This is a genomic window from Streptomyces sp. NPDC092045 (genome assembly GCF_044756005.1).
In the GTDB taxonomy this organism is placed as follows: Bacteria; Actinomycetota; Actinomycetes; order Streptomycetales; family Streptomycetaceae; genus Streptomyces.
The window spans coordinates 34,206-149,246 of record NZ_JBIVSC010000002.1 but is presented as its reverse complement, the minus strand read 5'-3'; the positions used below and the strand labels follow the sequence as shown (position 1 = coordinate 149,246).

General features: G+C 74.1%; 99 protein-coding genes, 1 pseudogene and 1 riboswitch (1 of these 101 cut by a window edge). Of the genes and pseudogenes, 67 read left to right on the top strand and 33 right to left on the bottom strand.

Going from position 1 to position 115,041, the window contains the following annotated elements; genetic code table 11:
* Positions 1-35: the beginning of a sulfur carrier protein ThiS gene (gene thiS, locus ACIQKA_RS07435; protein ID WP_390105999.1), read on the bottom strand. The gene continues 199 nt to the left of window position 1, outside the view; only the first 35 of its 234 coding nucleotides appear in the window; its start codon is at positions 33-35; the stop codon falls past the left edge of the window.
* Complete coding sequence (thiO, locus tag ACIQKA_RS07430) at positions 32-1,174, bottom strand: glycine oxidase ThiO (RefSeq protein ID WP_383155559.1); 1,143 nt, start codon at positions 1,172-1,174, stop codon at positions 32-34. Before thiO ends, thiS begins: the two co-directional genes overlap by 4 nt.
* A gap of 180 nt (positions 1,175-1,354) precedes the next feature.
* Positions 1,355-1,467, bottom strand: a riboswitch (TPP riboswitch).
* A 144-nt stretch (positions 1,468-1,611) separates the two neighbouring features.
* Here thiO and ACIQKA_RS07425 point away from each other — a divergent pair.
* From ACIQKA_RS07425 to ACIQKA_RS07405, 5 genes are all read left to right on the top strand, one after another.
* Entirely contained in the window at positions 1,612-2,775 is a 1,164-nt protein-coding gene (locus ACIQKA_RS07425; protein WP_402540614.1) for an NAD(P)/FAD-dependent oxidoreductase, read from the top strand.
* Between the two features lie 76 nt (positions 2,776-2,851).
* On the top strand, positions 2,852-3,217 hold the full coding sequence (locus ACIQKA_RS07420) for an Rv2175c family DNA-binding protein (protein ID WP_366375266.1): 366 nt from the start codon (positions 2,852-2,854) through the stop codon (positions 3,215-3,217).
* Between the two features lie 181 nt (positions 3,218-3,398).
* Positions 3,399-4,052 (top strand): thiamine phosphate synthase, encoded by a 654-nt coding sequence (gene thiE, locus ACIQKA_RS07415; RefSeq protein WP_391093034.1) that lies wholly within the window; start codon positions 3,399-3,401, stop codon positions 4,050-4,052.
* Between the two features lie 146 nt (positions 4,053-4,198).
* Positions 4,199-5,116: a methylenetetrahydrofolate reductase [NAD(P)H] gene (gene metF, locus ACIQKA_RS07410; RefSeq protein ID WP_383441429.1), complete on the top strand. Its 918-nt coding sequence runs from the start codon at positions 4,199-4,201 to the stop codon at positions 5,114-5,116.
* Positions 5,117-5,170: 54 nt separating this feature from the next.
* Positions 5,171-6,028 carry a hypothetical protein gene (locus ACIQKA_RS07405; RefSeq protein WP_402540326.1) on the top strand — a complete coding sequence of 286 codons (858 nt, stop codon included), beginning with the start codon at positions 5,171-5,173 and terminating at the stop codon, positions 6,026-6,028.
* Positions 6,029-6,068: 40 nt separating this feature from the next.
* Here the strand turns inward: ACIQKA_RS07405 and ACIQKA_RS07400 are convergent, their stop codons facing one another.
* From ACIQKA_RS07400 to ACIQKA_RS07380, 5 genes are all read right to left on the bottom strand, one after another.
* Positions 6,069-7,505 carry a phytoene desaturase family protein gene (locus ACIQKA_RS07400; RefSeq protein WP_383160443.1) on the bottom strand — a complete coding sequence of 479 codons (1,437 nt, stop codon included), beginning with the start codon at positions 7,503-7,505 and terminating at the stop codon, positions 6,069-6,071.
* A 45-nt stretch (positions 7,506-7,550) separates the two neighbouring features.
* Positions 7,551-8,198, bottom strand: a complete 648-nt coding sequence (locus tag ACIQKA_RS07395; protein ID WP_383160441.1) for a DUF4126 domain-containing protein — start codon at positions 8,196-8,198, stop codon at positions 7,551-7,553.
* Between the two features lie 365 nt (positions 8,199-8,563).
* Entirely contained in the window at positions 8,564-9,172 is a 609-nt protein-coding gene (locus tag ACIQKA_RS07390) for a TetR/AcrR family transcriptional regulator (RefSeq protein WP_383160372.1), read from the bottom strand.
* Positions 9,173-9,215: 43 nt separating this feature from the next.
* Positions 9,216-11,303, bottom strand: a complete 2,088-nt coding sequence (locus ACIQKA_RS07385) for a YhgE/Pip family protein (RefSeq protein ID WP_402540323.1) — start codon at positions 11,301-11,303, stop codon at positions 9,216-9,218.
* Positions 11,275-12,357, bottom strand: a complete 1,083-nt coding sequence (locus ACIQKA_RS07380; protein ID WP_390106012.1) for an ATP-binding cassette domain-containing protein — start codon at positions 12,355-12,357, stop codon at positions 11,275-11,277. The genes ACIQKA_RS07385 and ACIQKA_RS07380 overlap by 29 nt, the downstream gene beginning before the upstream one ends.
* 163 nt (positions 12,358-12,520) lie before the next feature.
* Here ACIQKA_RS07380 and ACIQKA_RS07375 point away from each other — a divergent pair, with 163 nt between their 5' ends.
* The 3 genes from ACIQKA_RS07375 (at position 12,521) to ACIQKA_RS07365 (ending at position 14,568) form a co-directional block, all read left to right on the top strand.
* Positions 12,521-13,039 (top strand): SAV_6107 family HEPN domain-containing protein, encoded by a 519-nt coding sequence (locus ACIQKA_RS07375; protein ID WP_383438642.1) that lies wholly within the window; start codon positions 12,521-12,523, stop codon positions 13,037-13,039.
* A 66-nt stretch (positions 13,040-13,105) separates the two neighbouring features.
* Positions 13,106-13,894, top strand: coding sequence for a methyltransferase (locus ACIQKA_RS07370; RefSeq protein WP_383438645.1), 789 nt, complete (start codon positions 13,106-13,108; stop codon positions 13,892-13,894).
* A gap of 272 nt (positions 13,895-14,166) precedes the next feature.
* Positions 14,167-14,568, top strand: coding sequence for a DUF3040 domain-containing protein (locus tag ACIQKA_RS07365; protein ID WP_366376469.1), 402 nt, complete (start codon positions 14,167-14,169; stop codon positions 14,566-14,568).
* Positions 14,569-14,933: 365 nt separating this feature from the next.
* On the opposite strand, the gene ACIQKA_RS07360 is transcribed toward ACIQKA_RS07365, so the two are convergent.
* The 4 genes from ACIQKA_RS07360 to ACIQKA_RS07345 form a co-directional block, all read right to left on the bottom strand.
* Complete coding sequence (locus ACIQKA_RS07360; protein WP_390106016.1) at positions 14,934-17,417, bottom strand: transglutaminaseTgpA domain-containing protein; 2,484 nt, start codon at positions 17,415-17,417, stop codon at positions 14,934-14,936.
* Positions 17,414-18,766, bottom strand: a complete 1,353-nt coding sequence (locus ACIQKA_RS07355; RefSeq protein WP_402540319.1) for a DUF58 domain-containing protein — start codon at positions 18,764-18,766, stop codon at positions 17,414-17,416. Before ACIQKA_RS07355 ends, ACIQKA_RS07360 begins: the two co-directional genes overlap by 4 nt.
* Positions 18,766-19,785: an AAA family ATPase gene (locus ACIQKA_RS07350; protein WP_383160271.1), complete on the bottom strand. Its 1,020-nt coding sequence runs from the start codon at positions 19,783-19,785 to the stop codon at positions 18,766-18,768. Before ACIQKA_RS07350 ends, ACIQKA_RS07355 begins: the two co-directional genes overlap by 1 nt.
* A gap of 147 nt (positions 19,786-19,932) precedes the next feature.
* Positions 19,933-20,496 (bottom strand): beta-class carbonic anhydrase, encoded by a 564-nt coding sequence (locus ACIQKA_RS07345; RefSeq protein WP_383160269.1) that lies wholly within the window; start codon positions 20,494-20,496, stop codon positions 19,933-19,935.
* Positions 20,497-20,890: 394 nt separating this feature from the next.
* Between ACIQKA_RS07345 and rsmH the strand changes: the two genes are divergently transcribed.
* The 16 genes from rsmH to ACIQKA_RS07265 all read left to right on the top strand — a co-directional run bounded on the left by rsmH (position 20,891) and on the right by ACIQKA_RS07265 (position 38,609).
* Positions 20,891-21,847 (top strand): 16S rRNA (cytosine(1402)-N(4))-methyltransferase RsmH, encoded by a 957-nt coding sequence (gene rsmH, locus ACIQKA_RS07340; RefSeq protein WP_383160266.1) that lies wholly within the window; start codon positions 20,891-20,893, stop codon positions 21,845-21,847.
* On the top strand, positions 21,844-22,386 hold the full coding sequence (locus ACIQKA_RS07335; RefSeq protein ID WP_391093041.1) for a septum formation initiator family protein: 543 nt from the start codon (positions 21,844-21,846) through the stop codon (positions 22,384-22,386). The genes rsmH and ACIQKA_RS07335 overlap by 4 nt, the downstream gene beginning before the upstream one ends.
* Before the next feature lie 7 nt (positions 22,387-22,393).
* Positions 22,394-24,388 (top strand): peptidoglycan D,D-transpeptidase FtsI family protein, encoded by a 1,995-nt coding sequence (locus tag ACIQKA_RS07330; RefSeq protein WP_402540316.1) that lies wholly within the window; start codon positions 22,394-22,396, stop codon positions 24,386-24,388.
* Between the two features lie 16 nt (positions 24,389-24,404).
* Positions 24,405-26,096, top strand: a complete 1,692-nt coding sequence (locus tag ACIQKA_RS07325) for a UDP-N-acetylmuramoyl-L-alanyl-D-glutamate--2,6-diaminopimelate ligase (protein ID WP_402540314.1) — start codon at positions 24,405-24,407, stop codon at positions 26,094-26,096.
* A gap of 4 nt (positions 26,097-26,100) precedes the next feature.
* On the top strand, positions 26,101-27,525 hold the full coding sequence (murF, locus tag ACIQKA_RS07320; RefSeq protein WP_376243169.1) for a UDP-N-acetylmuramoyl-tripeptide--D-alanyl-D-alanine ligase: 1,425 nt from the start codon (positions 26,101-26,103) through the stop codon (positions 27,523-27,525).
* On the top strand, positions 27,522-28,592 hold the full coding sequence (gene mraY, locus ACIQKA_RS07315; RefSeq protein WP_062756489.1) for a phospho-N-acetylmuramoyl-pentapeptide-transferase: 1,071 nt from the start codon (positions 27,522-27,524) through the stop codon (positions 28,590-28,592). Before murF ends, mraY begins: the two co-directional genes overlap by 4 nt.
* Positions 28,574-30,013: a UDP-N-acetylmuramoyl-L-alanine--D-glutamate ligase gene (gene murD, locus ACIQKA_RS07310; RefSeq protein WP_383149207.1), complete on the top strand. Its 1,440-nt coding sequence runs from the start codon at positions 28,574-28,576 to the stop codon at positions 30,011-30,013. The genes mraY and murD overlap by 19 nt, the downstream gene beginning before the upstream one ends.
* A gap of 55 nt (positions 30,014-30,068) precedes the next feature.
* Complete coding sequence (gene ftsW, locus ACIQKA_RS07305; RefSeq protein ID WP_383149205.1) at positions 30,069-31,409, top strand: putative lipid II flippase FtsW; 1,341 nt, start codon at positions 30,069-30,071, stop codon at positions 31,407-31,409.
* Positions 31,410-31,415: 6 nt separating this feature from the next.
* Positions 31,416-32,510: an undecaprenyldiphospho-muramoylpentapeptide beta-N-acetylglucosaminyltransferase gene (murG, locus tag ACIQKA_RS07300; RefSeq protein WP_383149203.1), complete on the top strand. Its 1,095-nt coding sequence runs from the start codon at positions 31,416-31,418 to the stop codon at positions 32,508-32,510.
* A gap of 35 nt (positions 32,511-32,545) precedes the next feature.
* A complete protein-coding gene (locus tag ACIQKA_RS07295; RefSeq protein ID WP_402540311.1) occupies positions 32,546-33,349 on the top strand; it encodes a cell division protein FtsQ/DivIB in 804 nt (267 codons plus the stop codon).
* Positions 33,350-33,627: 278 nt separating this feature from the next.
* On the top strand, positions 33,628-34,845 hold the full coding sequence (gene ftsZ / locus ACIQKA_RS07290; protein WP_161371707.1) for a cell division protein FtsZ: 1,218 nt from the start codon (positions 33,628-33,630) through the stop codon (positions 34,843-34,845).
* Complete coding sequence (gene pgeF / locus ACIQKA_RS07285) at positions 34,842-35,618, top strand: peptidoglycan editing factor PgeF (RefSeq protein WP_383149199.1); 777 nt, start codon at positions 34,842-34,844, stop codon at positions 35,616-35,618. The genes ftsZ and pgeF overlap by 4 nt, the downstream gene beginning before the upstream one ends.
* Positions 35,618-36,337, top strand: coding sequence for a YggS family pyridoxal phosphate-dependent enzyme (locus ACIQKA_RS07280; protein WP_383149197.1), 720 nt, complete (start codon positions 35,618-35,620; stop codon positions 36,335-36,337). Before pgeF ends, ACIQKA_RS07280 begins: the two co-directional genes overlap by 1 nt.
* A gap of 122 nt (positions 36,338-36,459) precedes the next feature.
* On the top strand, positions 36,460-37,080 hold the full coding sequence (locus tag ACIQKA_RS07275; protein WP_121832120.1) for a cell division protein SepF: 621 nt from the start codon (positions 36,460-36,462) through the stop codon (positions 37,078-37,080).
* Between the two features lie 82 nt (positions 37,081-37,162).
* Positions 37,163-37,453, top strand: coding sequence for a YggT family protein (locus tag ACIQKA_RS07270; RefSeq protein ID WP_017238790.1), 291 nt, complete (start codon positions 37,163-37,165; stop codon positions 37,451-37,453).
* 55 nt (positions 37,454-37,508) lie between these two features.
* Complete coding sequence (locus ACIQKA_RS07265) at positions 37,509-38,609, top strand: DivIVA domain-containing protein (protein ID WP_390106035.1); 1,101 nt, start codon at positions 37,509-37,511, stop codon at positions 38,607-38,609.
* A gap of 411 nt (positions 38,610-39,020) precedes the next feature.
* On the opposite strand, the gene ileS is transcribed toward ACIQKA_RS07265, so the two are convergent.
* A complete protein-coding gene (gene ileS / locus ACIQKA_RS07260) occupies positions 39,021-42,164 on the bottom strand; it encodes an isoleucine--tRNA ligase (protein WP_383149194.1) in 3,144 nt (1,047 codons plus the stop codon).
* Positions 42,165-42,713: 549 nt separating this feature from the next.
* On the opposite strand from ileS, the gene ACIQKA_RS07255 reads away from it, so the two are divergent.
* The 6 genes from ACIQKA_RS07255 (at position 42,714) to ACIQKA_RS07230 (ending at position 48,176) form a co-directional block, all read left to right on the top strand.
* The gene (locus tag ACIQKA_RS07255) at positions 42,714-43,622 is read left to right on the top strand and encodes a TraR/DksA family transcriptional regulator (RefSeq protein WP_402540308.1); all 909 of its coding nucleotides are present in this window, start codon (positions 42,714-42,716) and stop codon (positions 43,620-43,622) included.
* 132 nt (positions 43,623-43,754) lie between these two features.
* Positions 43,755-44,339, top strand: coding sequence for a signal peptidase II (gene lspA / locus ACIQKA_RS07250; protein ID WP_383149190.1), 585 nt, complete (start codon positions 43,755-43,757; stop codon positions 44,337-44,339).
* 17 nt (positions 44,340-44,356) lie between these two features.
* A complete protein-coding gene (locus ACIQKA_RS07245) occupies positions 44,357-45,298 on the top strand; it encodes an RluA family pseudouridine synthase (RefSeq protein WP_121833682.1) in 942 nt (313 codons plus the stop codon).
* Complete coding sequence (locus ACIQKA_RS07240; protein ID WP_383441453.1) at positions 45,295-45,762, top strand: GNAT family N-acetyltransferase; 468 nt, start codon at positions 45,295-45,297, stop codon at positions 45,760-45,762. The genes ACIQKA_RS07245 and ACIQKA_RS07240 overlap by 4 nt, the downstream gene beginning before the upstream one ends.
* Before the next feature lie 132 nt (positions 45,763-45,894).
* A complete protein-coding gene (locus ACIQKA_RS07235; protein ID WP_391093053.1) occupies positions 45,895-47,481 on the top strand; it encodes a Na+/H+ antiporter in 1,587 nt (528 codons plus the stop codon).
* Positions 47,482-47,594: 113 nt separating this feature from the next.
* Positions 47,595-48,176 (top strand): dienelactone hydrolase family protein, encoded by a 582-nt coding sequence (locus ACIQKA_RS07230; protein WP_383149185.1) that lies wholly within the window; start codon positions 47,595-47,597, stop codon positions 48,174-48,176.
* A gap of 75 nt (positions 48,177-48,251) precedes the next feature.
* Here the strand turns inward: ACIQKA_RS07230 and ACIQKA_RS07225 are convergent, their stop codons facing one another.
* The 5 genes from ACIQKA_RS07225 to ACIQKA_RS07205 all read right to left on the bottom strand — a co-directional run bounded on the left by ACIQKA_RS07225 (position 48,252) and on the right by ACIQKA_RS07205 (position 54,406).
* Positions 48,252-49,211, bottom strand: coding sequence for a M43 family zinc metalloprotease (locus ACIQKA_RS07225; RefSeq protein ID WP_391093056.1), 960 nt, complete (start codon positions 49,209-49,211; stop codon positions 48,252-48,254).
* A gap of 356 nt (positions 49,212-49,567) precedes the next feature.
* Positions 49,568-51,217 (bottom strand): alkaline phosphatase D family protein, encoded by a 1,650-nt coding sequence (locus ACIQKA_RS07220; RefSeq protein ID WP_383441455.1) that lies wholly within the window; start codon positions 51,215-51,217, stop codon positions 49,568-49,570.
* Positions 51,218-51,416: 199 nt separating this feature from the next.
* Complete coding sequence (locus ACIQKA_RS07215) at positions 51,417-52,232, bottom strand: DsbA family protein (protein ID WP_402540305.1); 816 nt, start codon at positions 52,230-52,232, stop codon at positions 51,417-51,419.
* Positions 52,233-52,326: 94 nt separating this feature from the next.
* The gene (locus tag ACIQKA_RS07210; RefSeq protein WP_383441459.1) at positions 52,327-53,013 is read right to left on the bottom strand and encodes a hypothetical protein; all 687 of its coding nucleotides are present in this window, start codon (positions 53,011-53,013) and stop codon (positions 52,327-52,329) included.
* A 37-nt stretch (positions 53,014-53,050) separates the two neighbouring features.
* Entirely contained in the window at positions 53,051-54,406 is a 1,356-nt protein-coding gene (locus ACIQKA_RS07205) for a DUF2252 domain-containing protein (RefSeq protein ID WP_402540302.1), read from the bottom strand.
* Between the two features lie 190 nt (positions 54,407-54,596).
* Between ACIQKA_RS07205 and dnaE the strand changes: the two genes are divergently transcribed.
* Complete coding sequence (dnaE, locus tag ACIQKA_RS07200) at positions 54,597-58,136, top strand: DNA polymerase III subunit alpha (RefSeq protein ID WP_383149173.1); 3,540 nt, start codon at positions 54,597-54,599, stop codon at positions 58,134-58,136.
* Between the two features lie 72 nt (positions 58,137-58,208).
* Here dnaE and ACIQKA_RS07195 read toward each other — a convergent pair whose 3' ends face one another.
* Positions 58,209-58,382, bottom strand: coding sequence for a hypothetical protein (locus tag ACIQKA_RS07195; protein WP_163013880.1), 174 nt, complete (start codon positions 58,380-58,382; stop codon positions 58,209-58,211).
* A gap of 225 nt (positions 58,383-58,607) precedes the next feature.
* Here ACIQKA_RS07195 and ACIQKA_RS07190 point away from each other — a divergent pair, with 225 nt between their 5' ends.
* The 4 genes from ACIQKA_RS07190 (at position 58,608) to ACIQKA_RS07175 (ending at position 62,535) form a co-directional block, all read left to right on the top strand.
* Positions 58,608-59,945 (top strand): NYN domain-containing protein, encoded by a 1,338-nt coding sequence (locus ACIQKA_RS07190; RefSeq protein ID WP_402540300.1) that lies wholly within the window; start codon positions 58,608-58,610, stop codon positions 59,943-59,945.
* A gap of 20 nt (positions 59,946-59,965) precedes the next feature.
* Complete coding sequence (locus ACIQKA_RS07185) at positions 59,966-60,946, top strand: ABC transporter ATP-binding protein (RefSeq protein WP_383149228.1); 981 nt, start codon at positions 59,966-59,968, stop codon at positions 60,944-60,946.
* 112 nt (positions 60,947-61,058) lie between these two features.
* Entirely contained in the window at positions 61,059-61,886 is an 828-nt protein-coding gene (locus ACIQKA_RS07180) for an ABC transporter permease (protein ID WP_402540298.1), read from the top strand.
* Positions 61,887-61,920: 34 nt separating this feature from the next.
* Entirely contained in the window at positions 61,921-62,535 is a 615-nt protein-coding gene (locus tag ACIQKA_RS07175; protein ID WP_402540297.1) for a DUF2567 domain-containing protein, read from the top strand.
* Positions 62,536-62,563: 28 nt separating this feature from the next.
* Here ACIQKA_RS07175 and ybaK read toward each other — a convergent pair whose 3' ends face one another.
* From ybaK to ACIQKA_RS07155, 4 genes are all read right to left on the bottom strand, one after another.
* The gene (gene ybaK, locus ACIQKA_RS07170; protein ID WP_383433110.1) at positions 62,564-63,061 is read right to left on the bottom strand and encodes a Cys-tRNA(Pro) deacylase; all 498 of its coding nucleotides are present in this window, start codon (positions 63,059-63,061) and stop codon (positions 62,564-62,566) included.
* 49 nt (positions 63,062-63,110) lie between these two features.
* On the bottom strand, positions 63,111-63,848 hold the full coding sequence (locus ACIQKA_RS07165) for an LON peptidase substrate-binding domain-containing protein (RefSeq protein WP_402540296.1): 738 nt from the start codon (positions 63,846-63,848) through the stop codon (positions 63,111-63,113).
* 11 nt (positions 63,849-63,859) lie between these two features.
* The gene (locus ACIQKA_RS07160) at positions 63,860-64,939 is read right to left on the bottom strand and encodes a hypothetical protein (RefSeq protein ID WP_383433105.1); all 1,080 of its coding nucleotides are present in this window, start codon (positions 64,937-64,939) and stop codon (positions 63,860-63,862) included.
* A gap of 145 nt (positions 64,940-65,084) precedes the next feature.
* A complete protein-coding gene (locus ACIQKA_RS07155; RefSeq protein ID WP_383441463.1) occupies positions 65,085-66,698 on the bottom strand; it encodes an oxidoreductase in 1,614 nt (537 codons plus the stop codon).
* Between the two features lie 194 nt (positions 66,699-66,892).
* Between ACIQKA_RS07155 and hisD the strand changes: the two genes are divergently transcribed.
* The 10 genes from hisD (at position 66,893) to ACIQKA_RS07105 (ending at position 74,637) form a co-directional block, all read left to right on the top strand.
* Entirely contained in the window at positions 66,893-68,245 is a 1,353-nt protein-coding gene (hisD, locus tag ACIQKA_RS07150; RefSeq protein ID WP_383433100.1) for a histidinol dehydrogenase, read from the top strand.
* Between the two features lie 41 nt (positions 68,246-68,286).
* Complete coding sequence (locus tag ACIQKA_RS07145) at positions 68,287-69,393, top strand: histidinol-phosphate transaminase (protein WP_383149226.1); 1,107 nt, start codon at positions 68,287-68,289, stop codon at positions 69,391-69,393.
* Positions 69,390-69,983 carry an imidazoleglycerol-phosphate dehydratase HisB gene (gene hisB, locus ACIQKA_RS07140; protein WP_383149158.1) on the top strand — a complete coding sequence of 198 codons (594 nt, stop codon included), beginning with the start codon at positions 69,390-69,392 and terminating at the stop codon, positions 69,981-69,983. Before ACIQKA_RS07145 ends, hisB begins: the two co-directional genes overlap by 4 nt.
* Positions 69,984-69,985: 2 nt before the next feature.
* Positions 69,986-70,150, top strand: coding sequence for a hypothetical protein (locus ACIQKA_RS07135; protein WP_383149156.1), 165 nt, complete (start codon positions 69,986-69,988; stop codon positions 70,148-70,150).
* A complete protein-coding gene (hisH, locus tag ACIQKA_RS07130) occupies positions 70,147-70,812 on the top strand; it encodes an imidazole glycerol phosphate synthase subunit HisH (RefSeq protein WP_383149154.1) in 666 nt (221 codons plus the stop codon). Before ACIQKA_RS07135 ends, hisH begins: the two co-directional genes overlap by 4 nt.
* Positions 70,809-71,540, top strand: a complete 732-nt coding sequence (priA, locus tag ACIQKA_RS07125) for a bifunctional 1-(5-phosphoribosyl)-5-((5-phosphoribosylamino)methylideneamino)imidazole-4-carboxamide isomerase/phosphoribosylanthranilate isomerase PriA (protein WP_402540294.1) — start codon at positions 70,809-70,811, stop codon at positions 71,538-71,540. The genes hisH and priA overlap by 4 nt, the downstream gene beginning before the upstream one ends.
* Entirely contained in the window at positions 71,537-71,935 is a 399-nt protein-coding gene (locus ACIQKA_RS07120) for a RidA family protein (protein WP_383149151.1), read from the top strand. Before priA ends, ACIQKA_RS07120 begins: the two co-directional genes overlap by 4 nt.
* Positions 71,932-72,687 carry an imidazole glycerol phosphate synthase subunit HisF gene (gene hisF, locus ACIQKA_RS07115; RefSeq protein WP_376241823.1) on the top strand — a complete coding sequence of 252 codons (756 nt, stop codon included), beginning with the start codon at positions 71,932-71,934 and terminating at the stop codon, positions 72,685-72,687. The genes ACIQKA_RS07120 and hisF overlap by 4 nt, the downstream gene beginning before the upstream one ends.
* 118 nt (positions 72,688-72,805) lie before the next feature.
* Positions 72,806-73,393, top strand: coding sequence for an ArsR/SmtB family transcription factor (locus ACIQKA_RS07110; RefSeq protein WP_383149149.1), 588 nt, complete (start codon positions 72,806-72,808; stop codon positions 73,391-73,393).
* Positions 73,390-74,637 carry an MFS transporter gene (locus tag ACIQKA_RS07105; protein ID WP_402540293.1) on the top strand — a complete coding sequence of 416 codons (1,248 nt, stop codon included), beginning with the start codon at positions 73,390-73,392 and terminating at the stop codon, positions 74,635-74,637. The genes ACIQKA_RS07110 and ACIQKA_RS07105 overlap by 4 nt, the downstream gene beginning before the upstream one ends.
* 109 nt (positions 74,638-74,746) lie before the next feature.
* Here ACIQKA_RS07105 and ACIQKA_RS07100 read toward each other — a convergent pair whose 3' ends face one another.
* The gene (locus ACIQKA_RS07100; RefSeq protein WP_402540292.1) at positions 74,747-75,382 is read right to left on the bottom strand and encodes a TIGR03085 family metal-binding protein; all 636 of its coding nucleotides are present in this window, start codon (positions 75,380-75,382) and stop codon (positions 74,747-74,749) included.
* Between the two features lie 84 nt (positions 75,383-75,466).
* On the opposite strand from ACIQKA_RS07100, the gene hisI reads away from it, so the two are divergent.
* The 11 genes from hisI to lgt all read left to right on the top strand — a co-directional run bounded on the left by hisI (position 75,467) and on the right by lgt (position 85,187).
* Positions 75,467-75,817: a phosphoribosyl-AMP cyclohydrolase gene (gene hisI / locus ACIQKA_RS07095; protein WP_125666693.1), complete on the top strand. Its 351-nt coding sequence runs from the start codon at positions 75,467-75,469 to the stop codon at positions 75,815-75,817.
* Positions 75,818-75,828: 11 nt separating this feature from the next.
* Positions 75,829-77,319 carry an anthranilate synthase component I gene (locus ACIQKA_RS07090; RefSeq protein ID WP_383149144.1) on the top strand — a complete coding sequence of 497 codons (1,491 nt, stop codon included), beginning with the start codon at positions 75,829-75,831 and terminating at the stop codon, positions 77,317-77,319.
* Positions 77,320-77,333: 14 nt separating this feature from the next.
* Entirely contained in the window at positions 77,334-77,981 is a 648-nt protein-coding gene (locus ACIQKA_RS07085; RefSeq protein ID WP_402540290.1) for a TIGR02234 family membrane protein, read from the top strand.
* A 139-nt stretch (positions 77,982-78,120) separates the two neighbouring features.
* Positions 78,121-78,375: an HGxxPAAW family protein gene (locus tag ACIQKA_RS07080; protein ID WP_383149224.1), complete on the top strand. Its 255-nt coding sequence runs from the start codon at positions 78,121-78,123 to the stop codon at positions 78,373-78,375.
* Between the two features lie 646 nt (positions 78,376-79,021).
* The gene (locus ACIQKA_RS07075; RefSeq protein ID WP_383149222.1) at positions 79,022-79,402 is read left to right on the top strand and encodes a DUF2752 domain-containing protein; all 381 of its coding nucleotides are present in this window, start codon (positions 79,022-79,024) and stop codon (positions 79,400-79,402) included.
* A gap of 139 nt (positions 79,403-79,541) precedes the next feature.
* Positions 79,542-80,351, top strand: coding sequence for an indole-3-glycerol phosphate synthase TrpC (trpC, locus tag ACIQKA_RS07070; RefSeq protein WP_383149140.1), 810 nt, complete (start codon positions 79,542-79,544; stop codon positions 80,349-80,351).
* A 64-nt stretch (positions 80,352-80,415) separates the two neighbouring features.
* On the top strand, positions 80,416-80,643 hold the full coding sequence (trpM, locus tag ACIQKA_RS07065) for a tryptophan biosynthesis modulator TrpM (protein ID WP_383149138.1): 228 nt from the start codon (positions 80,416-80,418) through the stop codon (positions 80,641-80,643).
* Positions 80,644-81,125: 482 nt separating this feature from the next.
* Entirely contained in the window at positions 81,126-82,415 is a 1,290-nt protein-coding gene (gene trpB, locus ACIQKA_RS07060; RefSeq protein ID WP_383149136.1) for a tryptophan synthase subunit beta, read from the top strand.
* Positions 82,412-83,242 carry a tryptophan synthase subunit alpha gene (gene trpA / locus ACIQKA_RS07055; RefSeq protein ID WP_383433094.1) on the top strand — a complete coding sequence of 277 codons (831 nt, stop codon included), beginning with the start codon at positions 82,412-82,414 and terminating at the stop codon, positions 83,240-83,242. The genes trpB and trpA overlap by 4 nt, the downstream gene beginning before the upstream one ends.
* Positions 83,243-83,306: 64 nt before the next feature.
* Positions 83,307-84,128 (top strand): DsbA family protein, encoded by an 822-nt coding sequence (locus tag ACIQKA_RS07050; RefSeq protein WP_383433091.1) that lies wholly within the window; start codon positions 83,307-83,309, stop codon positions 84,126-84,128.
* A gap of 99 nt (positions 84,129-84,227) precedes the next feature.
* Positions 84,228-85,187: a prolipoprotein diacylglyceryl transferase gene (gene lgt, locus ACIQKA_RS07045; protein WP_383149131.1), complete on the top strand. Its 960-nt coding sequence runs from the start codon at positions 84,228-84,230 to the stop codon at positions 85,185-85,187.
* A 72-nt stretch (positions 85,188-85,259) separates the two neighbouring features.
* Here lgt and ACIQKA_RS07040 read toward each other — a convergent pair whose 3' ends face one another.
* From ACIQKA_RS07040 to ACIQKA_RS07010, 7 genes are all read right to left on the bottom strand, one after another.
* A complete protein-coding gene (locus tag ACIQKA_RS07040) occupies positions 85,260-86,141 on the bottom strand; it encodes an HpcH/HpaI aldolase/citrate lyase family protein (protein WP_383433086.1) in 882 nt (293 codons plus the stop codon).
* Positions 86,138-87,385 (bottom strand): CaiB/BaiF CoA transferase family protein, encoded by a 1,248-nt coding sequence (locus ACIQKA_RS07035; protein WP_402540286.1) that lies wholly within the window; start codon positions 87,383-87,385, stop codon positions 86,138-86,140. The genes ACIQKA_RS07040 and ACIQKA_RS07035 overlap by 4 nt, the downstream gene beginning before the upstream one ends.
* Positions 87,382-88,302, bottom strand: coding sequence for a ribokinase (rbsK, locus tag ACIQKA_RS07030; protein ID WP_402540284.1), 921 nt, complete (start codon positions 88,300-88,302; stop codon positions 87,382-87,384). Before rbsK ends, ACIQKA_RS07035 begins: the two co-directional genes overlap by 4 nt.
* A complete protein-coding gene (locus ACIQKA_RS07025; protein WP_402540282.1) occupies positions 88,299-89,831 on the bottom strand; it encodes an ADP-ribosylglycohydrolase family protein in 1,533 nt (510 codons plus the stop codon). Before ACIQKA_RS07025 ends, rbsK begins: the two co-directional genes overlap by 4 nt.
* Complete coding sequence (locus ACIQKA_RS07020) at positions 89,828-91,042, bottom strand: ADP-ribosylglycohydrolase family protein (RefSeq protein WP_383149123.1); 1,215 nt, start codon at positions 91,040-91,042, stop codon at positions 89,828-89,830. Before ACIQKA_RS07020 ends, ACIQKA_RS07025 begins: the two co-directional genes overlap by 4 nt.
* Complete coding sequence (locus tag ACIQKA_RS07015) at positions 90,960-92,150, bottom strand: ADP-ribosylglycohydrolase family protein (protein ID WP_402540613.1); 1,191 nt, start codon at positions 92,148-92,150, stop codon at positions 90,960-90,962. The genes ACIQKA_RS07020 and ACIQKA_RS07015 overlap by 83 nt, the downstream gene beginning before the upstream one ends.
* A gap of 698 nt (positions 92,151-92,848) precedes the next feature.
* Entirely contained in the window at positions 92,849-93,844 is a 996-nt protein-coding gene (locus ACIQKA_RS07010) for an ADP-ribosylglycohydrolase family protein (protein ID WP_383149119.1), read from the bottom strand.
* A 256-nt stretch (positions 93,845-94,100) separates the two neighbouring features.
* Here ACIQKA_RS07010 and ACIQKA_RS07005 point away from each other — a divergent pair, with 256 nt between their 5' ends.
* From ACIQKA_RS07005 to ACIQKA_RS06975, 7 genes and pseudogenes are all read left to right on the top strand, one after another.
* Complete coding sequence (locus ACIQKA_RS07005) at positions 94,101-94,829, top strand: VIT1/CCC1 transporter family protein (RefSeq protein ID WP_383149118.1); 729 nt, start codon at positions 94,101-94,103, stop codon at positions 94,827-94,829.
* A gap of 438 nt (positions 94,830-95,267) precedes the next feature.
* Positions 95,268-99,830, top strand: coding sequence for a glutamate synthase large subunit (gene gltB / locus ACIQKA_RS07000; protein ID WP_383441479.1), 4,563 nt, complete (start codon positions 95,268-95,270; stop codon positions 99,828-99,830).
* Positions 99,823-101,283: a glutamate synthase subunit beta gene (locus ACIQKA_RS06995; RefSeq protein ID WP_383149114.1), complete on the top strand. Its 1,461-nt coding sequence runs from the start codon at positions 99,823-99,825 to the stop codon at positions 101,281-101,283. Before gltB ends, ACIQKA_RS06995 begins: the two co-directional genes overlap by 8 nt.
* 445 nt (positions 101,284-101,728) lie before the next feature.
* Positions 101,729-102,448 carry a VWA domain-containing protein gene (locus ACIQKA_RS06990; protein WP_402540278.1) on the top strand — a complete coding sequence of 240 codons (720 nt, stop codon included), beginning with the start codon at positions 101,729-101,731 and terminating at the stop codon, positions 102,446-102,448.
* Between the two features lie 52 nt (positions 102,449-102,500).
* Positions 102,501-102,875 (top strand): annotated as a pseudogene (locus ACIQKA_RS06985) (VOC family protein); the annotation flags it as partial.
* A gap of 409 nt (positions 102,876-103,284) precedes the next feature.
* The gene (locus tag ACIQKA_RS06980; RefSeq protein WP_390106078.1) at positions 103,285-104,991 is read left to right on the top strand and encodes a DEAD/DEAH box helicase; all 1,707 of its coding nucleotides are present in this window, start codon (positions 103,285-103,287) and stop codon (positions 104,989-104,991) included.
* Positions 104,992-105,166: 175 nt separating this feature from the next.
* Positions 105,167-105,589, top strand: a complete 423-nt coding sequence (locus ACIQKA_RS06975) for a ribonuclease domain-containing protein (RefSeq protein ID WP_402540277.1) — start codon at positions 105,167-105,169, stop codon at positions 105,587-105,589.
* 12 nt (positions 105,590-105,601) lie between these two features.
* Here the strand turns inward: ACIQKA_RS06975 and ACIQKA_RS06970 are convergent, their stop codons facing one another.
* Together ACIQKA_RS06970 and ACIQKA_RS06965 are read right to left on the bottom strand one after the other, a co-directional pair.
* Positions 105,602-107,080: an ankyrin repeat domain-containing protein gene (locus tag ACIQKA_RS06970; RefSeq protein ID WP_383149108.1), complete on the bottom strand. Its 1,479-nt coding sequence runs from the start codon at positions 107,078-107,080 to the stop codon at positions 105,602-105,604.
* A 66-nt stretch (positions 107,081-107,146) separates the two neighbouring features.
* The gene (locus ACIQKA_RS06965) at positions 107,147-108,031 is read right to left on the bottom strand and encodes a hypothetical protein (RefSeq protein WP_383149106.1); all 885 of its coding nucleotides are present in this window, start codon (positions 108,029-108,031) and stop codon (positions 107,147-107,149) included.
* Between the two features lie 178 nt (positions 108,032-108,209).
* Between ACIQKA_RS06965 and ACIQKA_RS06960 the strand changes: the two genes are divergently transcribed.
* On the top strand, positions 108,210-108,980 hold the full coding sequence (locus tag ACIQKA_RS06960; RefSeq protein WP_383149220.1) for a S1 family peptidase: 771 nt from the start codon (positions 108,210-108,212) through the stop codon (positions 108,978-108,980).
* A gap of 146 nt (positions 108,981-109,126) precedes the next feature.
* Here ACIQKA_RS06960 and ACIQKA_RS06955 read toward each other — a convergent pair whose 3' ends face one another.
* Positions 109,127-110,896, bottom strand: coding sequence for a beta-galactosidase family protein (locus tag ACIQKA_RS06955; RefSeq protein WP_383149104.1), 1,770 nt, complete (start codon positions 110,894-110,896; stop codon positions 109,127-109,129).
* A gap of 107 nt (positions 110,897-111,003) precedes the next feature.
* Between ACIQKA_RS06955 and ACIQKA_RS06950 the strand changes: the two genes are divergently transcribed.
* From ACIQKA_RS06950 to pepN, 3 genes are all read left to right on the top strand, one after another.
* The gene (locus ACIQKA_RS06950) at positions 111,004-111,891 is read left to right on the top strand and encodes an AraC family transcriptional regulator (protein WP_383149102.1); all 888 of its coding nucleotides are present in this window, start codon (positions 111,004-111,006) and stop codon (positions 111,889-111,891) included.
* Positions 111,892-111,902: 11 nt separating this feature from the next.
* The gene (locus ACIQKA_RS06945) at positions 111,903-112,238 is read left to right on the top strand and encodes a chorismate mutase (RefSeq protein ID WP_383149100.1); all 336 of its coding nucleotides are present in this window, start codon (positions 111,903-111,905) and stop codon (positions 112,236-112,238) included.
* 170 nt (positions 112,239-112,408) lie between these two features.
* Positions 112,409-114,895 (top strand): aminopeptidase N, encoded by a 2,487-nt coding sequence (gene pepN, locus ACIQKA_RS06940; protein WP_402540273.1) that lies wholly within the window; start codon positions 112,409-112,411, stop codon positions 114,893-114,895.
* Positions 114,896-115,041: the final 146 nt, after the last annotated feature.

Below are 115,041 nucleotides of genomic sequence, written 5' to 3'. Positions count from 1 at the left end.
ACGGTCGTGTCGCCGGCGGGCGGGTTCGCGCTCATGCGGGCTGCTCCTGACGTGCGGGAGGGGCGGGGGAGAAACGGCGGGGGGTGAAGGGGCGGGCCTCGTCGGGCAGGGCGCCCGTGGTGAGCGCCTCGGCCATGACGTCACCGGTGAGGGGGGTCAGCAGCACCCCGTTGCGGTAGTGGCCGGTGGCCAGGTGCAGGCCGGGCAGGGCGGTGGGGCCGAGCAGCGGCGCGTTGTCCGGCGAGGCGGGGCGCAGCCCGGCCAGGGTCTCGGTGAGCGGCAGCTCGGTGATCCCGGGCACCAGCTCGTGGGCGTCGCGCAGCAGCTCGTACACCCCGCCCGCCGTCACCGTGGTGTCCCAGCCCAGCTCCTCGCTGGTGGCGCCGACGACCAGCTCGCCGTTCTCGCGGGGCACCAGGTAGACGTGGCTGCCGCGGACGACGGCCCGGACGGTCCGGGAGAGGAAGGGGGCGTACGCGGGCGGCACCCGGAGCCGCAGGACCTGGCCCTTCACCGGGCGGACCGGCGGAAGCACCTCGTCCGGCACCCCCGCGAGCCGCCCGCTCAGGCTGCCCGCCGCGAGCACGGTCTGTCCGGCCGCCAGCTCCTCGCCCCCGGCCAGGACCGCGCCGCGCGCCCGGTCCCGCACCACGCTCAGGCGCTCCGCGGGGGTCCGGCGGAAGACCACCCCGGCCCGCTCGCAGGCGACGAGGAGCGCGGCGGCGAGCCGGCGCGGGTCCACCTGGTGGTCGCCGTCGACCCGCAGGCCGCCGCGCACCCCCGGTGCCAGCATCGGCTCCAGGCGGCGGCACTCGCGGCCGCTCAGCCACTCCGAGGCGAGCCCGCAGCGGGTCTGCAGGGCGTGCAGCTCGCGCAGGTGCGCCCGGTCGTCGGCGTCGAGGGCGACGGCGAGGGTGCCGCAGGCGCGGTACCCGACGTCGTGGCCAGTGGCCTCCTCCAGCTCGGCGACGAAGGCCGGATAGCGGGCGGCGGAGGCGAGGTTGAGCCCGAGCAGGGTCTCCTCGCCGTAGTGCAGCTCGGTGACGGCGGCGAGCATCCCGGCCGCGACCCGAGCGGCCCCGCCGCCCGGCTCCGGGTCGACGACGACGGTGCCCAGCCCGCGCCGCGCGGCCCGCCAGGCCGTGACCAGGCCGATGATCCCGCCCCCGACCACGAGGACGTCGAAGGCGCTTCGGCCGTCGGCGGATCCCCGGCCGTCGGCGGATCCCCGGCCGTCGGTGGGTCCCGGTGCGCCGGAAGGCCCTCGTGCGCCGGAAGAACTCTGCGCGCCGGAAGATCTCTGCGCGTCGGAAGAACTCTGCGCGCCGGAAGAACTCTGCGCGTCGGAAGAACGCATGGGCGTCCAGCCCCTCCCTTCGCCGGCATGACCCGGATCAGGTTCCTACGGTCGGAGGCCGGCCAGCCTCCCTCTCAGCCCGGTGCGTCCGGGCTCCCGCGAGTGCTTTACGCCCGCCAGACTAGCTTCCGCCCCGCGTCCGTCACGAGGGGGCCGTGCCCCCCACCCGACCTGACGGGCCGTCAGCTGCGTAAGGTGGCCGTGTGAGCGAGCAGAAGCAGACCCAGCGGCGCGTCGTGGTCGTCGGCGCCGGAATGGCCGGCGTCCAGACCGCCGTCGCCCTCCGCGAGCAGGGCTTCACCGGCCCCGTGACCCTCATCGGGGCCGAACCCCACCAGCCCTACGACCGGCCCCCGCTCTCCAAGGCGGTCCTCCTCGGGAAGGCCGAGGACTCCGCCTTCGAGGTCGACTTCGAGGAGCTCGGCGTCGAACTCCGGCTCGGCGTGGACGTCACCGGACTGCGCGCCGCCGACCACGAGGTCGACACCGGGGCCGGGCCCGTCCCGTACGACACCCTGGTGATCGCCACCGGCGCCCACCCGGTCGCCCTGCCCGGCTCCGAGGGCGTCCCCGGCGTCCACCTGCTCCGCACCCTCGACGACGCCGTGCGCCTCGGGCCCGTCCTGGAGCGCCGCCACACCGTCGTGGTCGTCGGCGCCGGCTGGATCGGCGCCGAGTTCGCCACCGCCGCGCTCGGGGCCGGCTGCGCCGTCACCGTCGTCGAGGCCGCGGACCTCCCGCTCGCCGGCACCCTGCCCGCCGAGGTCGCCGCCCCCATGGCCGGGTGGTACGCGGCGAACGGCGCCGAACTCCTCACCCACGCGCGCGTGGACACCGTCGAACCCGGCCGGGTCCTCCTCGCCGACGGCCGCGAACTGCCCGCCGAGGCCGTCGTCGTCGGCATCGGCGCCCGCCCCGCCACCGGCTGGCTCGCCGGCTCCGGCATCGCCCTCGACCCGAGCGGCGCCGTCACCGCCGACGACCGGCTGCGCACCTCCCTGCCCGACGTGTACGCGGTCGGGGACTGCGCCTCCTTCCCCTCCGCCCGCTACGGCGAGCGCCTCCTCGTCCACCACTGGGACAACGCCCTCCAGGGCCCGCGCGCGGTCGCCGCCGCGATCACGGGCTCCGGGACCGGGCCGTACGACCCCGTGCCGTACTTCTGGTCCGAGCAGTTCGGGCGCTTCGTCCAGTACGCGGGGCACCACGCGGGCGCGGACGGGCTCCTGTGGCGCGGCGACCCGGCGGACGAGGCCTGGTCGGTGCTCTGGCTGCGCGCCGGGGTGCCGGTCGCCCTCCTCGCCGTCGGCCGCCCCCGCGACCTGGCCCAGGGGCGGAAGCTGATCGAGGCCGCGGTCCCGGTCGACCCGGCCCGCGCGGCGGACCCCTCCGTACCCCTGAAGGCGGCGGTCCTTTAGGGGCGCTTCGTCCGATCGGCGTGATACCTCCCGGGCCCGACTACCGGCTGTCGGTCCGGGATGGCAGGCTTGTCACGTGACCGAGATTGACGCAAAGATCGATGCTCTCGTCCCTGCCTGGCTCTACCTGCCCGACATCGCGGAGATGCTCGATGTCGAGGTGACGCGCGTGCGGCAGCTGGTCAAGGAGGGCCAGCTCATCGCCGTGCGCCGCGGAGAGAACAACGCACTCCAGGTGCCCGCCGCCTTCATCCAGGGCGACAAGGTGGTCAAGGGCCTCGCCGGCACCCTGACCCTGCTGCGGGACGACGGCTTCACCGACGAGGAGATGCTGGAGTGGCTCTTCACTCCGGACGAGAGCCTGCCGGGCACGCCCGCGCAGGCGCTCGGCGAGAACCGTGGCACGGAGGTGAAGCGCCGGGCCCAGGCGCTCGCCGTCTGACGCGCACCGCCCGACGCGCGCCGCACGGCACGCGCGGTCCGACGGACGCCTCCCGGCGCCCGGGGGCCGCCGCACGCCGTCCGGCGCGCGCACCGAAGACACCACCAGCGGGTGTCGCGGCGGCCGGTCCCCGGTGACCGGCCGCCGCGGCGCCGGCGACACCGACGGGGGGAACCCATCCATGCCCACGCCTCGCGAGCGCCTCGCCGACGCCCGGCTCTACCTGTGCACCGACGCCCGGAAGCGCCAGGGCGACCTGCCCGCCTTCCTCGACGCCGTGCTCTCCTCCGGCGTGGACGTCGTGCAGCTCCGCGACAAGGGCATGGAGGCCGCCGAGGAGCTGGAGCACCTCGCCGTCTTCGCCGAGGCCGCCCGCCGCCACGGCGGGCTCCTGGCCGTGAACGACCGGGCCGACGTCGCCCACGCCGCCGGCTCCGGCGTCCTCCACCTCGGCCAGGGCGACCTGCCCGTCCCCGCCGCCCGCGCGATCCTCGGCGAGGACGTGCTGATCGGCCGCTCCTGCCACGCCGAGGCCGAGGTGGCCGCGGCCGCCGCCGAGCCGGGCGTGGACTACTTCTGCACCGGCCCCTGCTGGCCCACCCCCACCAAGCCCGGACGGTACGCGCCGGGGCTCGGCCTCGTGCGGTACGCGGCCGGCCTGGCCCAGGACCGCCCCTGGTTCGCCATCGGCGGCATCGACGGGACCAACCTCGACGAGGTCCTGGACGCGGGAGCGCGCCGGATCGTCGTCGTCCGGGCGATCACCGAGGCCGACGACCCGGCCGCCGCGACCGCCGCCCTCGCGAAGCGGGTCCGGGAGCGCGCCGGGGAGTGAGCCCCTGCCGGGGGCGTGGGAACCGGGACGCGCCCGGACCGGCCGGACCGGTCCGGCCAAACCGATCCGGCCGGAATGTGTCCGAAAAGGTGTCCACCGATCGGACAACCCGCCCACGGTCGACGCACCCCGTCTAACCTGCCGGTATGGCCCTTGGTACCGCTTCCGTCCGCTCGGACCGCGCCCGCACGGTCCGCGACATCCTCGCCTCCGGCGGCACGTCGTACTCCTTCGAGTTCTACGCGCCCCGGACCGAGAAGGGCGAGCAGTCCCTCTGGAAGGCCATGCGCCGGGTCGAGGCGGTCGGACCCAGCTTCGTCTCCGTGACCTACGGCGCCGGCGGCACCACCCGGGGCGGCACCGTGAAGGCCACCCAGAAGATCGCCTCCGACAGCACCCTCACCCCCGTCGCGCACCTCACGGCCGTCGACCAGTCCGTCGCCGAACTGCGCAACATCCTCGGCCAGTACGCCGACGCCGGCATCCGCAACATGCTCGCCGTCCGGGGTGACCCGCCGGGCGACCCGCTGGGCGACTGGATCGAGCACCCGGAGGGGGTCCGGTACGCCGCCGACCTGGTCCGGCTGATCAAGGAGTCCGGCGACTTCTGCGTCGGCGTCGCCGCCTTCCCCGAGATGCACCCCCGATCCACCGACTGGGACACGGACATCCGGCACTTCGTGGACAAGTGCCGCGCCGGTGCCGACTACGCCATCACCCAGATGTTCTTCGACCCGGAGAACTACCTGCGGCTCCGCGACAGCGTGGTCAGGGCGGGCTGCGAGACCCCGATCATCCCCGAGGTCATGCCCGTCGTGAACGTGAAGACCCTCGACCGGCTGCCCCGGTTGAGCAACGCCGTCTTCCCGGCGCGCGTGAAAGACCGCATCCTCGCCGTCAAGGACGATCCCGCCGCTGTACGCTCCATCGGTATCGAGTTCGCGACGGAGTTCTGCGCGCGTCTGCTGTCCGAGGGCGTCCCCGGGCTGCACTTCATCACGCTCAACAGCTCCACCGCGACACTCGAGATCTACGAGAATCTCGGACTGCACCAGCAGTCGTGACCGGTCGTACCCGCCCCTCTCCGCGGCGGTGACCGCGGAGAGGGGCGGCGGGGCATGGGGTGGACGGTCCTCTACATCGCGTTCGGCGTGGTCGCGCTGTGGCTGCTCGGGGAGGTGCTCCTCCAGTACAAGGCGCGGCTGCGCTGGCGCGTGCTCGCCTTCTGCGGCTTCCTCTTCGTGGTCGTGGGCGTCCTGCTGCCCTCGGTCCCGGTGATCGTCGCCGGCGCGCTCGCCTTCGCCGTCGGCCAGACCTACGTGACGCTCTCCTTCCGCCGCGGCTTCTCCACCGGCTGGGCGATCGGCGGCAACCCGGGCGCGAGCCGCCGCCGCAAGGCCGGCGCGCCGAACCGGGCCGGCCCCACCCTGGAGGTCACCGAGCTCTCGTACGACGAGCCGGGCGCCGGCCACCACGCCCCCGAGCGGCACCCGGAGGCGGCCGACGACGGCACGGCGGTCTACGAGCCGCTGCCGATGCCCGACGACACCGGCCAGTACGGGGTCTACGACACCGGCCGCGACACCGCCCCCGCCGCCGACGCCGGATACGACCCGGCGGCCTACGCCCCCTACGCGGTGGGACACGAGCAGGGGTACGGCCAGGGGTACGAGCAGCAGGGGCACGACCACCACGGGTACGAGCAGCCCGTCCACCAGCAGGGGTACGACTACGGGGCCGCCGGGCAGCAGCAGTACGCCGCCTACTCCGACCCGTACATCGGCCCGGGCACGGACGCCCAGCAGTACGGCTCGTACTACGGCGACCCCTACGCCCCCTCGTACACCTACGACACCCCGCCCGGCGGGGTCTGGGTCCCGCAGCAGCGCGACACCGAGCCGGACCCGCACCAGCAGGCCCCGGGGCCGTACGGCCACGAGCCGCACCAGGACGACCGGCAGCAGTACCGCTACTGAGGCCCGCGCGGCCCGGGGTCCCGCCGCGGGCCGCGGAGGGTCACCGCGAGCCGCGGAAGTCCGCGCCCTCCACGATCAGCCCCGCCACCAGCGCGCCCGACATGCCCGCGTGGGCGAGCCCGCCGCCCGGGTGCGACCAGCCGCCCGCGAAGTACAGGCCCGGCAGCGGCGAGCGGTTGTCCGCCGGGAGCAGCCGCCCGCCCGCCCCGGCGAGCGCGGGCCCGGGCACCTCGGCGGCCCCGGTGTCGCGGCGCACGTCCTCCGGGGTGCGGACGTGCCGCCACAGCAGCCGCTCCCGCAGCCCCGGCACCGCCCGCCCGGCTGCCTCGACCATGCCGTCGGCGAACGCCTCCCACTCCCGTTCCGGAGCCGTCCGGACGGTCGCCGTGACCGTCACCGCCTCGTGGTCCGCGTCCGGGCGCAGCGCCGGGTCGTCCGGGCGCAGCACGGTCACCGCCGGGCGCCCGCCCTCCGCGTGCACGACCGCGCGGTGGACCGCGTCCGCCTCCCGGGGCCCGCGCAGCGCCAGACAGACTGTCACCCGGCTCGTGCCGAGGGCCTGGAAGCGCGGCACGTCCCGGTCGCCCCGCTCCCACGCGACGACGTGCTCGCGGTAGAGCGACGGCACCGGCGCCCCGGAGACCACGTGGTCGGCCGCGACCTCCTCGCCGCCGGCCAGCCGGACGCCGACCGCCCGGCCGTCCTCCTCCAGGACGTCCTCCACCGGCGCGTCGAAGACGAACTCCACCCGCCGCTTCCGGCACCGCTCGTACACCGCGTCGGCGAGCACCCGCAGGCCCCCGGCCACGTACCAGCTCCCGAAGGTCTGCTCCATGTACGGCAGGACGGCGGCCGAGGCCGGGGCGTCGGCCGGGTCGAAGCCGTAGGACCACGCGTACGCGTCGAGCAGGGCGGCGAGCCGGGGATCGCGCAGCTCCCGCGCCCCGACCCGGGCGAGCGTCCTCGTGGGGCGGCGCAGCAGGCCCGCCCCGGGGGCCGGGTACGGCTCGCGGGCGAGCGGCGCCGGGTCGGCGGGCTGCGGCTCCTCCAGGAGCGGCCGGCGGGTGCGGTCCCAGGCCTCGCGGGCCCGGGTCAGGAAGTCGCCCCAGCGCTCGCCCGCGCCCGCGCCGAGCGCCGCGTCCAGGGCGGCGACCGTGCCGGCCCGGGAGGCGTTCGGCAGGTCCACGCGCGTGCCGTCGGCGAAGACGTGACGGGCCGCCGGATCGACCTGCGTCAGCGCGACGCGGTCCTCCAGCGGCTCCTTGCCCGTCTTCACGAACAGGTCCCGGTACACGGCGGGCAGGTGCAGCAGCCCCGGGCCCGTGTCGAAGGCGAAGCCGTCGCGCGCGTACCGGCCCACCGCGCCGCCGTGCGTCGGTCCCCGCTCGTACACCGTCACCCGGTGGCCCGCCACGGCCAGCCGGGCCGCCGCCGCCATGGCGCCGAGTCCCGCGCCGATCACCACAATCCGTGCCATGCCGGCGAGCCTATCCGGCCCCTCCGGCGGCCCCGGAGGGAGAGGTCAGAAGTGCCGCGACCCGTCGTCGGGCGGGTCCGGGACCCGCGGGCGGGTCCCGGCGGCGGCCGGCCGCCTCTCCTCCCGGCGCCGGGACCTGCGCCGCAGGAAGCGCCGGATCCGCCGGGCCAGGAAGACCACCACGACCAGGCCGAGCAGGAGCAGGGCGCCCGCGACGACCGCCGCCGCCACCGGATGGAAGATCGCGAAGGTGACGACCGCCGCCACCCCGAGGTCCTCCGCCAGGCTCACCCCGACGTTGGAGAACGGCTCCGGCGAGGTGTTGACCGCCATCCTCGTACCCGCCTTGACGAAGTGGCTGAGGAGGGCCGTCGAACCGCCGACCGCGGCCGCCGCCAGCTCCGGCAGCGAGCCGTCCTGCCCGGCGAGCAGGGCGCCGACGACGGCCCCCGCGACCGGCCGGACCACGGTGTGGACGGAGTCCCACACCGAGTCGACGTACGGGACCTTGTCCGCCACCGCCTCGCACAGGAACAGCACGCCCGCGACGACGAGGACGTCGGTGCGCTGGAGGGACCCGGGCACCTCGTCGGTCAGCCCGGTCGCGCCGAAGAGGCCGAGGAGCAGGACCACCGCGTACGCGTTGATCCCGCTCGCCCAGCCGCTGGTGAACACCAGGGGGAGTACGGACACGCCCGCGATCGTAACCAGGACTGAGTACCCGTACCTAGGGGCCGGGATGAGTAGCCGCGCGGATGGGGCCGGCGGGGCCCGGAGGGGAGAGTGGAGCCCACGGAAGGGGCGCGGCTCCGGAACCGCCGGCACGGGGCGGCGGAACGGGGCCGCGCGCCTGCCGGTGCGGGAGGCACGGGGGCACGGGGGTGCGGCCTTCCGGTACGGGGGCGCAGCGGGAAGCCGGTGCGGCGGGGCTCGGGGGGATCGAGCCCCGCCGCACCGGCTTCTTCGTGTCCGGGTGGTTTTCCGGGTTCCACGCGCGCGCGTGGACCGGCCCGGAACCGGTGCCCGTGCCCACGCGCGCGGCCCGGGCTCCGGTGTTCCTAGCGGCCGCCCACCCGGCCGTGCAGGAGCCGGGAGAGGGCCGCGTGGACGTCGTCGAGGGAGCGCTCGCTCTGGAAGGCCTGCCAGTCGAGCGCCGCCACGAGCACCATGCCGACGAGCGCCGCCGCCGTGAGCTGGACGTCGATCTCCTCGCTCAGCTCCCCGGCCCCGACCCCCTCGCGCAGCACCCCCTCCACCACCGCGACCGCCTCCTGGCGGACCACCAGGAGCGTGGAGTTCCAGGCCCGGTTGGTGCGCCAGAGCTCGGCCACGTACAGCTGGGTGAAGGCCGGGTAGCGGTCGATGAAGACGAGGCCCGCCCGGATCATCGCGTCCAGCGCGTCGACCCGGCTCCCGCCGCGCGCGGCGGTCTCCTCGGCCGCCGTGCGCAGGGAGGCGGTGAGCAGCGACACCCCGTGCCGCAGCAGCTCCTCGAAGAGCTCGGTCTTGCTCTTGAAGTTGTAGTAGACCGTGCCCTTGGCCACGCCGGCCCGCTCGGCGATCTCGTCCACCGTCGTCGCGGAGAAGCCCTGCTCCGCGATGAGCGTGACGGCCGCCTCGTAGAGCTTCGCGCGCGTGGCCCGGCGTCTGGTGCTGCTGCTGTCCATGGGATCGATTCTCACAGGTGTCACGGGTGGTGCCGGCCCCGTCTCACAGGGTCAGTTCGGGGTGGAGCCGGTCCAGCGTCCAGACCTGCCGCCTGCGGGCCGAGACGGCGGTCAGGGCCAGGGCGCCCAGGGTGAACGCCGCCAGGACCGCGCAGGACTGCCAGACGGGTCCGAGCCCGCCGCCCGTGATCAGCCGGCGCAGCGACTCGACCACGTACGTCATGGGCAGGAAGGGGTGGATCGCGTTGAAGAAGGGCGGGCTGGTCTGGACGGGGTAGGTGCCGCCCGCCGAGGTGAGCTGGAGCATCAGGGCCGCGAGCACCAGGATCCGGCCCGCCGCGCCGAAGCGGGCGTTGAACCACTGGATGATCGCCGTGAAGCAGCAGGTGACCAGGGCGAGGAAGCCGACCGTGCCGGCGGCCCGGGCCATCTGGAGGCCGAGGCCCCAGTGCAGCACCGACATCAGGGCCGCGACCTGGAGGAGCCCGATCGCCGCCACCGGGAGCCAGCCCGCGAGCGCGATCCGCCACGCGGAGCCGCCCGCGGCGAGCGCGCGCCGGTTCATCGGCTGGATGATCATGTACGCGACCATCGCGCCGACCCAGAGGGAGAGCGGGATGAAGTACGGGGCGAAGCCCGTGCCGTAGTTCGGCGCCTTGTGCATCGACTGGGAGGCCAGCCGCACCGGGTCGGCCATGACCTCCGTGCGCTTGTCGCGGGCCTGCTGGTCGTAGTCCGGGATCTGGCCGACCCCGTCGCGCAGCCCGCCGGCCAGCTCGCCGGAGCCGTCGGCCAGCTTGAACAGGCCGCCGTCCAGGTCGCCCGCGCCCTTCTTGAGCCTGCCGACGCCGGTGTCCAGGTTCACCGAGCCGGTCTTGGCCCCGCTGATGCCGGTGTGCAGCTTCTCCGCGCCCGCCGCGACCTTCTTGGCGCCCGCGTTCAGCTCGTTGATCTTCCGGATGGCGTCCTCGACCTCCTCGTCGAGGTGCGGGGCACGGGTCGCCAGCTCGTCGGCCTGCTTCTTCAGCGTGACCAGGCGCGCGTTCAGCGTCTTCAGGTCGCCGTTGCTGTCCTTGGTCAGCTCGTGCACGTCGTCCGCGATGACGGCGACGTCGCCGGCGGTGACCGCGGCCCGCTGGAGGACCTTGCACGCGCGCGCGTCGGGCTCCGGGGCCTCCACGCACTCCTCGCGGTGCAGGGCGGTCATCTCGGCGTCGGCCTTGTGCGCGGCGGTGCGGACCTGGGGGCCCCGCTTCACCAGGACGTCGAGGTTGTGCTGGACGGCGGTGGCCGAGTCGGAGACCAGCCGGGCCGTGTCGCGGATCGACCTGCCGTTGTTCGCCAGGTAGGGGCGGACCTTGTCGGCGGTGCCGTTCACCCTGTCGGCGAGCGTCTGCGTGCCGTTCGCGACCTTGCGGGAGCCGGTCTCCAGCTCCTTGGCGCCCTTGTCGAGCTTCTTCAGGCCCTCGGCCAGGTCGCCGCTGCCCGCCTTGGCGTCCCCGAGGCCGTCCGCCAGGCTCTTGGAGCCCTTCTTGGCCTTGTCGACGCCCTGCTTGAGGTCGGCCGCGCCCTTGGCGGCCTTCTCGGTGGCGTCGTGGATGTCGGAGAAGGAGATGAAGATCTTGTCGAGGAAGCCGCGCGAGGACTTGGTGGAGGCCGCGGTGCGCACCTCGGCGAAGACCGTCCGGGAGATCTGCCCGACGATGTAGTTGTTCGCGTCGTTCGTCCGCACCCGCAGGGCGCCGGTCTCGGGGGAGTCGCCGGAGCTGGAGGCGATGCGGGTGCTGAAGTCGCCGGGCATGGTCAGGGACAGGTAGTACGTCCCGTCCTCGACGCCCTTGCGCGCCTCCTCGTCGCTCACCCGGTGCCACGCGAAGGTCTCGCTCTCCAGGAGCCCCTTCGTGATGTCGTCGCCGGCGTTGATCTCCTTGCCGTCGGCGGTGGCGCCCCGGTCCTCGTTGACGAGGGCGACGGGGATCCTGTCGAGCCTGCCGTACGGGTCCCAGAACGAGTACAGGTACAGGGCGCCGTACAGCAGCGGCAGCAGCAGGACCGCGACGAGCGCGGCGCGCGGCAGCCTGCCCCTGCCGAAGCGCCTCAGCTCAAGAGCGGCCAGTTTCGGCGAGCGCATCGTCCGCCCCCTCCTCGGTCGTGGACGCGGCGGCGCCCGTGTCGGTGCCGGTGCCGTCCGTGTGGGTGCCGGCGGCGTCCGCCCCGGCCGTCTGCGTCCGGGCCTTCTCCGTGTCGACGGGCTCCGTGTCGACGGGCTCCGGGCCGGTGGTCTTCGCGCCGGTGGTCTTCGTGCCGCTGGTCTTCGCACCGGTGGTCTTCGTGTCGGTGGTCTTCGCACCGGTGGTCTTCGTGCCGCCGGCGCCGGCGTCCTCGGCGGTCCCCTCCCCGGCGGGCTCCTCCGGCGTTCCGGGCGTCCCGGGGGCCTCCAGGGCCTCCGGCGCCTCCCCGGACTCCTCCGGGGCCGAGGCGGTCGTGGTGATCCGCAGGGCGTCCTCCGGGGCCTCGCTGCAGACGGCGAGGACGGTCGTCCCGGCGGCGGCCAGGGAGCGCAGGAGCGCCCAGACCCCGGCCCGGTCCGCGTCCGAGAGCTTCAGGTCCGTGTCGTCCACGGCGAGCAGCCGGGGGCGCCCGATCAGGGCGAGGGCGATCGAGAGCCGCAGCGCCTCGGGCCGCTCCAGGTCCCGCACGGAGGTCCGCCCGCCCTTCGGCAGGGCGTCGAGGTCGAGCCCCGCGGCCGCCACGGCCTCCGCGATCCGGGCCCGCGCCTCCGCCGCCCGCGTGCCGGGGCGCCGCAGCAGCGCCCGTACCGAGCCGTCGAAGCGGCGCTGGAGCAGCGCCCGCTCGCGCAGGTGCTCGGCGACCGTGAAGGCGGGGTCGAGCTCGTTGACGCCCGGGACCTGGCCCAGCGCGCTGATCCGGCGCACCGCGGCCATCTTCCGGGGCAGCGGGAGGCCGCCGACCTCGGCGTGCCCCTCCTTGGCCCTCATCCGGCCGGTGAGCGCGAGGAGCAGACAGGTGCGCCCCGAGCCCGACGGCCCCTCGATCGCCACCAGCGCGCCCGGCCCCGCCTGGAAGGAAACCTTCCGGAAGGCCCAGCCCCGCGGCCCCTTCAGTCCGAAGCCGTCCGCGACGACGGCGGCGCCGTGCGGCCGTTCCTCGGCTTCCGTGCCCACGGACCCACCCCCACTCCCCATTTTTGAACTGACCAGTCAGTCCAAAAGTTACCCCCGTGCCGGGGCCTTCGCAAAACCGCAGGTCAGCGTGATTGTCAGTGGGAGTGGGCACGATGGACACATACGGCCACAGCGCCGTCACGCGACGACAGGAGGCTTCGTCATGGCACGTCCATCCGCAGCAGCCGCACCCAGGCGCCACCCCGTCCCCGCGCACTCCGGACCCGCGTCCGACATCCACCCCGTCTCCCGCCGCACCGCCGCCCCTCCCGCCGCCCTCGACCTCCTCGCCAAGTCCCGCGCCGGACTCGCCGAGGCCGCCGCCCTCGACCGCCCCCACGAGCGGTACGCCACCGCGCACCTCGCCGCCCTGCGCGCCGCCGCGGCCGTGCTGGCCGCCCGGGGCACGCCCGACCCCGCACCCCGCCGCAAGGAGCGCATACGGACCGCCTGGGAGCTCCTCGCCGAGCTGGCGCCCGAGCTCGCCGAGTGGAGCGCCCACTTCGCCGCCGGGGCGCCCCGCAGGGCCCGCGCGGAGGCGGGCATCACCGGCGCCGCCACGGCCAGGGAGGCCGACGACCTCCTCCGGGACGCCGAGTACTTCTCGCGCCTGGTGGAGCGGCTGCTCGCCCTCCGGCCGGTGTCGCCCCGCGCCCCCGGGGACGACGACGCGGGAGGGTGATCCGAAAGGCCGGAGCGAGGCCATAGGGTGGGGAGGTCCGTACCCGTCACCGAGGAGTCAACAGCCGTGCCGGACCCTTCCCCCGCCTTCGGTCGAGAGGCGACCTCACGCCCGTCGCGCGCCTCCCTGCGCACCGCCGTCGTCTGGGACGTCCTCAAGGACGCCCTCGACCGCCGGGTCGAGGCCACCGGGAAGGACGCCCTCGACGTCCTCGACACGGGCGGCGGCTCCGGGAACTTCGCGGTCCCGGTGGCCCGTCTCGGCCACCGGGTCACCGTCGTCGACCCCAGCCCCAACGCGCTCTTCGCGCTGGAGCGCCGGGCCGCCGAGGCCGGCGTCGCCGACCTCGTCGCCGGGGTCCAGGGCGACGTCCGGGGCCTCTTCGACGTGGTCGGGCGCGAGGGCTACGACGCCGTGCTCTGCCACGGCGTCCTGGAGTACGTCGACGACCCCGCCGAGGGCGTGCGCAACGCGGTCGCCGCGCTCCGGCCCGGCGGCAGCCTCAGCCTGCTCGCCGCCGGGGTCGGCGGAGCCGTCCTGGCCCGCGCCCTCGCCGGACACTTCACCGAGGCCCGGCACGCCCTCACCGACCCGGCGGGCCGCTGGGGCGCGGGCGACCCCGTGCCCCGGCGCTTCACCGCCGAGCAGCTCGCCGAGCTGGCCGACGAGGCCGGTCTGGAGGTCGGCGCCGTGCACGGCGTCCGGGTCTTCGCCGACCTCGTCCCCGGCGTCCTCGTCGACACCGAGCCGGGCGCCGCCGAGGCCCTCCTCAGGCTGGAGGCGGCCGCCGCGGAGCTGCCCTCGTTCCACGCCGTCGCCACCCAGCTGCACGTCCTCGGCGAGAAGCGGGCCTGATCCGCGGGGCCACCCGTTCGGCGGTTCGGGCCGCGGCACTCCATGGAGTACGCCACAGCACGCCCGGTCCGGGCCCCGGCCCCGTATGATCGGGGGAAACCATCCGGCATGACGGACGGGGCCCCGGGGAATCAACGCCTCAGCAACCGATCCGCATGGCGGCCCGGATTGGCTATTCGGCATTGTGGGCGGGTTTCACGGGGGCGATTCCCTGCCTATCCTGAAAGGGCCGCAAACCGGTCGCCCCCGCGGCCGACGACTAGGAGGACTCCGTGCCGCTCTCGGAGCACGAGCAGCGAATGCTCGAGCAGATGGAGCGAGCGCTGTACGCCGAAGATCCCAAGTTCGCGACAGCGCTCGAGGGAAGCGGACTGCGTACGTACACCCGGCGACGGGTTTACCAGGCAGTCGCCGGCTTCCTGGTGGGTATCGCGCTCCTCATGGCCGGAATGGTCGCACAGCAGATCTGGATCAGCGTGGTGGGATTCCTCGTCATGCTGGGCTGCGCGGTCCTGGCGGTCACCGGATGGCGCAAGGCGCCGAAGCCGGGCGAGCAGCAGGCTTCGGGTGGAACGGCGGCCGGCGGCCGTCAGACCCGGCAGCGACGCCCCATGATGAACCGGATCGAAGAGCGGTGGCAGCGCCGCCGCGACGAGCAGGGCGGCGGCCACTGACGGCCCCCTGAGCGGAAGCCCCGCCCCCTTCAGCGACCGAGCCCCGCAGAGCCGCGCACCCGAGCGCAGCGGCCCTGCGGGGCTCGTCGCTGTGCCGGGCCGCGGGCCGTAGCCCGCGGCCCGGCCGGGGAAGGAAACGGCGGGCGCGTCCGGGGGAGAGCCACGGCGGCCGGGTCCCGGGGAGAGTCGCGGCGGCCGGGTCCCGGAGCGAACCGCGGCGGCCGGGCCCCGGGGAGGGTCGCCCCGGCCGGGCCCCGGAGCGAACCGCGGCGGCCGGGCCCGGTGGAGGACCACGGCGGAACGCCATGGCGAGAGGGGCGGGACGATCCTTCCGGATCCCGCCCCTCCGCCGTGTCCCGGCCCTCTCAGCCCGTCCCGTGCGGCGCCCGCCGGAAGCGGGCCGTCAGGGCGTGGCGGCGGTCCGACCAGCGGGCCGTCGCCGTCGCCCAGCGGGCCGAGGCCGCCCAGCGGACGCGGACCGCCGAGCGGGGGGCGAGCAGGGCGCGCAGGCGGGTGCGACGGTCCGCGCCCGCGTGGAAGCCCGCCCGGACCCGCCCGGCCTCCTCGGCCAGGTTCGCGACCGGCTGCGACCTGGGCGCGTACAGCGCCTCCTCCACCGCCCGCGCCACCCGGTGCACCGCGTCGGCGGACTCGCCCCGCAGCTCGCCCAGGCGCACGATCCGCGCCGCCGTCCGCCGGGGCGTCTGCGACTCGTCCGGCTCGACCCCGTAGTCCCAGGCCGTGTCGTTGATCTCCCGCCAGACCGCGAGCGTCCGCGCCGCCGTCCCCCCGGCGCCCCGCGCCGAGGGCCGTCCGGGCCGCCCGTCCGAGAACGGCCCGGACGGCCCGCCCTCCTCCGGCTCCCGGACCCCCGCCGGTCCGAGCCGCCGGGCGCGGGCCCGGCGGCGCCAGAACAGCGGAAGCAGCGGCAGGACCAGGACCACGGCCACGCCCAGGACGATCAGGGCCGTCGCCAGCGGGTCCGCGCCGGAGTCGTCCGGGGCCGCCCCGGCCGCCGCCGTCTCCTGGCCGCAGTCGCCGAGCCTGCGCATCTGCGGCGTGCAGCTCTCCGAGGCGCTCGGCGCGGCGGACGGCTGCGCCGAGGCGCTCTGCCGCGGCTGCGCGGGCCCGGTGGCCGAGCCCGAGGGGACGGCCTCCCGGGCGTAGGAGGGGGTGGAGCCCCGCTGCGGGGTCGGCTCGAACCGCGTCCAGCCCGCCCCCTCGAAGTACAGCTCGGGCCACGCGTGCGCGTCCCGGATGCCGACCGACATCGATCCGTCGCTCTGCGGCGTGCCCGGCATGAAGCCGACGGCCACCCGGGCCGGGATGCCGAGCGAGCGGGCCATCGCCGCCATCGAGAAGGAGAAGTGGACGCAGAAGCCCTCCTTGTCCTTCAGGAAGCGGGAGACCGCCTGCACCCCGGTGCCGGACTGCACGTCCACGTCGTAGCGGAAGCCGCCGTCCCGGGCGAACCAGTCCTGGAGCTTCAGGGCCCGCTCGTAGTCGTTGTCCGCGCCCGAGGTGACCTTCCGGGCCGTCTCCCGCACGTCGGCCGGCAGCGACGCGGGCACCTTGGTGTACTCGCGGCGCAGCTCCTCCGGGGCGGGCCCGGCGGCGGCCAGCTGCTCCGCCGTCGGCTGCACGTCCAGGCTGGCCACCTGGTAGCGGGCGCCCCGGGTGGTCTGCCTGTCGTCGCCGACCAGCATCCGGCCGGCCGGCTCGTACCGCCAGCGCCCCTCGACGTCGACCCGGGAGGCCGGGTACGGCATCGGCAGCCACTTCTGCTCGTAGGTCCCGGAGGCGACGAAGTTGCCGGTCACCTCGGTGACCCGGACGCCCTGCGCGAGCCCGTCCGGCCACGGCAGCCGCTCCGGCACGTCCACGATCGGGCGGACCGAGGACTTCCAGGAGAGGCCGTCGAACTGGTCGAGCGCGACGAGCCGCAGGTACGTGCCGCTGGTGTCGCGGGCGTTGGTCCGGTAGCGCAGGACCTCGCGGTCCTCCTGCTGGCGCAGGTCGTCCTGGAGGGAGACCAGCGGGTTCACGGTGGAGATCGTGCCGCCCGTGCCGCTGCCCCCGGACCCCTCCCCCCCGCCGCCGGCCCCGAGGAGTCCGCCGCTCAGACCGGGCAGCGCGAACGGCACCACCAGCGCGACCCCCAGGGCCACGGCCCCGATCCGGCGCCCGGTGCGGACCGGCGCGAACGCCTGGCCGCCGCTGCCGACGGCGGTGCCGGGCCGGCCGGTGCGCTGGGCGCCGCCGAAGACCCGCCCCCACCGGGAGAGCCGGTCCCGGCCCTCGGCGAGGAGCAGCAGCAGATAGCCGGTGCCCGCCAGGAGGAACCAGAGCCAGCCCGCGCCGCCGCCGGAGAGGCCGGCCGCCACCGAGTACAGGGCGAGCAGCGGCAGACCGGCCGGGGCCGCCCTGCGGAAGGTGACCGCGAGGGCGTCCACCATGAGCCCGATGACGACCACGCCGCCGACCAGCATGAGCCGGATGCCCTCGGTGTCCGGTGCGGGGACCGCGTACCGGCCCACGTCCTCGGCGCCCGCCCGCAGCAGTTCGGCGGCGTGCGTGACGGCCCGCGGCCCCGGCAGGAACCAGAGGACCGCCTGCTCGCGGGCGAAGACCGCGGTCAGCGCGAACAGCGCGACCGCCGTCTGGGCGAGGAGGGCCGCCGGAGCGGCGAGCGGCACCCGCCGCGCCAGCGTGCCCGCCCCGCTCACCAGGGCCAGCACGAAGGCCGCCGTGAAGATCCAGGTCGCCGGCTTGACCAGCGGGAGCAGGGCCCCGGCCGCCATCAGGGTGGCGGCCCAGGAGGCCAGCGTCAGCCGTGCGCGCCCGCTCATGCCCATCCTCCGTAGGTGGTGTCGGCGGCGGCCTCCGCGCCGGCGCCGGCCGCCTGCCGCCACAGGTCGGCGAGCCGGGCCCCGGGCGGCACGGCGAGCGCCGTCCAGCCCGCCTCGCGCAGCTGCCGCACCCGGTTCTCGGCCGCCCCGGAGACCGAACCGCCGGTCAGCCAGGCGCCGGAGTCCAGGACGAAGGCGACGGCCGCGCCGCCGCGGCCCCGCATCCGGGCGACGAGCGCGGCCTGCTCCTCGTCGAGGTCGCCGAGGAAGGCGACGAGCAGCCCGTCGCCGCCGGCCCGCAGCACGTCGGAGGCGCGCGAGAGGCCCGCCCCCTCCGAGTGGTCGACGACCGCGAGGGCGTCCATCATCAGACCGGCCGAGTCGGCCGGGTCCTGCACCGGACCGCCGAAGCCCTCGGCGCCCTCGCCGGGGACGGCGCTGCCGGTGTCGGTGAGCAGCCGGACCGTGTAGCCGCGCTCCAGCATGTGGACGAGCGCGGAGGCGGTGCCGGAGACCGCCCACTCGAAGGCGGAGTCCGGGCCCGCACCCCGGTAGGCGACCTCGCGGGTGTCGAGGAGGACGGTGCAGCGGGCCCGCTGCGGCTGCTCCTCGCGGCGGACCATCAGCTCGCCGTAGCGGGCGGTGGAGCGCCAGTGCACCCGGCGCAGGTCGTCGCCGTGGCGGTAGGCGCGCGGGATGACGTCGTCGTCGCCGGCGAGGGCGAGCGCGCGCCGGTGCCCCTCGCCGTGCCCGGCGGCCTCGCCGAAGAACCCGACCGGCGGCAGCGCCTCGGTCCCGGGGACGACGGTGAGGGTGTCGTACGCGCTGAAGGAGCGGGTCAGCTCGCACATGCCGAAGGGGTCGCTCAGCCGGAGCTGGAGCGGCCCGAGCGGGAAGCGGCCGCGCAGGTCGGAGCGGACCCGGTAGGACACCTCGCGCCGCCCGCCCGCCTCGACCCGGTCGAGGACGAAGCGGGGCCGGGACCCCAGCATGTACGGCACGTGGTCCTGGAGCATGAGCAGCCCGGTGGGCAGCCTGGAGACGTTCTCCATCCGCAGCTGGACCCGGGCCTCGGTGCCCGTCTCCACCCGCTGGGGGACGAGCAGGCGCGAGGTCGCGACCCGGTAGCGGGTCCGGTGCAGCACGAGGACGCAGACCAGCGGCAGGACGGCGAGCAGCAGCCCGACGCGCAGCAGGTCGGCCTGGCCGAGGACGTACGCGCAGATGGCGGCGGCCACCCCGGCGGCGAGGAAGGACCGGCCGCGGGTGGTGAGGCCGCTCAGGGCGGCCCGCAGACCGCCCCGGTCGTCGTCGCCCCGCTGCCCGTCCGGCACGGCGGCGCTCGTCATCACAGCCGCCGGGCGCCGGGCTGCTGCTGGCCGTAGAGCGGCCCGGCGGGCGGGGCCGAGGCCGGTACGGGGGTGCGCTGCAGGATGTCGTGGACGACCTGCTCGGCGGTGCGGCGGTTGAGCTGGGCCTGCGCCGTCGGCAGCAGCCGGTGGGCGAGGACGGGCGCGGCGAGGGCCTGGAGGTCGTCGGGCAGCACGTACTCGCGGCCGCTGAGCGCGGCGGAGGCCCGCGCGGCCCGCAGCAGGTGGAGCGTGGCCCGGGGCGAGGCGCCGAGCCGCAGGTCGGGGTGGGTGCGGGTGGCGGCGACCAGGTCGACCGCGTACCGGCGCACGGAGTCGGCGACGTGCACCGCGCGCACCGCCTCGATCAGCTTCAGGACGTCGTGGGCGTGCGCCACCGGCTGGAGGTCGTCCAGCGGGTTGACCGCGCCGTGCACGTCGAGCATCCGGAACTCGGCCTCGGCGCTCGGGTAGCCGATGGAGACCCGGGCCATGAAGCGGTCGCGCTGGGCCTCGGGCAGCGGGTAGGTGCCCTCCATCTCGACCGGGTTCTGGGTGGCGACCACCATGAACGGGCTGGGCAGCTCGTACGTCTGCCCGTCGATGGTGACCTGCCGCTCCTCCATGGACTCCAGGAGCGCGGACTGGGTCTTCGGCGAGGCGCGGTTGATCTCGTCGCCGATCACGATCTGGGCGAAGATCGCACCCGGCTTGAACTCGAACTCCCGGCGCTGCTGGTCGAAGATCGACACGCCCGTGACGTCCGAGGGCAGCAGGTCGGGGGTGAACTGGATGCGGCGCACCGAGCAGTCGATGGACCGGGCCAGGGTCTTGGCCAGCATGGTCTTGCCGACGCCGGGGACGTCCTCGATCAGGAGGTGCCCCTCGGCGAGCAGCACGGTCAGCGAAAGCCGTACGACCTCGGGCTTGCCCTCGATCACACCCTCCACCGATCTGCGGACGCGCTCCACAGTGGCGGTCAGATCAGTGAGGCTCGCTCGATCGTCATAGGTCGTCACCCGGCCCTCCTCGGCCTTCCGAAACACACGGACACCTGCCCCCGTCAGGATGTTCGGGGGGTGTCCACCCGGGCATTGTTGTTGGCGTGGCCGGGTCGTGTCACTCGACTGCCGACAAGTACGGAGGAAATGCCGGAGTTTGAACCGTTACGCCCGGTCACCGGCGGGCGTGTCCGACGGGTCGATCTCGCGCAGCAGGCCCGTCGTCACGTCGAAGACGAAGCCCCGCACGTCGTCGGTGTGCGGCAGGAAGGGCGAGGTCCGCACCCGCCGCATCGACTGGCGGACGTCCTGGTCCACGTCGCGGAAGGCCTCGACCGCCCAGGCCGGCCGCTGGCCGACCTCCATCTCCAGCTCGTGCCGGAACTCCTCCGTGAGCGATTCCAGGCCGCAGCCCGTGTGGTGGATCAGGACCACGCTGCGCGTCCCCAGGGCGCGCTGGCTGATGGTGAGGGAGCGGATCACGTCGTCGGTGACCACGCCGCCCGCGTTGCGGACGGTGTGGCAGTCGCCGAGTTCGAGCCCGAGGGCCGCGTGCAGGTCCAGGCGGGCGTCCATGCAGGCGACGACGGCGACGCGCAGCACGGGGCGCGCGTCCATTCCCGGGTCGGCGAACTCGGAGGCGTAGCGCCCGTTCGCCTCGACGAGGCGGTCGGTCACCGTGGAATCGTCCGGCACGGCTTCGGCGGCGGGGCGCGCGGAGGTCGTCATGGTCCCGACGGTAGTGGTCACGGCCCCCCGCGGCCCGCCGTGAGGGGGGACAAAGAACGTCAATGAACCCTCCTGTGAGCTAACCCACAGGAGGGGAAGCCGCGCCCCGAACGAGTGAGGCGTCCGGAATGTCCGACGGGACCGCCGGGGCCGTGCGACGCGCCCGCGGGTTGATTGACCGGCGGGTCCGGTGGACTAAAGTGACGCGGAGTTCACGGAGACAACGAGCGATTTCCGCGGTTTCTCCCCCGTGTGCGCGGCGGTACCCACGGCTCGGCCTCCTCCCGCTCGCCGGTCGGCCGACGCGCCCTTCCGGCGCCGGACGACCGCTTCTCCCCAGCGAGCGGGCGGAGACCCGGCGGTACGTTCCCCGTGCCCGAATTGAGAGGGCGCATTGAGCAACGACCGACACGTCCCGGTGATGCTCCAGCGGTGCCTGGACATGTTGGCCCCCGCCCTGGAGCGCCCCGGCGCGGTCGTCGTCGACTGCACCCTGGGGCTCGGCGGCCACAGCGAGGCCCTGCTGAAGAGGTTCCCCGAGGTGCGGCTCGTCGCCCTCGACCGCGACAAGGAGGCCCTGCGGCTCTCCGGCGAGCGGCTCGCCCCCTACGGGGACCGCGCCACCCTCGTCCACGCGGTCTACGACGAACTGCCCGAGGTCCTCGACCGGCTCGGCATCCCGAAGGCGGACGGCGTCCTCTTCGACCTGGGCGTCTCCTCCATGCAGCTCGACGAGGCCGACCGCGGCTTCGCCTACGCCCAGGACGCCCCGCTCGACATGCGCATGGACCAGTCGACCGGCATCGGCGCGGCCGAGGTCCTCAACACCTACCCGCCCGGCGAACTGGTCCGCATCCTGCGCGCGTACGGCGAGGAGAAGCAGGCCAAGCGGATCGTCTCCGCGATCGTGCGCGAGCGCGAGAAGGAGCCCTTCACCACCAGCGCCCGGCTCGTCGAACTCATCCGCGACGCCCTGCCCCAGGCCGCCAAGCGCACCGGCGGCAACCCGGCCAAGCGCACCTTCCAGGCCCTGCGCATCGAGGTCAACCACGAGCTCGACAGCGTCGAGAGGGCGATCCCGGCGGCCGTGAAGGCCCTCGCCGTCGGCGGCCGGGTCGCCGTCCTCTCGTACCAGTCCCTGGAGGACCGGATCGTCAAGCAGGTCTTCGCGGCCGGCGCGGCCACCACCGCCCCGCCCGGCCTGCCGGTCGTCCCCGAGAAGTACCAGCCCCGCCTGAAGCTGCTCACCCGCGGCGCCGAACTGCCCACCGAGGAGGAGGTCGCCGAGAACCGGCGCGCCGCCCCGGCCCGGCTGCGGGGCGTCGAGCGCATCCGGGAAGACGTCCTGTGAGCACGGCGAAGGGGCCCCTCAAAGGGCGGGCCGCGCGGCTCGGACGGCTCATGCCGTCGGGGCCGAGCACGGCCGCCCGCACCCCCTTCGTCCTGCTCGTCGTCGTGCTGCTCGGCGGCGGCCTGATCAGCCTGCTCCTGCTGAACTCGGCGCTCAACCAGGGCTCGTTCCGGCTGAACGAGCTGAAGAACCGGACCACCGAGCTCACCGACGAGGAGCAGGCGCTCCAGCGGGACGTGGACGCCTACGCGGCCCCCGACGCCCTGGAGCGGCGGGCCCGCGAGCTCGGCATGGTACCCGGCGGCAGCCCCGCCTTCCTCGGCCCGGACGGCAAGGTGCTCGGCAGGCCCTCCGCCGCCCCCGCCCCGGAGCCGAGCCCGACGCCCACCGCCACCGCCTCCGCCACGGCGGACCCGCCGCCCGCCGCCCCGAAGCCGTCGGCGGGCACGGGCGCGACGGCCGGCGCCCCCGACGGCACCGCCACCGGCCCGGCCCCGACCACCCCGCCCGCAACCGCTCCGACGACCTCCGGCAGGTGACCGAGCAGTGCCCCCCAAGGAGCCCCCGCGCCGCCGCGTCCCCGGCCCCGCACGGCCCGCCCGCCCCCGGCCCGCCGCGGCCTCCGGCTCCGGCGGCGCCCGCGCGGCCCGCCCCGCGCCGCGCCCCGCCGCCGGGCGGACCGGGCCCCGGCCCCCGGCCCGACGGCCCCGCACCATCCGGCTCGGCAACCCCCGGCCCCGGCTGCGCCTGGTCTCCCTCGGCCTGACCCTCGTCATGCTGGTCTTCGTCGTGCGGCTGCTCCAGGTCCAGGCCGTCGACGCCAGCGCGTACGCCGCCAAGGCCGACAGGTACCGCTTCCAGGAGTACACGCTCTCCGCCGAGCGCGGCGAGATCACCGACCGCAACGGCATCGCGCTCGCCGCCAGCGTCGACGCGTACGACATCACCGCCGACCCCAAGCTCTTCACCGCCGAGGAGAGCAGAACCGCCGACGCCCCCGAGCAGGCGGCCGCCCTCCTCGCCCCGATCCTCGGCAAGCAGCCCGCCGAACTCGCGAAGAAGCTCCGCACCCCCAAGTCCCGCTACACCCTCCTCGCCCGCAAGCAGACCCCGCAGGTGTGGAACCAGATCAAGGACCTCAAGAAGCTCTACGCGCAGAAGTCCCAGCCCTCCGCGGGCGGCAACGGCGTCAACCTCCTCGGCGGCGTCCTCAGCGAGCCCAGCACCAAGCGCGTCTACCCGAACGGCGAACTCGCCGCCGGGATACTGGGCTACGTGAACGCCGAGGGCCGGGGCGCCGGCGGTCTGGAGTCCATGCTCGACCCGCAGCTCGCCGGCAAGGACGGCAAGATCCGCTTCACCCAGTCCGGCGGCCGCCAGGTGCCCACCGCCGGGTCCCGGGGCACCCCCGCCGTCCCCGGCGCCGGCATCGAGCTGACCATCGACCGGGACATCCAGTGGGCCGCCCAGCAGGCCATCACCGAGCAGGTGCAGAAGTCCAAGGCCGACCGCGGCTACGTCGTCGTGCAGGACACCCGCACCGGCGAGGTCCTCGCCATGGCCAACGCCCCCGGCTTCGACCCCAACGACCTCTCCGCCGCCAACGCCGCCGCCATGGGCAACGCCGCCCTCCAGGACGCCTACGAGCCCGGCTCGACCAGCAAGGTCATGTCCATGGCCGCCGTCCTGGAGGAGGGCAAGGCCGCCCCCGACACCCACGTCACCGTCCCCAACCGGCTCCACCGCGGCGACCGGCTCTTCAAGGACGACGTCGACCACCCGACCTGGTACCTGACCCTCAACGGCGTCCTCGCCAAGTCCAGCAACATCGGCACCATCCTCGCCACCGGCCGGCTCGGCGCCACCCAGGCCGAGTCCAACGAGGTGCTCCACTCCTACCTGCGCAAGTTCGGCATCGGCAGCCCCACCGGCCTCGGCTATCCCGGCGAGACCCCCGGCATCCTCGCCAAGCCGAAGGACTGGTCCACCTCGCAGCAGTACACGATCCCCTTCGGCCAGGGCCTCTCCGTCAACGCCATGCAGGCCGCCTCCGTGTACTCGACCGTCGCCAACGGAGGCGTACGGATCGCCCCCACCCTCGTGCGCGGCACCAAGGGCCCCGACGGGCGCTTCACCCCGGCCCCCCGGCCCGAGGAGTCCCGGGTCGTCAGCGAGAAGACCGCCAGGACCCTCGCCGCCATGATGGAGTCCGTCGTCGACGACGAGGAGGGCACCGGCACCCGCGCCGCGATCCCCGGCTACCGCGTCGCCGGCAAGACCGGCACCGCCAACCGCGTCGACCCCGAACTCGGCCGCTACAAGGGCTACACCGCCTCCTTCGCCGGCTTCGCCCCCGCCGACCAGCCGCGGGTCACCGTCTACTGCGCCATCCAGAACCCCACAAAGGGCAGCTACTTCGGCGGCCAGATCTGCGGACCCATCTACAAGAAGGTCATGGAGTTCGCCCTCAAGACCCTCCACATCGCCCCCACGGGCAGCGACCCCGCCCGACTGCCGGTCGTCTTCGACCCCACCCCGTGACACTCCGGGAGCACCAGTGACAACGATCACCCCCCATTCCGGGAACCGGAAATCGAACTCCGGCGAGGCCCCGGGCTCTTTTGGCCCCCCACAGGGTGGGCCCGGTACGCTCACCGCCGTGCCACACGCTGATCAGTACCGAACCACCCCGCCACGGCCGGAGCGGACCCGCCCGACACCCCTGGGCGACCTGGCCGCGCACCTGGGGACCGATACCCCGGGCGACGCCGAGATCTCGGGCATCACCCACGACTCCCGGGCCGTGCGCCCCGGCGACGTGTACGCCGCCCTGCCCGGCGCCCGCGCCCACGGCGCCGACTTCGTCGCCCAGGCCGCCGGACTCGGCGCCGCCGCGGTCCTCACCGACCCGGCGGGCGCCGAACGCGCCGCCGCCACCGGCCTGCCGGTCCTGGTCGTCGACGACCCGCGCGGCCGGATGGGCGAACTCGCCGCCGAGATCTACGGACGTCCCGGCACCGACCTGCTCAAGATCGGCATCACCGGAACCTCCGGCAAGACCACCACCGCCTACCTGGTGGAGGGCGGCCTGCGCGGCGCCGGACGGAGCACCGGGCTCGTCGGCACCGTCGAGATGCGGATCGGCGACGAGCGCATCAAGTCCGAGCGCACCACCCCCGAGGCCACCGACCTCCAGGCCCTCTTCGCCGTCATGCGCGAACGGGGCGTCGAGGCCGTCGCCATGGAGGTCTCCAGCCACGCCCTCGTGCTCGGCCGGGTCGACGGCTGCGTCTTCGACGTCGCCGTCTTCAACAACCTCAGCCCGGAGCACATGGAGTTCCACTCCGACATGGAGGACTACTTCCGGGCCAAGGCCGGGCTCTTCACGCCCGAGCGCAGCCGCCTGGGCGTGGTCAACCTCGACGACGCGTACGGCCGCAGGCTCGTGAAGGAGGCCGGCGTCCCCGTCCTCACCTTCTCCGCCGAGGGCCGCGCCGACGCCGACTGGCGCGCCGAGGACCTCGTCCTGGGCTCCCACGACTCGACGTTCACCGCCGTCGGCCCCGGGGGCGAGCGGTTCCCCGCCACCGCCCCGCTGCCCGGCCCGTTCAACGTCGCCAACACCCTCGCCGCCATCGCCGTGCTCGCCGCCGCCGGCCTCGACCCGGAGGCCGCCGCCGGGGGCGTCGCCGCCGTCCCCGGCGTCCCCGGCCGCCTGGAGCGCGTCGACGCCGGACAGCCGTACCTCGCGGTCGTCGACTACGCGCACAAGACGGACGCCGTCGAATCGGTCCTGCGCTCCCTGCGCGAGGTCACCGAGGGCCGGCTGCACGTGGTCATCGGCTGCGGCGGCGACCGGGACACCACCAAGCGCGGCCCGATGGGCGCCGCCGCCGCCCGGCTCGCCGACACCGCCGTCCTGACCTCGGACAACCCCCGCTCCGAGGACCCCCTCGCCATCCTCACCGCCATGCTCACCGGCGCTGCCGGGGTCCCGGCCGAGGAGCGCGGCGAGGTGCTCGTCCTCGCCGACCGCGCCGCCGCGATCGCCGCGGCCGTCGCCCGCGCCCGGCCGGGCGACACCGTCCTGGTCGCGGGCAAGGGCCACGAGCAGGGCCAGGAGGTCGCCGGGGCCGTCCGCCCCTTCGACGACCGCGAGGTCCTGCGCGCCGCGATCCTCGAACGGAAGGCCCGCACCTCCCCGGCGGGCAGCAGTGCCGAAGCCAGCCACCAGAACAGTCAGGGATGAAGCAGTGATCGCCCTCTCCCTCGCCGAGATCGCCGAAATCGTCGGCGGGCAGGCGCACGACATACCGGATCCGGCCGCCCGGATCACCGGGCCCGTCGTCATCGACTCCCGCGAGGTGCGGGACGGCAGTCTCTTCGCCGCCTTCGCCGGTGAGCGCGTCGACGGCCACGACTACGCGCGGCGCGCCGTGGAGGCGGGTGCGACGGCCGTGCTCGCCGCCCGCCCCGTCGGCGTGCCCGCGATCGTCGTGGACGACGTCCAGACCGCCCTCGGGGCCCTCGCCCGCGCCGTCGTCGAACGCCTCGGCACCGACGTCGTCGCCCTCACCGGATCGGCGGGCAAGACCTCCACCAAGGACCTGATCGCCCAGGTCCTGGAGAAGCACGCGCCCACCGTGTGGACGCCCGGATCGCTCAACAACGAGATCGGCCTGCCCCTCACGGCGCTCCGCGCGACCGACGAGACCCGGCACCTGGTCCTGGAGATGGGCGCCCGGGGCATCGGCCACATCCGCTACCTCACCACCCTCACCCCGCCCCGCATCGGCCTCGTCCTCAACGTGGGCTCCGCCCACATCGGCGAGTTCGGCGGCCGCGAGCAGATCGCCCTGGCGAAGGGCGAGATGGTCGAGTCGCTTCCCACCGAGGCCGAGGGGGGCGTGGCCGTCCTCAACGCCGACGACCCCCTCGTGCGCGCGATGGCCGACCGCACCAAGGCCCGCGTGACCCTGTTCGGAGAAGCGGACGAAGCGGCCGTACGGGCCGAGAACGTCCACCTCACCGAGACCGGGAGGCCCTCTTTCCGCCTTCACACACCCACCGGGTGCAGCGACGTGACCTTGCGCCTGTACGGTGAGCACCACGTGTCGAACGCGCTCGCCGCGGCCGCCGTCGCGCACGAGCTGGGTATGCCTGTCGAAGAGATCGCCACCGCGCTCTCCGAGGCCGGCTCCCTGTCGCGCTGGCGCATGGAGGTCACCGAGCGTCCGGACGGCGTGACGATCGTCAACGACGCCTACAACGCGAATCCCGAGTCCATGCGAGCCGCCCTGCGCGCGCTCGCGGCCATGGGCAGGGCCGCACAGGCCCGAGGGGCCCGTACGTGGGCGGTGCTCGGCAAGATGGCCGAGCTCGGGGACGCATCGCTCGTCGAGCACGACGCGGTCGGACGGCTCGCCGTCCGGCTCAACGTCAGCAAGCTCGTGGCGGTCGGGGACAGGGAAGCGTCCTGGCTGCAACTGGGCGCATATAACGAGGGTTCGTGGGGTGAGGAGTCGGTGCACGTGTCCGACGCGCAGGCGGCGGTCGACCTGTTGCGCAGTGAGCTGCGCCCGGGGGACGTCGTCCTTGTGAAGGCTTCCAGGTCGGTCGGTCTCGAACAGGTCGCCCTGGCTCTCCTCGACACCGAGGGCGAGGTCACCGGCCGATGAGGCAGATCCTCTTCGCGGGGGCCATCGGGCTCTTCCTGACCCTGATCGGCACCCCGCTGCTCATCAAGCTGCTCGCGCGCAAGGGGTACGGGCAGTTCATCCGGGACGACGGCCCGCGCGGCCACGCCGGGAAGAAGGGCACGCCCACCATGGGCGGCATCTCCTTCATCCTGGCCACGCTCATCGCGTACGCGCTGGCCAAGGTCATCACCGGCGAACCCGTCTCGTACTCCGGCGTGCTCGTCCTCTTCCTGATGGCGGGCATGGGCCTGGTCGGCTTCCTCGACGACTACATCAAGATCGTCAAGCAGCGGTCGCTCGGTCTGCGGGCCAAGGCGAAGATGGCCGGACAGCTGATCGTGGGCATCGCCTTCGCGGTGCTCGCGCTCCAGTTCTCCGACTCGCGCGGCCTCACCCCGGCCTCCGAGAAGCTCTCCTTCATCACGGACTTCGGCTGGACCATCGGCCCGGTGCTCTTCGTGGTCTGGGCGCTCTTCATGATCCTGGCCATGTCCAACGGCGTGAACCTGACGGACGGTCTGGACGGCCTGGCCACCGGCGCCTCCGTGATGGTCTTCGGCGCGTACACCTTCATCGGGCTCTGGCAGTTCCAGGAGTCCTGTGCCAACGCGCTGACCCTCACCAACCCGAACGCCTGCTTCGAGGTCCGCGACCCGCTCGACCTCGCGGTCGTGGCCTCCGCCCTCATGGGGGCCTGCTTCGGCTTCCTGTGGTGGAACACCTCGCCCGCCAAGATCTTCATGGGCGACACCGGCTCGCTCGCCCTCGGCGGCGCCCTCGCCGGCCTCGCCATCTGCTCCCGCACGGAGCTCCTCCTCGCGCTGCTCGGCGGCCTGTTCGTGCTGATCACGATGTCCGTGGTCATCCAGGTCGGTTCGTTCAAGATGACCGGCAAGCGCGTCTTCCGGATGGCCCCCCTCCAGCACCACTTCGAACTCAAGGGGTGGTCCGAGGTCCTGGTCGTCGTCCGGTTCTGGATCATCCAGGGCATGTGCGTGATCGTGGGCCTGGGCCTCTTCTACGCGGGATGGGCAGCGGACAAGTGACGGAACGGCTCGACTGGAACGGCAAGAAGGTCACCGTCGCGGGACTCGGCGTCTCGGGCATCCCGGCCGCCCGCGTCCTGCACGGACTCGGCGCGCGCGTGACCGTCGTCAACGACGGCGACGACGAGCGCTCCCGGACCCAGGCCGCCGCGCTGGAGGCCGAGGGGATCACCGTCCGCCTCGGTGACGGGGCGACCCTGCCGTCCGGCACCGAGCTGATCGTCACCACCCCGGGCTGGCAGCCCGACAAGCCCCTCTTCGCGGCCGCCGCCGAGGCGGGCGTGGAGGTCTGGGGCGACGTCGAACTGGCCTGGCGGCTCCGGGGCCCCGGAGCCGCCCCCTGGCTCGCGGTCACCGGCACCAACGGCAAGACCACGACCGTGCGGATGCTCGCCTCGATCCTGGAGGCGGCCGGACTGCGGACCGCCGCCGTCGGCAACATCGGCGTCTCGCTCCTCGACGCCGTCCTCGGCGACGAGGAGTACGACGTGCTCGCCGTCGAGCTCTCCAGCTACCAGCTCCACTGGGCGCCCTCGGTCCGCGTCCACTCGGCCGCCGTCCTCAACCTGGCGCCCGACCACCTCGACTGGCACGGCTCCATGGAGGCGTACGCCGCCGACAAGGGTCGGATCTACGAGGGCAACCGGGTCGCCTGCGTCTACAACGTCGCCGACGGGGCCACCGAGGACCTGGTCCGCGAGGCCGACGTCGAGGAGGGCTGCCGGGCGATCGGCTTCACCCTCGGCACCCCCGGCCCCTCCGAACTGGGCGTGGTCGAGGGCCTCCTCGTCGACCGGGCCTTCGCCCCGAACCGGCAGAAGAACGCCCAGGAGCTGGCCGAGGTCGCCGACGTGCAGCCCCCGGCGCCCCACAACATCGCCAACGCCCTCGCGGCCGCCGCCCTGGCCCGCGCCTTCGGCGTCGACGCCAAGGCCGTACGGGACGGCCTGAAGGCCTTCCGGCCCGACCCGCACCGCATCGAGCTGGTCGAGGAGGTCGGGGGAGTCACGTACGTGGACGACTCCAAGGCCACCAACACCCACGCCGCGGAAGCCTCCCTGGCCGCCTACGACCCGATCGTCTGGATCGCCGGCGGCCTCGCCAAGGGCGCGACCTTCGACGACCTCGTCCAGAAGTCCGCGAAGCGGCTGCGCGCGGCCGTCCTGATCGGCGCCGACCGGGCCCTGATCCGCGAAGCCCTGGCGCGACACGCCCCGGAGGTCCCGGTGGTCGACCTCGACCGGACCGACACTGGGGCGATGTCCGAGGCGGTCCGCGAGGCGGCCCGGCTCGCCCGCCCCGGGGACACGGTCCTGCTCGCCCCGGCCTGCGCCTCGATGGACATGTTCACCAACTACACCGAGCGCGGCGAGGCCTTCGCGGACGCGGTCCGCGCCCTCGCCGCCGCCGGGGACGCCTGACCCGACCAGTGGGAGGGTCCGGCCGCACCGGACACGACCGGAGGGGACGGCGACCATGCCGAGCAAGACCGCCGGGACGCGCCGCCCCTCCGCCGCACGCGGCGGGGGGCGGACTCCCGCGATCCCGCGGCGGACGCGCGGCGGGGGGATCCGGGGACTCCACGAGCGGGCCAGGAAGGCCTGGGACCGCCCCCTCACGGCGTACTACGTGATCATCGGGGCCGGGATGCTCATCACCGCCCTCGGGCTCGTGATGGTCTACTCCGCCTCGATGATCACCGCGCTCCGCTACGAGCTGGTGCCGTCGTACTTCTTCCGGAAGCAGTTCTTCGCCGCGCTCCTCGGCACCGGACTGCTCCTGGCCGCCTCCCGGATGCCGGTGAAGCTGCACCGGGCGCTCGCCTACCCGATCCTGGTCGGCGCCCTCTTCCTGATGGTGCTCGTCCAGATCCCGGGGATAGGGCAGTCCGTCGGCGGCAACCAGAACTGGATCTCCCTGGGCGGCCCGTTCATGCTCCAGCCCAGCGAGTTCGGGAAGCTGGCGCTGATCCTGTGGGGCGCCGACCTGCTCGCCCGCAAGCAGGACGTGCGGCTCCTGACCCAGTGGAAGCACATGCTGGTGCCGCTGGTCCCGGTGGCCTTCATGCTGCTCGGGCTCATCATGCTCGGCAGGGACATGGGCACCGCGATCATCCTCACGACGATCCTCTTCGGCCTGTTGTGGACGGCCGGGGCGCCCACCCGGCTCTTCGTCGGCGTGCTCGCGGTGGCGGGCGCCCTCGGGGCGCTGCTCATCAAGACGAGCCCGCACCGGATGGACCGCTTCCAGTGCATCGGCGCGTCCGACCCCGGCGGCGAGGGAGCCCCCTGCCTCCAGGCCGCGCACGGAATCTATGCTCTGGCGTCGGGCGGATGGTTCGGATCCGGGCTGGGTGCGAGCGTGGAGAAATGGGGCCAACTCCCCGAAGCCCACACCGACTTCATCTTCGCGGTCACCGGTGAGGAACTGGGCCTCGCGGGGACGCTGTCGGTACTCGCCCTGTTCGCGGCTCTAGGCTATGCGGGTATCCGCGTGGCCGGAGGCACGGAGGACCCCTTCGTGAGGTTCGCCGCGGGAGGCGTGACCACCTGGATCACGGCGCAGGCCGTGATCAACATCGGTGCGGTGCTCGGCCTGTTGCCGATCGCCGGTGTCCCGCTCCCGCTGTTCTCCTACGGAGGGTCGGCCCTGCTGCCGACCATGTTCGCCGTCGGGCTCCTCATCGCCTTCGCGCGACAGGAACCCGCCGCGAAAGCGGCCCTGGCCATGCGCCGCCCCGGCTGGGGCAAGCGGGTCGGGAAGAGATGGAAGTCGATGCGACGGCGCGTGAAGAAGCGCCCGTCCGGAGAGCGGTGAATTTCGGTGCATGTCGTACTCGCCGGCGGGGGGACCGCCGGCCACATCGAGCCCGCGCTCGCCCTCGCGGACGCCCTGCGCAGGCAGGACCCCAGCGTGGGGATCACGGCGCTGGGCACGGAGAAGGGCCTGGAGACCCGGCTCGTGCCCGAGCGGGGCTACGAGCTGGCCCTCATCCCCGCCGTACCGCTGCCCCGCAAGCCCACCCCCGAGCTGATCACCGTCCCCGGACGGCTGCGCGGCACGATCAAGGCGGCCGAGCAGGTCCTGGAGCGCACCAAGGCCGACTGCGTGGTCGGCTTCGGCGGCTACGTCGCCCTGCCCGGCTACCTGGCCGCCAAGCGGCTCGGGGTGCCGATCGTGGTCCACGAGGCCAACGCCCGGCCCGGCCTGGCCAACAAGATCGGTTCGCGGTACGCGGCCGGGGTCGCCGTCGCCACCCCGGACAGCAAGCTCCGCAACGCCCGCTACATCGGCATCCCGCTGCGGCACACCATCGCCACCCTCGACCGGGCCCTGGTGCGCCCCGAGGCGCGCGCCGCGTTCGGGCTCGACCCGAACCTGCCGACGCTGCTCGTCTCGGGCGGTTCGCAGGGCGCCCGGCGCCTCAACGAGGTCGTCCAGCAGATCGCCCCGGTGCTCCAGCGTTCCGGCATCCAGATCCTGCACGCGGTCGGCCCGAAGAACGAAATGCCGCGCGTCGACAACATGCCCGGTATGCCGCCCTACGTACCGGTACCGTACGTGGACCGGATGGATCTCGCGTACGCCGCGGCCGACATGATGCTCTGCCGCGCGGGCGCGATGACCGTCGCCGAGCTCTCCGCCGTCGGGCTGCCCGCCGCGTACGTCCCGCTGCCCATCGGCAACGGCGAACAGCGGCTCAACGCCCAGCCGGTGGTCAAGGCCGGCGGCGGGCTCCTCGTCGACGACGCGGAGCTGTCGCCGCAGTGGGTGCAGGCCAACGTCCTGCCCGTACTGGCCGATCCGCACCGGCTGTACGAGATGTCCCGCGCCGCCGCCGAGTTCGGCCGCCGGGACGCCGACGACCTGCTCGTCGGCATGGTGTACGAGGCGATCGCCGCCCGCCGCCAGGCGTAGCGCGGCGCTCCGGACGGAAGGGCAGGAGGCGCCGGGTGGCAACCGCACCGACGACCGCCGGGAAGAACGGCGCACGCGGGTCGAAGGGGTCGCCGGACGGTCCGCCCCGGCCGGGCGCCCGGAACGGAAGGTTCCGGGTGCCCGCGCCCCGGTTCCTGCTCTCCGCGCTCGGCCTCGCCGCGGTCGCGGCCGGCCTGCTCTGGGCGCTCTACGGGTCGGACTGGTTCCGTGTGGAACGTGTGAAGACTTCCGGCACCCGGGTCCTGACCCCGGCCGAGGTCGAGCGGGCCGCCGCCGTCCCGGTCGGCGCCCCGCTCGCCTCCGTCGACACCGACGCGATCGAGGCCAGGACCCGGAGCCTGCTGCCGCGGATCGAGTCGATCGAGGTCGTGCGGTCCTGGCCGCACGGAATCGGACTCGAAGTGACGGAACGGAAGCCGGTCCTGCTCATCGAGAAGGGCGGAAAGTTCACCGAAGTGGACACGAACGGCGTGCGGTTCGCCACCGTCGCCACCGCGCCCCCGGGCGTCCCCCTGCTGGCCCTCGACGCCTCCTCCTCCCCGAGCATCCGCCGCTTCGACGCGGACCGGCTGCTCAAGGAGGCGGTCCGCGTCCGGGGCGAGCTCCCGGCGGAGGTCGCCCGGAACACCCGGGTCGTCCGCGTCACCTCGTACGACTCCGTCACGCTCGAACTGACCGGGGGCCGCACCGTCCTCTGGGGCAGCGGGGAACACGGCCCCGTCAAGGCCCGGGTCCTGACCGCCCTCATGAAGGCCGCTCCCAAAGCGGGGCACTTCGATGTAAGTGCTCCCACGGCGCCCGCCTCGTCGGGGAGTTGACGGGCATCACCGCTGGCCAGCACCCTGGTTGGCCAGCGCTACGGGTGATCACATAGGGTGAAAAGAAAAACGGGAGGTTCGGCGTGTTCGTTGAACGTGCGCCGCTTGTCGACTTAGTGTCCTGTTCGGAAGAGTCCAGCGAACAGAGACACTGGTAACCCTAAACTTCAACGTTAGGGTTTGGGTCGGCGTTTCGGACCGTCCCAATCGGCATCCGTCGTCGCAGCGCGGCCAACCGCGCGGTGGCGACACGTAACTCGAGGCGAGAGGCCTTCGACGTGGCAGCACCGCAGAACTACCTCGCAGTCATCAAGGTCATCGGTGTCGGCGGCGGTGGTGTCAATGCCATCAACCGAATGATCGAGGTCGGTCTCAAGGGCGTCGAGTTCATCGCGATCAACACCGACGCGCAAGCGCTGTTGATGAGCGACGCCGACGTCAAGCTCGACGTCGGCCGTGAACTCACCCGCGGCCTCGGGGCCGGGGCCAACCCGGCCGTCGGTCGCAAGGCGGCAGAGGACCACCGCGAGGAGATCGAGGAGGTCCTCAAGGGGGCCGACATGGTCTTCGTCACCGCCGGCGAGGGCGGCGGCACCGGCACCGGCGGCGCCCCCGTCGTCGCCAACATCGCGCGCTCGCTCGGCGCCCTCACGATCGGTGTGGTCACCCGGCCGTTCACCTTCGAGGGCCGGCGCCGCGCCAACCAGGCGGAGGACGGCATCGCCGAGCTCCGCGAAGAGGTCGACACCCTCATCGTCATCCCCAACGACCGGCTGCTCTCGATCTCGGACCGCCAGGTCTCCGTGCTCGACGCGTTCAAGTCGGCCGACCAGGTCCTCCTGAGCGGTGTCCAGGGCATCACCGACCTCATCACCACCCCGGGTCTGATCAACCTCGACTTCGCCGACGTCAAGTCGGTCATGTCCGAGGCGGGTTCCGCCCTGATGGGCATCGGCTCCGCCCGCGGCGACGACCGCGCGGTGGCCGCCGCGGAGATGGCGATCTCCTCGCCGCTCCTGGAGGCCTCCATCGACGGCGCCCGCGGCGTGCTGCTCTCCATCTCCGGCGGCAGCGACCTCGGTCTCTTCGAGATCAACGAGGCCGCGCAGCTGGTCAGCGAGGCGGCCCACCCCGAGGCCAACATCATCTTCGGCGCCGTCATCGACGACGCCCTCGGCGACGAGGTCCGGGTCACCGTCATCGCGGCCGGCTTCGACGGCGGCCAGCCGCCGGCCCGCCGGGACAACATCATCGGCTCGGTCTCGGCCAAGCGCGAGGAGCCCGCCCCGGCGCCCCGCGCCACCGAGACCTCCCGGCCGCTGGGCGGCCTCGGCACGGTGACCCCGCGCGAGGACCCGGCCCCCGCCCCGGCCGAGCCCGTCGCCCCGGCCGTCAACGAGACCCCGCTGACCCCGGCCCCGCCGGTGGTCCCCCCGGCCCGTCCGTACGCGGACAGCCAGGCCGAGGAGCTGGACGTCCCGGACTTCCTGAAGTGATAGGACGGCGCTTCGACGCGAACGGCGCGCACTTCGCCTTCACCGACCGGTGGGGCGGGGTGAGCGCCGTTCCGCACGAGGAGCTCAACCTCGGCGGCGCGGTGGGGGACGACCCCGGGGCCGTGCTCGCCAACCGGGCGCTCGCCGCCGGGGCCCTCGGACTCGACCCGGCCCTGGTGGTCTGGATGAACCAGGTGCACGGCGCGGACGTGGCCGAGGTCGACGGCCCCTGGGGCGAGGCGGAGATCCCCTCCGTCGACGCCCTCGTCACCACCCGGCGGGGACTCGCCCTCGCCGTCCTCACCGCCGACTGCGTGCCGGTCCTGCTCGCCGACCCCGTCGCCGGGGTCGCGGCCGCGGCCCACGCCGGACGGCCCGGCATGGTCGCCGGGGTCGTCCCGGCCGCCGTGAAGGCGATGACCGGCCTCGGCGCCGACCCCGCCCGGATCGTCGCCCGCACCGGACCGTCCGTCTGCGGACGGTGCTACGAGGTGCCGGAGGCGATGCGCGACGAGGTCGCGGCCGTCGAACCGGCCGCCGCCGCGCAGACCTCCTGGGGGACCCCCGCCGTCGACGTCGCCGCCGGAGTGCGCGCGCAGCTTGAACGGCTCGGGGTCCGGGACGTCGAGGACGCCGGGACCTGCACCCTGGAGTCCCGCGACCACTACTCGTACCGCCGCGACCGCACCACGGGGCGACTCGCGGGATATGTCTGGTTGGACGCCGAGTCCTCCCGGGGCGAGGCCCCCGGATCCCCGGCAGGAAAGAGCTGATGACGGACCGCACGGCGGAACTCGCCGAGAACCTGGCCCGGGTGGAGGCGCGCATCGCCGCCGCCTGCGCCGCCGCAGGACGCGCGCGCGAGGAGGTCACCCTGATCGTGGTGACGAAGACCTACCCCGCGAGCGACGTGAGAATCCTCCACGGCCTGGGAGTTCGGCACGTCGCCGAGAACCGGGACCAGGACGCCGCGCCCAAGGCGGCCGCCTGTGCCGATCTCGACCTCACCTGGCACTTCGTGGGCCAGTTGCAGACGAACAAGGTCAAGTCGGTGGTCGGTTACGCCGACGTCGTGCAGTCCGTCGACCGCCCGAAGCTCGTCTCCTCCCTCTCCGCGGCGGCGGAGAGGGACGGGCGCGAACTCGGCTGTCTGATCCAGGTCGCGCTCGACGCGGAGTCCGGCGAACGGGGCGACCGGGGCGGCGTGTCGCCCGACGGGATCGAGGAGTTGGCGGCGGCCGTGGACGCCGCGCCCGGGCTGCGGCTCGACGGCCTGATGACGGTCGCCCCGCTCGCCGGCCCCTACGCCGGCGAGCCGCGCGAGGCCTTCGGCCGGCTGATGGATTTGTCGACTGCCCTGCGCGCGACCCGTCCTGCTGCGAACATGGTGTCCGCTGGGATGAGCGGGGACCTCGAAGAGGCCGTCGCCGCCGGGGCGACACACGTACGCGTCGGTACGGCGGTACTCGGTGTCCGTCCGAAGCTCGGGTAACGTCGCGAAGCAAGTCGGACCACAGCAGAAAATATGGTCATTCCGCAGAACGGCGGGACGACCCGTGGATCGCCGGCACTTGGTGACAAGGCCGATCCACCACAGAGCGGAGGAATCGGAGAATGGCCGGCGCGATGCGCAAGATGGCGGTCTACCTCGGCCTCGTGGAGGACGATGGGTACGACGGCCGGGGCTTCGACCCCGACGACGACTTCGAACCCGAGCTGGAGCCGGAGCCCGAGCGCGACCGGCGCCATGCCCCCCCGCGACAGGTGGAGCACGAGGAGCCGGTGCGCGTGGTGAAGCCCCCGGCTCCCCGGGAGCCCGTCGCCCATTCCGTCCCGGTACTCGCCGAAAGTGGACGTCCGGCCCGAATTGCCCCCGTGGCATCCATCACACCCGAACGCCCGAGCCTGGAGAAGAACGCACCGGTGATCATGCCCAAGGTCGTGTCCGAGCGGGAGCCCTACCGCATCACCACGCTGCACCCCCGGACCTACAACGAGGCCCGTACCATCGGGGAACACTTCCGTGAGGGCACCCCGGTGATCATGAACCTCACGGAGATGGACGACACGGACGCGAAGCGACTTGTCGACTTTGCCGCCGGACTCGTCTTCGGACTCCATGGCAGCATTGAGCGCGTGACGCAGAAGGTGTTCCTGTTGTCGCCTGCTAACGTCGATGTCACGGCGGAGGACAAGGCCCGGATCGCAGAGGGCGGATTCTTCAACCAGAGCTGAGAACACAGGAACCGGACGGACCGGTCGCGAGGGCGGCCGGGACGAGCGAGAGCACGCAAGCCAGGGGAGAGGGAAACGCGGGATGGGCGTCGCACTACAGGTGGTCTACATCGTGCTGATGTGCTTCCTCGTCCTCCTGATCGTCCGGCTCGTCATGGACTACGTCTTCCAGTTCGCCCGTTCATGGCAACCCGGTAAGGCGATGGTGGTCGTCCTTGAGGCCACCTACACTGTCACCGATCCACCGCTCAAGCTCCTGCGGCGGCTGATCCCGCCGCTGCGTCTCGGGGGTGTGGCACTCGACCTGTCCTTCTTCGTTCTGATGATCATCGTCTACATCCTGATCTCCATCGTGAGCAGCTTCGCGAGGTGAGTGTGGACGATACGGTCTTGCCGACTGCCGACGACTACGTAGAGGTGAAGAAGAGATGCCGCTGACTCCCGAGGACGTGCGGAACAAGCAGTTCACGACCGTCCGCCTTCGAGAAGGCTATGACGAGGACGAGGTCGATGCCTTCCTCGACGAGGTCGAGGCCGAGCTGACCCGCCTGCTCCGCGAGAACGAGGACCTGCGCGCCAAGCTGGCCGCCGCGACGCGCGCCGCCGCGCAGAACCAGCAGCAGCAGGGCATGCGCAAGCCCCCGGAGCAGCAGGATCGTCCCGTCGGTCCCGGGGCCCCGGTACCCGCCGCCATATCCGGACCGCCGGTCCAGCAGCAGCCGCCGCAGATGGGCCCGCCGCAGCTGCCTTCCGGTGCCCCTCAGCTTCCCGCCGGTCCCATGCAGGGCGGCCCCATGCAGGGCGGGCCCATGGGCCCCGGCCCGATGCAGGGCGGCCCCATGCAGGGTGGACCGATGGGTCCCGGCCCGATGCAGGGCGGTCCGATGGGCCACCCGCAGCAGATGCAGCAGCAGCAGCCCGCGCAGGCTCCGGGCGGCGACAGCGCCGCGCGTGTCCTCTCGCTGGCCCAGCAGACGGCCGACCAGGCGATCGCGGAGGCCCGTTCCGAGGCCAACAAGATCGTCGGCGAGGCGCGCTCGCGCGCCGAGGGCCTGGAGCGGGACGCCCGCGCCAAGGCCGACGCCCTGGAGCGGGACGCGCAGGAGAAGCACCGCGTCGCGATGGGCTCCCTGGAGTCCGCCCGCGCCACCCTGGAGCGCAAGGTCGAGGACCTGCGGGGCTTCGAGCGCGAGTACCGCACGCGTCTGAAGTCGTACCTGGAGTCGCAGCTGCGCCAGCTGGAGACCCAGGCGGACGACTCGCTGGCTCCGCCGCGGACCCCGGCCGCAGCTTCCCTGCCGCCGGCCCCGTCGATGGCCTCGGCCGGCGCCGGCGCCCCGTCCTACGGCGGCGGCACGATGGGCGGCGGCCCGTCCATGGGCGGCGCCCCGTCCTACGGCGGCGGTCAGCAGCAGATGTCCCCGGCGATGACCCAGCCGATGGCTCCGGTCCGTCCGCAGGCACCGCAGCCGATGCAGCAGGCTCCGGCGCCGATGCGGGGCTTCCTGATCGACGAGGACGACAACTGACGGCGGGCGGTCGCGCGACGAGCGCGTAGCCGTCGGCAGGCTACGAGGGCCGGCTCCCGGGAAACCGGGGGCCGGCCCTTCGTCGTGTGCGGGGAAGAGCCGGGCGGGGGCGCCGTGAGTTCGGGCCGGCGTCCGGTGCGGGGCCGGGAGCGCCGCGGCGGGCCGTTCCCCCTCGCCCCTTCCCGAAACCGGGGCTCCGCGCCGGACCTCGGAGGAGCCCCGGCCCTGAACGCGGCGGCTTCGCGCCGCGAGGACGCCGGGTCCCGGCACGCCGAACCCGCCCCGGCCCCGGGCGGCACCCCGCCGCCGGAGCGCGAGTCGCCCCGCCCCCGGCAGGGTTTCGGGGAGGAGCGGGGGAAACGGAAGGCCCGGCGCCCCGGAGACCGGGGAGCCGGGCTTTTACCGTGCCGGTTACGCCTTGCGGAGGCGGAACGTCAGGCCGAGGGCCTCGTCCGTGAACGGGGCGCCGTAGCTGTCGTCGGCCTCGCCGTTCGCGTGGTCCGTCGCCAGGACCTCGTCCGCGATGAGGGCCGCGTGGGCCGTCAGGGCCTCCGCGGTCTCCTCGGAGTCCGAGGTCCAGCGCAGGGCGATGCGGTCGGCGACGTCCAGGCCGCTGTTCTTGCGGGCCTCCTGGATCAGCCGGATCGCGTCGCGGGCCAGGCCCGCCCGGCGCAGCTCCGGGGTGATCTCCAGGTCGAGGGCGACCGTCGCGCCCGCGTCCGAGGCGACCGACCAGCCCTCGCGGGGGGTCTCCGTGATGACGATCTCCTCGGGGGTGACGGTGATCGTCTCGCCGTTCACCTCCAAGGGAGCCTCTCCGGAGCGCAGCGCCAGGGAGAGGGCCGCCGCGTCCGCCGCCGCCACCGCCTTGGCCACGTCCTGGACGCCCTTGCCGAAGCGCTTGCCCAGGGCGCGGAAGTTCGCCTTGGCCGTCGTGTCGACCAGCGAGCCGCCGACCTCGGAGAGGGACGCCAGGGAGGAGACGTTCAGCTCCTCCGTGATCTGGGCCCGGAGCTCGGGGGAGAGCCCCGCGAAGCCGTTGGCCGCGACCAGGGCGCGGGAGAGCGGCTGACGGGTCTTCACGCCCGACTCGGCGCGCGTCGCCCGGCCCAGCTCCACCAGGCGCCGGACGAGCAGCATCTGCTCGGAGAGGGTGCCGTCGATCAGCGCGGCGTCCGCCTCCGGCCAGGTGGCCAGGTGGACCGACTCCGGGGCGTCCGGGGTCACCGGGACGACCAGGTCCTGCCAGACCCGCTCGGTGATGAACGGGGTCAGCGGGGCCATCAGGCGGGTGACCGTCTCCACGACCTCGTGCAGGGTCCGCAGGGCCGCCCTGTCGCCCTGCCAGAAGCGGCGGCGGGAGCGGCGCACGTACCAGTTGGACAGGTCGTCGACGAACGCCGACAGGAGCTTGCCGGTGCGCTGGGTGTCGTACGACTCCATCGCCTCGGTGGCCTCGGCCACCAGGGTGTTCAGCTCGGAGAGCAGCCACTTGTCGAGGACCGTGCGGTCGGCCGGGGCCGGGTCCGCCGCGCTCGGCGCCCAGCCCGACGTGCGGGCGTAGAGCGCCTGGAAGGCGACCGTGTTCCAGTACGTCAGGAGGGTCTTGCGGACGACCTCCTGGATCGTGCCGTGGCCCACCCGGCGGGCCGCCCACGGCGAGCCGCCGGCCGCCATGAACCAGCGGACCGCGTCGGCGCCGTGCTGGTCCATCAGCGGGATCGGCTGGAGGATGTTCCCCAGGTGCTTGGACATCTTGCGGCCGTCCTCGGCGAGGATGTGGCCCAGGCAGACCACGTTCTCGTACGACGACTTGTCGAACACCAGGGTGCCGACGGCCATCAGCGTGTAGAACCAGCCGCGGGTCTGGTCGATCGCCTCGGAGATGAACTGCGCCGGGTAGCGGCTCTCGAACAGCTCCTTGTTCTCGTACGGGTAGCCGTACTGAGCGAACGGCATCGAGCCCGAGTCGTACCAGGCGTCGATGACCTCCGGCACGCGGACGGCCTCCAGCGCGCAGCCCTCGTGGGTGCAGGGGAAGGTGACCGCGTCGATGTACGGGCGGTGCGGGTCCAGGCCCGACTGGTCGGTGCCGGTCAGCTCGGTCAGCTCGGCGCGCGAGCCCACGCAGGTCAGGTGCCCCTCCTCGCAGCGCCAGATCGGCAGCGGGGTGCCCCAGTAGCGGTTGCGGGAGAGGGCCCAGTCGACGTTGTTGGTCAGCCAGTCGCCGAAGCGCCCGTGCTTGACCGACTCCGGGAACCAGTTGGTGCCCTCGTTCTCCGCGAGCATGCGGTCCTTGACCGCGGTCGTGCGGATGTACCAGGACGGCTGCGCGTAGTAGAGCAGGGCCGTGTGGCAGCGCCAGCAGTGCGGGTAGCTGTGCTCGTACGCGACGTGCCGGAAGAGCAGGCCGCGCGCGTCCAGGTCGGCGGTCAGCGCCTCGTCGGCCTTCTTGAAGAAGACGCCGCCGACCAGCGGCACGTCCTCCTCGAAGGTGCCGTCGGGGCGGACCGGGTTCACGACCGGCAGGCCGTACGCCTTGCAGACCCGGAGGTCGTCCTCGCCGAAGGCGGGGGACTGGTGGACCAGACCCGTGCCGTCCTCGGTCGTCACGTACTCGGCGTTGACGACGTAGTGCGCCGGCTCGGGGAACTCGATCAGCTCGAACGGGCGCCGGTACGTCCAGCGCTCCATGTCCTTGCCGGTGAAGGTCTCGCCGGTGGTGACCCAGCCCTCGCCGAGCGCCTTGTCGACCAGCGGCTCGGCGACGACGACCTGCTCGTCGCCGTCGGTGGCGACCACGTAGGAGACCTCGGGGTGGGCGGCGACCGCCGTGTTGGACACCAGGGTCCACGGGGTCGTCGTCCAGACCAGGAGCGCCGCCCGGCCGGCCAGCGGGCCGGAGGTCAGCGGGAAGCGGACGTAGACCGAGGGGTCGACGACCGTCTCGTACCCCTGCGCCAGCTCGTGGTCGGAGAGGCCGGTGCCGCAGCGGGGACACCAGGGCGCGACCCGGTGGTCCTGGACCAGCAGGTCCTTCTCGAAGATCTGCTTCAGCGACCACCAGACCGACTCGATGTACGAGGGGTCCATGGTCCGGTACGCGTCGTCGAGGTCGACCCAGTAGCCCATCCGGGTCGTCAGCTCGGCGAAGGCGTCGGTGTGCCGGGTCACGGACTCGCGGCACTTGTCGTTGAACTCGGCGATGCCGTACGCCTCGATGTCCTTCTTGCCGGAGAAGCCGAGCTCCTTCTCGACGGCGAGCTCGACCGGCAGGCCGTGGCAGTCCCAGCCGGCCTTGCGGGCCACGTGGTAGCCGCGCATGGTCCGGAAGCGGGGGAAGACGTCCTTGAAGACGCGGGCCTCGATGTGGTGGGCGCCCGGCATGCCGTTGGCGGTGGGCGGGCCCTCGTAGAACACCCACTCGGGGCGGCCCTCGGACCGCTCCAGGGTCTTCGCGAAGACCTTGTTCTCCTGCCAGAAGTCGAGCACGGCGTGCTCGAGGGCGGGCAGGTCGACCTGGGCGGGCACCTGGCGGTACTGCGGCGCTGTCATGCGGCGGACTCTCCTCCGGACGGACGGTTCTGCTTCCGTCGGAGGGACGAGAGCGCTGCTCCCGCGGTACCACCCTCCTTGGCCCCGGACGTGACCGTCCCGAGCCCCCTCATTGGGGTCGCGACGCCGGGTCTAGTCGCCGCGCCCCGTGGCGCGGCTTTCTTCCGGCGGCTCCGGGGTGATGCTTCACATCGGGCTCGCCCCCGGGCTCTCACCGTCCCCGGGTCGCTCATGGCTGCGTACGACGCTACTCGTCCCCATCCAAGCCTTTCGCTGAGGCCAGTGTACGGGGCCCGGCGAAGGGGGGCCGACCGGTTTTCCGTGACCCGAATGGCCACACGGCGGGCGCCGGACCCGGGGTGCGGCCATGTGGGGGAGGGGTGGGGCGGATAACCGCGCGGGGAGCTGGGCACAACGGTTGCAGGCCGCCCCGGCGGGGAGCGGGGGCGGGTGGGAACGGCGGCGTGCCCCGTTGCCGCGGGCCTCGGGCCGATTTATCGTCCCAGCACGATTCGCGAGCAAGATCACAAAACGTGAAGGGGCCGCGACATGGTGGCGAAGAAGACCGCCGCGAAGAAGACCACGGCCGGGAGACCGGCGGCGGTCGCCGGGCACCCCACGGTCGCGGAGGAAGCGGAGCCCGCCCCGGAGGCGGCCGGGAAGAAGACGGAGAAGGGCGAGAAGGGCAAGAAGGCCGAGAAGGCCGAGAAGGCCGAGAAGGCCGGGCGGAAGGAAGCCGGCGAGAAGGAGGCCGGAAGGGCGGGCGCCAAGAAGGCGGTCGCGAAGAAGGTGGCGTCCGCGAAGAAGACGGTCGCGAAGAAGGCCGCGGCGGCCAAGAAGGCCGTCGTGGGGAAGACGGGAGCGGCGGCCCCCGCCGAGGCGGCCTCCGCCGAGGACGCCGACGCCCCGGACGCGCCCGCCGGGAAGGCCGGGACGAAGAGGGCGGCCGCCGGCAGGGCGTCCGCGCGGAAGCAGACAGGAGCCAGGACGGTGGCAGCGAAGAAGACCGCGGGTGGCGTCACGACCGTCGGCGACGGGACCGCGGTGCCTCCGGCCCGCACCGGCGAGCTCGCGGTCCGGCCGGGCGAGGACCCCTGGACGCCCGAGGAGGTCGCCGAGGCCCGCAACGGGCTCCAGGCGGAGGTGCTGCGGCTGCGCAGCGAGCTCGCCCACTCGCAGGAGGAGCTGACCGGCCTCATGCGGGACTCGGGCGACGGCGCCGGGGACGACCAGGCCGACACCGGCACCAAGAACATCACCCGCGAGCACGAGCTGGCCCTCGCGGCCAACGCCCGGGAGATGCTGGAGCAGTCCGAGCACGCCCTGGAGCGGCTCGACGCCGGCACGTACGGCCTGTGCGAGGTGTGCGGCAGGCCGATCGGCAAGGCCAGGATGCAGGCCTTCCCGAGGGCCACGCTCTGCGTCGAGGACAAGCAGCGGCAGGAGCGGCGCGGCTGAGGCGGGCCCGCGCGGCGTCCGGGGCGGCACGGGCCGGGCGCCGCGCGGTCGGTGGTCTCGGCCGACGGTGTCGCACGCCTGTGCCGTACCCTCGGTGCACGGTCAGGCATCGAGGTCGAGGGACTCACTCACGTGGCAGAGGCGGAGCGCATCATCGGTACGCCGGATTCAGCAGGGGCCGACGGGTCGGCCGCCTCCGACGGCACGGACGTCCCCGCGGAGCGTCCCCGGGGCGGGCGCCGGATCGTCGCCCTGTTCGTGGTGGCCCTCCTGGCCTACCTGCTCGACCTCGGCAGCAAGATCCTCGTGGTCGAGAAGCTGGAGGGCCGCGAGCCGATCCGGGTGATCGGCGACCTGCTCCGCTTCGACGCCATCCGGAACCCGGGCGCCGCCTTCGGCATGGGCGAGGCCTTCACGATCATCTTCACCTGCATCGCCGCCGCCGTGATCGTCGTGATCGTCCGGCTCGCGCGGAAGCTCTACAGCCTGCCCTGGGCCATCGCGCTCGGTCTGCTGCTCGGCGGCGCGCTCGGCAACCTCACGGACCGGATCTTCCGCTCGCCGGGCGTCTTCGAGGGCGCGGTCGTCGACTTCATCGCCCCCGCGCACTTCGCCGTCTTCAACCTCGCCGACTCGGCGATCGTCTGCGGCGGCATCCTCATCGTGATCCTGTCGTTCCGGGGCCTGGACCCCGACGGGACCGTCCACAAGGACTGACAAGGCATACTCGACGGGTGAGTACGAGTCCCGAGATCCGCACGCTGCCCGTTCCCGATGGCCTGGAGGGCGAGCGCGTCGACGCCGCCATCGCCCGCATGTTCGGGTTCTCCCGCACGAAGGCGGCCGAGCTGGCCGCCGCAGGGAAGGTCCAGGTCGACGGCTCCGTCGTCGGCAAGTCCGAGCGGGTCAGCGGCGGCGCGTGGCTGGAGGTCGAGATGCCGGGCGCGGCGGCGCCCGTGCAGATCGTCGCGGAGCCGGTCGAGGGCATGGAGATCGTCCACGACGACGACGACATCGTCGTGATCATGAAGCCGATCGGCGTCGCCGCCCACCCCAGCCCCGGCTGGACCGGCACCACCGTCATCGGCGGCCTCGCCGCCGCCGGCTACCGCATCTCCACCTCCGGCGCCGCCGAGCGCCAGGGCATCGTGCACCGCCTCGACGTCGGCACCTCCGGCCTGATGGTCGTCGCGAAGTCGGAGTACGCGTACACCTCGCTCAAGCGCCAGTTCAAGGAGCGCACGGTCGACAAGCGCTACCACGCGCTCGTCCAGGGCCACCCCGACCCGATGAGCGGCACCATCGACGCCCCCATCGGCCGGCACCCCCAGCACGACTACAAGTGGGCGGTCACCGCCGACGGCAAGCCCTCCGTCACGCACTACGACCTCATCGAGGCGTACCGCTCGGCCTCGCTGCTCGACATCAAGCTGGAGACGGGCCGCACCCACCAGATCCGGGTGCACATGTCCGCCCACCGCCACCCCTGCGTCGGCGACCTCACCTACGGCGCCGACCCGACGATCGCCAAGCGCCTCGGCCTGACCCGGCAGTGGCTGCACGCCGTCCGCCTCGGCTTCGAGCACCCCGGCGACGGCTCGTGGGTCGAGTTCGCCAGCACCTACCCCGAGGACCTGCGCAAGGCCCTGGACCGGATCGAGGCGGAGAGCCGGTGAGCGCCGCGTACGAGGTCCGCGAGGTCCTGGGCGACGAGGACCGGGAGGCCTGCTTCGCGGTCCGCCGCGAGGTCTTCGTCGAGGAGCAGGGCGTGCCCCGGGAGCTGGAGTACGACGCGTACGACGCGACCGCCGTGCACGTCCTCGCGGTCCGCGCGGACGGCCTTCCGCTGGGCACCGGACGCCTGCTGCACGGCGCCGACGCACTCGGCAAGACCGGCGGCGACGCCTCGGTGGGCTCGCTCGGCCGGCTCGCGGTCGCCGGGGCGGCGCGCGGCCTCGGGGTCGGCGCGGCCCTGGTCCGGGGCATCGAGGGTGCGGCGCGCGAGCGCGGTCTGACCGCCGTCGACCTGCACGCGCAGACCCACGCCCTCGGCTTCTACGAGCGGCTCGGGTACGAGGCGTACGGCCCCGAGTTCCCGGACGCGGGCATCCCGCACCGGGCCATGCGCAAGGCGCTGTAGCGCCCGTCCGGCGGGTCGCGCCCGGGCCCGCCGGACGCTCCCCGGGCCCGGCCGGCCCCTCCCGGGGACCGTCCGCCGCGGCACCCCGGGGACAACACGTGTGAAAAGAGGCCTACGTGGCAGGCTGAGCCCGTGGATCAATTGGCCCTGCTGTTCCTGCTGCTCCTCGGCGCCCTGCTCACCGTCCCCCTCGGCGAGCGGCTCGGGCTGCCCGCGCCCGTCCTGATGACCCTCGTCGGGATCGTGCTGGCCTTCCTGCCCTTCGTGCCGAACGTCGAGATCCCGCCGGAGTACATCCTCCCGCTGGTGCTGCCGCCCCTGCTCTACGCGGCCGTGCAGCGGACCTCCTGGCGCCAGTTCGCGGCCAACAAGCGGCCCATCTTCCTGCTCGCGGTGGCCCTGGTCTTCGTCACCACGGCCGCCGTCGGCGCCGTCGCCAACGCGCTGGTGCCCGGCATTCCGCTGGCCGCCGCCATCGCGCTCGGCGCCCTCGTCGCCCCGCCCGACCCGGTCGCCGCGACCGCCGTCGCGGGCTCCCTCGGGCTGCCCCGCCGGCTCGTGTCGATCCTGGAGGGCGAGGGGCTCTTCAACGACGTCACCGCGATCGTGCTCTACCACGTGGCGATCGCCGCCGCCGTCAGCGGCTCCTTCTCGCTGCCCGGGGCGGCCGGCGCCCTGGTGCTCTCCGCCGTCGTGGCCGTGGTCGTCGGCCTGGGGCTCGGCTGGCTCTCCAACAAGCTCATCGGGTTCCTGGGCGACGCCACCCTCCAGACCGGACTCACCCTCCTCGTCCCCTTCGTGAGCTACGTGCTCGCCGAGGAGCTGCACGGCTCCGGCGTCCTCTCCGTCCTGATCACCGCGCTCTTCCTGGCCGAGCACGCGGCCGACGCGGACGACGTCATGGGCCGGCTCGCCGGACAGACCTTCTGGGAGATCGTCGACACCCTCGTGACCGGCATCGCCTTCGGCCTCATCGGCCTGGAGGTCGTCCACGTCTTCGGATACGCCGACGGGCACGTCCTGGAGATGCTCGGCTGGGGCGCCGCGGTGGCCGGGACGGTCGTCGTCGTCCGGCTGCTGTGGCTGCTGCCCGCGACCTGGCTGGCGAAGAAGTTGCACACGCTCCGGGACGTGGACGAGGAGATCCCGGTGAGCTGGCGGGAGACCGTCGTCATGTGGTGGGCGGGGATGCGCGGGGTGGCCTCGGTGGCGCTCGCGCTCGCCGTCCCGCTCACCACCGACGACGGCGAGCCCTTCCCCGGCCGCGCGGAGATCGTCTTCATCGCCTTCTGCGTGATCCTCACCACGCTCGTCCTCCAGGGGCTCACCCTGCCCACCCTGGTCCGGTGGCTGGGGGTGAAGGCGGACGCCGAGGCCGAACGGGTCCTGGAGCACGACCTCGCGGTCCGGGCCGCGAAGGCGGCCAAACGGCGGCTCAAGGAGATCGAGGAGGTCGAGGACCTGCCGGAGGAGGTGCAGGAGCGGCTCCAGCGCAGCGCCTTCGACATCGCGGCGCGGATCAGCCCCGACGTCGTGGACGACGAGCGGCGGGCCGCCTTCGCGGAGCGGGTGGACCGCTTCAAGGCGGTGCAGCGCATCCAGCGGGAGCTGATGTCGGCCGCCCGGCACGAGGTCCTGGCGGCGCGCAGCGAGCCGGGCGCCGACCCGGAGGTGGTGGACCGGGTGCTCCGCCAGCTGGACGTGCGCAGCATGCGGTGAGCGGGGGCGGTCCGCGGCGGTGTGCGGGGCCGGTGACGCGCGGGGCACGGGCCGGTGGGGGTGCCGGGCCCGGCGCGCGGGGGCGGTCCGCCGCGGGTGGCAGGATGGCGGACATGGACATCATGCTTTTCCACTCGGTGTACGGACCGCGCCCGGCCGTGCAGGCCGCGGCCGACCGGCTGCGGGACGCCGGGCACCGGGTGTGGACGCCGGACCTCTTCGACGGCTGGACCACGGATTCGGTGGAGGAGGGCACGGCGAAGCGGGACGAGATCGGCAAGGACGAGCTCCTGAGGCGCGCGATCCTGGCCGCCGCCCCGTACTCGGAGCGCGGACTCGTCTACGCCGGCTTCTCGCTGGGCGCGTCGGTCGCGCAGACCCTGGCCCTCGGCGACGAGAAGGCGCGCGGCCTCCTGCTGCTGCACGGCACCTCGGACCTCGCGCCGAACGCGTCGGTGGACGAGCTGCCCGTGCAGCTGCACGTGGCCGAGCCCGATCCCTACGAGACGGACGACTGGCTGTCCGCCTGGTACCTCCGGATGGGCCGGGCGGGGGCGGACGTGGAGGTCCACCGCTACCGGGGCGCCGGGCACCTCTACACGGACCCGGAGCTGCCGGACTGGGACGCGGAGGCGGCCGAGCGGACCTGGGCGGTGGCGCTCGCGTTCCTGGAGGAGCTGGCGGACGCGGCGTGACTCCGCGCGGACGTGCGCCGGGGGCGCGGCGGGAGGCTCTTCCCGCCGCGCCCCCGGTGTGTTCCCGGAGCCGGGTCAGCCGCGGTACGCGGTCCAGTGCTGGTTCATCCGGGACACCTGGCCCGCGGTGAACTGGTACATGCAGGAGTCGTACGTGTAGTCCATGAAGTTGTGGATCGGGTCCGCGCCCGTCGTGGTGCAGGTGTCGCGGCCCGTCGGGCACTCGTAGGCCGGGCTCGACTCGGCCGGGGTGTCGGCCACGGAGTCGCCGCTGCCGCTGCAACCGCCCTGGAAGGTGTGGTACAGCCCCATCCAGTGGCCGACCTCGTGCGTACCGGTGTCGCCCTGGTTGTAGTTGGCCGCCGAGCCGCCCGGGAGCGAGGCGTCCAGGACGACGACGCCGTCCATCTTCGGGTTGGACTTGTACGAGGACGGGAAGGTCGCCCAGCCGAGGAGGCCGCCGCCGAGCTTGGCGGTGTAGAAGTTCAGCGCGTTGGCGCCGCCCTTGCGGAGCGTCTGCTTCATCTGCTTCTCGGCGCTGGAACCGGAGGACAGGTTGTACCAGGTCGAGTTGTCCGTGTAGTCCGTGCCGGCCAGCGTGAACTGGAAGTTGGTGTTCACGTTGCCGGTGCCCTGGCCGCCGTAGGCCGCGTTGAGGACCGCGATCTGGCTGTTGACGGCGGAGGCGGAGAGCTTGCCCGTCGTCCCGGAGTGGATGACGTGGAAGTACACCGGGATGGTGACCGCGGCGGCGGCCCGGCCCGAGGCGGCGGCCCGGGCGGCACTGGCGGCCGCGGCCGGGGAGAGCGACGCCAGTCTCTTCCGGAGGTCCGCGTCCATCGCCTCGGCCCGGGCGGCCGAGACCTCGTTCGGCTCGGCGGCGTGGCTGTCGGCGCCGCGCGCCTTGCGGGCGGCGGAGACGGCCCCGGTGCCGTCCTCGCACTCCTCGGCGGACAGGGAGGCGGCGCGGTCGGCGGTGGCGGCACCGGTGGCGACGGGCGCCGAGAGCGGGGCAAGGGCCAGGGTTCCGGCCATGACGGCCGTACCGATGACACGACGTGACGTACGCGGGGATATGCGGACAAGAGCACGCATGGTGACTCCTCGTGGGGGGTGCGCGGAGGAACTTCCTCCGCCACGCCGGGGAGATTACGCGTCCATGTCAGAGATCGTTGAGGAGTGATCAGGCCCAATCATCCATGGGGCAATTCGGTGCAACGGGAAGAAAATCTTCTGCGCCTTCCGGAGTTTGAGACGTCGACGTAACGAGCGGAGGGACGGAGGCGGGTGGTGTGTCCGGATTCGATCGCTGGAACTCGCCACCCGCCGTAGCCGTGTGATCTCTCGTTAACAGAAGGGATCATGGCTGAAAATCAACCATCCGAGCTGTCTCAGAGGACCGGCTGGTACACCCGCTCGACACGCTGCGTTCCGCTCGGCGTCCGGTACGAGCGCGCCCAGGCCGCCGTCGCGGCCGGATCCCTCTTGTCGGAGACCGTGTAGTAGTCCATCTGCGAGCGGGCGGCGGTCACGTCGAGCACCCCGTAGCCGTGGTGGTCCATGTCCACCCACTTCACGTGCCGGTTGGCCGCCTTCACCGCGGTCGCCGCCACCGCCGAGAGCGTCCCCGGCGCCACGTGCAGCAGGTCGTCCAGATTGTCCGAGGTCACCGAGGTGACCACGAACTCGGTCGCCGCCGAGGCCGAGAGCGGATACGTCGCGGCCTTCACCGGCACGTCGTTGGCCCAGGCCATGTGGATGTCGCCGGTCAGGAAGACCGTGTTCCGGACGCCCCGCGAGGTCAGGTGCGCGAGCAGCTCCTTCCGGTCGTCCGTGTAGCCGTCCCACTGGTCGACGTTGACCGCGAGCCCCTCCTTCGGCAGGCCCGTCAGCTCCGCGAGCGGCTCCAGGAGGTGGGCGGGCAGGGCGCCGAAGGCGACCGGCGAGATCATCACCGAGGTGCCGACCAGCTGCCAGGTCGCGTCCGAACCGGCAAGCCCGGCCTTGAGCCAGTCCAGTTGGGCGCGCCCGGTGATGCTCCGCTCCGGGTCGTCGACCGTGCCGCTGCCCGTCTTCGCCTGGGCCGAGCGGAACGAGCGCAGGTCGAGCAGGTGCAGATCGGCCAGCCTGCCGAAGCGCAGCCGCCGGAAGACCGTCCCCTCGGTGGACGCCCGGACCGGCATCCACTCGAAGTACGCCCGCTTGGCGGCCGCCACCCGGGCCGCCCACTCGCCCTCGGCGCCGGGGGTGTGGTTCTCGGCCCCGCCCGTCCAGGCGTCGTTGGCGAACTCGTGGTCGTCCCAGATGGCGATCACCGGGTGCGCCGCGTGCAGCGACTGGAGGTCGGGGTCCGTCTTGTACTTCCCGTGCCGGGCGCGGTAGTCGGCGAGCGAGACGATCTCGTGGCGCGGCTCGTGGGACCGGACGGTCTCCTTCGCGTCGGGGTAGACCCCGGCGGCGTACTCGTAGAGGTAGTCGCCGAGGTGGAGCACCGCGTCCAGGTCGGCGCGGGCGGCGAGGTGGCGGTACGCCGAGAAGTACCCGGCCTCCCAGTTCGCGCAGGAGACCACGCCGAAGCGGACGCCGGGCGCGGCGGCGTCGGCGGCCGGGGCGGTGCGGGTGCGGGCGGCCGGCGAGACCGCGCCGTCCACGGTGAAGCGGAACCAGTAGGAGGTGGCCGGGCGCAGGCCCCGGACGTCCGCCTTCACGGTGTGGTCGGTGGCGGCGCCCGCCGTGGTCGTGCCGGAGGCGACGGTCCGGGCGAAGGCGCGGTCCTCGGCCACCTCCCAGCCGACCCGGACGTCGGGGCCGAGGCCGGAACCGGGCAGGGCCTCGGGAACGGGGGTGACGCGCGTCCAGAGCAGGACGCCGTCGGGCAGCGGGTCGCCGGAGGCGACGCCGTGGAGGAAGGCGGGGGACCCGGACCCCGCGAGGGCGGGGGAGGCCGCGCCGAGGAGGGCGGGCGCGGCGACGGCGGTGACGGCGGCGGCCTTCACGACCGTGCGGCGGGTGGGGGCGGAGGACAGGGAGCGACTGGTCACGGGCAGTCAGATTACTGACGGGTACGGCCGGAGGGCAGGCGAAATCCGGAAGTTCGCCGACTGGCCGCCCCCGGGACGCCCGGAGGACCGGAGCCGGTCCGGACGCGTCCCGGCCCCGGACCGGTGGTCCGGGGCCGGGAGGCCGGTGCCCCGCCGCGGAGCGGGCGCCGGCCTCCGGGACGGGGACCGGCGGCGGGCGTCAGCCCTTGAGGGCCGCGGTGATCGCCGTGGTGAACTCCTCCGGCGTCATCGGCGGGTTGTCGGAGCCCTGGACCGTCACCGGCTTGCCGTCCATCTTCAGCGTCGGGGTGCCCTTGACCCCGCTGTCGTCGAAGGCCTCGGACATCTTCATCGCCCAGGCGTCGAAGGTGCCCTCCTCGACGTTCTTCTTGAACGCGGCGTTGCCCTTGAGCGCCGGCACCGAGTCCGCGACCTCCAGGAGGTAGGAGTCCTTGGCGAACTTGTCGTCGTTCTCCTCCGGGTGGAACTTCGTGGAGTAGAGCGCGGACTTGTACCTCAGGAAGGCCTCCGGGCTCACGTCCAGGGCCGCGCCCAGCGCCGAGAGGGCGTTCTTGGAGCCCTCGCCCGTGGCGGCGTCGTCGATGAAGGTGGCGCCGACGTACCGGACCTTGTACGTGCCGGCCTCGACGTCCTTCTCGACCGTGGGGCCGACCGACTGCTCGAAGGTCGCGCAGACCGGACAGCGCGAGTCCTCGTACAGCTCCAGGGTCTTCTTCGCGGAGGCCTTGCCGACGACGACCGTCGTGCCGTTCGCGCCCGAGGTGTTCTTCGGGGCCGTGACGGACGTCGCCTTCGCCGCCGTCTCCCACGCGGACGGCTTGTTGGCCTGCACCACCGCGTAGCCGACGCCGCCGGCGACGGCGAGCACGGCCACGGCCGAACCGGCCACGACGAGCTGCCGGCGCACCCGCTCCTTCTTCGCCTGCTGCTCGCGCTCCCGGCGCAGTCGCTCGCGGGCGGCCGCCTTGTTGGCCTGGCTGTTGCGTGCACTCATGATCTTCTTCTCCGTGGGTCCTGCGGGGCGCGCGACGTCCGTGGAGGACGTGGGGCGCCCGTGAAAAGGGGGAAAGGGGAGCCGCGGGGCTCGCTCAGACGAGGGCGAGGCCCGGAAGCGGCGGCCCCCGCCGCCCCACGGAGTGCACGAGGAGCCGGGTGCGCGAGGACCGGGGCCGGCCCTCGGGGCGCCCGGAGCGCCGGGGCGCCGGGCGCCCCGAGCGGAAGAGGGCCGCCACGAGCAGCAGCGGCCGGAACGCGAAGGCCTCCACCGCGCCGACCAGCCGGGCGAGCGCCCGCTCCCCGCCGCGCAGCCAGCAGGCCGCCGAGAACCCGACGCCCACGTGGGCCAGGAGCAGCAGCCACGGCAGCGCCGGGTCGGGGGAGGAGACGAGGGCGGCCGCGTGCACGCTCTCCGGGGCCGCCACACCGGGCAGCGGGGCCCCCACGGCGCCGCCGCAGAAGACCTCCACGCCCACCGCGCGCAGCGACCCGGCGACCGGCCCGCCGGCGGGGCCGTAGCAGGCCGTCTGGCCGCTGGTGAAGAAGGTGTCGGCCGCCAGTTCCAGCGGGACGAGGAGCCCGGCGATCGGGCCGAGGCCGCGCTCGCGGCCGGCCAGCGCGTACGCCACGGCGAAGACGGCGGCGGCGACCGGGACGACCGGGCCCACCGGCAGCGGCACGCCCGAGAGCAGCACGTGGGACGCCACGGACAGCGTCACGACCAGTGCCGTGAAGAACGCCGCCCGCAGCGCCCTCAGCTGCGTCCCTGCCATGTCCATCGTCCAGGAGTGTGCCACGCGGGCGCGTAAGGGGTCACTAAAGGGAAACTGTGGACGGTCCCGCCGGCCCCTGGAGCCCCGGGATCCGGTCGTTGCGGAAGAGGTCCACGAAGATCTGGTGGTCGGCCCGGGCGCGGGCCCCGTAGGAGTGCGCGAAGTCCACGAGCGACTCGGCGAAGCCCTCCCCGTCGGCGCCGATCGCCGCGTCGATGGCCCGCTCCGTCGAGAACGGCACGAGGGAGTGGCCGCTGGAGTCGTCCGCCGCCGCGTGCATGGTCGCGGTCGCCCGCCCCAGGTCCGCCACGGTCGCCGCGATCTCGGCCGGGTCGTCGATGTCCGACCAGTCCAGGTCCACCGCGTACGGCGAGACCTCCGCCACCAGCTGGCCCGCGCCGCCCAGCTCCGTCCACCCCAGCCAGGGGTCCGCGTGCGCCTGGAGCGCCCGCTGCGAGATCACCGTCCGGTGCCCCTCGTGCCGGAAGTACTCCCGCACCGCCGCGTCGGTCACGTGCCGGGAGACCGCCGGGGTCTGCGCCTGCTTGAGGTAGATCACGACGTCGTTCTCCAGGGCGTCGCTGTTGCCCTCCAGGAGGACGTTGTACGAGGGGAGGCCGGCCGAGCCGATGCCGATCCCGCGCCGCCCCACCACGTCCTTCACCCGGTGCGAGCCGGGGCGGACCAGGCTGGACTCCGGCAGGGTCCCCAGATAGGCGTCGAAGGCCGTCAGGACCTCGCGGCGGGTGGCCGCGTCCAGCTCGATCGTGCCCCGGCCCGCCGAGAAGCGGCGCTCGAAGTCCCGGATCTCGGTCATCGAGTCGAGGAGCCCGAAGCGGGTCAGCGACCGGGCCGTGCGCAGGGCGGCGAGCAGCGGCCCGTCGGCGGTCTCCAGGGTGAAGCCGGGCGCCTCGTCCTCCCCGCCGGCCGCCAGGACGTGGATCCGCTCCCGGTAGGCGGCGGCGCAGATCCGCACGAGCCCGGTGATCTGCCCGTCACTGAGCGCCTTGGCGTAGCCGATCAGGGCGAGCGAGGCCGCGAGCCGCTTCAGGTCCCAGGTGAAGGGGCCCACGTACGCCTCGTCGAAGTCGTTGACGTTGAAGACCAGGCGCCCGTTGGCGTCCATGTACGTGCCGAAGTTCTCGGCGTGCAGGTCGCCGTGGATCCAGACCCGGCCGGTGCGCTCGTCCAGGTACGGCCCGCCGTGCGCCTCCTGCTCCAGGTCGGCGTAGAACAGGCACGCGGTGCCCCGGTAGAAGGCGAAGGCGGACCCGGCCATCTTCCGGAACTTGACGCGGAAGGCCGCCGGGTCGGCGGCGAGCAGCTCGCCGAACGCGGTGCCGAAGACGGCGAGGATGTGCTCGCCGCGCTCGGCGGCGGTGGGCCGGGGGACCGACATCGGGATGCCTCCTGGTACGGGACGTGCACGCAGAGTGTTCACGACAAAAGGGACAGGTGTTCCCCGTCTCCCCACACGCGACCCTAGCCCCCGGGCGCCCCCCTCCACCCTCCCGCCCGACTAGACTCCGACACCGTCCCCCTCAGACTGCCCGCAGCCTGTCCGTCGTCGTTCCCGGAGGCCTTCCGCCGTGACCAAGCCGCCCTTCACGCACCTCCACGTCCACACCCAGTACTCGCTGCTGGACGGTGCCGCGCGGCTGAAGGACATGTTCGACGCGTGCAACGAGATGGGCATGACGCACATCGCCATGTCCGACCACGGCAACCTGCACGGCGCGTACGACTTCTTCCACACGGCCAAGAAGGCCGGGGTCACGCCGATCATCGGCATCGAGGCGTACGTCGCCCCCGAGTCCCGGCGGAACAAGCGGAAGATCCAGTGGGGCCAGCCGCACCAGAAGCGGGACGACGTCTCCGGCTCCGGCGGCTACACCCACAAGACGATCTGGGCGGCGAACTCCACCGGCCTCCACAACCTCTTCCGGCTCTCCTCCGACGCCTACGCCGAGGGCTGGCTCCAGAAGTGGCCCCGGATGGACAAGGAGACCATCTCCCAGTGGTCCGAGGGCCTGATCGCCTCCACCGGCTGCCCCTCCGGCGAGCTCCAGACCCGGCTGCGCCTCGGCCAGTTCGACGAGGCCCTGAAGTCCGCCTCCGAGTACCAGGACATCTTCGGCAAGGACCGGTACTTCCTGGAGCTGATGGACCACGGCATCGAGATCGAGCACCGGGTCCGCGACGGACTCCTGGAGATCGGCAGGAAGCTCGGCATCCCGCCGCTGGTCACCAACGACTCGCACTACACCTACGCGCACGAGGCCGTCGCCCACGACGCCCTGCTCTGCATCCAGACCGGCAAGAACCTCTCCGACCCGGACCGCTTCAAGTTCGACGGCACCGGCTACTACCTGAAGTCCACGGACGAGATGTACGCCGTCGACTCCTCGGACGCCTGGCAGGAGGGCTGCCGCAACACCCTCCTGGTCGCCGAGCAGATCGACACCTCCGGCATGTTCGAGGCCAAGAACCTCATGCCGAAGTTCGACATCCCCGAGGGCTACACCGAGGTCACCTGGTTCCGCGAGGAGACCATGCGGGGCATGCACCGCCGGTTCCCCGGCGGCATCCCCGAGGACCGCATGAAGCAGGTCGAGTACGAGATGGACACCATCATCTCGATGGGCTTCCCCGGCTACTTCCTCGTCGTCGCCGACTTCATCATGTGGGCCAAGAGCCAGGGCATCGCCGTGGGCCCCGGCCGCGGCTCCGCGGCCGGCTCGATCGTCGCGTACGCCATGGGCATCACCGACCTCGACCCCATCCCGCACGGACTGATCTTCGAGCGCTTCCTCAACCCCGAGCGCATCTCCATGCCCGACGTCGACATCGACTTCGACGAGCGCCGGCGCGTCGAGGTGATCCGTTACGTCACGGAGAAGTACGGCTCCGACAAGGTCGCCATGATCGGCACCTACGGCAAGATCAAGGCCAAGAACGCCATCAAGGACTCCGCGCGCGTCCTCGGCTACCCGTACGCCATGGGCGACCGGCTCACCAAGGCCATGCCCGCCGACGTCCTCGGCAAGGGCATCGACCTCGACGGCATCACCAACCCCTCCCACCCGCGCTACAGCGAGGCGGGCGAGATCCGGGCGATGTACGAGAACGAGCCCGACGTCAAGAAGGTCATCGACACCGCCCGGGGCGTCGAGGGCCTGGTCCGGCAGATGGGCGTGCACGCCGCCGGCGTGATCATGTCCAGCGAGCCGATCGTCGACCACGCGCCGATCTGGGTGCGGCACACCGACGGCGTCACCATCACGCAGTGGGACTACCCGCAGTGCGAGTCGCTCGGCCTCCTGAAGATGGACTTCCTGGGCCTGCGCAACCTCACCATCATGGACGACGCCGTCAAGATGGTGAAGGCGAACAAGGGCGTCGACCTCGACCTCCTCGCCCTGCCGCTCGACGACCCGAAGACCTTCGAACTGCTCCAGCGCGGCGACACCCTCGGCGTCTTCCAGTTCGACGGCGGGCCCATGCGCTCGCTGCTCCGGCTGATGAAGCCCGACAACTTCGAAGACATCTCCGCCGTGTCCGCCCTGTACCGGCCGGGCCCGATGGGCATGAACTCGCACACGAACTACGCCCTGCGCAAGAACAAGCAGCAGGAGATCACCCCGATCCACCCCGAGCTGGAGAAGCCGCTCGAAGAGGTGCTCGCGGTCACCTACGGCCTCATCGTCTACCAGGAGCAGGTGCAGAAGGCCGCCCAGATCATCGCCGGCTACTCGCTCGGCGAGGCCGACATCCTCCGCCGCGTGATGGGCAAGAAGAAGCCCGAGGAACTGGCGAAGAACTTCACCATCTTCCAGGCCGGAGCCCGGAAGAACGGCTACAGCGACGAGGCCATCCAGTCCCTCTGGGACGTCCTGGTCCCCTTCGCCGGCTACGCCTTCAACAAGGCGCACTCCGCCGCGTACGGCCTGGTCTCCTACTGGACCGCCTACCTCAAGGCCAACCACCCGGCCGAGTACATGGCGGGACTGCTCACCTCGGTCAAGGACGACAAGGACAAGTCCGCGGTCTACCTCAACGAGTGCCGCCGCATGGGCATCAAGGTGCTGCCGCCCAACGTCAACGAGTCCCAGTCGAACTTCGCCGCCCAGGGCGACGACGTGATCCTCTTCGGCCTCACCGCCGTCCGCAACGTCGGCACCAACGTCGTCGAGTCGATCATCAAGACCCGCAAGTCCAAGGGGAAGTACTCCTCCTTCCCCGACTTCCTCGACAAGGTCGAGGCCGTCGTCTGCAACAAGCGGACCGTCGAGTCGCTGATCAAGGCCGGCGCCTTCGACGAGATGGGCCACACCCGCAAGGGCCTGGTCGCCCACCACGAACCCATGATCGACAACGTGGTGGCGGTCAAGCGCAAGGAGGCCGAGGGACAGTTCGACCTCTTCGGCGGCATGGGCGAGGAGACCAGCGACGAGCCCGGCTTCGGCCTGGACGTCGAGTTCTCCGACGTCGAGTGGGAGAAGTCCTACCTGCTCGCCCAGGAGCGCGAGATGCTCGGCCTCTACGTCTCCGACCACCCGCTCTTCGGCATCGAGCACGTCCTCTCCGACAAGACGGACGCGGCGATCTCCCAGCTCACCGGCGGCGAGCACGGCGACGGCGCGGTCGTCACCATCGGCGGCATCATCTCCGGCCTCCAGCGCAAGATGACCAAGCAGGGCAACGCCTGGGCCATCGCCACCGTCGAGGACCTCGCCGGCTCCATCGAGTGCATGTTCTTCCCGGCCACCTACCAGCTGGTCTCCACCCAGCTCGTCGAGGACACGGTCGTCTTCGTCAAGGGCCGGCTCGACAAGCGCGAGGACGTGCCCCGGCTCGTCGCCATGGAGCTCCAGGTCCCCGACCTGTCCAACGCCGGGACCAACGCGCCGGTGATCCTCACCATCCCGACGGTCAAGGTGACCCCGCCGATGGTCAGCAGGCTCGGCGAGATCCTCAAGCACCACAAGGGCAACACCGAGGTGCGGATCAGGCTCCAGGGCCCGCGCAAGACCACCGTGCTGCGGCTCGACCGGCACCGGGTGACGGCCGACCCGGCGCTCTTCGGCGACCTGAAGGTGCTGCTCGGCCCGTCCTGCCTGGCGGGCTGAGCCGCCGTCCGGCCGTGCGCAAGGGGCGCGCCCGTCGTCACGGGCGCGCCCCTTTGCCGTACGCGAAAGCCGTCAGTTGTGGCCGAAGCGCTTCTGGCGGCCCTTGCGGGCGACGTCGCTCGGGAGGACCTGGGACGCGCGCTGCGCGGCCTCGGACTCCATCGCCGACTGCTGCGCCTGCTGGGCGCCGCGCTCGGCCGGCGACTGCTGCTTCTGACCGCGGTTCTGGTTCCGGTTCTTGGCCATGGTGATGCCTCCTCAAGGGAATTAGGGGCCAGGGCCGCTGTCAGACTCACATACCGCATGAAACGCCGCATTTTGGATCATTACGCAGGGTCAGCCCCCCGCGAGCAGGACATCCGCCACGCCGATGATCCAGTTCCGACCGTCAAGCCACCGGCGGTCGGGCAGACTCGAAGGAAACCCGGAGCAACTTCCGATCCCGAGTCCGACCCCCAGGGCCGAAAGAGGGTGGAACACGTGGACCGCTGCGTCGTCCTGGTGGACGCCGGCTACCTGCTGGGCGCCGCCGCCAGCCTCCTCGCCGGGGAACCGGCCCGTTCCCGGATCACCGTCGACCACGCCGGGCTGATCCAGCAGCTGCGCCAGCGGGCCGAGGCCGAGACCGCCCTGCCCCTCCTGCGGATCTACTGGTTCGACGGCGCGCCCGACCGGGTGCCCCAGCCCGAGCACCGCAGGCTGCGCGTGATGCCCCGGGTCACCGTCCGGCTCGGCGCCCTGACCAGGAGCGACGGACGCTGGGCGCAGAAGGGCGTCGACGCGGCCATGCACACCGAGCTGACCGAGCTCGCCCGGAACAGGGCCTGCTCCGACATCGTGCTCGTCACCGGTGACGGCGACCTGCTGCCCGGCCTCATGTCCGCCAAGGAGCACGGCGTCGCCGTCCACCTCTGGGCCGTCCAGGCCGCCGACGGCGACTACAACCAGTCCGAGGACCTCGTCGCCGAGGCCGACGAGCGGCGGGTCCTCGACCGGGCCTGGATCACCCGCGCGGTCCGCGCCAAGGACCTCACCGGCCTCTGCGCGCCCCCGCCCGCCCCGCGCCCCGAGATCGCCGCGATCCTCTCCGCGCCGCTGCCCGAGGCCGCCCTCGCCGCCTCCGCGGAACGGGCGGCGGAAGCCGCCGCGACGGCGGCCGTGCGGAACGGGCGCACGGGCCCGGCCGGGACGAACGGCTCCTCCGCCGCCCCCGACGGCGACCACGATCACGGCCACGACCACGCGGGGGAGAACGGCCGCGCCCCGGCCCAGAGCAGGGGAGTCCCCACCCCCAAGGACCTCGCCGGGCTGCGCGGCCCCGCCGCCAACGGCGTCCACGGCCCCCACGGCTCCTCCGCCGCGCAGAGCGCCAGCGCGCTCCGCTGGTCCTCCGACCGGGGCTGGGTCGAGCGCCCCGCCCCCCTCGGCGAACCGCCCGAGACCGCCTCCCTGCCCACCCTCGCCGCCCTCACCAGCGCCGAGCAGCGCTGGGCCGACCGCGAGGAGGACATCACCACCGTCGGCGGCGACCCCTTCGAGGTCGGGCAGGTGTTCGCCCGTCGCTGGATGGAACGCCTCCCGGAGCAGAGCCACGTCCAGAAGCTCTCCACCCTCTACCCCCGCATCCCGCACCGCATCGACGGCGAACTCCTCCGCTACGCCGCCCGCTTCGGCCTCCTCGCCCACAAGGACGACCAGATCGACGAGCACGACCGGTACGCGATCCGGGCCGGTTTCTGGCGCGAGATCGACGTCCGCGCCGCCGCCGAACACGCCCCCGCGCCCGGAGCGGGCCCGGCGACCCCGTAGGCTCTTCCTCCGTGAGTACGGTGTGCGCGGTGCGGGATCTGGTCAAGACGTACCCCGCCACGCGCGGCAGGCGCGGTGCCCCGGCGACCCCCGAGGTGCGGGCCACCGACGGGATCAGCCTCGACGTGCGCGGCGGCGAGATCTTCGGGCTGCTCGGCCCCAACGGGGCGGGCAAGTCCACCCTCGTCCGCCAGGTCACCGGGCTCATGCGCCCCGACTCCGGCTCCGTCGAGCTCCTCGGCCACGACCTGGTGCGCCACCCCGAGCGGGCCTCCCGGCTCCTCGCCCACCTCGGCCAGGAGTCCACCGCCCTCGACGAGCTGACCGTCGCCCTCGCCGCCGAGACCACCGGCCGGCTGCGCGGCCTCACCGCCCGCGACGCGCGCGCCGAGAGCGGCGCCGTCCTGGAGGAGCTCGGCCTCACCGCGCTCGCCCCCCGGCCCCTCAAGAAGCTCTCCGGCGGACAGCGCCGCCTCGCCTGCGTCGCCGCCGCCCTCGTCGGCCGGCGGCCCGTCCTCGTCCTCGACGAGCCCACCACCGGCATGGACCCGGTCGCCCGCCGCGCCGTCTGGGCCGCCGTCGACCGGCGGCGCGCCGAGCACGGCACCACCGTGCTGCTCGTCACCCACAACGTCATCGAGGCCGAGACCGTCCTCGACCGGGTCGCCGTCCTCGAACACGGCCGGGTCATCGCCTGCGACACCCCGACCGGGCTCAAGGAGCGCGTCGCGGGCGAGGTCCGCGTCGAGCTGGTCTGGCGCGAGACCGCCCCCCTCCACCTGCCCGAGGTCGCCGCCCTGCGCGGCCTCGCCCAGGAGACCGGCCGGCGCTGGGTCCTGCGGCTCGCCCCCGACGCGGCCCGCGCGGCCGTCGCCACCGTCACCGGCGGCGCCGCCTTCGCCGCCCTCGACGACTTCACCCTGGCCACCCCCAGCCTGGAGGACGTCTACCTCGCCCTCGGCGGCGGGGCGAAGGGCGCGGAGGGGCTGGTGAAGGGATGACCCGCCCCGCCGCCGACGGCGGCCGCGTCCCCCGCACCCCGCACGCGGACCTCCCCGCCCCCGCGGGGCACCGCGTCCCGTACCCCCACGCGACCGTCAGGAGCTGTCCGCAGTGAGCACCGTACCCGCCGAGGCCCTGCCGACCCGCGCGCCGGGCGTCCGTCCGCGCGACGGCGAGGCCGCCGCCGCGCCCCTCGCCCCGAGCGCCCGGCTGCTGCCCTCCCTGGCCGCCGTCTACCGCGCCCAGCTCTCCCGCGCCCGCGTCGCCCGGATCCCGCTGCTCTTCGTCGCCACCTTCCAGTCCATCGGGATCATGGTCCTGATGCGCGGGGTCGTCGACGGCGGCTCCGAGGCGCGCGCGGTCGTCGCCGGCTCCACCGTCCTCGTCGTCGCCTTCGTCGCGCTCAACCTGCTCGCCCAGTACTTCGGGCAGCTGCGGGCCGGCGGCGGCCTCGACCACTACGCCACCCTGCCGGTGCCGCCCGCCGCCGTCGTGCTCGGCGCGGCCGGGGCGTACGCCTCCTTCACCGTCCCCGGGACCGCCTTCACCGCCGTCGCGGGCTCCCTGCTCTTCGGCCTGCCGCTCACCCACCTGTGGATCCTCGTCGCCGTCGTCCCGCTCTCCGGCGCCGCCCTCGCCGGGCTCGGCGCCGCCCTCGGGCTCCTCGCGCCCCGTCAGGAGCTGGCCACCCTCCTGGGCCAGCTCGGCATGTCGGCGGCGCTGCTCCTCGGCGTGCTCCCGGCGGAGCGGCTGCCCGGGCCCATCGGCTGGGCGCGGGACCTGCTGCCGTCGACGTACGGCGTGGAGGCCCTGGCCCGCGCCTTCGACCCGGACCCCGACTGGGCGGCCGTCGCCCTCGACCTCGTCGTCTGCGGCGCGGTCGGCGCGGTCTCGCTAGTGGTCGCCACCTGGGCGTACCGAAGGGCCGCCGTCCGCTGAGGCGGGTCACAGGCACACCTGGCACGATGGCGGGGTGACCGCACCTCTGACTCCGCCTCACCAGCCGCAGCCGCACGACCCCGACCGGCCGCCGCCCGTCCCGCCGACGCCCGGCCCGGCCGGGGACCCGATCACGGCGGCCGAGGTCATCCAGGGCGTTCTGGTGACCGCCGTCTCGGCGGTCGCGGGAGCGCTGCTCGGAGTGCTGTGGCTGAACCTGGCCCCCCGCGTCCTGCTCGTCTCGGACGGCAAGGGGGTCTACCTGCGGAACTCCGAGGGGGAGTACGCGATCGGCGCCGACGGCACGTTCGTCGTCCTCGCCCTGGCCTTCGGCGCGGTCGCCGGGCTCGTCGTCTTCCTGCTGCGCCGCCGGGGCGGGGTCCCGCTGGTCCTCGGCCTGGCCGTCGGCGGCGTCCTGGGCTCGCTGCTCGCGTGGGGCGTCGGCACGCACTTCGGCCCTACCCCGGACGTGGTCGCCCACGCCAAGGCCGTCGGACCCGACGTCCCCTTCGAGGCCCCGCTGGAGCTGAACCTGGGGATCGCCGCGCTCATCGCCTGGCCGCTCGGGGCGATGGTCGTCCACCTGGCCCTGACGGCCGCCTTCGGCCCGCGCGACCCGGACCCCTGGGAGTACCCGAAGGCGCTCTGAGAACCCGCGGCCCCGCGGACCGGAGGCGTCAGTCGCGGCCGATCGGGGCCACCACCGCCGAGGTGAGGGCGGCGAGGTCCGCGGGGGAGAGCTCCACCTCCAGGCCGCGCCGCCCCGCCGACACGCAGACCGTCGCGTGCTCCGAGGCCGAGGCGTCGAGGACCGTGCGCAGCCGCTTGCGCTGCCCCAGCGGGGAGATGCCGCCCCGCACGTAGCCGGTGGTGCGCTCCGCCGCCACCGGGTCGGCCATCACCGCGCGCTTGCCGCCGACCGCCGAGGCCAGCGCCTTCAGGTCGAGCCGGCCCGCCACCGGGACCACCGCGACCGTCAGCTCGCCGTCGACGTCCGCCACCAGCGTCTTGAACACCCGGTCGGGGGAGACGCCCAGGGCCTCCGCCGCCTCCTCGCCGTACGACGGGGAGGCCGGGTCGTGCTCGTACGCGTGCACGGTGAACGGCGTGCCGGCCGCCGTCAGGGCCGCCGTCGCCGGAGTGCCCCCGGCGCTCTTCCTCTGCTTCTTCGCCACGCGTCCTCCTCGTTCTCCCCCGGCCCCGGGCAGCCGGGACCGGACCGGCTCAGTTCGGGTACGTCGGGGCCTGCGTCAGGTCCACCGCCGGCAGCGACGGCAGGTGCCGCAGCACCGCCGTCTCCGCGCGCAGCAGGGTCAGTTCCTCGCGCAGCCGGGTCGCCGTGTCCGGGGCCTGGAGCAGCCGCTGCTTCGACGGCGTGTCGAGGATCGCGGCCGACGCGACCAGGTACGACACCACCGACGGGTCGTCCGGCAGCTCGGTCGTGGTCAGCGAGCGCTCCCGGGCCCCCGCCAGCCGCTTCTGGTAGCTCCGGAAGGCCCGCAGCACCCCCTCGGCGAGCGTGCCCGCGCCCTCGCCCCGCTCCTCCGGGACCTCCTCGACCTCGGCCGTCAGGAACGGGCCGCCCGCGTCCACCGAGAGCAGCCTCACCCGGGTCGTACCGGTGGACATCACCTCGAAGCTGCCGTCGGCGCGCTCCCGGATGCTCGCCGCGTCGGCGACGCAGCCGACCCGGTGGAAGGACTGGATCGGGTCGGGGCCGAAGCCCGCCCCCGGACCCTTCTCGGGCAGCGCCGTCGGGTCCGGCATGCCGGGCGCGGTCGGCGCGACCTCGCGGCCGTCGCGGATCGCGACGACGGCGAAGCGGCGCGGCTCCGACTCGTCGATCGTGAGGAGTTCGCGCATCATGGCGCGATAACGCTCCTCGAAGACGTTCAGCGGCAGCACGAGGCCCGGGAACAGCACCGTGTTGAGGGGGAAGAGGGGCAGACGGGCGGTGGTCACAGCCGCCAAGCCTAATGGCCGCCGGGCCCGCCCCGTCCGGCCCGTCCGCGACCCGGCGTCCACAGGGGCGTCCGGCGGGCCAGTTCCCACCGCGTCCGGTCCCGCGCGGCCAGGAAGCGCAGGAGGGGATCCTCCCCGTTCGCGCGCGGCCGGGGGCCCGGAGGCGGCTCCTCCGGCACGGCGTCCCGCGCCGGCTCCCAGGGGAACGAGGTCGCGCGGGGGCCGATCCGGCCGAACTCCTCCAGGGCCTCCGCCCACCGGCCCCGCTCCACCAGCACGTGCGCGAGCAGGTTGCGGACCCCGGCCGGCCACGGGTCGCCCGCCGGGAAGACCGCCGACAGGGCGAGGGCCCGGTCCGCCGCCCGGTCGAGCCGGTCCGGCGGCTCGGAACCGTCCTGCCCCGGCGGCACCCGCAGCGCCTCGTGGGCCGCGCGGACCGGCAGCGCCCGCACGAGCGAGTCCGGGGCGGCGTCGTCGGCCGCCCGCTCGGCGAAGTCGAACGCGGCGCGGTGCGAGCCCGGTCCCTGGGCGGAGAGGTACTTCAGGGCCGCGACGTGGCAGCCGTAGTGGTGCGGGGCGCGGCGCACGGCCTGCTCCCAGAGCGTCTCGAAGACGGCGGGCCCGGCCTGCGCCCCGCGCGCGTGGTCCAGGGCGAGCCGCCACGGCACCGGATCGTGCGGCGCCCCCTCGGCGACCGCCCGGACCAGCGGGTCCAGCTCGCGCAGCCGCTCGGCCCGTGCCGGGGACTCCCACGCCCGGCGCACGGCGAGCCGCGCCGTGACGAGGAGCGCGTCCGGGTCGCGGGGCGCGGCGGAGAGCCACCGGAGCAGCCACTCCTCCCTGCGGTACGCGAAGGCGGCGAGCCGGGTGACGTACCGGTCGCGGTCCTCCCACTCGGCCGCGTCCCGGGTGGTGGCGAGCAGCTTCGCCGCGGGCTCCGGATCGGCGAGGGCGGCGGCGACCAGGGCGGGCGCGAGCCGCTCGTCCGGGGCGTCGAGCAGCACGTCGTCGTCCGGCACGAGCCCGGCGGCGAGCCGCGGGGCGTGCCGGGCCGAGCGGGCGGCGCCGACCAGGGCGCGGAACAAGGACATGGCGTGACGTATTGTCCCCCGCCACCCCGCGCCGCCGCAGCCGTCCCGGCCGGTCGTGACAGCTCCCTCACCCCGCCGTGACAGCTTCCACACGCCCGCCGCGCGCGCCCCGCCCCCGCCGCCCGGACCCCTCCGCGAAAACCCCTCACCCCCTGCTCAGCAGGCGGGTCGCCCCCGCCGCCACCGTCGTCGCGAGGATCCAGCCCAGCAGGATCAGCACCGCCGCCACCCACTGCCACGCGCCTTCGAGGCGCCAGTAGCCGTCCTGCCCGAGGTTGATCACCGGCAGCAGCAGGTCGAGCGCGTACAGCGTGCCGTTCCACGCGGGTGCCTCGTCCTCCTTCAGCGGCACCGGCCGGTAGTGGGAGAAGGCCACCGTGCCCGCCGCCCACAGCACCGCCATCCAGAGCGCCGCCCGGCCCGGCCGGTAGCCGTACGCCACCGTCCAGTCCTGGAGGTGGCCCCAGAGCTTCCCGGCCAGCGGCAGCGTCTCCCGCCGGCGCCGCTGCTTGGCGAGCAGCACCTCGCGCGCGTCCGCGTCCTCCCCGCTGTTGCGCAGCACCGTCGCGAGGCGCTCGTACGGCTCGGGGGCGTACTCCGGGGTCGCCGCCGCCACCCACTCCAGGCGCCGGGACAGCGGGAAGCGCTCGTACGGCACGAGGTTCTCGTAGACGAAGCCGCCCATCGCCAGGCCGCCGGGCCCCGGCCAGCTGCTCCACAGGTCGATGAGCGTGACGATCTTGGCGCCGTTGAGCACCACCCGCCCCTCCTCCGGGCGCTCGCCGTTGAACCGCAGCTCCGGGGTGACGATCCGGCGCAGCGACACCTCCTCCCGGCGCGCGCCGTCCAGGACGAACCGGGCGTGCTTCAGGTCCACCGCGTCCCCGAACCGCCCGTCGTCGAGCCGCACCCCGCCGTGGAACTCGACCGGCTTGCGCCGCGTGCCCCGGGCGGGCGTCAGCCCGTACGGCGGGGTGGCCGTCGAGCCGATCACCGTCCCCGCGGTCCCCGCCCCCTCGTACACCCAGGCCGCGTTCAGATAGAGGGAGCGCTCCACCGTGAGCTGCGGTGCGTTGAGCGCGCGGCGGCCCTGCGCGCCGCGCAGCACGCTGCCCCGCAGGCTGAGCGAGACCCCGACCTGGGCCCCGCGCAGGCTCAGCTCGCCGTAGGTCTCGATCAGCTCGGCCTGGAGGTCCTGCGCCACCACCATCCCGTCCGCCGCGATCGCCCGGCCCCGCCGGTCCGGCCACACCTGGATCTGGTTGATCAGCAGGTCCGTGCCGATCTGGGCGTCCGTCAGACGGATGCCCCAGCGCACCCGGCAGCGCGGCAGGTGCAGGTCCCCCTCCGTGTGCAGCCGGGCCGCCTCCAGGCGCGGCAGCGCGCACTCGACCATCCGCAGGGTGCCGAACCGGGCCTCGGGCACCGCCACCTCGCCGTCGAACCGGCAGCCCTGCAACTCCACGTAGGGCCCTATCGTCCCGCCCGCCAGGTCCAGGACGCCGGTGATCCGCGCCCCGCGCAGCTTCAGCGCGGCCACCCGGCCGGACCGGGCCTCCGGGCCGGAGAGCAGCAGCAGCGCCACCACCTCGGCGCGGACGCTCCGCTCCTCGCCCCACTCCCACGCCCCGAACGGGTCGTCCCGCTCCGCGACCCCCTCCGTCAGATCGCAGGTCCTGCCCACCCGGAACGCCCGCCACAGGGCCCGCTCCGGAGCCGTGAGGCCGTCCGGCACCCCGTCCTCGCGCGGCTCGGTCACTGCCGCCCCCTCGCTTTCCACGATCCGCACCCACGATTCCGCTTCCCGGGATTCGTGGATTCGTACAGCCGTTCTTCCCGCTGTGTGACGGGCTGAACGCTAACGGTCAGGAGTGGCGACAAGACGCCAGTGTGGTGTGTATCAGCCAGTGATACGGGCGTCCGACGCCGTGGGGCGTCTGAGAGAATTGACCCGTGATCTCTCGAATCGATCTGCGCGGCGAGGCCCTCCCCGAGGGTTCCGCCCTGCGCGACCTGCTGCCCCGTGCCGAGTTCGACGTGGAAGCCGCCCTGGAGAAGGTGCGGCCGATCTGCGAGGACGTACGGCATCACGGCGCGGCCGCGGTGATCGACTACGGGGAGAAGTTCGACGGCGTCCGCGTCCGGAGCCTGCGCGTCCCCGCCGAGGAGCTCGCCCGCGCCCTCGACGAGCTCGACCCGGCCGTCCGCGCCGCCCTGGAGGAGTCCGTCCGCCGCGCCCGGCTCGTCCACCGCGAGCAGCGCCGCACCACCCACACCACCCGGGTCGTCCCCGGCGGCACCGTCACCGAGAAGTGGATCCCCGTCGGACGCGTCGGCCTGTACGTGCCGGGCGGCCGCTCCGTCTACCCGTCCTCCGTCGTGATGAACGTCGTCCCGGCCCAGGAGGCCGGCGTCGAGGGCGTCGCCGTCGCCTCGCCCCCGCAGAAGGACTTCGGCGGCCTCCCGCACCCGACGATCCTGGCCGCCTGCGCCCTGCTCGGCGTGGACGAGGTCTACGCCGCCGGCGGCGCCCAGGCCATCGCCATGTTCGCGTACGGCACCCTCGACGGCACCGGGACGGACGGCGGGGCCGGCTGCGCCCCCGTCGACCTGGTCACCGGCCCCGGCAATATCTACGTGGCCGCCGCCAAGCGCCTCCTCAAGGGCCGCATCGGCATCGACGCCGAGGCCGGACCCACCGAGATCGCGATCCTCGCGGACTCCACCGCCGACCCGGTGCACGTCGCCGCCGACCTCATCAGCCAGGCCGAGCACGACCCGATGGCCGCCTCCGTCCTCGTCACCGACTCCGAGGAGCTGGCGGAGGCCACCGAGGCCGAGCTGAAGACCCAGGTCGCCGCCTCCAAGCACGTCGACGACCGGATCGCGCCCGCCCTGGCCGGCCGCCAGTCCGCGATCGTCCTCGTCCGCGACCTCGCCGACGGCCTCGAGGTCGTCGACGCGTACGGGGCCGAGCACCTGGAGGTCCAGACCGCCGACGCCGCCGCCGTCGCGGACCGCGTCCGCAACGCCGGCGCGATCTTCGTCGGTCCCTGGGCCCCCGTCTCGCTCGGCGACTACTGCGCCGGCTCCAACCACGTCCTGCCCACCGGGGGCTGCGCCTGCCACTCCTCGGGCCTCTCCGTGCAGTCCTTCCTGCGCGGGGTGCACATCGTGGACTACACCCGCGACGCCCTCGCGGACGTCGCCCACCACGTGGTGACCCTCGCGGAGGCCGAGGACCTGCCGGCCCACGGCGCCGCGATCAAGGCGCGGTTCGGATGGAAGGTGCCGGAAACCAAGTGACCGCAGACCGAGCGACCGCAGACCGGGCGACCGGGACCGGCGTGACCGGAATCGACGACCTGCCCGTCCGGGACGAGCTGCGCGGCAAGTCCCCCTACGGCGCGCCCCAGCTCGACGTCCCCGTCCAGCTCAACACCAACGAGAACCCCTACCCGCTGCCCGAGCCGCTCGTGGCCCGGATCGCGGAGCGGGTCGCCGAGGCCGCCCGTGGCCTCAACCGCTACCCCGACCGGGACGCGGTCGAGCTGCGCACCGAGCTCGCCCGCTACCTCACCCGCACCGGCGGGCACCCGGTCGCCGCCGAGAACGTCTGGGCGGCCAACGGCTCCAACGAGGTCCTCCAGCAGCTCCTCCAGACCTTCGGCGGCCCCGGCCGCACCGCGATCGGCTTCGAGCCCTCATACTCGATGCACGCCCTGATCGCCCGCGGCACCGGCACCGGCTGGATCTCCGGACCCCGGAACGAGGACTTCACCATCGACGTGGAGGCCGCCCGGAAGGCGATCGCCGAGCACCGTCCGGACGTCGTCTTCGTCACCTCGCCCAACAACCCCACCGGCACCGCCGTCGACGCCGACACCGTCCTCGCCCTGTACGAGGCGGCCCTGGCGGCCGGGCCGTCGATGGTCGTCGTGGACGAGGCGTACGTGGAGTTCAGCCACCGCGACTCGCTGCTGCCCCTCATCGAGGGCCGCCCGAACCTGGTGGTCTCGCGGACCATGTCCAAGGCCTTCGGTGCCGCCGGACTCCGCCTCGGCTACCTCGCCGCCCACCCCGCCGTGGTGGACGCCGTGCAGCTCGTCCGGCTGCCGTACCACCTCTCCGCCGTCACCCAGGCCACCGCGCTCGCCGCCCTGGAGCACACTGACACCCTCCTCGGGTACGTCGAGCAGCTCAAGGCCGAGCGCGACCGGCTCGTCGCCGAACTGCGGGCGATCGGCTACGAGGTCACCGAGTCCGACGCCAACTTCGTGCAGTTCGGGAAGTTCCCCGACACCCACGCCGCCTGGCGGAGCATCCTCGACCGGGGCGTCCTGGTCCGGGACAACGGCGTACCGGGATGGCTGCGCGTCACCGCCGGCACCCCCGAAGAGAACGACGCGTTCCTCGACGCGGTCCGTGAATTGATGAAGGAGCAGGAACGATGAGCCGCGTAGGCCGCGTTGAGCGCACCACCAAGGAGACCTCCGTCGTCGTCGAGATCGACCTCGACGGCACCGGAAAGGTCGACGTGTCGACCGGGGTCGGGTTCTACGACCACATGCTCGACCAGCTCGGCCGCCACGGGCTCTTCGACCTGACCGTCAAGACCGAGGGCGACCTGCACATCGACTCGCACCACACCATCGAGGACAGCGCCCTCGCCCTCGGCGCCGCCTTCAGGCAGGCCCTCGGCGACAAGGTCGGCATCTACCGCTTCGGCAACTGCACCGTCCCGCTGGACGAGTCGCTCGCCCAGGTCACCGTCGACCTCTCCGGCCGCCCGTACCTCGTGCACACCGAGCCCGAGAACATGGCGCCGATGATCGGCTCGTACGACACCACGATGACCCGGCACATCTTCGAGTCCTTCGTGGCCCAGGCCCAGATCGCGCTGCACATCCACGTCCCGTACGGGCGCAACGCCCACCACATCGTGGAGTGCCAGTTCAAGGCCCTCGCCCGCGCCCTGCGCTACGCCTCCGAGCGCGACCCCCGCGCCGCCGGCATCCTCCCCTCCACGAAGGGCGCGCTCTAGTCGTGAACGGCCTCTCCACGATCCTGATCGTCGTCGGGCTGTTCCTGCTCGGCGGCATCTACTCCTTCTCCAAGCAGCAGATGCCCAAGGGCGTCATCGTGCTGCTCGCGATCGGCGCCGCGATGTGCCTCGCCGCCGGCGTGCTCCGTCTGGACGTGTGGTCATGAGCGCGTCCACGGGCCCCGCGCAGGGGAGCCCCAAGAAGGTCGTCGTCTTCGACTACGGCTTCGGCAACGTGCGCTCCGCCGAGCGCGCCCTCGCCCGGGTCGGCGCCGACGTCGAGATCACCCGCGACTACGAGCGCGCCATGAACGCCGACGGACTCCTCGTCCCCGGCGTCGGCGCCTTCTCCGCCTGCATGCGGGGGCTCAAGGAGGCCCGCGGCGACTGGATCGTCGGCCGCCGCCTCGCCGGCGGCCGGCCCGTCATGGGCATCTGCGTCGGCATGCAGATCCTCTTCGCCCAGGGCATCGAGCACGGCGTGGAGACCGAGGGCCTCGACGAGTGGCCCGGCACGGTCGAGCCGCTGAACGCCCCCGTCGTCCCCCACATGGGCTGGAACACCGTCGACGCCCCCGCCGACAGCGAGCTGTTCGCCGGGCTCGACGCCGACGCCCGCTACTACTTCGTGCACTCCTACGGCGTGCGCGAGTGGACGCTGGAGGTCGGCAACCCCGTCATGCGCGCCCCCAAGGTCAGCTGGACCACCCACGGCGAGCCCTTCGTCGCGGCCGTCGAGAACGGCGCCCTGTGGGCCACCCAGTTCCACCCCGAGAAGTCCGGCGACGCCGGAGCCCAGCTCCTCACCAACTGGATCGGAACCCTGTGAGCAGCACGCTTGAACTCCTCCCCGCCGTCGACGTCCGCGACGGCCAGGCCGTCCGCCTCGTCCACGGCGAGTCCGGCACCGAGACCTCCTACGGGTCCCCGCTCGAAGCGGCCCTCGCCTGGCAGAACTCCGGCGCCGAGTGGCTGCACCTGGTCGACCTCGACGCGGCCTTCGGCACCGGCGACAACCGCGAGCTGATCGCCGAGGTCGCGCGGGCGATGGACATCAAGGTCGAGCTCTCCGGCGGCATCCGCGACGACGCCTCGCTCGCCGCCGCCCTCGCCACCGGCTGCACCCGCGTCAACCTCGGCACCGCCGCCCTGGAGACCCCCGAGTGGGTCGCCAAGGTCATCGCCGAGTACGGCGACAAGATCGCCGTCGGCCTCGACGTGCGCGGCACGACCCTGCGCGGCCGGGGCTGGACCCGTGACGGCGGCGACCTGTACGAGACGCTGGCCCGCCTCGACTCCGAGGGCTGCGCCCGCTACGTCGTCACCGACATCGCCAAGGACGGCACCCTCCAGGGCCCCAACCTGGAGCTCCTGAAGAACGTCTGCGCGGCCACCGACAAGCCCGTCGTCGCCTCCGGCGGCGTCTCCTCCCTGGACGACCTGCGGGCGCTGTCCGGCCTGGTCCCGCTGGGCGTCGAGGGCGCGATCGTCGGCAAGGCGCTCTACGCCGAGGCCTTCACCCTCGAAGAGGCCCTCGAAACGGTGGCGCGGGCATGACGGGCGAACTCCGCAAGGTCGTCACCGGCGCCCCCTGGGAGGAGCAGTTCGGCTACTCCCGCGCGGTCGAACTGCCGAACGGCACGGTCCTGGTCTCCGGCTGCACGTCGGTGGTCGGCGGCCAGATCGCCGGCGGCGGCCCCCACGAGCAGACGGTCAACTCCTTCACCGTCGCCTTTGAGGCGCTGAAGCGGCTGGGCCTGGGCCCGGAGCACGTCGTCCGCACCCGGATGTACCTCACCCACGCCCGGGACGTGGAAGAGGTCGGCCGCGCCCACAAGGAGCTGTTCGACGCCATCCGCCCGGCCGCCACGATGATCATCGTCTCCGGCTTCGTCGACCCCAGCCTGGTCGTCGAGGTCGAGGTCGAGGCCTACCGGGGTGAGGGCGCGTGAGCCTCGCCGTACGCGTGATCCCCTGCCTGGACGTCGACAACGGCCGGGTCGTCAAGGGCGTCAACTTCCAGAACCTGCGGGACGCGGGCGACCCCGTCGAGATGGCGAAGCTGTACGACGCCGAGGGCGCCGACGAGCTGACCTTCCTCGACATCACCGCCTCCTCCGGCAACCGGGAGACCACCTACGACGTGGTGCGCCGCACCGCCGAGCAGGTCTTCATCCCGCTGACGGTCGGCGGCGGCGTGCGGTCGGCCGAGGACGTCGACCGGCTGCTGCGGGCCGGCGCCGACAAGGTCGGCGTGAACACCGCCGCCATCGCGCGCCCGGAGCTGATCCGGGAGATCGCGGAGCGCTTCGGCCGCCAGGTGCTCGTCCTGTCCGTGGACGCGCGCCGTACGGAGACGGGTTCCTTCGAGGTCACCACGCACGGCGGCCGCAAGGGCACCGGCATCGACGCCGTCGAGTGGGCGCACCGCGCCGCCGAGCTCGGCGCGGGCGAGATCCTGCTCAACTCGATGGACGCGGACGGCACGAAGGACGGCTACGACACGGAGATGATCGCGGCCGTGCGCAAGCACGTGACCGTGCCGGTGATCGCCTCCGGCGGCGCGGGGAAGCTCTCCGACTTCCCGCCGGCCGTCGCGGCGGGCGCGGACGCGGTGCTCGCGGCCTCCGTCTTCCACTTCGGCGACCTGCGGATCGGCCAGGTCAAGGAGACGCTGCGGGAAGCGGGCCACGAGGTCCGCTGAGGCCCCGTTCCGCTTTCCGGAAGGGCCCCCTCGGGGGCCCTTCTTCACGCCCGGACGTGCAACATTTATTTCGCAATTTTCGTTGCGCAACTTTTCTTTCGTATCTAGGGTCGTGGACATGACCTCATCCGAGAACCGCCGGATCACCGACCTCGGCACCCTCAAGGCCATCTCCCACCCGCTGCGGATGCGCCTCTACCGCGCCCTCTTCACGGCCCGCGCCGCCACCGCCTCCCAGCTCGCCGAGCAGGTCGACGAAGCCGTCTCCCTCGTCAGCTACCACCTGCGCAAGCTCGCCGACCACGGCCTCGTCGAGGAGGCCGCGGCCCGGTCCACGGACGGCCGCGAACGCTGGTGGCAGCCCAGCTCGTACGGCTTCGGCATCCACGACGAGGACATCCGCGACGCCCCCGAACTCGTCGCCGCCAACACCGCCTTCAGCCGTACGGTCGAGGAGCAGCGCAACGGGATGTACGCCCGCTTCCTCGACGAGCGGTCCACCTGGTCCGCCGACTGGCGCGCCGCCTCCACCGCCTCCGAATGGCTGCCCCGCCTCACCGCCGCCGAACTCGCCGCGCTCACCGCCGAACTGGACGCCGTCGTCAAGAAGTACGACCAGCGGGCCCGCGCCGCCGAAGAGGCCGGCGACACCGGGGGACGCGAGAACACCGCCGTCCACATCCACGCCTTCCCCTACCGCCCGTGAGCGCCGCCGTCCTCGCCGCCGCCCCGTCGCGGCCCACTCACCGCGACCCCCGGGTCCTGCGCTGGCTCGGCGCCTACACCGCCTCCACCCTCGGCGACGGCGTCTACCACCTCGCCCTCTCCTGGGCCGCCGTCCGCGGCGGCACCCCGGCGGAGGCCGGACTCGTCCTGGCCGTCTCCGCCGTGCCCCGCGCCCTCCTCCTGCTCGGCGGGGGAGTGATCGCCGACCGCTTCGGCCCCCTCCGGGTCGTCATCGCCTCCGACGCCGTCCGCTGCCTCGTCGTCCTCGCCCTGGCCGCGCTCGTCCTGGCCACCGCCCCCACCCTCTGGACGCTCGCCGCCGTCGCCCTCGTCTTCGGCGTCCTCGACGCCCTCTTCATGCCCGCCGTCGGCGCCCTGCCGCCCCGGATGGCCGCGCGCGACCAGCTCGCCCGCGTCCAGGGCCTGCGCGGCCTCGGCCAGCGCGCCGGAGCCGTCCTCGGCGCCCCGCTCGGCGGCCTCGCGGTCGCCCTCGGCGGACCGGGCACCGCCTTCGCGGTCGCCGGACTGCTCTTCGCGCTCTCCCTGCCCCTGCTGCTCGGCCTGCGCCTGCGCCCGCTGCCCACCTGGGCCGGGACGGAGCCGGCCCGGAGGGGCACCGTCCTCGGCGACCTCACCGCCGGACTGCGTCACCTGCGCGGCCACCGGGTCCTCGGACCCCTCATGATCGTCATCGCCCTCGGCGACCTCGGTTTCGTCGGCCCCCTCAACGTCGGCCTCGCGCTCCTCTCCGACCAGCGCGGCTGGGGCGCCTCCGGCATCGGCTGGATCCTCGCCGGCTTCGGCACGGGCGCGGCGGCCTCCTCGCTGCTGCTCGGCGTCAAGGGCCGGGTCCCGCGCGCCGGAGCCGTCCTCGGCTGGACCATGGCCCTCGGCGCCGTCTCGGTCGGCGCGCTCGCCCACGCCCCGCTGCTGCCCCTCGCCGTGCTCCTCGCGCTCTTCGTCGGCCTGCTCGCCGGGCTCTCCGGCGCCCTGGCCGGCGCCCTCCTCCAGACCGAGTGCGACCCCGCGTACCTCGGCCGCGTCTCCGCCGTCGCGAGCCTGTGCAGCCTGGGCCTGGCCCCGCTGAGCTTCCCGCTCACGGGCGCCGCGATCGGCCTGTGGGGCACCGGCCCGGTCTTCGTCGCCGGCGCCGCCGTCTGCGCCCTGGCGGGCGCGTACGGCCTCCTGGTCCCGGCCCTGCGCCACGCCGAACTGCCGACGTGAAGCGACGCGGGGCGCCGGAGCGGCACGGAGCCCCCGTACGAGCACCGTGCCCCCCGGACAGGCACCGGGCCGCCGAGCCTTCAGACGGGCACCGGGTCCCCGGACAGGCCTAGAACCCCAGCTGCTTCGTCTCCCGCAGCCGCTCGATCGCCTCCGGCTCCCCGTCGAGCGCCACCTTCGCCGCGTCCTGCCGCCCGTACAGGTACATCGTCAGCTCGCCCGGCTCCCCGGAGACCGTCACCACCGGGGTGCCCTTGTGGGCGACCACCGTCTGTCCGTCCGGCCGGCGCAGCACCAGGCCCACCGGGACCTTGCGGCCCAGGAGCCGGGCCGAGCGCTCCAGACGCGACCAGAGGGCGTCCGCGAAGACCGGGTCCAGCTCGCGGGCCGACCAGTGGGGCTGGGCCCGCCGCACGTCCTCCGCGTGCACGTAGAACTCGACGACGTTCGCCCCCTCGTCCACCTGCTTGATCGTGAACGGCGAGAACTTCGGCGGGCCCGTGCGGATCAGCCGGATCAGCTCGTCGTACGGCCTGTCGGCGAACTCCGCCTGCACCCGGTCCCGCCGGTCCTTCAGCGCCGGCACGAGCGAACCGGCCGCCGCGTCGGGGCGCCGCTCCCGCACCACCACATGGGCCGCGAGGTCCCGCGTCCGCCAGCCCTCGCAGAGCGTCGGCGCGTCCGGACCGGCCGCTTCCAACAGGTCAGCCAGCAGAAGCCGTTCACGTTTGGCATGGGTCGACATGTCCGCCAGCGTACGGTGGACGCCGACGGTCCGCCCAGTGGACGCCCCGCCGGGCGCCGTCCCCGGGCGCGGCACAATGGCGCCATGAGCAGCAATCTCGACCCGGCCCTCTCCGCCCGGCTCAAGCGCAGCCCGGACGGGCTCGTCCCCGCCATCGCCCAGCAGTACGACACCGGCGAGGTGCTGATGCTCGGCTGGATGGACGACGAGGCCCTGCACCGCACCCTCACCACCGGCCGCTGCACCTACTGGTCCCGCAGCCGGAACGAGTACTGGGTGAAGGGCGACACCTCCGGCCACGTCCAGCACGTCAAGTCCGTCGCCCTCGACTGCGACGCCGACACCCTCCTCGTCAAGGTCGACCAGGTCGGGGCCGCCTGCCACACCGGCGCCCGCACCTGCTTCGACGCCGACGTGCTCCCCGTATCCCAGTAAGGTCCGGTCCCATGGATCTCGACACCTTCCGCAAGCTGGCGGCCGACCGCCGCGTCATCCCCGTCAGCCGCAGGCTCCTCGCGGACGGCGACACCCCGGTCGGGCTCTACCGCAAGCTCGCCGCCGAACGCCCCGGCACCTTCCTCCTCGAATCCGCGGAGAACGGCCGCAGCTGGTCCCGCTACTCCTTCATCGGGGTCCGCAGCGACGCCACGCTGACGGTCAGGGACGGCGAGGCCCACTGGCTCGGCACCCCGCCCGTCGGCGTCCCCGTCGACGGCGACCCCCTCCGGGCCCTGCGCGCCACCGTCGAGACCCTCCACACCCCCCGCGACCTGGCGTCCGGCATGCCGCCCTTCACCGGCGGCATGGTCGGCTACCTCGGCTACGACATCGTCCGCCGCCTGGAGCGGATCGGCGAGCACGGCCGGGACGACCTGGAGCTCCCCGAGCTCACCATGCTCCTCACCAGCGACCTCGCGGTCCTGGACCACTGGGACGGCTCGGTCCTCCTGATCGCCAACGCGATCAACCACAACGACCTGGAGACCGGCGTCGACGAGGCGTACGCGCACGCCGTCGCCCGCCTCGACGCGATGGAGGCCGACCTGGCCCGCCCGGTCGCCACCGCACCCACTGCCCTGCCCGCCTCCGAGCTCCCCGCGTACTCGGCCCTCTGGGGCGGCCGGGCCTACCAGGACGCCGTCGAGGACGTGAAGGAGCGCATCCGGGCCGGCGAGGCCTTCCAGGTCGTGCCCTCGCAGCGGTTCGAGACCCCCTGCACCGCCTCCGCGCTCGACGTCTACCGGGTCCTGCGGGCCACCAACCCGTCCCCGTACATGTACCTCTTCCGCTTCGAGAACGGCTTCGACGTCGTCGGATCCAGCCCCGAGGCCCTCGTCAAGGTCGAGGACGGGCGGGCGCTCCTGCACCCCATCGCCGGCACCCGGCACCGCGGCGCCACCCCGCAGGAGGACCACGACCTCGCCGAGGAGCTGCTCGCCGACCCCAAGGAGCGCGCCGAGCACCTCATGCTCGTCGACCTCGGCCGCAACGACCTCGGCCGGGTCTGCGCGCCCGGCTCCGTGGAGGTCGTCGACTTCATGTCGATCGAGCGGTACTCCCACGTCATGCACATCGTCTCCACCGTGACCGGCCGGGTCGCGGAGGGACGCACCGCCTTCGACGTCCTCACCGCCTGCTTCCCCGCCGGCACCCTCTCCGGCGCCCCCAAGCCCCGCGCCATGCAGATCATCGAGGAGCTCGAACCCTCCCGGCGCGGCCTGTACGGCGGATGTGTCGGTTATCTCGATTTCGCCGGCGACGCGGACACCGCCATCGCCATCCGCACGGCCCTGCTCCGCGACGGCACCGCGTACGTGCAGGCCGGAGCGGGTGTCGTCGCCGACTCCGATCCGGTGGCCGAGGACGACGAGTGCCGCAACAAGGCGGCGGCCGTGCTCCGCGCCGTCCACACCGCCAACCGGATGAACGCCTCCTGAGGACGTAGGGGATAGTGGGGTACGTGAGCGCCGTACCCGTACCCCAGACCCGGGCCGCCCGCGCGGCCGCCCCCGCCGGTGGCCGTCGCAGCCTGGCCGCGGCCCTCCTCCTCGGCGCCCTCGGCGCCACCGTCGTCCTGCTCTCCGCCGGTCAGATCTGGGCGGAGGGCACCGCGGCCGTCGGCGGCGGCAGCGTCCCCGTCGAGGCCGACGGCGGCGCCGTCACCGGCGTGCCGACCGCCCTCGCGATCGTCGGCCTCGCCTCGCTCTTCGCCGTCTTCGCCGTCCGCCGCACCGGCCGCGCCCTCGTCGCCGCCGTCCTCGCGCTCAGCGGCGCGGGCGCCGCGCTCGCCGCGGTCCTCGGCGCCTCCGACCGCACCGCCCTGGACGCCGAGGCCGCCCGGATCAGCGGCGACACGGCCGCCGCCGTCGCCGGTCTGACCCACACCGCCTGGCCGTACGTGACCGCCGCCGGCGCCGTCCTCATCCTGCTCGCCGGCCTCTTCGCGCTCCGCTTCGGCAAGAACTGGCCGGCCATGGGCGGCCGCTACGAACGCGCCGGCGCCCCGCGCACCGCCCGCAGGGCCCCCACGACCGACCCCGACCGGCCCGAGGACCTGTGGAAGGCCCTGGACCGCGGTGAGGACCCCACCAGGGGCTGACGGGCCGGGCGCCGACCGCGACGCGTGATCGTCCCGGCACCCCCGATTCATCCTCGCGCGCCCGCGTGCGGGACAATGAGCGCCGAGCGTCCGCGCACGCGTGACCTCACCACCGAGCAACAGCAACGAGGAGCAACTCATGGCGGGCAGCGCCCACGGACACACCCCGGCCGCCTGGACCGGTGTCATCATCTCCTTCATCGGCTTCTGCATCGCCGGAGTCTTCATGGTGGCCGCCAACGTGCCCGGTTTCTGGGCGGGCATCGCCGTGGTCCTCCTCGGCGGCGTCGTCGGCGGGGCGATGAAGGTGGCGGGCCTCGGCATGCCGAAGCAGTCGGCCGACGTGGCCGCCGCCCGCGAGGCCGCGACCACGACCGCACGGGCCCGTTCCTGACGCGACCCCACGCACCCGAGGGCGCGGCCCGGCACCGCCGGACCGCGCCCTCGCGCGTGGAGGCCCCGGCCGGATTCGCGCGGGGAGGCCCGTACCGGGCCGGCGCGCGGAGGGGGCCGGGCCCGGCTCGCGCGCGAGGGGTCGGGCTGCGCCCCCGTGCGCGAGGGGCGAGAATCACCGCGTGGACCCGCACCCGACGCCCGAACCCGCGACCGACACCGCCCACCGCACCCGGTCGGCGGAACGGACGGACACGAATGTCCCGGCCCCGCCGGCCGGGAACCCGGCCGTCCCGGCCTCGGCCACCCCGGATCCGGCTGTCCCGGACTTGGCCGTCCAGGCCTCGGCCACCCCGGGTCCGGCCGTCCCGGACTCGGCCGTCCAGGCCTCGACCGTCCCCGCCCCGGCCGCCCCGGATCCGGCCCTCCCGGACCGGTCGTGGGAATCCCCGTCCCCGGCCCCGCCCGCTCCGGACCCGTCGCGGGGAGCTTCGGCCCCGTCGCCGACGGCTCCGGGCTCCGCCCCGCCCGCTCCGGACGCCGCGGTCCGCCCCCAGGCGGCCGTACCGCCGCCCCCGTCCCCGTCCGGCACCCCCTGGCCCGGGCCCCCCGCGCCCCCCGCCCCGCCCCGGTCGCGCGCCCGGCGCCTGCTCGCGCCCGTGGGCGCCGTCGCCGGGGTCGTCGCCGCGTTCGCGTACGTCGGGACCGTCGACCCCAACGAACCCGGGCACTACCCGGTCTGCCCGCTGCTCCGCTTCACCGGCGTGTACTGCCCCGGCTGCGGCGGGCTCCGCAGCGCCCACGCCTTCGCCCACGGCGACCTCCCGGCCGCCCTCGGCGCCAACGCCCTCGCCGTCGTCGGCTACGGCGTGTTCGCCGTCGTCGCCGTCCTGTGGCTGGTTCGCGCCTACAGGGGCGTGCCGGCGCGCCTCTCGGTCCCGCCGGACTGGTGGTGGGGGATCGGGGCCGTCCTCGCCCTCTTCACCCTGGTCAGGAACCTTCCCTTCGGCTCCGCGCTGGCCCCGTGAGGACCCGCCGGAACCCCGGCGGGACGTCCCAGCAGGTGGGACGCCGCTCCGGCCGATGCGATTCCCGGGCCGTCCTGCGGATAGGATCGATATGGCTGAACCTGGTTCATCATCACCGTCCCGGAAGGGGGCCCCTCGCGTGAGTGTGCTCGACGAGATCATCGAAGGCGTGCGCGCCGACCTCGCAGAGCGGCAGGCGCGGGTCACCCTCGACGAGCTCAAGGAGCGCGCCGCCAAGGCGCCGCAGGCCAAGGACGGCGTCGCCGCACTGCGCGGCGACGGCGTCAAGGTGATCTGCGAGGTCAAGCGCTCCAGCCCGTCCAAGGGCGCGCTCGCCGCGATCGCCGACCCGGCCGGACTCGCCGCGGACTACGAGGCGGGCGGCGCGGCCGTCATCTCGGTCCTCACCGAGGAGCGCCGCTTCGGCGGCTCCCTCGCGGACCTGGAGGCCGTCCGCGCCAAGGTCGACATCCCGGTCCTGCGCAAGGACTTCATCGTCACCGCGTACCAGCTCTGGGAGGCCAGGGCGTACGGGGCGGACCTCGCGCTCCTCATCGTCGCCGCCCTGGAGCAGGAGGCCCTCGTCTCCCTCATCGAGCGGGCCGAGTCCATCGGGCTCACCCCGCTGGTCGAGGTGCACGACGAGGACGAGGTCGAGCGCGCCGTCGACGCGGGCGCCCGGATCATCGGCGTCAACGCCCGCAACCTCAAGACCCTCAAGGTCGACCGCTCCACCTTCGAGCGCGTCGCGCCCGAGATCCCGGACCACATCGTCAAGGTCGCCGAGTCCGGCGTCCGCGGCCCGCACGACCTCATCGCGTACGCCAACGCGGGCGCCGACGCGGTCCTCGTGGGCGAGTCCCTGGTGACCGGCCGCGACCCGAAGGCCGCCGTCGCCGACCTGGTCGCCGCCGGCGCCCACCCGGCCCTCCGCCACGGGCGGAGCTGACCGGACCGTGACCCCCCGCCGCGACGCGCCGACACCTCCGGGCCCCGCCCGGGGGAACGCCGCCGTGCCGCCGGCACCCGGGCGCCGCGGCCGGCTCCGTACCGCCGCGGCCCCCGTACCCGCGCACGCCCCCCTGGCCCGCGGCTGCCGCCCGCGCGGCTGCCGCGCGCCCGCCCGGCGGGTCCTCGGCCGCCGGGTGCGGTACGTGATCGGCGACGAGCCCGGCCAGGTCAACGGCATGCGATGGCGCCCGCGCCTCGCGCGCGTCCTCACGCACGACGCCGGCGCCTAGCGCCTCCGGCTCTCCGACACCCGGTCCTGCGAGGTCGGCCCCGCACCCGTGCGGGCGCTTCCGCCGCCCCCCGTGTGGTCGTCCCGCACGGCGGGACGGGTGGGCACGCGGGACGGCGCCCTCTGCGGGCTCCTCCGCACCCGTACCCGCCCGCACCACCGGCGCGGCGCACACGGGGTGCGGGTCGAGGCGCGGGAGCCTGGGCCCGGCAAAGAGCGCCGTCCCGTTGTGCCCACCCGTCCCGCCCCGGCGGAACGACTGCCCACAACGGGCGGGAGGCGGGGCCCGCGGCCTCGCTGCGGGCACCTCCGGAGCGCAGGGCGGGCAACGTCAGGGCGCACGCCCGGGCACCGCCCCCGGGCGGTGGCCCGTGGCGGGCACCCGTACTGCCGACCGCGTTGACGTACGCGAGTGGATCGCGCGCACACCGTGACCATCACCCACACGTATCCCGGGGCACCCGCCCCGCGAGGAGCAACCGCATGTCCAGCGAGTTCTTCATTCCCGACCCGGACGGTCAGGTCCCCACCGCCGAGGGCTACTTCGGCGCCTACGGCGGCAAGTTCATCCCGGAGGCCCTCGTCGCCGCCGTGGACGAGGTCGCCGTCGAGTACGACAAGGCCAAGGACGATCCCGAGTTCGCCCGCGAGCTCAACGACCTGATGGTGAACTACACGGGCCGCCCGAGCGCCCTCACCGAGGTGCCCCGGTTCGCCGGGCACGCCGGCGGCGCCCGCATCTTCCTCAAGCGCGAGGACCTCAACCACACCGGCTCGCACAAGATCAACAACGTGCTCGGCCAGGCCCTCCTGACCAGGCGCATGGGCAAGACCCGGGTCATCGCGGAGACCGGCGCCGGACAGCACGGCGTCGCCACCGCCACCGCCTGCGCCCTCTTCGGCCTCGACTGCACCATCTACATGGGCGAGGTCGACACGCAGCGCCAGGCGCTGAACGTCGCCCGGATGCGGATGCTCGGCGCCGAGGTCGTCGCCGTGAAGTCCGGCAGCCGCACCCTCAAGGACGCCATCAACGAGGCCTTCCGCGACTGGGTCGCCAACGTCGACCGCACGCACTACCTCTTCGGCACCGTCGCGGGCCCGCACCCCTTCCCCGCCATGGTCCGCGACTTCCACCGCGTCATCGGCGTCGAGGCCCGCCGCCAGATCCTGGAGCGCGCCGGGCGCCTCCCCGACGCGGCGATCGCCTGCGTCGGCGGCGGCTCCAACGCCATCGGCCTCTTCCACGCCTTCCTCCCGGACGCCGGCGTGCGCCTGATCGGCTGCGAGCCGGCCGGCCACGGCGTCGAGACCGGCGAGCACGCGGCCACCCTCACCGCCGGCGAGCCCGGCATCCTGCACGGCTCGCGGTCGTACGTCCTCCAGGACGACGAGGGCCAGATCACCGAGCCGTACTCGATCTCGGCCGGCCTGGACTACCCCGGCATCGGCCCCGAGCACGCCCACCTCAAGGACAGCGGTCGCGGCGAGTACCGGGCCGTCACCGACGACGACGCCATGCGGGCCCTGCGCCTGCTCTCCCGCACCGAGGGCATCATCCCGGCCATCGAGTCGGCGCACGCCCTCGCCGGGGCGATCGAGGTCGGCAGGGAGCTCGGCCCCGAGGGCCTCCTCGTGGTCAACCTCTCCGGGCGCGGCGACAAGGACATGGACACCGCCGCCCGCTACTTCGGCCTGTACGACACCGACGCCGAGGTCGCCGCGGACGCCGGCGCCGACGACACCGCCGAGATCGAGGGAGACGCCGAGTGAGCGGCAACATCGACCTGCTGAGCGACACCCTCGCCGCCGCGAAGGCGGAGGACCGGGCCGCGCTCATCGCCTACCTCCCGGCCGGCTTCCCGACCGTCGACGGCGGCATCGCCGCGATCAAGGCCGTCTTCGACGGCGGCGCCGACGTCGTCGAGGTCGGCCTCCCGCACAGCGACCCCGTCCTCGACGGCCCGGTCATCCAGACCGCCGACGACATCGCCCTGCGCGGCGGCGTCCGGATCGCCGACGTCATGCGCACGGTCCGCGAGGCCCACGAGGCCACCGGCAAGCCGGTCCTCGTGATGACGTACTGGAACCCGATCGACCGGTACGGCGTCGAGCGCTTCACCGAGGAGCTCGCCGCGGCCGGCGGCGCGGGTTGCATCCTGCCCGACCTGCCGGTCCAGGAGTCCGCGCTCTGGCGCGAGCACGCCGACAAGCACGGTCTCGCGACCGTCTTCGTCGTCGCGCCCAGCAGCCGGGACGAGCGCCTCGCCACCATCACGGCCGCCGGTTCCGGCTTCGTCTACGCCGCCTCCCTCATGGGCGTCACCGGCACCCGCGAGTCCGTCGGCGAGCAGGCGGCCGACCTCGTCCGCCGCACCCGCGCCGCCGTCGGGCCCGGCCGCACCCTCCCCGTCTGCGTCGGGCTCGGCGTCTCCGACGCCGTCCAGGCCAAGGAGGTCGCCGCCTTCTCCGACGGCGTCATCGTCGGCTCCGCCTTCGTGAAGCGGATCCTCGACGCCGACGGCGACGAGGCCGCCGGACTCGCCGCCGTAAGGGAACTGGCGGCCGAACTCGCCGCGGGCGTCCGCCGGGATTCGTAACCCGTCCGGGTGGATCTGGGACCGGGGAGGCGCGCACGTGCCTCCCCGGTTCGTTGTCCGGGACGTGAGCCAGAACAACCGTGGTGACGGTAACCGGAACGCGCGGGAGCGCCTTCAGCAGCAGCGCGAGCGCGACAAGGCCCGCGACAGGCAGCGGCGCGTCCTGATCGTGTCGTCGGCGGTGGTCGGCGTCCTCGCCCTGGCCGCGGTCGTCGGCGTGATCGCGGCGAACGCCGACAAGGGCGGCGGATCCGACAAGGCGGGGCCCGTGGTCGCGCCGTCGACCTCGGTCGAGGGCGACAAGCCCGCCATCCCCACCGGCCGGCCGGACGCCCCCGCCACCCTCCAGATCTGGGAGGACTTCCGCTGCCCGGCGTGCGCCCAGTTCGAGAACGTGATGCGGGACTCCATCCACGAGCTGGAGGCCTCGGGACAGCTCAGGACCGAGTACCACCTCGCCACCCTCATCGACGGGAACATGGGCGGCAGCGGCTCGCTGCGCGCGGCGAACGCCGCCGCGTGCGCCCAGGACGCCGGGAGGTTCACCCCGTACCACGACACGCTCTACGTCAACCAGCCGCAGGAGACCGACGACGCCTTCGGCGACAACAAGAAGCTGATCGAGCTGGCGGCGAAGGTGCCCGGCCTCGACACGCCGGAGTTCCGGAGCTGCGTGGAGGACGGCACGCACGACAGCTGGGTCGTGAAGTCCAACGAGGCCTTCCAGAAGGGCGGCTTCCGCGGCACCCCGACCGTCCTGCTCAACGGCGAGTCGATCTTCCCGACCAAGGGGAACGAGCAGCTCTCCCCGGAGAACCTGAAGAAGTGGGTCGCCGAGGCCAACAAGGGCAGGAAGCCCGGCACGGCCTCCCCGTCGGCCGGCTGAACGGCCCTCCGGGCGGTTCCGTCCGCCGGGGTTAGTTACCCAGACGTTGCCGGGCGGGCTGCCGCCCCGCCCGCCCGGCAGGGTAGCGTCGGACCTGCCATGGACCTTGCCTACATTCCCAGCCCGTCGACCGGCGTGATCCACCTCGGACCGATCCCGCTGCGCGGCTATGCCTTCTGCATCATCATCGGTGTCTTCGTCGCCGTCTGGTACGGCAACAGGCGCTGGATCGCCCGGGGCGGCACCGCCGGCACCGTGGCCGACATCGCCGTCTGGGCGGTGCCCTTCGGCCTCGTCGGCGGACGCCTCTACCACGTGATCACCGACTACCAGCTGTACTTCAGCGAGGGTGAGAACTGGGTCGACGCCTTCAAGATCTGGGAGGGCGGCCTCGGCATCTGGGGCGCCATCGCGCTCGGCGCGGTGGGCGCCTGGATCGGCTGCCGCCGCCGGGGCATCCCGCTCCCCGCGTACGCCGACGCCATCGCGCCCGGCATCGCCCTCGCCCAGGCCGTCGGCCGCTGGGGCAACTGGTTCAACCAGGAGCTGTACGGCCGGGCGACCGACCTGCCCTGGGCCCTGAGGATCAGCGAGGGCGCGAACCGCGAGGCCGGGACCTACCACCCGACCTTCCTGTACGAGTCGCTCTGGTGCGTCGGCGTCGCCCTCCTCGTCGTCTGGGCCGACCGCCGCTTCAAGCTCGGCCACGGACGCGCCTTCGCGCTCTACGTCGCCGCGTACTGCGCCGGCCGCGGCTGGATCGAGTACATGCGCGTCGACGAGGCGCACCACGTGCTCGGCCTGCGCCTGAACGTGTGGACGGCGATCGTCGTCTTCCTCCTCGCCGTGGTCTACATCGTGGTCTCGTCGAAGATCCGGCCGGGACGCGAGGAGATCGTGGAGCCGAAGGCGGAGAAGACGCCGGAAGCGTCGGAGAAGGCCGGGGAGCCCGACGGGGGCGGGTCCGACGAGGACGCGGACGGCGACGCGAAGCCGGACGCGCCCTCCGGCGCCGTCGACCTCGGCAAGGACGCGGAGCACGGCGCCGGGAAGAGCTGACCTCCCGCGCGGATCGCAGGGGCCGCCGGAGCCGAAGGGTTCCGGCGGCCCCTCCGCGTGCGGGGGTACGGGTCACCCGGCCCGCGCGGCGAGGGCGAGGACCCGGTGGGCGCCCTCCACCACCGCCGCGTCCACGAACCGGCCGTCCGGGAGGGCCAGCGCGCCCCGCCCGGTCGCGGCGACGACCTCCCGGGCCGCGTCGACCTCCTCCGGGGTGGGGAGGTAGGCCCGCTCGATGACGGGGAGCTGGCGGGGATGGATGGCCGCCCGGCCCAGGAAGCCCATCGCCCGGCCCCGGGCGCAGTCGGCGGCCAGCCCCTCCGGGTCGCGGACGTGGGGGTGGACCGACTGGGCCGGCGGCGGCAGGGCGGCGGCGCGGGCCGCGACCACCAGCCGGCCGCGCGACCAGTCGAGCCCGCTGTCCTCCCGCACCCCCAGGTCGGAGCGGAGGTCGGCCTCGCCGAGCGCGACGCCGCGCACGGCGGGGTGGGCGGAGGCGACGGCGTACGCGTTCTCCACGGCGAGGGCGCTCTCCAGGAGCGGGTAGAGCGGGAGGCCCGGGGCGAGGCCGGCGATCCGGTGGACGTCGGCGGCGTGGGTCACCTTGGGGACGCGGAGACCGCAGAGGCCGGGGAGGGAGGCCAGGACGGGGACGTCGAGCGGGGTGTGGACGCGGACGTGGACCGGGACGGGATGGACGTCCGCGAGGAGGTCGGCCGTGGCGTCCAGGGCGTAGGCCTTGCGGTCGGGGGCGACCGCGTCCTCCAGGTCGACGATGACGACGTCGGCGCCGGAGGCCAGGGCCTTGCGGACGACCTCGGGCCGGTCGCCGGGCGCGTACAGCCAGGTGAGCGGGGTGTGCGGTCCGGCGGTGCCGCTCGCCACGGGCGCGCCGGTCCGCTCGCGGGGGCCGCTGACCCGGCCCGGGTTCCGGACGCCGTGCGGTCCGCTCATACCGCCCCCTGCTCGCGGAGGGCGTCGATCTCGGCGGGACCGAGCCCCAGTTCGGAGAGGACGGCGGTGGTGTCGGCGCCGTGCGGGCGGCCGGGCCAGCGGATGGCGCCGGGCGTCTCGGAGAGCCGGAAGAGGACGTTCTGCATCCGGATCGGCCCCAGTTCGGGGTCCGCCACCTCGGTGACGGTGCCGAGCGCCTGGTACTGCGGGTCGTCGAGGACGTCCCGGACGTCGTAGACGGGGGCGATGGCCGCCTCCGCCTTCTCGAAGGCCGCCACGGCCTCGTCGCGGGTGCGGCGGGCGATCCACGAGCCGACCGCCTCGTCCAGGACGTCCGCGTGCGCGGCCCGGCCCGCGCCGTCGGCGAACCACGGCTCGTCGATCAGCTCCGGGCGGCCGACGAGGTTCAGCACCCGTTCCGCGATCGACTGCGCGGAGGTGGAGACGGCGACCCAGGAGCCGTCGGCGGTCCGGTAGGTGTTGCGCGGGGCGTTGTTGCGGGAGCGGTTGCCGGTGCGGGGCTGGACGTATCCGAGCTGGTCGTACCAGAGGGCGTGGGGTCCGATGACGGAGAGCATCGGTTCGATGATCGCCATGTCGACGACCTGGCCGCGGCCGGTCGTCGTCCGGGCGGTGAGCGCGGTCATCACGGCGTACGCGGTGGCCAGGGCGGCGATCGAGTCGGCCAGGCCGAAGGGGGGCAGGGTCGGCGGGCCGTCGGGCTCGCCGGTGATGGCGGCGAAGCCGCTCATCGCCTCGGCGAGGGTCCCGAAGCCGGGACGGTGGGAGTACGGGCCGAACTGGCCGAAGCCGGTGACCCGGGCCAGGACCAGACGCGGGTTGGCGGCGGAGAGCTCCTCCCAGCCCAGGCCCCAGCGCTCCAGGGTGCCGGGCCGGAAGTTCTCCACGATCACGTCGGCGTCGGCGGCCAGCGCGAGGAGGGTGTCGCGGCCGCCCGGCGCGGACAGGTCCAGGGTGATCGTCCGCTTGTTGCGGCCGAGGACCTTCCACCACAGGCCGACGCCGTCCTTGGCGGGGCCGTGGCCGCGGGACGGGTCGGGCCTGCGGGGGTGCTCGACCTTGACGACGTCGGCGCCGAAGTCGCCCAGCATCATGGCGGCGAGCGGCCCGGCGAAGAGGGTCGCGAGGTCCAGGACGCGCAGCCCGTGGAGGGGAGGGACGGGGCCTGCGGGCGCGGCGTCGGCGTCGGCCCGCGTGCCGTCCGGTGCGGGAAGGGTCGTCATACGGGATCGGCCTCCAGGGTCTCGGGGGAGCGGAAGGCCGCTTCGATGTCGACGCGGTACGGCATCGAGGTCGACGCGCCCTCGCGCCGGACGGAGAGCGCGGCGGCGGTCTGCGCCCAGAGGACCGCCTCCGGGGCGGGGCGGCCCTCGCCGAGGGCGACCGCGAGGGCGCCGACGAAGGTGTCGCCGGCGCCGGTGGTGTCCACGGCCCGGACCCGGCGGGCGGGCACGGCGACGGGCTCGGCGCCGCGCGCCGCGTAGAGGCTGCCGGCCGCGCCCAGGGTGACCACCACCTCGGGGACGTCCCGCAGCAGGGCCTCGGCGGCGGCGCGCGGATCCGCGCGACCGGTGAGCGCGGCGGCCTCGTGCTCGTTCGGCACCAGCAGGTCGGTGACGGCGAGGAGTTCGGGCGGGAGCGGCCGCGCGGGGGAGGGGGTGAGGACGGTGCGGACGCCGCGCCGGCGGGCGGCCGTGGCGCCCTCGACGACGACGGGGAGCGGGAGTTCGAGCTGGAGGAGCAGGGCGTCGGCGGTGCCGATGAGGGCCTCGTCTCCGTGGGTGAGGGAGGTGACGGTGCCGTTGGCGCCGGGGACGACGACGATCGCGTTGCCGCCCTCGTCGTCCACGACGACGTGGGCGGTGCCCGAGGGGCCCTCGACGGTGCGCAGCAGGTCGGTCTCCACCGCGCAGTGCTCCAGGGTCGCCCGCAGCCGCGTGCCGAAGCCGTCCGTGCCGACCGCTCCGATCATGGCGACCTCGGCGCCGGCGCGGGCGGCGGCGACGGCCTGGTTGGCGCCCTTGCCGCCGGGGATCGTGCGGAAGGAGCGGCCGGTGACGGTCTCACCGAGGGCCGGGGCCCTCGGCACGTAGACGACGAGGTCCATGTTCGTGCTGCCGAGCACGACGATGCTGGTCATGGGCGTACTGCCTCCAGGTGTGTCAGTTCGGCCAGGGTGTCGAACCCGATGCCGTCGAAGGACGGGACCGAGGTCGCGAGGCGGTTCTTGAGGGGGGAGGTCCAGCGCTCGGGCAGCCGGTCCGGGCGTCCGGCGAGCAGCCCGGCGACCGAACCGGCGGTGGCGCCGTTGGAGTCGGTGTCCCAGCCGCCCGAGACCGCCGCGCAGACCGAGCGGGAGAAGTCGCCGTCGGCGTGGGTGAGGGCGGCGGCGAGCAGGGCGGCGTTGGGGACGGCATGGACCCAGTGGTACCCGCCGAGTTCGGCGTGCAGCCGGTCCGCGACGGCGTCGAAGCCGGCGTGGGCGCGGGCGGCGTCGATGCCGAGGCGTACGGCTCCGGCGAGGCGGGAGCGCGGCGGAATCACGGAGAGCCCGGCGGCGAGCGCCCGGTGGACGTCGGCGGTTCCGCTCGCGGCGGCGGCGACGGTGGCGGCGACGAACATGGCCCCGTACACGCCGTTGGCGGTGTGGGTGAGCACCGCGTCCCGGTGCGCCTGCGCGGCGGCGGCGACCGGGTCGCCCGGGTGGGTCCAGCCGTGCGCGTCGGCCCGGATCTGGGCGCCGATCCACTCGCGGAAGGGGTTGCGGCGGACGGCGGTCAGCGGGGGTTCGACCCCGTCGAGGAGGTTGCGGTAGGCGACGCGCTCGGCCGTGAAGGTGCGGCCGGCGGGAAGCTCGTCGAGCCAGAGGCGGGCGACGTCGGCGGTGGTGAAGCCGCGGCCGTGCCGCCGGAGCAGGAGGAGGTTCAGGAGGGGGTAGTTGAGGTCGTCGTCCTCGGGCATGCCGTCGATGTTCTCGGCGAGCGAGGTGGCGGCGGAGCGCCGGTTCCAGGGGTGCGCGGCGAGCAGGCCGGGAGGCACGCCCCGAGCTGTGAACCAGGTGGTGAGCGGCCAGTTGCCGGTGGCGCGGGCCAGGGCGCGGATCGCGGGGAGGGGCAGCTTCTCGACGGGCTTGCCGAGCAGGCACCCGACGGCCCGGCCGAGCCAGGCGGCGTGCAGGCGGGGGAGGAGCGCGGGGTCGTGCGCGGCCCGGCTCCTCGTGTCCGGTGGCGCGGGGGCCTCCCCGGGCCCGGGGGCCGTGCCCCCGTGGCCGCCGTGCTCCCGGGGCCCCGGTGCTTCGCGCGGGCGCGGGGCCGGGGCCCGGTGCCCGTCGTGCGGGGGGCCCGGGGCCGCGGCCGGCCCGTCCGCGGCTTCGCCGCGGGGACGTCCGGCGGGGGTGGCGGTCAGGGCCAGGATGTCCGGCAGGGCGGTCGGCTCGTGTTCCGCGAGGGGGCTCGGGAGAGCGGCCAGGGCGTCCAGGAGTTCTTCCGCCAGGGGGCGGAGGTCCGGGCGGGGGGTCTCGGACGCGCCGGCCGTCTCCGGGGCGGGCGGGCCGCCCGCCGCCGCCCAGCGGGCCGCCGGGGCGCGGGCGTCGCGGCCGTCCTCCGCCGCCTGCCGGAGCTCGTGGCCCACCAGGTCCTCCGGCTGCACCCAGGTCACCCGGAGGTTCACCGGTCCGCGTCCGTCAGCGCCGCGAACGCCGACTCGTGGGCCCGGCGCGCCTCCGCGTCCCGCGCGAAGACCTCGCGGGCGACCCCGGCCAGGGCCCGGGCCGGGGCGTGCAGGTCGAGGCGGCTCGCCTCCGCCACCCGCTTCGCCCAGTCGGCGGGCACGGCCGCCTCGCCGTGCAGCGCGCCCACGATCGCGCCCGCCATCGTGGCGATCGAGTCGCAGTCCCGGCCGTAGTTGACCGCCCCCAGGACCGTGCGCCGGAAGTCGCCCCCGCCGACGAGCAGCATCCCCAGGGCGATCGGCAGCTCCTCGATCGCGTGGAGCCGGGAGGGCCGCCGGGCCCCGAGGGACGGCGCACGGTAGTCGGGGCCGACCGTGTCGAAGGGGGCGACCGCCGCGCGCAGGGGGGCGAGGGCGGTCTCGAAGTCCGTGTGGCGGGCGGCCGTCTCGGCCACCGCCTCGATCGCCGCCTCCGTGCCGTCCTTCGCCAGGGCCAGGGCCGCGTCCACGACCGAGGCCGGCGTCGCGCCCGGCACGCAGGCCGCCGCCACCGCCGCCGCGAACACGCCGGCCGCCTCCCGCCCGTACGAGGACTGGTGCGCGCCCGCCAGGTCGAGGGCCTCGGCGTAGGCGGCCCGGGGGTTGGCGGCGTTGACGAGCCCGACCGGCGCCATGTACATCGCGGCGCCGCAGTTGACGATGTTGCCGCTGCCGGCCTCGCGGGGGTCCACGTGGCCGTAGTGGAGCCGGGTCACGATCCACTTCTCGGCGAGGAAGATCCGCTGGAGCGGCAGCGCCTCCGCCTCCAGCTCCGGGATCCAGACGGGGGAGTTCATGAGCTCGGGGACGAGGTGGTCCGCGACGGCGTACGCGTCGAGGTGGCCGCGGACCTTCTCGTACACCCGGATCAGGGTGTGGGTCATCAGGGTGTCGTCGGTGACGTGCCCGTCGCCCTTGTGGTACGGGGCGAGGGGGCGGGCGGTGCGCCAGGCGTCGCCGTTCCAGGGGCCGACGATCCCGGTGACGCGGCCGCCGTGGCGCTCCAGGATCTGCTCGGGGGCGTAGCCCTCGACGGGGCCGCCGAGCGCGTCGCCGACGGCGGCCCCGAGGAGGCTGCCGGTGATCCGGTCATCCAGGGCGGGAAGGCCCGGGGCGCTCGGCGCGTCCGGTGTGCGTACAGCCGGGTTGGGCACGTCCAGAGTGGGTTCCATGTCGGAATTGTCCACCTGGGGCGGCCGGTTCCGTGGCTCCGAGCAGCCCGGCGAGTTCCACCAGGTCCGTCCCCGCGAGCCGGGGCAGCGCGCAGCCCGCGAGGGTCCGGCAGGCCTCGCGCCAGGTCGCCGGGACCGACCGGCCGCCGCCGAGCGCCCCGGTGAGGGCGCCCGCGAGCGCCGGGGCCGAGTCCGCGACCCGGGAGAGGCAGGCGGCGGCCGGGACCGCGCCCGTCATCTCGCCCCGGGCGGCGAGGACGAGGGCGAGGGCGACCGGGACGGTCTCGGCGGCGGCGACGCCGTAGCTGTAGACGTGGTCCACGATCCGGTGCTCCAGGAGCGGGACCAGCTCGAACGCCGAGTCGGCGGTCCGGGCGAGCTCCACGGCCTGCCGGGCGTTGCGGCCGATCTCGGTGGCGGGCGGGAGTTCGGCGAGCGCCGCCCCGACGGCCTCCTCGGCGGTCGCCCCGCCGAGGGCCGCGGCGACCGCCGCCGCCGTCGCGCGGGCGCCGTGGACGCCGTCGCCGTCCTGGGTGTACCGGGCGTCGAACTCCGCGAGTTCGGCGGCGGCGCGCGGATCGCCCGGGTGGACGAGGGCCAGGACGGCGGCCCGCACGCAGGCGGCGTCGTCGAAGTAGTGCGGGTTGTCGTGCCCGGTCGCGGGCGGGCGCAGACCGGTGGCGAGGTTGCCGAGGCCGGCGCGGACCGAGATCCGGGCGCGGAGGGGGAGCACGGCGGACTCGACCTCGGGGGCGCGGTCGGCGGCGGCCGCGACCTGGCCGGCGAGGGCGTTCCAGGCGAGGTCGACGGCGGCGCGGAGCCGGCGCTCCGGGGGCAGCCCGGCGAGGGCGGGGGAGGAGGAGGCGAGGATCGCCTCGGCGGTGAAGACCGCCCACTCGGCGTCGTCGGAGGGGCCGAGCAGCAGGGGCTCGGGCGGCTGGTTGAGGGCGATGGGGACGGGGAGGGCGGTCGTCGCGTTCTGCTCCGCGAAGGTGTCGAGCTCCCGGGTGAGGCGCCGGGTCCACTCGGGCATCCGGGCGGCCCGGTGCCGGGCGGCGGGCCACCCGGCGGCGTCGCCGGCGGCGAGCCCGAGGAGCAGGCCCTCGATCGCGTCGCGGCGCGCGGGGACCCGGGCGGCCGGAGTCCGGGACCGGGTGGTCTGCGGCTGGACCTCGGTGGCCGGCGGCCGGGGTCGGTCGGTCGGTACCGGAGATCGGTCGGTCGGCGCCGGGGTCCGGTCGTGCGCGTCCCGTACCCCGGGCGCGGCCGGATCCTCGGGGGCGCCTTCCAGCAGGCCGGTGCCCCGCGCCGGTGTCGGTGCCCGCCCTCCCCCGGAGGGGGGACCGCCCACGGGGGTGGCGGCGAGGCGGACGCCGCCTTCCGGCGCGGTGCTGTCCACGGGGGCGGGGGCGATGCCCGTCGGGACGGCGACGGTGCCCGTCTCCGGAGCGCCGCTGCCCGCGGGGGCGGCGGCGGTGGCGGTGCCCGCACCCGGTGTCGTGCCGCCCGTACCCGACGGCGCACCGCCCGCCCCCGTACCCGGAGCCGTCCCGGCCCCGAGGAGCCCGGCGACACGGGCCCCCGGCGCGGTGCCGCCCGCAGGGGCGGTGCCCGGCCCCGGGGCGGTGTTCGCGGCGGGGGCCGGCGCGAGCGGGCCGGCCCCGGTGGCCGTACCCGTACCCGTCCCCGTACCGCAGGCCGTACCCGTCCCGGTGGCCGTACCCGTCCCCGTACCGCAGGCCGCCCCCCTCCCCGTGCCACTGCCCGCAAGCGTCCCCGCCCCCGGCGGGTCCGTCCTCTTCCCGTTCACGCCGCCTCCTCCGGGGTCAGCAGGTCCGCGATGTCCAGGACGTGGTAGCCGCGCATGGAGGGGAGGCAGCTCCCGGTGACCGGGGCGATCGCGGTGGCCCACTCCGCCGGGATCGCCCGGGCGCCCGACATCGCGCCCGCCAGGGCGCCCGCGACCGCCGCCGTCGTGTCGGCGTCGCGGCCCATGTTGACGGCGGTCAGGACGGCCGTGCGGAAGTCCCCGCGCGCCGCCGCGAAGGCGCCGAACGCCAGGCCCACCGCCTCCGGCGCCAGGTCGGTCCACGGGTAGCCGCCGACGACGACCGCCGAGCGGACCTGGCGCTCGCGGACGAGCGGGTCCGGCTGGACCCGCTGCGCCGCCACGACCGCGCGGCGCAGCGAGCGGGCCGTCCACGAGTCCATCGGGACGGCGGAGAGCGCCGCCGCGATCACCGACGTCACGCTCGCCCCGGCCATCGCCGCCGCGACCCCCGCCGCGACCGCCTGGCCGCCGTAGATGCCCTCGCCCTCGTGGCTGACGCTGCCGTCGATCGCGACGAGCCGGGCCGCCTCCGCCGGGCGCCCGGCGGCGAACACCCCGAACGGCGCCGCGCGCATCGCGAGGCCGTCGCTCCAGGCGTGCCGGTGCTGCGCGGAGATCGGTGCCGCGAGCCCGCGCCGGAGGTTCTCCAGGGTGCCCCGCTCCGAGAAGCCCGCGCCCCGGAAGGGGCCCTCGTCGAGGTCGGCGATCCAGCGGTGCCAGGCCCGCTCGACGTGCCGGACGGTGAGGGCCGAGCCGTGCCGGGCGAGCAGCAGCCCCGAGAAGACGGCGTACTCGGTGTCGTCCGTGCCCGCCGGGCTCTCCGTCACGAAGCCCTCGATCCGGCCCCAGCGGCGCCGGATCTCGGAGGGCCGCATGTTCTCGGCGGGCGCGCCGAGCGCGTCGCCGACGGCGAGGCCGAGGAGCGCTCCCCTCGCCCGTTCGCGGGTGTCGCATGCCGTGGTGGTGCCCATGTGCGGCGGCTCCTTCCTCGGGGAGGCGCACCGGCGGCGCCCCGTTGCCTGGATCTGTGCCACCACCGCCCGGGAACGCGACGCGGAAACGTCTCTGTCACCCGCCTGACACCCCGCCAGGATCCGGCCCGAGGACGGGGCGGATCGTGGTAAGTACGGCCTGCCTTGCTAGCGGGACCCTTACATCGAGCGTATTTTCGAGGGAAGTTACGAGGAGGGTGGGCGCGTTCCGGCCCGCCGTGAAGAGGGGAGCACCATGTCCGTCGTCGACGTCCGGGCGCCGCTGCACGAGGCCCACCGCGACAACCACACGCACCGCGACGTGAACGGCGGTTGGCTGCGTCCGGCGGTCTTCGGCGCGATGGACGGACTCGTCTCCAACCTCGCCCTGATGACCGGCGTCGCCGGCGGCGCGGTCTCCTCCGGCGCGGTCGCCGTCACCGGCCTCGCGGGCCTGGCCGCCGGCGCCTTCTCCATGGCCGCGGGCGAGTACACCTCCGTCGCCTCGCAGCGCGAACTCGTCCAGGCGGAACTGGAGGTCGAGCGCCGCCAGTTGCGCAAGCACCCCGTCGACGAGATGGAGGAGCTCGCCGCGCTCTACGTCTCCCGGGGGGTCGAGCCCGCCCTCGCCCGCGAGGTGGCGATGCAGCTCTCGAAGGACCCCGAGCAGGCCCTGGAGATCCACGCCCGCGAGGAGCTCGGCATCGACCCCGACGACCTGCCGTCGCCGGCGGTCGCCGCGGTCTCGTCGTTCGGCTCGTTCGCGCTCGGCGCGCTGCTGCCCGTCCTGCCGTACCTGCTCGGGGCGACCGCCCTCTGGCCGGCCGTCCTCCTCGCCCTCCTCGGGCTCTTCGCCTGCGGTGCCCTGGTGGCCCGGGTGACCGCCCGCGGCTGGCTCGCCAGCGGCACGCGCCAGCTCGCCCTCGGCGGCGCCGCCGCGGCCGTCACGTACGGGCTCGGCATGCTCTTCGGCGCCGCGCTGTAGTCCGGGGCCCCCGGACGCCCGGGCTTTTCCGGACCCAAGCCGCATATCGCCTGTGACGTATCTCCCTGGTCCGATCCGCCGCCGCGGTGAGACACTATGCGGAGCGCCACATACATAGCCGGTTACCCGGCGGTTTCGAACCCGTGACCAACGGGAAAGAGGCATGAGCGCCAGTGGGCAACGAAGCCCACCCAGCGACGGCTCGCCGGAGATCCGGAGATCGTGCGGACCCCCTCGATCCGTCCCCGCGGGACAGTGCCTGTCGCCGCACCCCACAGGTGAACCGGTACCACCGCTGTGTGTCGGCGGTGTCCGCATGTTGGAACGCGCTATCCGCTTCGCGAGAAGCCAGCCATCATGTAACCTGCACGAAATTTCGCGGAGGGCCAACGTCGTCCCTCGGCAGCTGCATATGCCACGACGACGACGGGAGAGCCGATGCGTTCCGACGCCTGGTCGCCCATGGACGGTCGCCCCGCTCCGCAGGGGATGTACGACCCCCGTAACGAACACGACGCCTGCGGTGTCGGGTTCGTGGCCACCCTCACCGGTGTAGCCAGCCACGCGCTGGTGGAGCAGGCGCTGACCGTACTGCGCAACCTCGAGCACCGCGGCGCCACCGGCGCCGAGGCCGACTCCGGTGACGGCGCGGGCATCCTGCTCCAGGTCCCGGACGCCTTCCTCCGCGAGGTCGCCGGATTCGAGCTCCCCGAGGCCGGCGCGTACGCCGTCGGCATCGCCTTCCTCCCCGAGGACGGCATCGACGCCGCCGTCGCGAAGATCGAGGCCGTCGCCGCCGAGGAGGGCCTGAACGTCCTCGGCTGGCGCGAGGTCCCCGTCGCCCCCGAGCTGCTCGGCGCCTCCGCCCGGTCCACCATGCCGGTCTTCCGCCAGCTCTTCGTCGCCGACGGCGAGAACACGGGCCTCGCGCTCGACCGCAAGGCCTTCGTCCTGCGCAAGCGCGCCGAGCGCGAGGCCGCGACCTACTTCCCGTCGCTCTCCGCCCGCACCCTCGTCTACAAGGGCATGCTGACCACCGGACAGCTGGAGCCCTTCTTCCCGGACCTGTCGGACCGCCGCTGCGCCACCGCCGTGGCCCTGGTCCACTCCCGGTTCTCCACCAACACCTTCCCGAGCTGGCCGCTGGCCCACCCGTACCGCTTCGTCGCCCACAACGGTGAGATCAACACCGTCAAGGGCAACCGGAACTGGATGACCGCCCGCGAGGCCCAGCTCGACTCCCGGGTCTTCGGCGAGGGCCCGCTGGACCGGATCTTCCCGATCTGCACCCCGGACGCCTCCGACTCGGCCTCCTTCGACGAGGTCCTGGAGCTGCTCCACCTCGGCGGCCGCTCCCTGCCGCACGCGGTCCTCATGATGGTCCCGGAGGCGTGGGAGAACCACGAGACCATGGACCCGGCCCGCCGCGCCTTCTACCAGTACCACTCCACGATGATGGAGCCCTGGGACGGCCCGGCCTGCGTCACCTTCACCGACGGCGTCCAGGTCGGCGCGGTCCTCGACCGCAACGGTCTGCGCCCCGGCCGCTACTGGGTCACCGACGAGGGCCTCGTCGTCCTCTCCTCCGAGGTCGGCGTCCTCGACATCGACCCCGCCAGGGTCGTCCGCAAGGGCCGCCTCCAGCCGGGGAAGATGTTCCTCGTCGACACCGCCGAGCACCGCATCGTCGAGGACGACGAGATCAAGGCCGCCCTCGCCGCCGAGAACCCCTACGCGGAGTGGCTGGAGACCGGCGAGATCGAGCTCTCCGACCTCCCCGAGCGCGAGCACGTCGTCCACACCCACGCCTCGGTCACCCGCCGCCAGCAGACCTTCGGCTACACCGAGGAAGAGCTCCGCGTCATCCTCGCCCCGATGGCCCGCACCGCCGGCGAGCCCCTCGGCTCCATGGGCACGGACTCCCCGATCGCGGCCCTGTCCGCCCGCCCGCGCCTCCTCTTCGACTACTTCACCCAGCTCTTCGCGCAGGTCACCAACCCGCCGCTGGACGCCATCCGCGAGGAGCTCGTCACCTCGCTGCGCTCCTCGCTCGGCCCCCAGGGCAACCTGCTCGACCCGACCTCCGTGTCGTGTCGCAGCGTCACCCTGCCCTTCCCGGTGATCGACAACGACGAGCTGGCCAAGCTCGTCCACATCAACGCCGACGGCGACATGCCCGGCATGAAGGCCGCGACCCTCTCCGGCCTCTACCGGGTCTCCGGCGGCGGCGACGCCCTCGCCGCCCGCATCGAGGAGATCTGCGCCGAGGCCGACACCGCCATCGAGGGCGGCGCCCGCCTCGTCGTCCTCTCCGACCGGCACTCCGACGCCGAGCACGCCCCGATCCCCTCGCTGCTGCTCACCGCCGCCGTCCACCACCACCTCATCCGCACCAAGCAGCGGACCAAGGTGGGCCTGCTCATCGAGGCCGGCGACGTCCGCGAGGTCCACCACGTCGCCCTGCTCATCGGCTACGGCGCCGCCGCCGTCAACCCGTACCTCGCCATGGAGTCCGTCGAGGACCTGGTCCGCGCCGGCACCTTCATCGAGGGCCTGGAGCCCGAGCAGGCCATCCGGAACCTGATCCACGCCCTCGGCAAGGGCGTCCTCAAGGTCATGTCCAAGATGGGCATCTCCACCGTCGCCTCCTACCGCGGCGCCCAGGTCTTCGAGGCCGTCGGCCTCGACGACGAGTTCGTCGCCACGTACTTCAACGGCACCGCCACCAAGATCGGCGGCGCCGGCCTCGACGTCGTCGCCAAGGAGGTCGCCGCCCGCCACGCCAAGGCGTACCCCGCCTCCGGCGTCCCCTCGGCGCACCGCGCCCTGGAGATCGGCGGCGAGTACCAGTGGCGCCGCGAGGGCGAGCCGCACCTGTTCGACCCGGAGACCGTCTTCCGCCTCCAGCACGCCACGCGCAACAAGCGGTACGACATCTTCAAGCAGTACACCGACCGGGTGAACGAGCAGTCCGAGCGGCTCATGACGCTCCGCGGCCTCTTCGGCTTCGCCACCGAGGGCCGCGCCCCGATCCCGATCGACGAGGTCGAGCCCGCCTCCGAGATCGTCAAGCGCTTCTCCACCGGCGCCATGTCGTACGGCTCCATCTCCAAGGAGGCGCACGAGACCCTCGCCATCGCCATGAACCGACTGGGCGGCAAGTCCAACACCGGCGAGGGCGGCGAGGACCCGGACCGCCTGTACGACCCGGCGCGCCGCTCCTCCATCAAGCAGGTCGCCTCCGGCCGCTTCGGCGTCACCAGCGAGTACCTGGTCAACGCCGACGACATCCAGATCAAGATGGCGCAGGGCGCCAAGCCCGGCGAGGGCGGCCAGCTGCCCGGCCACAAGGTCTACCCGTGGGTCGCCAAGACGCGTCACTCGACGCCCGGCGTCGGCCTGATCTCCCCGCCGCCGCACCACGACATCTACTCCATCGAGGACCTGGCGCAGCTGATCCACGACCTCAAGAACGCCAACCCGGCCGCCCGCATCCACGTGAAGCTGGTCTCCGAGGTCGGCGTCGGCACGGTCGCCGCCGGCGTCTCCAAGGCCCACGCGGACGTCGTCCTCATCTCCGGCCACGACGGCGGCACGGGCGCGTCCCCCTTGACGAGCCTCAAGCACGCGGGCGGCCCCTGGGAGCTCGGCCTCGCCGAGACCCAGCAGACCCTGCTGCTCAACGGCCTGCGCGACCGGATCGTCGTCCAGACCGACGGCCAGCTCAAGACCGGCCGCGACGTCGTCATCGCCGCGCTGCTCGGCGCCGAGGAGTTCGGCTTCGCCACCGCGCCGCTCGTCGTCTCCGGCTGCGTCATGATGCGCGTCTGCCACCTCGACACCTGCCCGGTCGGCATCGCCACCCAGAACCCGGTCCTGCGCGACCGCTTCTCCGGCAAGGCCGAGTACGTCGTCAACTTCTTCGAGTTCATCGCCGAGGAGGTCCGCGAGATCCTCGCCGAGCTGGGCTTCCGCACCCTCGAAGAGGCCGTCGGCCACGCCGAGCTGCTCGACACCGGCCGCGCCGTCACCCACTGGAAGGCCCAGGGCCTCGACCTGGAGCCCCTCTTCCACGTCCCGGACCTCCCGGAGGGCGCGGTCCGCCACGCCCTGGTCGAGCAGGACCACGGCCTGGAGAAGGCCCTCGACAACCAGCTGATCCAGCTCGCCGCCGAGGCCCTCAACGCCGCCTCCGCCGAGGAGGCCCAGCCGGTCCGCGCCCAGGTCGCGATCCGCAACATCAACCGCACGGTCGGCACCATGCTCGGCCACCAGGTCACCAAGAAGTTCGGCGGCGCCGGCCTCCCGGCCGACACCGTCGACATCACCTTCACCGGCTCCGCCGGCCAGTCCTTCGGCGCCTTCCTGCCGAAGGGCGTCACCCTCCGCCTGGAGGGCGACGCCAACGACTACGTCGGCAAGGGCCTCTCCGGCGGCCGCGTGATCGTCCGCCCCGACCGGGGCGCCGACCACCTGGCCGAGTACTCCACCATCGCGGGCAACACCATCGCGTACGGCGCGACCGGCGGCGAGCTGTTCCTCCGCGGCCGCACCGGCGAGCGCTTCTGCGTCCGCAACTCCGGCGCCCTCGTCGTCTCCGAGGGCGTGGGCGACCACGGCTGCGAGTACATGACCGGCGGCACGGCCGTCGTCCTCGGCGAGACCGGGCGCAACTTCGCGGCCGGCATGTCGGGCGGCGTCGCCTACGTGATCGACCTGGACCGGGACAACGTCAACTCCGGCAACCTGGGGGCGATCGAGGCCCCGTCGGACACCGACGCCGCCTGGCTGCACGACGTCGTGCGCCGCCACCACGAGGAGACCGGCTCCACGGTCGCCGAGAAGCTCCTCGCCGACTGGGACGCCGCCGCGGCCCGGTTCAGCAAGATCATCCCCACCACGTACAAGGCAGTGCTCGCCGCCAAGGACGCCGCTGAGCTCGCCGGTCTCTCCGAGGCCGAGACCACCGAGAAGATGATGGAGGCGGCGACCCATGGCTGATCCGAAGGGCTTCCTCACCACCGGCCGCGAGGTCGCCGAGACCCGTCCCGTCGCCGAGCGCGTCCGCGACTGGAACGAGGTCTACGTCCCCGGCTCCCTGCTGCCGATCATCAGCAAGCAGGCCGGCCGCTGCATGGACTGCGGCATCCCGTTCTGCCACAACGGCTGCCCCCTCGGGAACCTCATCCCCGAGTGGAACGACTACGCCTACCGCGAGGACTGGTCGGCGGCGCAGGAGCGCCTGCACGCCACCAACAACTTCCCGGAGTTCACCGGCCGCCTCTGCCCGGCGCCCTGCGAGTCCGCGTGCGTGCTCGGCATCAACCAGCCGGCCGTCACCATCAAGAACGTCGAAGTCTCCATCATCGACAAGGCCTGGGACGGGGGCGACGTCAAGCCGCAGGTGCCCGAGCGCCTCTCCGGCAAGACCGCCGCCGTCATCGGCTCCGGCCCGGCCGGCCTCGCCGCCGCCCAGCAGCTCACCCGGGCCGGCCACACCGTGGTCGTGTACGAGCGCGCCGACCGCATCGGCGGCCTGCTGCGCTACGGCATCCCCGAGTTCAAGATGGAGAAGCGGCACATCAACCGCCGCATCGAGCAGATGCGCGCGGAGGGCACCAAGTTCCGCACCGGCATCGAGATCGGCCGCGACCTGACGGCGACGGACCTGCGCAAGCGGTTCGACGCGGTCGTCATCGCCGCCGGCGCCACCACCGCCCGCGACCTGCCCGTCCCGGGCCGCGAGCTGAACGGCATCCACCAGGCGATGGAGTACCTGCCGCTCGCCAACAAGGTCGTCGAGGGCGACTTCGTCACCCCGCCGATCACCGCCGAGGGCAAGCACGTCGTCGTCATCGGCGGCGGCGACACCGGCGCCGACTGCGTCGGCACCGCCCACCGCCAGGGCGCGGCCTCCGTCACGCAGCTGGAGATCATGCCCCGCCCGGGCGAGGAGCGGAACCCGGGCCAGCCCTGGCCGACCTTCCCCATGCTGTACAAGGTCACCTCGGCGCACGAGGAGGGCGGCGAGCGGGTCTACTCCGTCTCCACCACCCACTTCGAGGGCGACGAGGACGGCAACGTCCAGTTCCTCCACCTCGTCGAGGTCGAGTTCGTCGAGGGCAGGCCGACCCAGAAGCCGGGAACGGAGCGGAAGATCCCCGCCCAGCTCGTCACCCTCGCCATGGGCTTCACCGGCACGGACGTCCAGAACGGCCTGGTCGCCCAGTTCGGCCTGGAGCTCGACGAGCGCGGCAACATCGCCCGCGACGCGGACTTCGCCACCAACGTCGACGGCGTCTTCGTCGCCGGCGACGCGGGCCGCGGCCAGTCGCTCATCGTCTGGGCCATCGCCGAGGGCCGCTCCGCCGCCCGCGGCGTCGACCGCCACCTGACCGGCGTCAGCTCCCTGCCGGCCCCGATCCGCCCGACGGACCGCTCCCTGATGGTCTGACGGCCCCTGAGAACGTCCCGTACAACGACGTACGGAACTGAGCGCGGCGCCCCCCCGAATGTCCCCGACCGGACGACTGGGAGGGCGCCGCGGCGCGTCCGCACCTCTCGCCGGCTCAGCTCTTCCCGGGCCAGATCCAGGTGGTCAGCGAGGCGGCGGAGACGGCGAGGACGCCGACGAGACCCATGCGGCGGGCCCAGGCGGTCATCCGCGTTCCCGGTGTCCCTGACGCCGATGAGCAGTGCCTTGCGGGCGTCCGTGGTCTCCGTCTCCGCGCCGTTCTCCGCCGTTGTGTCCACGCGCCCCCGCCTCCGCCGCTTCGCCCCGGGCGGCCGTGATTCCAGACCCCCCACCGGCGGCGGAGCCGTACTGACGGATCGTCACGCGGAAGCTGCCGTACGCTCGACCGCACGCCGGGCACGGCGACGTACGAGGGGGAGAGCCCATGGCACCGAACCTGCGGAAGGTCGAGGAGACCGCGCCCGTGCTCGTGAGTCTCTACAAGTCGGCGGGGGAGTCGCTGCGGCGGCACGGGATCGACGGGCAGCGGGCCGCCGTCCACCTGGTCGTCGACCACTCGGGGTCGATGCGGCCGTACTACAGGAGCGGCGCCGTGCAGGCGCTCGCCGACCGGGTGCTCGGGCTCTCCGCGCACCTCGACGACGACGGGCGGGTGCCCGTGGTGTTCTTCTCCACCGACGTCGACGCGGAGACCGAGATACGGCTCGACGACCACAGGGGGCGGATCCACCGGATCGCCGCCGGGCTCGGGCACATGGGGCGGACGAACTACCACCTGGCCATGGACGCGGTCGTCGACCACTACCTGGACAGCGGGGCTACCGACCCCGCGTTCGTCGTCTTCCAGACCGACGGCGGTCCGACCGGCAGGGCCGCGGCCGAGCGGTACGTGTGCAGGGCGGCCCGGCTGCCGCTCTTCTGGCAGTTCATCGGCTTCGGCGACCCCGACGGCCGGCAGTTCGACTTCCTGCGCAGGCTGGACGAGCTGGACGTCCCGGGGAAGCGGCCCGTCGACAACGCCGGGTTCTTCCACGCGGGACAGGACCCCGGCCGGGTCCCGGACGCCGAACTGTACGACCGGCTCCTCTCCGGGTTCCCGGTGTGGCTCGCCGCCGTCCGGGCCCGGGGCATCGTCCGGGGGTGAGACCACCGGAAACCGGTGGCCGCCCCCCGCCCCTCGCGTGGATCATGGCGCCATGACCTCTCTCGTGCGCCACGTGACCATCGACTGCGCCGACGCCTACGCCCTCGCCTCCTTCTGGGCCCGGGCCCTCGGCTCCGAGCTCTCCGACGACGACGAGCCGGGGGACGAGGAGGCGCTCGTCGAGACGCCCGGGGCCTCGCTCCTCTTCATCCAGGTGCCCGAGCCGAAGACGGCGAAGAACCGGGTCCACCTCGACCTCCAGCCGCAGGACCGCACCCGCGACGAGGAGGTCGAGCGGCTGATCGGCCTCGGCGCGACCCTCCTCGACGACCGCCGCAACCCGGACGGCACCGGCTGGGCCACCCTGGGGGACCCCGAGGGGAACGAGTTCTGCGTGGAGCGCAGCCGGGCGGAGCGCGAGGCCGTCGCCTCCTGACCCCCGCACCGGCACGGCCGGGGGCGGCGACGCCCCGGACGCGGCACGTCGGGTCTCGTGCGGACGGCGACGCCCCGGACCTGTGAGGTGGGCCACGTCGCGGGCGGCTGGGCTGGGCCGATCCGTCCGGGCATCGGATGGGCGGGGCGGGAAGGTTCCGGGGCGCACTATTGTTCCGGTAGAGACGACCGGAGCCGCAGCGCGCGCCCCGGCGGCAGGATCAAGAGCAGAAGCAGGCGGCCGGGACCCCCACGGAGTGTCCCGGCAGCAGAGACAGACGGAGCCCGCACCGCGCGCTCCGGACAGAGCAGCCGGGGCCCGCATCGCGCAGGTGCGGGCCCCCGCTGCGCCGCGCACCCGGCCAGCAGGGCTCGGCGGCGCACCGGCCAGAAAGGCACGAATGACCCGCTCCGAGCGCCCCCACAAGCGCGGCCCCCGCACCGCGCAGGCGAAGTCCGCGTCCCAGCCGAAGACCTCCCGCGGCGGCCGCCGTCCCGCCGCGCCCCCGCCGCCGAGCGAGTTCACGCCGCCGGTGTCGGTGACGCCCGCGCTGCCCCCCGTGGCCGCCTTCGCCGACCTCGACATGCCCGAGGGCCTGCTGCGGACCCTCGGTGAGCAGGGCGTCACGGAGCCGTTCCCGATCCAGGCCGCGACCCTGCCGAACTCGCTCGCCGGCCGCGACGTGCTCGGTCGGGGCCGCACCGGATCCGGCAAGACCCTCGCCTTCGGCCTCGCCCTGCTCGCCCGCACCGCGGGCCGCCGCGCCGAGCCGACCGCGCCCCTCGCGCTCGTCCTGGTGCCCACGCGCGAACTCGCCCAGCAGGTGACCGACGCCCTCACCCCGTACGCCGGGGCCCTGCGGCTGCGGATCGCCACCGTCGTCGGCGGCATGTCGATCACCCGGCAGTCGTCCTCGCTGCGGCGCGGCGCCGAGGTGCTCATCGCCACCCCCGGCCGCCTCGCCGACCTCATCGACCGCGGCGACTGCCGGCTCGACCAGGTCGCCGTCACCGTCCTCGACGAGGCCGACCAGATGGCCGACATGGGCTTCCTGCCGCAGGTCACCAAGCTCCTGAAGCAGGTCGAGCCGGGCGGCCAGCGCCTGCTGTTCTCGGCCACCCTCGACCGGAACATCGACCGCCTGGTCAAGATGTTCCTCGACGACCCGGTCGTGCACTCCGTCGACCCGTCGGCCGGCGCGGTCACCACCATGGAGCACCACGTCCTGTACGTGGCCGACGAGACCGACAAGAAGGCCGTCACGCTGCGGATCGCGGCCCGCGACGGGCGCACGATCCTCTTCCTCGACACCAAGCGGTCCGTGGACCGGCTGGTCAAGCGGCTCCTCGCCAACGGCGTACGGGCCTCCGGCCTGCACGGCGGGCGCTCGCAGCCGCAGCGCAACCGCACCCTGGACCAGTTCAAGAACGGGCAGGTCACCACGCTCGTCGCGACGAACGTGGCGGCCCGCGGCATCCACGTCGACGACCTCGACATGGTCGTGAACGTCGACCCGCCGATGGACCACAAGGACTACCTGCACCGCGGCGGCCGCACCGCCCGCGCCGGCGAGTCCGGCAGCGTCTTCACCCTGGTCCTGCCCGACCAGAAGCGCGACATGGGCCGGCTGATGTCCAACGCGGGCATCAGCCCCCGCACGGCGCAGATCAAGTCCAGCGACGAGGAACTCGCCGAGCTCACCGGCGCCCGGGAGCCCTCGGGCGTCCCGATCGTCATCGAGATCCCGCAGCCCACCCCGCCCCGCAAGCCGGCCGGGTCCGGCACCGGTGCCGGGAACGGCGGCGGCCGCCGCCGTCGCCGCCCGGCCGCCTCCGGGAGCTCCGGCACCGGCGCGTCCACCGGCTCGGCGCGCGGCACCGCCTCCGGCACGGCCGCGGCGGGGAGCCGCGGCTCCGGTGCGGCCGGGGGCCGTGCCTCCGGTGCGGGCGGTGGCCGAGGCTCCGGTGCGGGCCGGGGCGCGGGCGCCGGTCGCGCCGCCGCCTCCGCCTCCCCGTCCGCCTCCGCCGGGTCCGGTCGCGGCGGGCGCCGGACGGCCGGCACGGGCCGCCCCCGCGGCCCCCGGCAGCGGCCGGCCGACAACACGTAACCCCCACGGGGTTCCGGACGCGGGCGGTGCCGTCACCACGGCGCCGCCCGCGTCCGTCACCGCACGCGCCCCGTCTTCACAGGTCCCGTACGTACGGGAACGAGCGGTCAACATCCGGGGAACGGAAGCCCGTCGGGGTTCCCGGCCGGGATCTGCGCGCAGCATCATCACAGGCATGCGCATCCCCCCTCGGTTCACCCTCGCCGGCGGTGTCGCCACCGCCCTCCTCTCCTCCCTCCTCCTCGGCGCCCCGGCCACCGCCGCGCCGGCCTCCGCGCCCGCTCCCCCCTCCGCCCGCGCCGCCGTCGCGGCCGTGGGAGAGATCTGCTACTCGGCCCTGCCCTCCCAGGCCCACACCACCCTCGGCCTGATCGACGCGGGCGGCCCCTTCCCGTACGGCCAGGACGGGTCCGTCTTCCAGAACAGGGAGGGCGTCCTGCCCGCCCGCACCTCCGGCTACTACCACGAGTACACGGTGAGGACCCCGGGCTCCACGACCCGGGGCGCCCGCCGGATCGTCACCGGGAACGCGACGCGGGAGGACTACTACACCGCCGACCACTACGCCTCGTTCGACCTGATCGACCACGGCTGCTGAGCGTCCGCCCCCTCAGGACCGGCGCGGGGCCGTCCACTCCAGACGGGTCCTGACCCGGGGGTCCCGGACGTGTTCGAGGGCGGCGAGCGCCGTCTCGCGCGCCGCGCCGTCCGCCTCGCCGTCCGCGAGGACCGACGCGAGCGCGTCGACGGCGCGCGGGTCCTGGCGGATCGCGAGCCCGCGCGCCGCCTCCGCCGCCGTCTCCGGGTCCGCGTCGTCGAGCCGCTCGGCGAGGCCCTCCCGTACGAGCGGGGTGTCGTCGGGCAGTTCGGCGAGCGCGAGCGTCGCCCAGTCCCGCACCCGGGCGTCGCCGTCCCGGCTCAGCGCGAGCAGCACCCCGAGGGCCTCGACGTGCCCGGCCGGGACGATTCCGGCCAGGGCGCCCGCGACGGCCCCGCGCACCACCGCGTCGGGATGCCCGGCGGCCGCGAGCAGTTCGGGCACGGCCGCCGGGTCCGCGCACGCCCCGAGCGCCGTCACCACCGACAGGGCGGGCTCCCGCGCGGGGCCCGCCGTGCCCGCCGGCTCCGCCGCCAGCCGCCGCAGGACCGGCAGGGCGCTCTGCGCGAAGCCCGGCAGCGCGCCCAGGACCCGCGCGCCGAGCGCCCGCCGCAGCGGGTCCCGGTAGGCGCACCAGCCGGCCGCCGCCACGAAGGTCTCCTCGTCGGCCCGGTCCGCGAGTCCGGCCACCGCCGTCGTCCAGTCGTCGAGTGCGGGGTCGCCGCAGCGCAGTGCCCGCGCCGCCAGCTCCTCGGCGGGGGTGCGCAGCCCGAGCGAGGCCTCCAGGAGCGTGGCGATCGCCGCGTGCCCGGTCTGGCGGTCGTCGCCGCGCCCGGGGGCGCCGTCCTCCCGCAGCAGCTCCACGACGACCGTGATCCCGCCGTCCTCCCGGACCCGGCGGACCACCGCCTCGTACGTCTGCCCGCCCTCGTTCCCGGCGACGAGTCCGCGCCGCAGCTCGGCCGCGATGTCGGCGCCGATCCACCGCCGCGCCTCCCGCAGCGCGGCCTCCGCGCCCCCGGCCCCGTGGTCCAGGAGCGCCCGCACGCAGCCGGTGGAGCCGCGCCGGGCGGCGGCGAGGAGCGGGCCGAGGCCGTCGGGGCCGGGCCGGTCGGGGTCGGCGCCGTGCTCCAGGAGCAGCCGCGCGACGTCGGCGTGTCCGAGCCGCAGGGCCCAGGCGAGGGCCGTGAAGCCGTACGCCTCCTCCTGGTCCGCCGCCGCGCCCGCCGCGAGCAGCGCCCGCACCGTCCCGGTGTGTCCGGCGCAGGCCGCCCCGCACAGCGGCAGGTCGCCGTCCTCCTCGCCGCCGCCCCGGCCGGGGTCCGCCCCGGCGGCGAGCAGCACCCGTACGATTCCGGCCTCGCCGCCGACGGCCGCCCGGTACAGGGCGGTCTCCCCGTCCTCCCGCTCCTCGGGGTCGGCCCCGTCCCTCAGGGCCCGTACGGCCCCGTCCTCGTCCCCGGTCCGGATCGCGTCGAACAACGTGCTCATGCACCGACCCTGACCCGCCGTCGGCACATGGCGCAAATCGATTGCGGTCGGGCGCGGGGGAGAGGGTCAGGAGGCGCACTCCAGAACGGTGCCGCACACCCCGCACCGGGCCCGCAGCGTCCGCCCCGCCGGGATCCGCAGCCGCTGGCGGCAGACCGGGCAGGGGAAGGAGACGCCGGTCGCGGGGGCCCCGCCGTCGAAGGCGTACGGGGCGTCGCCGCCGGCCCGGCCCCGGCGCCGCTCCCAGGCGTACCGGCGGCGCTCGACCGGCCCGGCCCCGGCGAGCGGCGGCGCCGTCCGCTCCCGGCGGGCCTCCGCCCGGCCCCGCACCCACGCCTCGTACGCGACCGGGCTGGTGAACCACGGCGACGGGTCCTCGCCGAACAGCTCGGCCCGCTTGGCGAGGACGTAGCCGAACTCCTCCGGGGTCAGGTAGCCGAGCCGCTGGCGTTCGACGCCGTCCTCGCGGTACGCGTCGAGCAGCAGCCAGCCGGCGCCCAGGTAGGCGGTGGTCACGTCGGTGAGGATCTCGTTCTCGGCGGTGCCGGGGAAGCCCAGGCCGAGGCGGTGCAGCAGCACGTGGGCGATCTCGTGGGCGAGGACCGCGCCGATGTCCCGGCGGCGGGTCCGGAAACGCTCGTGCACCTCCACGGAGTACTCGGGCCCGGGGGTGAGCTCGACGGTGCCCGCGTGCTCCATGGGCCGGAAGCCGACCACCATCCGGGCGTCGGGGAGCCCCAGGTGCCGGACGAGGGCGCGGGCCACCCGGCGGGTGCCCAGGGCCAGGTCCTCGTCGTCGCCGATCGCCGCCTCGGCGGCGGGCACGCTGACCGGATAACGACGCACCCCGTCGGGGGAGAGGCGGCGGTGGAGCGCGGTGAGCGAGGCCCCGACCACGGCCCGGTGCGGAAAGCCGTGGACGACACGGTCGGCCTCTCGACGGTGCGGCATGCCGGATCCCCCCTTCCGTTCACTGTACGGTCCCTCACATCGCGTCTGGCCGAAAAGGCTTCCTTGTGACGGCGGTTGAGCGCTGTTCATAATGCGGACCACGCCTTGACGGGCGCATGTCATGACCCGTCGAGGTCGACCCCCCACGAGAGAAGGCAGATACGTGAAGAAGAACAGAATGGTCCGCGCGCTCCAGAAGCTGGCCGCCGCCGGCGCCGTCGTCCTCGCGGCCGTCAGCCTCCAGCCCACGACCACCGCCTCCGCCGCCCCGGCCCCCGTCGTCGGCGGCACCCGCGCCGCCCAGGGCGAGTTCCCCTGGATGGTCAGGCTCTCCATGGGCTGCGGCGGCTCGCTGATCAGCCCGCAGGTCGTCCTCACCGCCGCCCACTGTGTGAGCGGCTCCGGCAACAACACGAGCATCACCGCCACCGCCGGAGTCGTGGACCTCCAGAGCGCCAGCGCCATCAAGGTCAAGTCGACCAAGGTCCTCCAGGCCCCCGGCTACAACGGCACGGGCAAGGACTGGGCCCTCATCAAGCTCGCCAGCCCCATCACCTCCCTGCCCAACCTGAAGCTCGCCGAGACCACCGCCTACAACACCGGCACCTTCACGGTCGCCGGCTGGGGCGCCGCCCGCGAGGGCGGGGCGCAGCAGCGCTACCTGCTCAAGGCGAACGTCCCGTTCGTCTCCGACGCCTCCTGCAAGGCCTCCTACGGCAACGACCTCGTTCCCAGCGAGGAGATCTGCGCCGGCTACGCCCAGGGCGGCACCGACACCTGCCAGGGCGACTCCGGCGGCCCGATGTTCCGCAAGGACAACGCCGGCGCCTGGGTCCAGGTCGGCATCGTGAGCTGGGGCCAGGGCTGCGCCCGGCCCAACTACCCCGGCGTCTACACGGAGGTCTCCACCTTCGCCGCCGCGATCAAGTCCGCCGCCGCCACGCTGTAGCGGCACCCCGTGAACGGGCGCTCCGGGGCGGCCTCGGCCCCGGAGCGCCCCTCCCGCACACCGGGCCGGTGTGGGCCGGCCCGGTGTGCACGGTCCGCACGGCCCGCTTGTCCGGCGGGCAGCCGCAGCACCCGTCCGGCGCGCGGTCACAGCACGTCGAGCTCGACCCCGCCCCCCGCGTCCCCCTCCAGCTCCAGGACCCACACCTCGTTCGCCCCCTCCCGCAGCACCGGACCCGGCACGAACAGCGCCTCCTGCGGACCGACCGACCAGTAGCGGCCCAGGCAGAAGCCGTTCACCCACACGAAGCCCCGGGTCGCCCCCGGCAGCCGCAGCACCGCGTCCCCCGCGCCCGCCACGTCGAGCGTCCCGCGCAGGAGCCCCGGACCGGAGCGGACCTCCCCGGAGCCGACCTCCCCGAAGGGGACCTTCCCGACCGCCGCCGCCCCGAACGCGTCCAGCCGCAGCCCCCGCGCCCGCACCCCGTGCAGATACTGCCGCTCGTGCCGCACGCCCCCGGTGATCCCCTTCGGCTCCGCGAGCCGCGGCCCGTAGTTGACCCGGCCCAGGGACTCCACCCACAGGTCCACCACCGCCGGACCGGCCACCGGCTCCGCGAGCGTCACGTCCTCCCCGCCGCCCGTGTCCAGGACCCCCGCGAGGACCCCGTCCACGTACACCACCGCCCGGTCCCGCAGCCCCGTCACCCCCAGCGGATACGGCTGCCGGGGACCCGGCACCGCCACCCGGTAGCGCACCAGGCCCCGGTCCACCCCCAGCTCCTCGAAGGTCGGCGGCACCGCCGCCACCACCTCCCCGTCGCCGAGCTCCTCCAGGACCGCGTCCAGCGGCGCCCACCCCTCGAAACCCGCCCGCACCGGGGCCGCGAGCCGGGCCGGGGGTTCCGGAACCTCCGGCGGCGGACCCTCCGCGTACTCCGCGAGCACCTCCCGGAAGCGCCAGAACTTCTCCGTCGGCCGCCCCGCCTCGTCCACCGGCGCGTCGTAGTCGTACGAGGTCGCCGTCGGCCGCAGCGGACCGTCGTGCAGCTCCCCGTCCCGGTTCGCCCCCGCCCAGCCCCCGAAGTTCGTCCCGCCGTGCGCCATGTACACGTTCACCGACGCCCCGCACTCCAGGATCTCCCGCAGCGCCGCCGCCGCGTCCCCCGCGTCCCGCACCGCGTGCTCCGTGCCCCAGTGGTCGAACCAGCCGCACCAGAACTCCATGCACATCAACGGCCCCGACGCCCGGTGCCTCCGCAGCGCCGCGAAGCCCTCCCGCGCCCCCGAACCGAAGTTCGCCGTCGCCAGCACCCCCGGCACCGACCCGCCCGTCAGCATGTGGTCCTCCGGGCCGTCCGACGTGAACAGCGGCACCACCACCCCGCACTCCCGCAGCAGCCCCGCCAGCCACTCCAGGTACACCGGGTCGCTGCCGTAACTGCCGTACTCGTTCTCCACCTGCACCAGGACCACCGGGCCGCCCCGGTCGACCTGCCGCTCCACCACCTGCGGCAGCAGCCGCCGGAACCAGGACTCCACCGGCGCCAGGAACTCCGGGTCCCGGGTCCGCACCCGCCGCCCGAGCGGCCCGGTCAACCAGTGCGGCAGCCCGCCGTTCTCCCATTCCGCGCAGACGTACGGCCCCGGGCGCACGATCGCCCGCATCCCCGCCCGCCCCACCGCGTCCAGGAACCGGCCGAGCGCCGCCACGTCCCCGTACCGGCCGGGCTCCGGCTCGTACAGGTTCCACGGGACGTACGTCTCGACGCAGTCGAGGCCCATCGCCCGCAGCATCCCGAGCCGGTGCTCCCAGTGGCCCTCGTGCACCCGGAAGTAGTGCAGCGCACCCGAGAGCAGCCGCACCGGCCGCCCGTCGAGCAGGAAGTCCTCGTCACCCACAGCGAACGTGCTCATGGGCACCACCTCACCCCCTGGCGGCGAACCCGTCCATGGACAAAGATCGTCGCAGTTTGGACGTTGGGGCCCGCCCGTCCCGGGCCCGGGGAAGGGGCACCACCGGCATGTACCACACCTGGATGCGCTACTTCACGCCCGGTCCCGTCCACCACCGCCTCGGCCTCGTCTGCCTCGGCGTCGGACTCCAGCACGGCACCCTGCCCACCGTCGGACCCCGCACCCTCGACCACCACGTGGCCGTCCTCGTCTCCGCCGGCGGCGGCTGGTACCGGGGCGCCGACGGACGGCGCACCGCCGTCACCGCCCCCGCCCTGATCTGGCTCACCCCCGGCACCGCCCACCACTACGGCGCCGATCCCGGCACCGGCTGGGACGAGGCCTTCGTCGACTTCTCCGGACCCGCCGCCGCCACCTACACCGAACTCGGCTACATCGAACCCGACCGGCCCGTCGTCCCCCTCTCCGACGCCGCCCCCGCCCGCGCCGCCATCGCCCGGATCGCCCGCGCCGCCCGCCCCGGCAACCCCCTCCTGGAGGTCGAGACCGGCGCCGCCGTCCACGAACTGCTCGTCGCCCTGCGCCGCGCCCGCGCCGACACCAACGCCGACGGCGACCCCGTCCTCGCCGCCCTCGCCCGCGACGCCTTCCAGCCGCTCTCCGTCGCCGAGCACGCCGCCCGCCACGGCATGACCCCCGCCGAACTGCGCACCGCCGTCCGCCGCGCCGCCGGATGCAGCCCCAAGGACTACCTGCTCACCGTCCGCCTCGGCCGCGCCAAGGAACTCCTCGCCGCCACCGAACTCCCCGTCTCCGCCGTCGCCCGCCGCGTCGGCTACGACGACCCCGCCTACTTCTCCCGGCTCTTCACCCGCCGGGTCGGCACCGCCCCGATCCGCTTCCGCGAACAGCAGGGCCGATCCGTGCCCGGCGGCTGGAGCAACCGCGTCCCGGATCCCGAACACCCTCCGACGATCCTCCCGCGATCCGTCTAAGCTCGCAGGTCATGAGCGATTCCACCCCGACCCCCGCCCCCTCCGCGGTCACCGACGAGGCCGTGCGCGCCGAGCTGGCCCGGCTGCGCGACAGCATCGACAACATCGACGCGGCGGTCGTCCACATGCTCGCCGAACGCTTCAAGTGCACCCAGCAGGTCGGCGTCCTCAAGGCCGAGCACCAGCTCCCGCCCGCCGACCCCGCCCGCGAGGCCCGCCAGATCGCCCGCCTGCGCGAACTCGCCGAGAGCGCGAAACTGGACCCCGCCTTCGCGGAGAAGCTCCTGAACTTCATCATCGCCGAGGTCATCCGCCACCACGAGACGATCGCGGACGGAACGCGCTGAGGCGCGGGACGCGGGACGGAACGCGCTGAGGCACGGCGCCGGGGAGGGGCACTCACGGAGGACCCCGGCGCGACGGGCCCCACCGACGCGACACACCGCCGGGTCACGCCCTGGCAAGGTTCTCCCCTCACCCCTGCCGACCGCCCCGGCCATCGGGCAGCATAGGGCCCATGTCCGTACTGACGCGCGACGAAGCGCAGACCCGTGCCCAGCTCCTCGACGTCCACCGCTACCTGGTGGACATCGACCTCACCACCGGCGCAGAGACCTTCGAGTCCACCAGCACCGTCCGATTCACCGCCCGCGCCGCCGGGGACACCTTCGTCGAGCTCAAGCCCGTCACCCTGCACTCCGCCACCCTCGACGGAGAGCCCCTCGACCCCGCCGCCCTCGACGGCAACCGGCTCCCGCTGAGCCTCACCGAGGGCGAGCACGAGCTGCGCGTCGCCACCACCATGCGCTACTCCCGCACCGGCGAGGGCATGCACCGCTTCACGGACCCCACCGACGGCGAGTCCTACGTCTACACCCAGCTCTTCATGGAGGACGTCCAGCGCGTCTTCGCCGCCTTCGACCAGCCCGACCTCAAGGCCGTCTTCGACGTCACCGTCACCGCCCCCGACGACTGGACCGTCCTCGCCAACGGCATCACCGAACGGCAGCCCGACGGCACCTGGAGGGCCGCCCCCACCCCGCTGCTCTCCACCTACTTCGTCTGCGTCGCCGCCGGCCCCTGGCACTCGGTCCGCACCGAACACGCCGGCCTGCCCTTCGGCATCCACTGCCGCCGCTCCCTCGCCCCCCACCTCGACGCCGACGCCGACGAGATCCTCGCCGTCACCAAGGCCTGCTACGACCGCTACCACGAGAAGTTCGACGAGCCCTACCCCTTCGACTCCTACGACCAGGCCTTCGTCCCCGAGTTCAACGCCGGCGCCATGGAGAACCCCGGCCTCGTCACCTTCCGCGACGAGTTCGTCTTCCGCTCCGCCGTCACCGTCACCGAGCGCCAGACCCGCGCCATGGTCATCGCCCACGAGATGGCCCACATGTGGTTCGGCGACCTCGTCACCCTCCGCTGGTGGGACGACATCTGGCTGAACGAGTCCTTCGCCGAGTACATGGGCTACCAGACCGTCAACGAGGCCTGCTCCGACCTCTTCCCCGACACCTGGATCGACTTCGGCGTCACCCGCAAGTCCTGGGGCTACGAGGCCGACCAGCGGCCCTCCACCCACCCCGTCGCCCCCGACCCCGAGGCCGTCCCCGACACCGCCTCCGCCCTCCTCAACTTCGACGGCATCTCCTACGCCAAGGGCGCCTCCGCCCTCCGCCAGCTCGTCACCTGGCTCGGCGAGAAGGACTTCCTCGCCGGCATCAACATCCACTTCAAGCGGCACAGGTTCGGCAACGCCACCCTCGCCGACTTCATCGACAACCTCGCCGCCGCCACCGACCGCGACGTCCACGCCTGGGCCGAGCAGTGGCTGCGCACCACCGGCGTCGACACCCTCACCCCCCGCCTCGACGGCGAGGGCCTCCGCTGGAACCTCGCCGTCGACCGCGACGGCACCCGCCCCCACCGCATCTCCGCCGGCCTCTACGACCGCGACCCCTCCGGCGACCTCGTCCTGCGCGAACACCGCGAACTCGACGTCCCCCAGGACGCCCCCGCCGAACTCACCGGCCCCCGCCCCGCCCTCGTCGTCCTCAACGACGGCGACCTCACCTACACCAAGCTCCGCTTCGACGAGACCTCCGGGGAATCCGCCCTGCGCGGCCTCTCCCGCATCCCCGACCCGCTCACCCGCGCCGTCGTCTGGAACGCCCTGCGCGACATGGTCCGCGACGGCGACCTCGCCCCCGTCGACTACCTCGCCGTCGCCGGAGCCCACCTCACCGACGAGACCGAACTCGCCGTCGTCCAGGGCGTCCTGGCCTTCGCCCGCCACCAGATCGCCGACCGGTACGCCACCGCCGAAGAGCGCCCCGCCGCCCTCGCCACGATCAACGGGATCGCCCGCGCCCTGCTGCGCCGCACCGAGGACGGCGAAGCACCCGGACTGCGCCTCACCGCCGTCCGCGCCCTCGTCGACAGCGCCACCACCCCCGACAAGATCGCCTCCTGGCTCGACGAGGGCACCGTCCACGGCGGCCCCGAACTCGACCCCGAACTGCGCTGGCGCATCCTCGCCCGGCTCGCCGTCCTCGGCGCCACCGACGAGCCCGCCATCGCCGCCGAACTGGAACGCGACCCCAGCGCCACCGGACAGGAGGGCGCCGCCCGCTGCCGCGCCGCCCTGCCCGACCCCGGGGCGAAGGCGGCCGCCTGGTCCGCGCTCTTCGACTCCGACGACCTCTCCAACTACCTCTTCACCGCCACCGCACAAGGCTTCTGGCAGCCCGAACAGGCCGACCTCGTGAAGGAATACGTCCCCCGCTTCTACGAGGCCGCCGTCGCCCTCGCCGACCGCCGCGGCCCCGCCATGGCCGAAGCCGCGGGCCGCCACGCCTTCCCCGCGTACGCGGTCGACGCCGACTCCCTCGCCCTCGGCGAACGGCACCTCGCCGACACCCCCATGATCCCGGCCCTCCGCCGCAAGCTCGTCGACCAGCTCGACGACCTCCGCCGCGCCCTGAAGGTCCGGGAAGGCTGAACCCGGCACGGTGCGGGGACCCCCGGTCCCCCCCCCCCCCCCCCCCCCAACACCCCACCCCCCCCCCCCCCCGGGGGGCACCCCCCCCCCCCCCCCCCAAACCCCCCCCCCCCCCCCCCCCCCCCCCGCCCCCCGGGGCCCCCCCC

What these genes read in the sequence shown, in the direction of transcription:
- ACIQKA_RS06955 (WP_383149104.1), bottom strand. Translation starts at nt 110,896, where the DNA reads ATGAGCACGTTCGCTGTGGGTGACGAGGACTTCCTGCTCGACGGGCGG.
- ACIQKA_RS07215 (WP_402540305.1), bottom strand. Translation starts at nt 52,232, where the DNA reads ATGAGTGCACGCAACAGCCAGGCCAACAAGGCGGCCGCCCGCGAGCGA.
- hisB (WP_383149158.1), top strand. Translation starts at nt 69,390, where the DNA reads ATGAGCCGCGTAGGCCGCGTTGAGCGCACCACCAAGGAGACCTCCGTC.
- lgt (WP_383149131.1), top strand. Translation starts at nt 84,228, where the DNA reads ATGGACCTTGCCTACATTCCCAGCCCGTCGACCGGCGTGATCCACCTC.
- hisH (WP_383149154.1), top strand. Translation starts at nt 70,147, where the DNA reads ATGAGCGCGTCCACGGGCCCCGCGCAGGGGAGCCCCAAGAAGGTCGTC.
- gltB (WP_383441479.1), top strand. Translation starts at nt 95,268, where the DNA reads ATGCGTTCCGACGCCTGGTCGCCCATGGACGGTCGCCCCGCTCCGCAG.
- ACIQKA_RS06975 (WP_402540277.1), top strand. Translation starts at nt 105,167, where the DNA reads ATGCGCATCCCCCCTCGGTTCACCCTCGCCGGCGGTGTCGCCACCGCC.
- thiE (WP_391093034.1), top strand. Translation starts at nt 3,399, where the DNA reads ATGCCCACGCCTCGCGAGCGCCTCGCCGACGCCCGGCTCTACCTGTGC.
- ACIQKA_RS07005 (WP_383149118.1), top strand. Translation starts at nt 94,101, where the DNA reads ATGTCCGTCGTCGACGTCCGGGCGCCGCTGCACGAGGCCCACCGCGAC.
- ACIQKA_RS07020 (WP_383149123.1), bottom strand. Translation starts at nt 91,042, where the DNA reads ATGGAACCCACTCTGGACGTGCCCAACCCGGCTGTACGCACACCGGAC.
- ACIQKA_RS07360 (WP_390106016.1), bottom strand. Translation starts at nt 17,417, where the DNA reads ATGAGCGGGCGCGCACGGCTGACGCTGGCCTCCTGGGCCGCCACCCTG.
- ileS (WP_383149194.1), bottom strand. Translation starts at nt 42,164, where the DNA reads ATGACAGCGCCGCAGTACCGCCAGGTGCCCGCCCAGGTCGACCTGCCC.
- mraY (WP_062756489.1), top strand. Translation starts at nt 27,522, where the DNA reads ATGAGGCAGATCCTCTTCGCGGGGGCCATCGGGCTCTTCCTGACCCTG.
- ACIQKA_RS07120 (WP_383149151.1), top strand. Translation starts at nt 71,537, where the DNA reads ATGACGGGCGAACTCCGCAAGGTCGTCACCGGCGCCCCCTGGGAGGAG.
- ACIQKA_RS07265 (WP_390106035.1), top strand. Translation starts at nt 37,509, where the DNA reads ATGCCGCTGACTCCCGAGGACGTGCGGAACAAGCAGTTCACGACCGTC.
- ACIQKA_RS07230 (WP_383149185.1), top strand. Translation starts at nt 47,595, where the DNA reads ATGGACATCATGCTTTTCCACTCGGTGTACGGACCGCGCCCGGCCGTG.
- ACIQKA_RS07400 (WP_383160443.1), bottom strand. Translation starts at nt 7,505, where the DNA reads ATGGCACGGATTGTGGTGATCGGCGCGGGACTCGGCGCCATGGCGGCG.
- ACIQKA_RS07040 (WP_383433086.1), bottom strand. Translation starts at nt 86,141, where the DNA reads ATGAGCGGACCGCACGGCGTCCGGAACCCGGGCCGGGTCAGCGGCCCC.
- ACIQKA_RS07110 (WP_383149149.1), top strand. Translation starts at nt 72,806, where the DNA reads ATGACCTCATCCGAGAACCGCCGGATCACCGACCTCGGCACCCTCAAG.
- ACIQKA_RS07355 (WP_402540319.1), bottom strand. Translation starts at nt 18,766, where the DNA reads ATGACGAGCGCCGCCGTGCCGGACGGGCAGCGGGGCGACGACGACCGG.
- ACIQKA_RS07385 (WP_402540323.1), bottom strand. Translation starts at nt 11,303, where the DNA reads ATGCGCTCGCCGAAACTGGCCGCTCTTGAGCTGAGGCGCTTCGGCAGG.
- ACIQKA_RS06995 (WP_383149114.1), top strand. Translation starts at nt 99,823, where the DNA reads ATGGCTGATCCGAAGGGCTTCCTCACCACCGGCCGCGAGGTCGCCGAG.
- ACIQKA_RS07225 (WP_391093056.1), bottom strand. Translation starts at nt 49,211, where the DNA reads ATGGCCGGAACCCTGGCCCTTGCCCCGCTCTCGGCGCCCGTCGCCACC.
- ACIQKA_RS07270 (WP_017238790.1), top strand. Translation starts at nt 37,163, where the DNA reads ATGGGCGTCGCACTACAGGTGGTCTACATCGTGCTGATGTGCTTCCTC.
- ACIQKA_RS07160 (WP_383433105.1), bottom strand. Translation starts at nt 64,939, where the DNA reads ATGTCCTTGTTCCGCGCCCTGGTCGGCGCCGCCCGCTCGGCCCGGCAC.
- ACIQKA_RS07205 (WP_402540302.1), bottom strand. Translation starts at nt 54,406, where the DNA reads ATGTCGGTCCCCCGGCCCACCGCCGCCGAGCGCGGCGAGCACATCCTC.
- ACIQKA_RS07275 (WP_121832120.1), top strand. Translation starts at nt 36,460, where the DNA reads ATGGCCGGCGCGATGCGCAAGATGGCGGTCTACCTCGGCCTCGTGGAG.
- ACIQKA_RS06970 (WP_383149108.1), bottom strand. Translation starts at nt 107,080, where the DNA reads ATGAGCACGTTGTTCGACGCGATCCGGACCGGGGACGAGGACGGGGCC.
- ACIQKA_RS07280 (WP_383149197.1), top strand. Translation starts at nt 35,618, where the DNA reads ATGACGGACCGCACGGCGGAACTCGCCGAGAACCTGGCCCGGGTGGAG.
- murD (WP_383149207.1), top strand. Translation starts at nt 28,574, where the DNA reads ATGGGCAGCGGACAAGTGACGGAACGGCTCGACTGGAACGGCAAGAAG.
- ACIQKA_RS07080 (WP_383149224.1), top strand. Translation starts at nt 78,121, where the DNA reads ATGGCGGGCAGCGCCCACGGACACACCCCGGCCGCCTGGACCGGTGTC.
- ACIQKA_RS07195 (WP_163013880.1), bottom strand. Translation starts at nt 58,382, where the DNA reads ATGGCCAAGAACCGGAACCAGAACCGCGGTCAGAAGCAGCAGTCGCCG.
- rbsK (WP_402540284.1), bottom strand. Translation starts at nt 88,302, where the DNA reads ATGACCAGCATCGTCGTGCTCGGCAGCACGAACATGGACCTCGTCGTC.
- ACIQKA_RS06950 (WP_383149102.1), top strand. Translation starts at nt 111,004, where the DNA reads ATGTACCACACCTGGATGCGCTACTTCACGCCCGGTCCCGTCCACCAC.
- ACIQKA_RS06965 (WP_383149106.1), bottom strand. Translation starts at nt 108,031, where the DNA reads ATGCCGCACCGTCGAGAGGCCGACCGTGTCGTCCACGGCTTTCCGCAC.
- ACIQKA_RS07375 (WP_383438642.1), top strand. Translation starts at nt 12,521, where the DNA reads ATGGCACGTCCATCCGCAGCAGCCGCACCCAGGCGCCACCCCGTCCCC.
- ACIQKA_RS07100 (WP_402540292.1), bottom strand. Translation starts at nt 75,382, where the DNA reads ATGTCGACCCATGCCAAACGTGAACGGCTTCTGCTGGCTGACCTGTTG.
- ACIQKA_RS07210 (WP_383441459.1), bottom strand. Translation starts at nt 53,013, where the DNA reads ATGGACATGGCAGGGACGCAGCTGAGGGCGCTGCGGGCGGCGTTCTTC.
- ftsW (WP_383149205.1), top strand. Translation starts at nt 30,069, where the DNA reads ATGCCGAGCAAGACCGCCGGGACGCGCCGCCCCTCCGCCGCACGCGGC.
- trpB (WP_383149136.1), top strand. Translation starts at nt 81,126, where the DNA reads ATGTCCAGCGAGTTCTTCATTCCCGACCCGGACGGTCAGGTCCCCACC.
- ACIQKA_RS06960 (WP_383149220.1), top strand. Translation starts at nt 108,210, where the DNA reads ATGGTCCGCGCGCTCCAGAAGCTGGCCGCCGCCGGCGCCGTCGTCCTC.
- ACIQKA_RS07255 (WP_402540308.1), top strand. Translation starts at nt 42,714, where the DNA reads ATGGTGGCGAAGAAGACCGCCGCGAAGAAGACCACGGCCGGGAGACCG.
- ACIQKA_RS06980 (WP_390106078.1), top strand. Translation starts at nt 103,285, where the DNA reads ATGACCCGCTCCGAGCGCCCCCACAAGCGCGGCCCCCGCACCGCGCAG.
- ACIQKA_RS06945 (WP_383149100.1), top strand. Translation starts at nt 111,903, where the DNA reads ATGAGCGATTCCACCCCGACCCCCGCCCCCTCCGCGGTCACCGACGAG.
- ACIQKA_RS06990 (WP_402540278.1), top strand. Translation starts at nt 101,729, where the DNA reads ATGGCACCGAACCTGCGGAAGGTCGAGGAGACCGCGCCCGTGCTCGTG.
- ACIQKA_RS07390 (WP_383160372.1), bottom strand. Translation starts at nt 9,172, where the DNA reads ATGGACAGCAGCAGCACCAGACGCCGGGCCACGCGCGCGAAGCTCTAC.
- ACIQKA_RS07035 (WP_402540286.1), bottom strand. Translation starts at nt 87,385, where the DNA reads ATGACGACCCTTCCCGCACCGGACGGCACGCGGGCCGACGCCGACGCC.
- ACIQKA_RS07425 (WP_402540614.1), top strand. Translation starts at nt 1,612, where the DNA reads ATGGCCGGCGTCCAGACCGCCGTCGCCCTCCGCGAGCAGGGCTTCACC.
- ACIQKA_RS07345 (WP_383160269.1), bottom strand. Translation starts at nt 20,496, where the DNA reads ATGACGACCTCCGCGCGCCCCGCCGCCGAAGCCGTGCCGGACGATTCC.
- ACIQKA_RS07090 (WP_383149144.1), top strand. Translation starts at nt 75,829, where the DNA reads ATGGATCTCGACACCTTCCGCAAGCTGGCGGCCGACCGCCGCGTCATC.
- ACIQKA_RS07405 (WP_402540326.1), top strand. Translation starts at nt 5,171, where the DNA reads ATGGGGTGGACGGTCCTCTACATCGCGTTCGGCGTGGTCGCGCTGTGG.
- pepN (WP_402540273.1), top strand. Translation starts at nt 112,409, where the DNA reads ATGTCCGTACTGACGCGCGACGAAGCGCAGACCCGTGCCCAGCTCCTC.
- metF (WP_383441429.1), top strand. Translation starts at nt 4,199, where the DNA reads ATGGCCCTTGGTACCGCTTCCGTCCGCTCGGACCGCGCCCGCACGGTC.
- ACIQKA_RS07010 (WP_383149119.1), bottom strand. Translation starts at nt 93,844, where the DNA reads ATGGGCACCACCACGGCATGCGACACCCGCGAACGGGCGAGGGGAGCG.
- hisI (WP_125666693.1), top strand. Translation starts at nt 75,467, where the DNA reads ATGAGCAGCAATCTCGACCCGGCCCTCTCCGCCCGGCTCAAGCGCAGC.